Consider the following 98,746-nt stretch of genomic DNA (forward strand, 5'->3'; position numbering starts at 1 on the left):
TCCTTGCGCGTGCTGCTCGGGCCGGTGGGGGCGGTGCTGGCCGTGGAGCCTGCCACGCCCGGTGCACCCGGAGCGCCGGGTGTCCCTGGCGCGGGTGGAGTGCCCGGTGCGTTCGGTGCACGCGGGCCGGTGATGGGCGCGGTCGGGTTCACCGGCGGCTGGTTCGACAGCGCGCCCGGCACGCCGCCGGGTTGCCCGCCGCCGTGCTGCGCCGATTCGCTGCTCTGCTGGCTGCGGATGGCGACCTGCGTCGGGTCCTGGTTGGGCTTGTATTTCTCGTCGGTGTGCTCGACCACCGAAAAGTCGATGTCGGCCGCCACTTGCGCGCGCACATTGTTCGCGCCCACGATGGGCTGCAGGATCGCCTCGATGCGGCGGATGTAGCCCTGCTCGATCTCCTGCGCGTACTTGAGCTGGCTCACGTCCAGCCCGCGGTCGCCGCCGCGCGCCGAAGACAGCAGGTTGCCGCGCTGGTCGACCACGGTCACGCTCTTGGCGTCGAGGTCGGGCACGCTGCTGGACACCATGTGCACGATGGCGCTGACCTGGCCTTCGTCGATGCTGCGCCCGCGTGCCAGCGCGAGCACCACCGAGGCCGATGGCTTCTTCTGGTCGCGCACGAAGAGCGAGGGCTTGGGCAGCGCCAGGTGCACGCGGGCCGACTCGATGGCGCCGATGGATTCGATGGAGCGCGCCAGCTCGCCTTCGAGCCCGCGCTGGTAGTTGACCTGCTCGGCGAACTGGCTGGTGCCGAACTTCTGGTTGTCCATCAGTTCGAAGCCGACGCCGCCGGCCTTGGGCAGGCCCTGCGCCGCGAGCTTCAGGCGCGTCTCGGCCACCTTGTCGCCCGCGATCAGGATCGCGCCGCCGCCGTCGGCGAACTTGTAGGGCACGTTCATCTGCTGCAGCGACGCGATGATCGCGCCGCCGTCGCGGTCCGACACGTTGGTGTAGAGCACCTTGTAGTCGGGCCCGCGGCTCCAGAGCATGAACGCAGCCGCGGCGGCCACCAGGGCCGCGCCTCCAATGATCAGCGGCAGCCGGGGCTGCGCGCGCATGCGGTCCAGTAGCGCGGGCTGGCCGTTGCCGGCCGCAGGCAAAGCACCCGCGGGCGCCGCCGTGCTCATGGGTGCACCTTCGTCGTGGCGGTTGCCGTTGCCATGGTGGGAGAGGAGATTCGGTGTAGAGATTTCATTCCGGATGGCCCGTGATGTCGTCCGCGGCCTGTTCGTTTCGCCGACGATTGTCAACAGTCACCCGGAATTCGAATGCCCGAACAGCCGGGGTTTTTGCCCTCAGTTGCGCGCTTGAATCGGGGTCTTCCCTTGATACGCTGCAAGCAGGCAGGAGGGCTTTTGCCCCTCCATGTCAAGTCACGCAGAAGTGTTCAAACAAAGGAAGAGGGATCTCCCATGTCGATCAGTGCCATCGAATCCGTACTGCAGCAGATGCGCGCCACCGCGCTGCACACGGGCATTGCGCCCGCGGCCGCTGCCGGTACGCCGGTCGAAGCCGGCGGTTTCGCAGCCGAGCTCCAGCGCTCGCTTTCCAGCATCAGCGGCGCGCAGCAACAGGCCTATGCGCAGGCCGAGTCGTTCGAACTGGGCAAGCCCGGTGTCGCGCTCAATGACGTGATGGTCGACCTGCAGAAGGCCAACGTCGCCTTCCAGACCGGGCTGCAGGTGCGCAACCGCCTGGTGACCGCCTATCAGGAAGTGATGAACCTGCAGGCCTGAGGGTGCGGGTTGGTGGCATGGGCAGCCTGTGCAACTTTTTTGTACGTTGCCCTAAAGGTTCGTGAGACCCCGCCGATAACCAAGTCAACGATGGCTTGAGTCTCACAGTGGAAGCGGGTCCAGCGTTACGGCCGAAGGCCGGAGTCCACAACCTTTTTTCATCAATCAGGAGTCGAACATGGCGCAAGTCATCAACACGAACAGCCTCTCTCTCATCACGCAGAACAATCTCAACAAGTCGCAGTCGGCGTTGAACAGCGCCATCGAGCGCCTGTCTTCGGGCATGCGCATCAACAGCGCCAAGGATGACGCTGCCGGCCAAGCCATTGCCAACCGCTTCACGGCCAACATCAAGGGCCTGACGCAAGCAACGCGCAACGCCAACGACGGCATCTCGATCGCCCAGACGACCGAAGGCGCGCTGACCGAAGTCAACAACAACCTGCAACGCATCCGCGAACTGTCGGTGCAAGCCGCCACGGGCACGAACTCGGCAAGCGACCTGGACTCGATCCAGTCGGAAATCGGCCAGCGCCTGGACGAAATCAACCGCGTGTCGGAACAGACCCAGTTCAACGGCGTGAAGGTCCTGTCGGCTGACGCCGGCAAGCTGACCGTTCAAGTCGGCGCGAACGATGGCGAAACCATCGACATCGACCTGCAAGAAATCAGCGCCAAGACCCTCGGTCTGGACGGCTTCAACGTCAACAACACCGGCTCGAAGAACAAGACCGCCACGGCTTCCGACCTGCTGGTCGCCGGCTTCACCGCGGGTGCCACCACGAACGGCATCACGGCTTACAGCCGCACGCTGACCACGGCCGCCAACGGCGCCACGGCCAACGACGTGCTGGCCAAGATGCAGGACGGCGGCACGGTCACCATGACCGGCGGCGCAACCTACACCTACAGCGCAGCGACCAAGAGCTACACCGCCACGGAAGCTACCCGCAGCCAGGCCAACACGCTCGCTTCGCTGACCCCGCCGGCCGGCACCAGCGTGACCGCCACGGTCAAGCTCGGCAACCGTTCGATGGACGTCAAGATCGACAGCAACGGTGCAATGACCGACGCTGCCGACGGCTCGGCCCTGTACCTCGACGCGTCGAAGAACCTGACCAAGACGGGCGCTGGCGCGACTTCCGCCGCCACGCTGTCGGCAGTGCTCGAGCAAGCCACCGGCATGTCCGCCACCGGCGACTCGATCACCATCGGCGCAACCGGCGCTTCGTACACGGTGGTGACGGCAGCTGCCGGCGCCAGCACCTTCGCGGTTGCCGGCGAGCGCGCCACGGCCGACCAGGTCGCAGCCAAGATCAACGCAGGTGCAGGTTCCATCGACATCGACGGCGCTGGCGCTACCGCGGCCTACGCAGTGGCAGCAGCCGGCGGTGCCGTGACCGGTGCCTACATGGGCGTGAGCGGCCTGACGACGACCGCCGCCGAATCGATCAACCTGAACGCCAACGGCGTGGCGACCGATTCGCAAGGCAGCACCGTGTATGCCGATTCCACCAAGCCCGGCAAGGTGACGACCAACGCAGTGAGCGATGCCAAGTCGACGGTCGACCCGCTGAAGGCACTGGACGCCGCCCTGTCGAAGGTCGACAAGCTGCGCAGCTCGCTGGGTGCGGTGCAGAACCGTTTCGACTCGGTGATCGCCAACCTCGGCACCACGGTGACCAACCTGTCTTCGTCACGTTCGCGCATCGAAGACGCTGACTACGCCGTTGAAGTGTCGAACATGACGCGCGCCCAGATCCTGCAACAGGCAGGTACCTCGGTGCTGTCGCAAGCCAACCAGACCACGCAAGGCGTGCTGTCGCTCCTGCGTTGATCGACAAGGCCTAGTTAGTCAGAAGCAAAGGAATGCCGGGCCTCTCCCGCAAGGGTGGAGTCCGGCTGGCGCAGGTCCCCGGAGCAAGCCGGGACCACTTGCGCTGCCCTCTGCGGCCATGCCCCAAGGGTGAGGCCCCAGAGGACAGCGAACCAGCAAGACAAGGTGGAAATGATGTTGAACCCCGTGCCGGCTACCCCCGTGATGGAGAACCAGTGGACGCAGCTGCTCGTCGGCGGCGCCGCGGCCGTGCGGGGCCTGGTGGCCGGTGCGAAGGGCGACGCTGCGGCCGACGCGAAGGACGACGCCACGCCGGTGCAGGTCGAGCAGGCGGTGCACCAGGTGAACGAAGCCTTCGCGCTGCGCGAGGTCGGCCTGCAGTTCGAGGTCGACAAGGACACAGACAAAGTCATCGTCAAGGTGGTGGACCGCGCCAGCGGCGAGGTCATCCGCCAGATTCCCAATGAAGACGTCGTGCGCATCGCGAAGCTGATGAGCGACGGCAACGGCCTGCTGGTGGACCACGCGGCCTGAGACCGCACCAGATTCTTCATTCGTAGCAGAACACCCAATTCAGGAAAGCTTTCACATGGCAACCATCAGCAGCCTCGGCGTCGGCGCCAATCTCGACCTTGCCAGCTTGCTCACGCAACTCCAGACCGCCGAGAGCCAGCCCCTGGTGGCACTGCAGGCGAAAGCCAAGAGCTACACGAGCAAGCTGTCCGCCTACGGCACGATCCAGAGCGCGCTCAGCACGCTGCAGACGGCTGCCAAGAAGCTGGGCGACCCGACACTGTTCCAGAGCGTGACCGGCACGCCGACCGTGAGCGGCATCCTGTCGGCATCCGCCACGGACGTGAGCGCCGCAGGCAACTACACCATCGACGTGTCGCAGCTCGCGCAGGCGCAGACCGTCATCACCGCGGGCCAGGTCGACACCAAGACCGCGATCGGCAACGGCAAGATCACCATCGACTTCGGCGCGATCACGGGCGGCACGCTCAACGCCACGACCGGCCAGTACACCGGCGCCACGTTCACCGCGGATGCGAGCCAGACCGCGAAGTCGATCACCATCGACCCGACCAACAACACGCTGGAAGGCATCCGCAACGCGATCAACGGCGCCAATGCGGGCGTAACGGCCACCATCGTGAACGACGGCAGCGGCTCGCCCAACCGGCTGGTGCTGACCTCCACGCAGACCGGTGAGAAATCGAGCATGCGCATCTCTGTCGACGGCGATGCGACGCTGCAGAACCTGCTGAACAACGACCCGGCCGGCACGCAGAACCTGAAGCAGACGGCAGCGGCGCAGAACGCCAAGCTGAACGTCAACGGCATCGACGTCACCAGCGCGAGCAACACCGTGAAGGAAGCCATCCAGGGCGCCACGCTGACGCTGGTGAACACCGGCAAGACCGGCCTGTCGATGAAGGAAAACACGGCCGGCGTGAAGACGGCGATCAACGATTTCGTGAAGGCCTACAACAGCCTCCAGAGCACCGCCGCGTCGCTGACCACGTACGACGCCGACACCAACACCGCCGCCGCGCTGGTGGGCGACAGCACGCTGCGCAACCTGCAGACGCGCATCCGCCAGGCACTCACCACGCCGCAGGCCGGCGGCACCAACGACATGAAGGTGCTCACCGAGATCGGCGTGGCCTTCCAGAAGGACGGCACCCTGGCCGTGGACTCCGACAAGCTCGACAAGGCCCTCGCCAACAACCTGAAGGGCGTGGCGAACCTCTTCTCGAGCGCCACCGGCAGCACGGCCGGCTACGGCAAGCAGATCGATGCGCTGGTGACCGACCTCAACACCGGCGCCCTGAAGGTGGCCAGCGACGGCGTGACCTCCACCATCAAGCAGCTCGACGACCAGTACGACGCGATGCAGCTGCGCGTGGACGCCACGGTCGACCGCTATCGCAAGCAGTTCAACCAGCTCGATGTGCTGATCAACAGCATGAACAACACGAAGTCTTATCTCACGCAGCAGTTCGAAGCGATGTCGAACAGCAGCAAGTAAGCAAGCGGGGCACCAGCCGATGTACACCTCCCACAACATGCGCACCGGCGCCGGCGCTTATGCGCGCGTCGGTGTGGAAACGAGCGCGATGAGCGCGTCGCCGCACCAGCTCATCGTGATGCTCTTCGATGGCGCGAAGACCGCCATCGGCATGGCCCGCCACCACATGGCGGCCGGCGATATCGAAGCCAAGGGCAACGCGATCTCCAAGGCCATCGGCATCGTCGACAACGGCCTGAAGGCCGCGCTCGACGCCCAGGCCGCCGGCGATGCCGGCGCCGAACTCGTGCGCAACCTGTCGGCGCTGTACGACTACATCGTGCAGCGGCTGTTCCGCGCCAACCTGCACAACGACGTGCAGGCCCTGGACGAGGCTGACCGGCTGCTCGAGAACGTCGCTTCCGCCTGGCGGGAGATCGACGACCGGGCTCGCAGCTGAAATGCAACCGCAAAAATGAGACAGGACAACATGGCATTCCGGAGTGAGGTCGTTCATTGCTACGAGGAGCTGGCAACCAGCATTGCATCGATGCTGGTGTTGGCACGCGCCAAGGAATGGGGCCGGCTCCCCGCGCTCGAAGAGCGTTGCGCGGCCATGGTCGAGCGATTGCGCGCCATCGAACCGTTCGAGACGCTGGATTCGATGCAGGTCGAGCATGTGCTCGATTTGCTCGAACGCATCCGCTCGGATCAGGCCGAGGTGTCGGGCCTCATCAAGCCGCAGATCGAGGACCTGATCGGCCGGATGGGGTATCTCACCCAGCAGAAGAACCTCGGCAGAGCCTACGGGCCGCCGCACTGAGCGCGGCCCGAAGAAACGCCGAAGAAGCCGCACCATGACTGCACTCGCCGGACTACTCGATGCGCTGCTGGCCGCAAGGCTGGCGCCGCGGCTCGACGTGCTGGGCATCAAGGCCGAGGCCGTCATCGGCGCGCCGGGGCCGGCCGTGCCTGTCGGCAAGGTCGACAACGACGTGCGGCTGCCTTCCAATGCCGCGCTCGACCGGCAACTGCCGGGCGCGATGGCCGGCGGCACGGCGCATGCGGGAGCGGGTGCGACGCCGTCGGTGGCCATGCGGCTGTCGGTGGCGGCGCGCGTCATCGGCGCGGTGCTGGCCGACCTGCAGGCGCAGCCGGGGCCGGTGCGCGGCGCGGCGCCGCTGCTGTCGTCGCGCGGGCAGCCTGCGAGCGCTGCGGCGTTGGCCGGCGCGCTGGCGCAGACGGTGTCGGACAGCGGCCTCTTCTATGAATCGCACCTGGCGGAGTTCGCGGCCGGCAGCCGCACGCTCGCGCAGATGGCGCAGGAGCCGCAGGCGCGCTGGTCGGCGCCGGTGGCTGCGAGGCCCGATGTGGCGGCATCGGCTGCAGCCGTGGCTGCTGTTGCGCAGGCGCCGGCCTCCGCGACCTCCGTGGGGGTGTCCGGTGTGTCGCCGGCGCTCTTGGTGCAAGCCATGGTGGTATCGGTACCACAGGGCGATGCATTCCGCACTGTTGAGAATGCGCCCGTGCCGCAGGCGCCCGCTACCGATGCGCAGCCACAGGAAGCCGCACGCTCCGCACAAGACCCCGAACAGGCTCCCGGGCAAGCCGTATCGAACGATGCCGCGCGCGTGCAGGCGGCCTATCGCCAACCCGAGAGCGCGCAGGTCGGCGGCATGCTCGATTCGATGCCCGCGCATCGTGCCGGCGATTCCGCACGCCAGGCCGACGGCGCTGCTGCCGTATCGGCATCGCGCGGCGCCGAAGTGATTCATCCGCAGGCCGTCACGATCGTGCACCAGCAGCTCGACCTGCTGGCCAGCGCAGTCTTCCGCTGGAGCGGGCAGGCCTGGCCCGATGTGCCGATGAGCTGGTCCATCGAGGAAGAGCAAGCGCAGCAGAGAGATGGCGCCGCGGCGGAAGAAGAGGGCACGCGCCGCTGGTCGACCACGGTGTCGCTGGCGCTGCCGCGGCTCGGCGAAGTCGATCTGCGCCTGAGCCTCGAAGGCTCTGCCGTGCAGGCGCATCTCTTTGCGCGCGAGACCGCCACCATGGCGCGCCTGCGCGGCGACACGGGCCGGCTCGCGAAGCGCTTCGACGCGGCGGGCCTGCGGCTGCAGCAAGTGCAGGTCATGGCGAAGGCGGCGGCATGAACGAAGTGCTCGACAACCGCAACAGCGCCGTCGCGCTTTCGTATGCGGACAAGACACGGGCCCCGGTTGTCGTGGCCAAGGGCTATGGCGTGGTGGCCGAATCGATCATGCGCGAGGCGCGCGAGAACGGGCTTTACGTGCACTCGTCGGCCGACCTCGTGAAGCTGCTGATGCAGGTCGACCTCGATCAGCAGATACCGCCGCAGCTGTACCTCGCGGTGGCCGAGGTCATGGCGTGGATCTACGGCCTCGAAGGTCGCGCAGGCGACTAATTGAACAACGAATCAATGGCAAATCATGAATACGGATATTCATGCAAGAGATTTATCAGTGAATCAAAACAAGGCCATAGTATTTATTAATTCGATGCCTCTGATGAATAAATTACTGCCCAAAAACTCGCGATTGGAACAACTTGTTACGTGATTGTGTAGCGCTTATGACCCTAACTCTCCGTGGGGACAAGTGGCGTTTCTGTCAGACGACTCCTACCTTTTTTGGTCTCCTGTCATACAAAACACTTCAACATGTAAAACTTTGTGTATATAATGTATACACGATTGATAGGAGCACGAAGTGAGCTTTGAATCGGAAATGGGATCAGACGTGGAAAATTGCAACATCACCGCAAACGGCGTGATTTCGAGAGAAATCGGCGAGATAAATCTGGCCTATATGCTGCTGGCGCAGAAGCTGGTCAAGCAGGATCGGGCCGAGGCCATGTTCCGCCTGGGAGTGGGGCGCGAGCTTGCCGATCTGCTGGCGAACATGTCGCTCAGCCAGATCGTGAAGCTGGCTGCTTCCAACTTCCTGCTGTGCAGCTTCCGCCTGGACGACCGACCGATGTTCGCGGTGGTCGGCGAGGGCAAGGAACCGGCGCTGCAGCAGGCGCATATGTCGATCCTGATGGCTGCGCGACAGGCCCAGGCTCAAGCCCAGGCGCCGATGCGCGGAGCGAGCGCGGCGTGAGCAGCAAGAGCGTTCTGGGCGAGGTCCGGCAGGTCCAGCTCGCGATCGAGCTGATCGGTCTCGGCGCCCGGCTGCAGTTTCTGGAGGCGGCAGTCAAGCTGAGCCGGGAGCGCCTGATACGCCTCTACAAGGAACTCAAGGGCGTTTCTCCGCCCAAGGGCCTGTTGCCGTTCTCTACCGACTGGTACATGACCTGGCTGGCCAACATCCACTCGTCGATGTTCTACAACATCTATCGCTTCATGCTCGACGAAGCCGACGAGAACGAATTGCCCGCGCTCATCAAGGCCTATCGCCTCTACACCGAGCAGGTCGAGTCGCAAGGCGGCGAGGTGGTGCTCGACTTCACCCGTGCCGAGACCATGGTGCGCTTCTTCGACAGCGACATGCTGCAGCTGAGCACCTGCAGCCGCTGCGGCGGCCACTTCGTGGCCCATGCACATGACAACAAGAACGGCTACGTGTGCGTGCTGTGCCGTCCGCCTTCGCGCGCAGGCAAGGCGCGCAAGCCCAAGCTGTCCGAGGTGCGCCGGGGTGGGCTCGTCGCCGTGGCGCCGGTGCTCGACATCGGCGGCGCCGTCTAGGAAAAAAGTGCCCCCGCCTCCGGTGTCCGGAGGCCTGGGGTTTGTTGATTCGACGCCGCAGGGCGATAGGGGAAGCGCGTGCTGGTTCTGGCTGGATATCTCGTGGTGATAGGTGCCGTGTTCGGTGGCTACGGCCTCATGGGCGGGCACTTCGGCGTCCTGTTCCAGCCGGTGGAGTTGCTCATGATCGGCGGCTCCGCGCTGGGCGCGTTCATTGCCGGCAACAACGGCAAGACCATCAAGGCCACCATCAAGGAGCTGCCGCTGCTGCTGCGCACCTCCAAGCACAACCGCCAGCTCTACATGGACCTGATGGCGCTGCTGTACGAGCTGCTCGCCAAGGCCCGCAAGGAAGGGATGATGAAGCTGGAGTCCGACGTCGAAGACCCGACCCAGAGCGAGATCTTCATGCGCTACCCGAGCATCATGGCGCACGAGGGCATCACCGTCTTCCTGTGCGACTACCTGCGCCTGGTCATCAGCGGCAACACCGACGCGCACGAGATCGAGGCGCTGATGGACCACGAGATCGAAACCATCCGCCACGAAGCCGCGGTGCCCGGCCACAGCCTCTCGCGCGTGGGCGACGCACTGCCCGCGCTGGGCATCGTCGCGGCCGTGATGGGCGTTGTGCACGCGCTCGGATCGGCCAACCTGCCGCCTTCGGAGATGGGCGCGCTCATTGCCCACGCGATGGTGGGCACCTTCCTCGGCGTGCTGCTGGCCTACGGCTTCGTGTCGCCGCTGGCTTCGCTGATCGAGCAGAAGGTGGAAGAGGGCATGAAGATCTACCAGTGCGCCAAGGTCACGTTGCTGGCCAACCTCAACGGCTACGCGCCGCAGCTCGCGGTGGAGTTCGGCCGCAAGGTGCTGTTCTCTACCGAGCGCCCGTCTTTCACCGAGCTGGACAACCACGTCCGCGAAGTCAAGGCGCGCTGACGCATACACGGCCATGAGCGACTCGAAGCCCCAGATCATCGTCAAGCGCGTGCACGCGGGCGCGCGCGGCGGCGGCCATGCGGGCGGCGGCTGGAAGATCGCCTATGCCGACTTCATGACCGCCATGATGGCCTTCTTCCTCGTGATGTGGCTGCTCTCCATCTCGAGCCCGAAGCAGCGCGAAGGCATTGCCGAGCACTTCCGCATGCCGCTGCGCGTGGCGCTGGCCGGCGGCGAGAAGTCCAGCCTCAGCACCAGCATGATCCCCGGCGGCGGCGCCGATCCGATGCACGTCGAGGGCGAGGTCAAGCTCACCGAAACGGCCAGCGAGGATGAGGCCGACGCCGCCCGCCTGGCCGACATGAAGAAGAAGCTCGACCAGCTGATCGAGAAGAGCCCGGTGTTCCAGCAGTTCCGCTCGCAGATCCTGATCGACATCACCACCGAGGGCCTGCGCCTGCAGATCGTCGACACAGAGAACCGCCCGATGTTCGAGCTGGCCAGCGCCCGCGTGGTGCCGCACATGCGCGCCATCCTGCGCGAGCTGGCACCTGCGCTCAACGGCCTGCCCAACAAGATCACGCTGTCGGGCCACACCGACGCCATCGTCTACACCAACGACCGTTCGTACGGCAACTGGGAGCTCTCGTCCGACCGCGCCAACGCCTCGCGGCGCGAGCTCGTGGCCGGCGGCATGACCGAGGACAAGGTGCTGCGCGTGATCGGCCTGGCCGACAGCATGCACCTGGACAAGGCCGATCCGCGCAACCCCATCAACCGGCGCATCAGCATCATCCTGCTCAACCATCGCACGCAGGAGCGCATCGAGCGCGAGAACAGCAGCGAGCCTGCCGGCACGCGCATCGGCAAGGCGGCTGCGAAGGCGTCGTAACAACAAAACAACAAGAGCTCAAGAGATGGACCTCAGTCAATTCACCCAGGCCTTTTTTGTCGAAGCCGTCGAACTGCTCGCGGAGATGGAGCAGCTGCTGCTGGAGCTCGACGTCGAGGCACCCGACAGCGAACAGCTCAACGCCATCTTCCGCGCGGCGCACTCGATCAAGGGCGGCGCCGCGACTTTCGGTTTCGTCGCCCTGACCAACACCACGCACGTTCTCGAGTCGCTTCTGGACCGCGCCCGCCACGGGCAGCTGCGCCTGAACGGCCGAATGATCGATGCATTCCTGGAAACGAAGGACGCCTTGCAAGAACAACTCACTGCCTACCAGGCCGGCAAGGAGCCGGACCCGGACATGGTCGCGCACATCTGTGGCGTGCTTCAGCAACTCGCGCTCGAAAGCGGCGACGACAGCGCGGTGGCGCAGGTGTCCGCACCGGCGCCTGCTCCCGCTCCTGCGCCAGTGGCTGCGCCTGCAGCGCCGGTCGCATCGTCCGCATCGAGCAGCGGCGCGCTGCGCATCCGCTTCGCGCGCCTGTCCGACAGCGAATGCGACCTGCTCGCGGGCGAGCTGGCCAACCTCGGCAAGGTGTTGTCGCGCACGCGCAGCAACGACCAGCTGACCGTGCTGCTGGAAACCACCTGCGCGCCCGACGACATCGTCGCGGTCTGTTGTTTCGTCATCGACGAGTCGCAGATCGACATCACGCATGAAGCCGCTGCTGCTGCCGTAGAGGCTCCGGCCGTGGCCGAAGCCCCGGCACCCGTGGCTGCGCCAGTGCCCGAACCGGCTGTAGTCGCCGAGGCATCGAAGCCGCAGGCAGCGGCATCGGTCGCCGCACCCGCCGCCAAGGAATCCAGCTCCATCCGCGTCGATGTCGAAAAAGTCGACCAGCTCATCAACCTCGTGGGCGAGCTCGTCATCACGCAGTCGATGCTCACGCAGGCCGCGACCATGCTCGACCCGGTGGCCTACGAGCGCTTCCTGAGCGGCCTCGGCCACCTGGAGCGCAATGCGCGCGACCTGCAGGAATCGGTCATGTCCATCCGCATGATGCCGATGGACTATGTGTTCAGCCGCTTCCCGCGCGTGATCCGCGACGTCAGCGCCAAGCTCGGCAAGCAGGTTCGCCTGGACACCTACGGCAAGGAAACCGAGCTCGACAAGGGCCTCATCGAGCGCATCGTCGACCCGCTCACGCACCTGGTGCGCAACAGCCTCGACCACGGCATCGAAACGCCGGAAGTGCGCCTGGCCAAGGGCAAGGACGCCACCGGCCAGCTGCTTCTGTCGGCGCAGCACCACGGCGGCAACATCGTGATCGAGGTGAGCGACGACGGCGGCGGCCTCAACCGCGAGCGCATCCTGGCCAAGGCCATGCAGCAGGGCATGCCGGTCAGCGAGTCGATGCCCGACGAAGAGGTGTGGCAGCTCATCTTCGCGCCCGGCTTCTCCACAGCCGAACAGGTCACCGACATCTCGGGCCGTGGCGTGGGCATGGACGTGGTCAAGCGCAACATCCAGGAGATGGGCGGCCACGTGGAGATCCACTCGCGCGGCGGGCAGGGCACCACCACCCGCATCGTGCTGCCGCTCACGCTGGCCATCCTCAACGGCATGTCGGTGAAGGTGGGCAGCGAGGCCTACATTCTTCCGCTGAGCTACGTCATCGAGTCGCTGCAGCCGCTGCCGGAGCACCTGCATTCCATTACCGCCGACGGCCACGTGATCCGCGTGCGCGGCGAGTACCTGCCGCTGATCGAACTGCACCGCGTGTTCGACGTGTCGGGTGCGCAGACGCATCCCACGCAGGGCATCCTGGTGATCGTGCAGGCCGACGACAGCCGCTTCGCGCTGCTGGTGGACGAACTGCTCGGACAGCACCAGGTGGTGGTGAAGAACCTGGAAACCAACTACCGCAAGGTGCCCGGCATTTCCGCCGCGACCATCCTCGGCGACGGCAGCGTGGCTTTCATCATCGACGTGGGCGCCATGCCGCGCATCCAGCGCGCGCAGGCCGCGAGCACGGCCGCGCTGGCGGGCGCCGCCCGGAGGATTGCCACCGACGCCATCGCGCTTTGATCGCTCTGACACCCCACGGAGACAGCTGAATGCGGTTTGATTTCTTCCGGCGTTCCTCCGGCGACACAGGGGCCAACCCCGATCTTGGCGCCGGCACCGACGCGTCGGCACAGCCCGACGCGGGGCCCGACGGCCACGTGGCCTATGCCATGCTGCTCGACGCGCAGCGGCGCGTCATGGGCTATCGCATGGCCTGGCGCGCGGCGGGCGGCGAGGGCTCCGGCGTGTCCGGCGCTGCTGGCGTCAAGGCGCTGATGGACACGCTCGCCATGCACCTCAACCCCACGCCCGCGGGCTGGCTGCTGGGGCCGCAGCTGGTGTTCGTCGACGTGACGGTCGATGCGCTGTTCCAGAGCGAACTGCAATCGCTGCCGCCACAGCACATGGTGCTGTGCATGGGCGTGGACGAACTGCTGGACGCGGACATGCGCTCCATCCTGCTGTTCCTGCGCGAGCAGGGCTTCGGCTTCATGCTGTGCGGCGCCACTGCGCTACCCGAAGACCCCGAGCTGCGCGCCATCGTCACTCACTTCGAGGTGGATGCGCGCGACGCCGACACCGTGGCTCGGCTGCGCCGGGACGCGGAGCTGGGCCATCCGCCGGTCGAGCCGATCGCCTCGCGCGTGGAAAACTGGGACGAATTCGACGCCTGCGCCGGGCGCCGCGTGAATGTGTTCATCGAAGGCGCGTTCCGCAATCCGCCGGTGCGCGAGACCGAAGACGCGCTGCAGCCCGAGTCGCTGCTGATCGTGCAGCTGATGCAGATGCTCCAGCGCAACGAAGACGTGCGCGTCATCGAGGCCGCGCTCAAGCACGACGCTGCGCTCACCTACCGGCTGCTGCGCTACATCAACTCGCCCTCGGTCGGCATGGCGGTGGAAATCCATTCGCTGCGCCATGCGGTGGCCATGCTCGGCTACTCGCCGCTGTACCGCTGGCTGTCGCTGCTGCTGGCCACCAGCAACAAGGGCGGCTCGCCCTTCATGATGAAGAAGGCGATCCTGCGCGGGCGCTTCGTCGAACTGATGGGGCAGGGCATGCTGCCGGCCAGCGAGGCCGACAACCTGTTCGTGGCCGGCATGTTCTCTCTGCTCGACCAGTTGCTGGGCGTGTCGATGGAGGGCGTGCTGCGCAAGGTGCAGCTCACCGAGTCGGTGCAGCAGGCCATTCTTTCGCGCGGCGGCCTGTACGGCCCCTTCGTGGCGCTGGCCGAAAGCTGCGAGCTCGACGACGGACAGGCTTCGCGCCTGTCGGAAGCGTTGTTCCTGAGCGCAGACCAGGTCAATGCGGCGCAACTGTCTGCGCTGGTGTGGGCGCAGGACGCGAGCCCGGTCGCGGCCGGCCCCTGAACGCGCGCGAGGCCGGAAGTGCAGGGCATTTGTTCGTTTGATCGGGCCATTGGAAACGGCGGACGCTATGTACATTGAAAGCCAAGCTTCCAGGATGGCCGTGACTACCGAGTTCCTTTTTACCGACAGCGACTTTTCCCGGATCCGCACCCTCATACACCGCCGCGCCGGCATCGCCCTGGGCGAGCAGAAGCGGCAGATGGTGTACAGCCGGCTCTCGCGCCGGCTGAGAGAGCTCCAGGTACCCGACTTCGCCACCTACCTCGACTGGCTCGAAGGGCGGCAGGATGGCGAGGAGTGGCAGTTGTTCATCAACTCGCTCACCACCAACCTGACCTCGTTCTTCCGCGAGGCCCATCACTTCCCGACGCTGGCCGAGCACGTGCGCAAGGCGAAGCAGCCCGTCACCGTGTGGTGCGCGGCGGCCTCGACGGGCGAGGAACCCTATTCGATTGCCATCACGCTGATGGAGGCGCTGGGCGACAAGGCGGGCTCGTCGCGTGTGATCGCCACCGACATCGACACTTCGGTGCTGGCCAAGGCGGCTACCGGCGTGTTCACCGCCGAGCAGGTGCGCAGGCTCGCACCCGAGCGGCTGCGGCGCTTCTTCAACAAGGGCACCGGCGCGAATGCGGGCAAGGCGCGAGTACGCCCCGAGGTGGCGGCGCTGGTGAAGTTCTCGCGGCTCAACCTGCTCGACAGCGCGTGGGCGGTGAAGGAGCCGGTGGACGCGATCTTCTGCCGCAACGTGATGATCTATTTCGACAAGCCCACGCAGAAGAAGGTGCTCGACCGCTTCGCGCCGCTGCTCAAGCCGAACGGCCTGCTGTTCGCGGGGCATTCGGAGAACGCGTCGCTCGTCAACCAGGCCTTCCGGCCGCTGGGCCAGACCGTGTACGAGCTGGCGCGCGCGCGTGCCACGGGCGTTCCATGATGGCTTCGAACCCTGCCGCACCGGACTCGGTGGCCAGCCACCACTACTTCGACCGCGACGTCGGCCTCATGGCCGTGAAGCTGTTGCCCTCCGAGTACTACGTGACTTCGAGCAACACCGTGCTGAGCACGGTGCTCGGCTCGTGCGTGGCCGCCTGCCTGCACGACAGGGAAGCCGGCGTGGCCGGCATGAACCACTTCATGCTGCCCGACGACGGCGAAGCGGCCGGCACCGGCACGCGCGACGCATCCGAGTCGATGCGCTACGGCGCCTACGCCATGGACACCCTGATCCGCGAACTGGTGCGCGCGGGCGCGCGCCGCGACCGGCTGCGTGCCAAGGTGTTCGGCGGCGGCGCGGTACTGGCCAACATGACCACGCTCAACATCGGCGACCGCAACGCCGACTTCGTGCTGCGCTACTTGCGCAACGAACGCATCGAAGTCGCCGCGCAAGACCTGCGCGGGCCGCATGCGCGCCGCGTGTGCTTCGTGCCGGCGACTGGCAAGGCCATCGTGCGCAAGCTGCGCGCGCAGACAGAAGTGGCGCAGGTGCAGAACGAAGAGGGCGAGTTGCTGCGCAGGCTGTCCGGCCTTCGCGCGGCGCCGGCTGCCTCAATCAAGGGAAACCCGTGAGCAATAAAAAAATCAAGGTGCTGTGCGTCGACGACTCGGCACTGATCCGCAGCGTGATGACGGAGATCATCAACAGCCAGAGCGACATGACCGTGGTGGGCACGGCGGCCGATCCGCTGGTGGCGCGCGACCTCATCAAGGTCACGAACCCCGACGTGCTCACGCTCGACGTCGAGATGCCGCGCATGGACGGGCTGGAGTTTCTCGAAAAGCTCATGCGGCTGCGGCCCATGCCCGTGGTCATGGTGTCGTCGCTGACCGAGCGCGGCTCGGAGATCGCGCTGCGCGCGCTCGAGCTGGGCGCCATCGACTTCGTGACCAAGCCGCGCCTGGGCGTACGCGACGGCCTGCTCAACTACACCGAACTGATCGCCGGCAAGATCCGCACGGCTGCGAGCGCGCGGCTGCTGCCCGGCCGGCATGCCGCGGCCCCGCGCCCCGGCGGCGACGCGCCACACGAATCGCTGCTGCGCAGCCCGTTGCTGAGCACCGAAAAACTCATCATCATCGGCGCCTCCACCGGCGGCACCGAGGCCATCCGCGAAGTGCTGCAGCCGCTGCCGCCCGATTCGCCCGCGGTGATGATCGCGCAACACATGCCGGCAGGCTTCACCCGCTCGTTCGCGCAGCGGCTCGACGGCCTGTGCCGCATCAACGTGAAAGAGGCCGAGCACGGCGAGCGCGTGCTGCCCGGCTATGCCTACATCGCGCCCGGCGGCTTTCACCTGTCGCTCGCGCGCAGCGGCGCCAACTACGTGGCCCACCTCGACCAGGAGCCACCGGTGAACCGCCACCGGCCGTCGATCGACGTGCTGTTCGATTCGGCGGCCAGGCACGCGGGCAAGAACGCCATCGGAATCATCCTGACCGGCATGGGCAGGGACGGCGCCGAAGGCCTGCTGCGCATGAAGCGCGCGGGTGCGCACACGCTGGCGCAGGACGAGGCCAGCTGCGTTGTCTTCGGCATGCCGCGCGAAGCCATCGCACTGGGCGCGGTGGACGACGTGTCCCCATTGAGCGAAGTGAGCCGCCGGGTGATGGCGCACCTTCGCACGTTCGGCGAACGTGCGAACCGAGTTTGAAAAACGACCTGTTGGAGTTGGAAATATCGTGATCGACAAGAGCATCAAAATCCTGGTTGTGGACGACTTCCCGACCATGCGCCGCATCGTGCGCAACCTGCTGAAGGAACTGGAGTTCCTCAACGTCGACGAGGCGGAAGACGGCGCGGCCGGCATCGAGAAGCTGCGCGGCGGCAATTTCGGTTTCGTGGTGTCCGACTGGAACATGCCGAACATGGACGGCCTGACCATGCTGCAGACCATTCGCGCCGACCCCGAGCTGAAAAAGCTGCCGGTGCTGATGGTCACGGCCGAGGCGAAGAAAGAGAACATCGTGGCGGCCGCGCAAGCTGGCGCCAACGGCTACGTGGTGAAGCCATTCACCGCCGCCACGCTCGAAGAGAAGATCACCAAGATCTTCGAGAAGCTTGCGAAGGAAGCGGCCTGATATGAGCCAGAACGCTGCCGGGGCCGCGGACCCCACCAACACCGCCGAAGAACTGCTGGGCCGCATCGGCCAGCTCACGCGCCAGCTGCGCGAAGGCCTGCGCGAGCTGGGCCTCGACAAGCAGGTGGCCAAGGCCGCGCAAGCCATTCCGGATGCACGCGACCGCCTGAGCTACGTGGCTGCCACCACCGAGCGTGCCGCGCACCGCGCGCTCAATGCCATCGACGTGGCACAGCCGCTGCAGGAAGCTCTGGCCAGCGATGCCAAGGGCCTCAGCAAGCGCTGGGACCTGTGGTTCGAAAACCCCATCGAGCTCGACCACGCGCGCGAACTCGTGCTCGACACGCGCAGCTACCTCAACGAGGTGCCGGATCGTGCCGGCGCGATCAACTCGCAGCTCATGGAAATCCTGATGGCGCAAGACTTCCAGGATCTGACCGGCCAGGTCATCAAGAAGATGATGGAAGTGGTCAACGACGTGGAGACGCAGCTGCTGCAAGTGCTGATCGACAACTCCGCGCCCGAGAAGCGCCAGGAGGCAGCGCACAGCCTGCAGAACGGCCCGCAGGTCAAGCCCGGCAATCCCGATGCGGTGACCGACCAGGCGCAGGTCGACGACCTGCTGGAGAGCCTCGGCTTCTGAGCCCGGGCCGGGCTTCCAGGCCCTGCCTATTGTCCGAATAGCAGGGCGATAAGGGCCCTTATCGGCAGATTGTTCCGGACGACCGAATTCAATAATTTGGTCATGAGCAAGGCGTACTTCGCCACTGCTGGTTCGGAGCATGAATGGCTGAGGAAAGCGATCTCGAAAAAACGGAACCCGCCTCCGAGCGACGCCTGGAGAAGGCGCGCGAGGAAGGCAACGTAGCCCGTTCGCGCGAGCTCACCACCTTCGTCATGCTGGGCACCGCATGCGCGGGGCTGTGGTTCGCAGGGGAGTCACTGGGCACGAGCATGAGCGGCGCGTTGCACCGCGGCCTGCAGTTCGACCGCGCCAGCGCCTTCGATCCCTCGCACATGCTGGCCCAGACCGGGTTGATGGCGATGCACACGCTCACGGCCATCGGCCCGTTGTTCGCGATGATGATCGTCGCTGCCGTGGTCGCGCCGCTGATGCTCGGCGGCTGGCTGTTCTCCACCAAATCGGTGGGGCCGAACTTCAGCAAGCTCAATCCGCTGGCCGGCATCGGCCGCATGTTTTCCGCGCAGTCGCTGGCCGAGCTTTTCAAGGCGCTGGCCAAGTCGGCGCTGATCGGCGGCGTGGCGTGGTGGGTCGTGTCGCGCGACATCGGCGCGTTGATGGACCTGATGGCGCAGCCCGCGCACTACGCGCTGCCGCACGCAATGGTGCTGGTGGCCAAGCATTGCGCGCTGATCGCGGCCACGCTGTTTCTCGTGGCGCTGATCGACGTGCCCTTCCAGCTCTGGAGCTACTACCGCAAGCTGCGCATGTCGCGCGAAGACCTGCGCCAGGAGCACAAGGAAAGCGAAGGCGATCCGCACATCAAGGCCGCGATCCGCCGCCAGCAACAGCAGATGGCGCGCCGCCGGATGATGGCCGAGGTGCCCAAGGCAGACATCGTGCTGACCAACCCCACGCACTTTGCGGTGGCGCTGAAGTACACCGACAGCGGCATGCGCGCACCGCGCGTGGTGGCCAAGGGCACCGAGCTGGTGGCCGCGCGCATTCGCGAGATGGCGCTGGAGCACAAGGTCGCGATTCTCGAAGCGCCGCCGCTCGCGCGCGCTCTCTACAAGCACACGAAGCTGGGCGATGAGATTCCGGCAGGCCTGTACACCGCGGTGGCCGAGGTGCTGGCCTGGGTGTACCAGCTCAGGCGCTGGAAGACCGAGGGCGGCGACGCCCCGCGCACGCCGACCGACCTGCCGGTGCCCGCAGACCTTCAATACACAGTGGAAGCCGCATGAACGCGATGACAAACCTGATGCGTCTGCCGACGCGTCTGTTCTCCGGCTCGCAGTTCAAGGGACTGGCCGGGCCGATTCTCATCATCCTCATCCTGAGCATGATGGTGCTGCCGCTGCCGCCCTTCCTGCTCGACCTGCTGTTCACCTTCAACATCGCCATGTCGGTGATGGTGCTGCTGGTGAGCATGTACACGATGAAGGCGCTGGACTTCGCGGCCTTCCCGGCCGTGCTGCTGTTCTCGACGCTGCTGCGCCTGTCGCTGAACGTGGCGTCCACGCGCGTGGTGCTGATGCACGGCCACACCGGGCCCGACGCGGCTGGCAAGGTGATCGAGGCCTTCGGGCACTTTCTGGTCGGTGGCAACTTCGCGGTGGGTGTGATGGTCTTCATCATCCTCGTGCTCATCAACTTCATGGTGATCACCAAGGGTGCGGGACGCATTGCCGAGGTGGGCGCGCGCTTCATGCTCGACGCGATGCCGGGCAAGCAGATGGCCATCGACGCCGACCTCAACGCCGGCCTGATCGGCGAAGACGTGGCCCGCAAGCGCCGCACCGAGGTTGCGCAGGAGGCCGACTTCTACGGCTCGATGGACGGTGCCAGCAAGTTCGTGCGCGGCGATGCGATCGCGGGCCTGCTCATCATGGTGATCAACATCATCGGCGGGCTGGTGGTCGGCATGCTGCAGCACGGGCTCGACTTTTCCACTGCCGGCAAGACCTACACGCTGCTGGCCATCGGCGACGGCCTGGTGGCGCAGATTCCGGCGCTCGTCATCTCCACCGCTGCCGGCGTGATCGTGTCGCGCGTGACCACCGACGAAGACGTGGGCAGCCAGCTCACGGGCCAGCTCTTTTCCAACCCGCAGGTGCTGTTTCTCACGGCCGGCATCGTCGGCCTGCTGGGCATGATCCCGGGCATGCCGAACCTGGCCTTCCTGCTGATCGCGGGCGGCCTGGTGTGGCTGGGCCGCCGGCTTGTGATGCGCAAGCCGCAGGAGGCCGCGCAGAAGGCAGCCGCCGCGCAGGCCGCGAACCCTGCGCCCTCGACCGAGATGGAAGAAGCGACGTGGGACGACGTCGCAATGGTCGACCCGCTGGGCATGCAGGTCGGCTACCGGCTCATTCCGCTGGTGGACCAGTCGCAGCAGGGCGAGCTGCTGGGCCGCATCAAGAGCATCCGCAAGAAGATTGCGCAGGAGGTCGGCTTCCTGGTGCCGGTGGTGCACATTCGCGACAACCTGGAGATCAAGCCCAACACCTACGTCATCAGCCTGAAGGACGTGGAGATCGGGCGCGGCGAGGCCTTCCCCAACCAGTGGATGGCCATCAACCCCGGGCAGGTGACGGGCACGCTGCCCGGCACGCCCACGCGCGACCCGGCCTTCGGCCTGGCGGCGGTGTGGATCGACGCCAGCCTGCGGCAACAGGCACAGGTGCAGGGCTACACGGTGGTCGATGCCTGCACGGTGATGGCCACGCACCTGAACCACCTGATCCAGACGCATGCCGCCGAACTGCTGGGCCGCCAGGAAGTGCAGCAGCTGCTCGACCAGATCGCCAAGACCGCACCCAAGCTCACGGAAGACCTGGTGCCGAAGGTGCTGTCGCTCAGCACGCTGCACAAGGTGCTGCAGAACCTGCTCGACGAAGAGGTGCCCATCCGCGACATGCGCACCATCCTCGACGTGATGGCCGAGCATGCGCCGACCATCAAGGACCCGACCGAACTCACCACGCTCACGCGCCTGGCGCTGGGCCGCGCCATCACGCAGCAGCTGTTCCCGGGCGACACCGAGATGCAGGTGATCGGCCTCGACGGCTCGCTCGACGGCGTGCTGCAGCAGGCCTTGACCAACAGCAGCGGCATCGAGCCCGGCATTGCCGACAACCTGCTCAGGCAGGCGCAGGCAGCGATCCTGCGCCAGGAGCAGATGGGCCTGGCGCCGGTGCTCGTGGTGCAGCACGCGCTGCGCGTGCTGCTGTCCAGATTCCTGCGGCGCAGCCTGCCGCAGCTGAAAGTGCTTTCGCATGCGGAGATTCCTGACTCCCGCACCATCAAGATCACCACCGCCATCGGAGGACGAGGTTGAATTCCAAGCAGACCGACGTGCGCACCACCGCGCGCAAATTCGTCGCGGCCACCAGCCGCGAAGCCCTGAGGATGGTGAGGGAGGCGCTGGGCGCCGACGCCATCGTGCTGACGCATCGCGCAATGGCCGAGGGCGTCGAGATCGTCGCAATGGTCGAGGGCGAAGTGCAGGGGGTGTTGAAAGACACCGCGCCTGTGCCTGCGAAGCCCGTGGTGACCGCGGCGCCCGTGGCATCAGTCCCCGTGCCTGTGGCGGCCCCTGTGCCCGCTCCTGCACCCGCACCCGCACCCGCACCCGCACCCGCACCCGCACCCGCACCCGCACCCGCCGACACCGTGCTCACCGAACTGCATTCCATGCGCGGCATGATCGAAGAGCAGCTCGCCAGCGTCGTGTGGAACGACAAGCAGCGCCGCGACCCGGTGCGCGGCCGCCTGCTGCGCACGCTGCTCGGCGCCGGCTTCAGCGCGGGCCTGTCGAAGGCCATGCTGGAGAAGATGCCCACCGGCCAGACATACGCCGAAGGCATGGCCTACGTGCGCTCGGAGCTGATCCGCGCCGTGCCAGTGCATGAAGACGAAGACGCGCTGTTCGCGCAGGGCGGCGTCTACGCCCTGATGGGCCCGACCGGCGTCGGCAAGACCACCACCACCGCCAAGCTGGCTGCGCGCTGCGTGATGCGCTTCGGTGCCGACAAGCTCGCGCTGGTGACCACCGACAGCTACCGTATCGGCGCCTACGAGCAGCTGCGCATCTACGGCCAGATCCTCAATGTGCCGGTGTATGCCGTGAAGGATGCGGCCGACCTGCACCTGGTGCTGCAGGACCTGCGCGACAAGCACATGGTGCTGATCGACACCGTCGGCATGAGCCAGCGCGACCGCGCCGTGTCCGAGCAGATCGCGATGCTCGGCCAGAGCCAGCGGCCCGTGAAGCGGCTGCTGCTGCTCAACGCCACCAGCCACGGCGACACGCTCAACGAGGTGGTGCATGCCTACCGCCACGGCAACGAGCTCACCGGCTGCATCTTCACCAAGGTCGACGAGGCCACGCATCCGGGCGCGCTGATCGACACCGTGATCCGCCACCGCCTGCCGGTGCACTACATCTCCAGCGGCCAGAAGGTGCCCGAGAACCTGATGCAGGCCGACCGCGCGCAGCTGGTGGACAGCGTGTTCCAGCCGCGCCAGCACAGCCCGCTGTTCGTGCCCGCAGAAAGCGATCTGCACGAGGAGCCGGCGGGCGCGGGCCCCTCGGCGCAGGTGGTGCAGGCGCAAGGCGAGACCGACCGCCTGCGGCTGAAGTACCAGAACCTGATTCGCGCCATGGCGCACGACGCGCAAGAGCTCGCCACCACCGCGAGCGCGCTGGCCGGGGCGCAGATCGGCTTCGAGCGTTCGCGCGCACTCTGGCGCCAGGCCGGCGACGAAGGCACCGGCCAGAAGGCCGTGCTGCACGACCTGATGGTGCATGCGCGCAGCGAAGTGGCCGCCGGCTGCGAGACCCATGTGCTCGCACTGTGCGGGCAGGTCGGGCTGCGCTCGAACGAAGGCGGCGACGCTTATGAATGCCACGGCAGCCTGCTGCTGTCGGACCGCACGGGCCTGCCGTTGGCGGCGCCGAACCAGTGGCTCTCGACCGCCGCCACGCGCGGCATGAAGGACGCTGCGCGCAAGCCCGGCGCACGCCAGGTGTCATGGCTGCGCCAGCAGGACTTCGGCCACAAGCCGCTGGTGCATCTGTTGACGAGGCTGCCCGGCATCGAAGCCATGGTGCAGTGGCAGGCCGCGGGCCAGCGCTGGCTGGCGCGCGCGCCGGGCTCCACCGCGGTGATCGACGTGCGCACCGGCGCACCCGACACGCTCGCGCGCATGGACTTCGAATTCGGCGAGGGGCAGCCCGTGCGCTTTCGCGGCAAGGCGGCGTTGCGCAGCGAGGCGCATGCCGACGTGGTGCTGCGCTTCAACGCAGCCGCCATGGCGGCGGGCATCGGGCGCGATGCGATGCCCGCGCTGCGCTGCGTCGCCATGCGGGTGGTCGATGCGCGCACCGGCAACGTGCTGGCGCAGGGCCATGCATTGACCAATATCGGCGCGGACGTTTCCACGCAGCAGCTCGCGCAATGGCAGGGCTGGGCCAGCGACGCCGAGCCCTGCTTCCGGCTGCTGCGCGACGGTGTGCAGATGGTCGGCGGCATCGGCGAACTGGGCGACCCCGACATCATGAAGCGGCTGCTGATCGCCGGCCAGATGACCACCACCGTGTGGCGTCTGCTGCAAGCCGAAGGCGATTGGGCCGACCGCACGCGCGCGCTGCTGGGCCAGCTCACGGGGCGCCCGGCGCGCAACGGACGGGCCATGAGCGGCAGTGCGCTGTATGCGGGCGTGGGCAAGCTCTTTCTGCTGCTGGAGGCGCTGGGCACCGAGTCGACCGCTCCCACGCAGGCGCCGCGTGCGCTGGAGAAGTTGGGTTGAGGAATCAGGAATGAACAAGCTGGTTGCGGATCAGGCCGACGGACTGCGGCGCATGCTCGCACCGACGCATGCGCGTGTGGTGGCCGTCGCAGGCCTGGGGCAGGGCGCGGGGAGCACCACGGCCGCGATGAATCTCGGTGTGGCACTGACCCTGCAGGGTCGCAACGTGCTGCTGCTGGACGAGCACTGCCCGACTGTGGGTTCGGCCTGCGAGGTGTGGGACATCGATCCGCTGGGGAACCTGGCCGATGTAGCAAGCCAGCGCCTGACGCTGGATGGTGCAGAGGTCAAGGCAGCCTGCGGCGTGCACGTGCTACCCGCGCCGCACGGCGCGGTGAATGGTGCGGATGGCGAAATCGACCCGCGCAAGTTCTGGCACGACGGCGTGGTCATCGTCGATGCGGCTTTCGACGCCGAGGGCCGGCTGTCGGCGCTCGCGCAGGGCGCGGACGACCTGCTGCTGGTGCTGCAGCCGCACCCCGCGTCGATCACCGCGGCCTATGCAGGCATCAAGCGGCTGCACCACGCGCACGGCCTCAAGCAGATGCGCTTCCTGGTCAACGGCGCGGCCGACGTCGTGGCCGCGCGCCAGATCATGAGCAACCTCGCGCATGCCGCCAGCCGCTATCTCGCGCTGCTGTTGCAGCCCGCGGGCTGGGTGCGCTTCGACCCGCTCGTTGCCGACGCGTGGCGCCTGAAGAAGACCATCGTCGAGGCCTTTCCCGCGAGCCATGCCGCCGTCGACTTCCGGCGCATTGCCGGCGAGGTTGACCGCTGGCCCTGGCGCGCGGCCGAGCCGCTGCAGGCCGTGGCCTGAGCCGCCGACCCGGACAACCCAAGAAGGACGGCCGTGTACACCGCACAGGGAACCATCGAAAAATCACATCTGCTGGCGCAGCACCAGCCGCTGGTGCGCCGCATCGCGTTGCAGATGATGGCCAAGCTGCCGGCCAGCGTGGAGCTGGACGACCTGATCCAGGCCGGCATGCTGGGCCTGCTGGACGCCTCCAGCCGCTACCAGGACAACCGCGGCGCGCAGTTCGAGACCTTCGTCAGCCAGCGCATCCGCGGCGCCATGCTCGACGAACTGCGCGCCAGCGACTGGGGCTCGCGCGGCCTGCGCCAGTCGGCGCGCGGCGTCGAGAAGGCGATCCAGGCGCTGGGCCACAAGCTCGGGCGCTCTCCCACCGAAGGGGAGATCGCCAAGGAGCTGAAGATGGACCTGGAGGCGTATCAGTCGCTGCTGCAGGAGATCCAGGGCTGCCAGCTGGTGTATGTCGAAGACTTCTCCAAGGACGACCCGGACAGCCCGTTCCTCGACAGCCACTCGCAGGACGCGCGCAAGGACCGGCGCGGCAGCGACGATCCGCTGGAGCAGCTGCTGGAAAGCGGCTTCCGGCATCAGCTGGTGGACGCCATCGGCGCGCTGCCGGAGCGCGACCAGCTGCTGCTGAACCTCTACTACGAGGAAGAGCTGAACCTGCGCGAGATCGGCGCGATCCTGGAGGTGAGCCAGTCGCGCGTGTGCCAGCTGCACAGCCAGGCGATCAGCAGGCTGCGGGCCAAGCTGAAGGATGTGCTGTAGCGAACTCCGGGGCCAGGGCCGCCGCCTGAATCAGAAAGTCGCATCGAGCACCTGCGAGGGGATGAGGCCGTTGAGCGTCACATTGTTCGTGAGTGGATCGAACAGTTGCGGTTGCAGAACGTACTTCCAGGCGCCGTTCCTGTAGTACAGGAAGTTGAAGGCGTTCGGCAGCGGAATATGCTGGTTGGCGTGGCCGTAGTCGTCGAAGCCGATGTACGAGATCACTTCCTGCCCTTGCGTCTGGATCATCTGATTGATGTTGGCTTGCCCGGGGTGCTGGTGGTGATACACCCTGATCAGATGCGCACCGAGCGGCGAGTTCGTCACCATCAGGGCGCAGCCATTCATGGCGGCGGTGAAGACGAACCTGTGCTGCGGGTTGTGTCGAGGTACGTCGACGAATCCGGGCATCACGTTGCCCTGGATGAAAGGACACCAATACGCCGAGATCGGCTGATCCTGATGGAGGACATTTCCCACCGGCCTCAAGGTGACCTGGAGGGCTTGCGCGGTGCCCTGCAGATCGAACGAGCCCATCTTGGCCGTGTTGAGTACCAGGACCTGCATGGCGAAAGCTGGATTCTGCTGCGCCTGCGCGTTCTGCATGAACCACGAAACGCCGTTGATCGCGCGAAGCTGCGCGTACGCAACGGGATCGGCTCGGAAGAGTTGGTTGTGTCCGTTCACGTGTGATGTCTATTTGCGTTGGAATGGGAGGGGCAAAGTAGAGCGCTGCACCATGGGGCCCAAGCGGCGACCTGTGCCGTTTCATCTTCACGAGCCGCTTGTCATTTCGTGCGCGGCTGATGGTAGGAGCGCGACGGTGCGAAGGCCATCCCCAGGAACAAGTAGATGGGTGCCTTATTTGTCATGCGCCATTAGGCGTTGTCCGTCAGCAATCCGCGCCCGCCGCTGGCGTGCCACGCCCGCGCGCACGGCAAAGCTCGGCCTCTTGCCAAAGACTCCCAAGCAACCCTCCTCACGGCTTCACGCCGACCGCCCGAACCGCCCCATTGGCGACTACGCGCTCATCGGCTCGACCCACAGCGCGGCCCTGGTGCATTGCGGTGGCGATATCGAGTGGCTGTGCCTGCCGCGCTTCGATTCGGCCGCGATGTTCGCCAGCCTGCTCGGCGACGAGCGCAACGGCCATTGGACGATGCGCGCCAAAGACCGCAAGGCGCGCGTCACGCGGCGCTATCTGCCCGGCACCGTGGTGCTCGAGACCACGATCCGCACGGCCAAGGGGACGGCCATCGTCACCGACTTCATGCCGCGCCCGGCGCTTGACGGCACGCACGAGGTCGTGCGCATCGTGCAGGGCGTGCGCGGCATGGTCGCCATGCACACCGAGTTCCGCATCCGTTTCAACTACGGCGGGTGGTGCCCGTGGATGGAGCGGCGCGACGGCGCGGTGTTTGCCACGGCCGGACCGGACTCGGTGCGCATCAGCTCCGGCGTGCCGCTGACCAACGAGAACTTCGCGAGCTTTGCCGACTTCACCGTGTCCGCGGGGCAGGCCATCGCATTCAGCCTCGACTGGTTTCCCTCGCACCTGAAGCCGCCGGTGACGCGCGATGCCAGCGCGCTGCTGGCGCGCACCGTCGCCGAATGGAGCGCGTGGACCGGCCGCTGCGGCTACCACGGCGAGTTTCGCGAGCCGGTGATGCGCTCGCTGCTCACGCTCAAGGCGCTCACCTACGAGCCCACCGGCGGCATCGTCGCCGCGCCGAGCACCTCGCTGCCCGAACTGCCGGGCGGCGAACGCAACTGGGACTACCGCTTCTGCTGGCTGCGCGACGCGGCGCTCACGCTCTACGCGCTGATCGGTTCGGGCTATGTCGAGGAAGCCAGCGCCTGGCGCTGGTGGCTGATGCGAGCGGTGGGCGGCTCGCCCGAAGAGCTGCAGGTGATGTACGGCCTGCACGGCGAACGCTCGCTCACCGAGCTCGAACTCGGCTGGCTGCCGGGCTACGAAGACAGCCGCCCGGTGCGCATCGGCAACGGCGCGCACGGGCAGCGCCAGCTCGATGTGTACGGCTCGGTCATCGCGGCCTTTCATGCGGCGCGCAAGGCCGGGCTGGCGGACATGGACAAGGTGTGGCCGCTGGAGCGCGCCATCGCGAAGCACCTGATGGTGCTGTGGAAGGAACCCGACTGCAGCCTGTGGGAAGTGCGCGGCGAGCCGCGCCACTTCGTGCATTCCAAGATCATGTGCTGGCTGGCCTTCGACCGGGTGATCGCGAGCGCGACGGAGTATGGGCTCGAAGGCCCTGTCGAGCGCTGGCGCGAGGTGCGCGACGAGATCCACGCCGAGGTCTGCGCCCGCGGCTACGACGCCGCGAGCAATTCATTCGTGCAGTACTACGGCGCAGACACGGTGGATGCGGCGCTGCTGTGGATGCCGCTGATCGGCTTTCTGCCGATCCATGATGCGCGGGTGCAGGGCACCATCGCGCGCATCGAGAAGGAGCTGATCTTCAACGGGTTGGTGTACCGCTATCGCACAGAGAAAGGCGTGGACGGCCTCGAAGGCGGGGAGGGCGCGTTTCTCGCGTGCAGCTTCTGGCTGTCGAACGTGTACGTGGCCATGGGCAAGCTGCGCAAGGCGCGAGCCCTCTTCAAGCGCCTGCTGGCGCTGGGCAACGACCTGGGCCTGTTCGCCGAGGAATACGACCCGGTGGCGCAGCGGCAGCTCGGCAATTTTCCGCAGGCGTTTTCGCATATCGGACTGATCAACAGCGCGCATGCGCTGGTGTCGGCGGCCGGTGGCGTATGGGAGCTGGCGGACCTCGATGGCAAGGCGGCATCGAAGAAGACGGCGCCGAAGAGAGCGGCGCCGAAGAGGACGGCAAGAAAGACGCCGCTCAGGCGGCCGGCAGCGCGAACTCCTCGGCGCTGAACACCGTGTGGAAGACCGTGCCGTCGAACATCTCGAACAGCTTCTTCGAGACCTCGCGGCTTTCATGGCGAACGGGTGAGTCGAGTGCGCGGGCGATGTCCTCGCGACTCGCATAGCGGATCGACAGCACCATCGCCAGTTCGGGGTCGCTCACATCGCTTTCGAGCTGGCGCAGCACGCGCACTTCGAGCGCACCGGGGAAGCGGGTCCACAGCGGCACGAGTTTTTCGTGCACGTGGCGGTCGAAGGCTTCTTCCATGCCGGCCTTGACCCGGCCCCTGAAAAACGCGCAGCGGATGAACATGGTGTCTCTTCTTTCCTGGGTGAAAGCCGTGTGTGGCGGGAGGCGCTTCAGCCGCGCCCGTAGCCGTCGAACTGCCGCATCATGGCCGCCGTGTCTTCGGCGCCGAGCCCGGCCGCGACGAAGGCTCGGTGCAGCTCCGAGACGGCGCCCGCCAGCGGCATCGGAAGGCGCTGGCCTTGCGAGAAGGCCTGCACCGCTTCGAGGTCCTTGAGCATGTTGTCGATGCGGCCGGTAGGCGTGTAGTCGCGCGCGGCCATCTTGGGGCCGAACTCGCGCAGGATCTGGCTGTCGGCGCGGCCGCCGGCCAGTGCGGCGGGCAGCTTCGATGCATCGACGCCACCGGCTTCGGCCAGCCGCACCGCCTCGGCCACGGCCTGAAAGCCGATGGCGCAGAGCAGCTGGTTGACGAGCTTGGTGGTCTGGCCCGCGCCGCTGTCGCCCATGTGGGTGTAGTTGGCGCACAGGCTGTTCATCACGGCGCGTGCGCGCTGCACGTCGCCGGCGCTGCCGCCTGCCATCACCGTGAGTTGCCCGAGCAGGGCCTTAGGCGCGCCGCCGGAAAGCGGCGCATCGACGAAGCCCATGCCCGTGCGCTCGCGCAGCGACTGTGCGAGCCGGCGCGTGGAGGGTGGGTCGATGGACGACATGTCGATCAGCAGCCGCTTCGCATCGTCAGGTGCGGCGGCGGCGATGCCGGCCTCGCCGAAGATCGCGCGTTCCACCACCGCCGCAGAGTTGAGGCTGGTGATGACGAAGTCGCTGGCTGCCGCTGCCGCTTGCGCGGTGTCGGCCGCTTGTGCGCCTTGTGCTGCCAGCGCGGCCACCTTGGCCGCATCGAGGTCGAACACGTTCACCCGGTGGCCGCATTCGAGCAGCCGGCGCGCGATGGCCGAGCCCATGATGCCCACGCCGATCACGGCCACGCGCTGGCTGGATGCTGCTGTCATGCAGAGACTTTCATGGAAGCATCCTTCGAGCGTTGAACGAGCCGTGCGCCGATGTCGGCCACGATCTGCTGCACGGGCACGGCGATGTCGGCGTGCAGCACGTCGGGTTCGCCCGCGTCGGGCCTCTCCAGCGTCTTCAGCTGGCTGTCGAGCAGCGCCGGCGGCATGTAGTGCCCGGTGCGTTGTTCCATTCGCTGCCGCACCAGCGCGGGCGACCCGTCGAGAAACACGAACTGCAACTCGGGCGACGCGGCGCGCAGCCGGTCGCGGTAGGCGCGCCGCAGGGCGGAGCAGGCCACCACCACGCCACGCGGCGCGGCCGTGCGGTCGGCGAGGCTGGCGCCCACGCGGTCGAGCCAGGGCCAGCGGTCTTCGTCGGAGAGCGGCAGGCCGGCGCGCATGCGCGCCACGGCCTCGGGCACGTGCAGGTCATCGGCATCGACCCACGGCACGCCCAGCGTCTGCGCCAACCCGGCGGCCACGCTGCTCTTGCCGGTGCCCGACACGCCCATTACCACCACGCTCAGGCGCTGCGGCTGCTCTGGATGCTGCACGGTGCTACAGGCTCGAGGTGATGCCGCCATCCACATACAGGATGTGGCCGTTGACGAAGCTCGACGCATCCGAGGCCAGGAAGATGGCCGCGCCGCCGAGCTCTTCCACGTCGCCCCAGCGGCCGGCGGGCGTGCGGCCCGAGAGCCACGCCGTGAAGGCTTCGTCGGCCACCAGTGCCTGAGTGAGTTCGGTCTTGAAGTAGCCCGGCCCGAGGCCGTTGACCTGGATGCCGTACTTGCCGAGGTCGATCGCCATGCCCTTGGTGAGCATCTTCACCGCGCCCTTGGTGGCAGCGTAGGGCGCGATGCCCGGGCGGCCCAGCTCGCTTTGCACCGAGCACACGTTGATGATCTTGCCGCGCTTGCGCTCGATCATGCGTTGCGCGACGAAGCGGCCGACCAGGAAAACGCTGTCGATGTTGGTGGTGGTGATCTTGTGCCACGCGTCGATCGGGAATTCGGCGAACGCACCGCGGTGCTGCATGCCGGCGTTGTTCACAAGGATGTCGATGGCGCCGATGTCGGCCTCGATGGCGGCCACGCCGGCTTCCACCGCTGCGGCGTCGGTCACGTCGAAGGCCATGGCCTCGGCCGCGATGCCCTTGGCGCGCAAGGCGTCGCGGGCGGCGTTGAGCGATGCGGCATCGCGTGCATTGAGAACCACGCGCGCGCCGGCGTTGCCGAGCGCGGCCGCCAGCGCAAAGCCGATGCCTTTGCTGGAGCCGGTGACAAGGGCGGTGCGCCCGGAAAGATCGAAGAGTTTCAAAGGAGGCTCCGAGTACATGGCTGACGGCATAAGTTACCGGTATCTTTTGAGATCGTCAACCGGTAAAACCTCCGCTGGCATTATTTTCTTTCATCAATTAAAGTTACCGGTATCTTATTGAGTCGCAACCGCTATCCGAGGAGACACCCGCTTGACCGCTACCGCTACATCCCCGCACGTGCTGATGCCAGGCACCTACCCGGAATGGGACATGGCGCCGATGCGGGCGGCCTACACGCTGCATCGCCTCTGGGAAGCGCCGGACCGGCAGGCCTTCATTGCCGAGCACGCGCCGAACATTCGCGCGGTCGCAACGCGCGGCGAGCTGGGTGCCAACGCCGAACTGATCGCCGCGCTGCCTGCGCTGGAGCTGATCGCCTGCTACGGCGTGGGCACCGACGGCATCGACCTTGCCGCCTGCCGCGCGCGCAGCATCCGCGTGACCAACACACCCGACGTGCTCAACGGCGACGTGGCCGACCTCGCCGTGGGGCTCACGCTGGCGGTGCAGCGGCGCATTCCGGCGGGCGATGCTTTCGTGCGCAGCGGTGCGTGGGCCGGTGGCGGCATGCCGTTGACCACCCGAGTCTTCGGCCAGCGCATCGGCATCGCGGGCTTCGGCCGCATCGGCAGCACCATCGCGCGGCGGCTCTCGGGCTTCGACGTGGAGCTGGGTTACTTCAGCCGCACGCCGAAGGCCGACAGCCCGCACCGCCACTTCGCCAGCCTGAGCGCGATGGCCGACTGGTGCGACGTGCTCATCGTCATCCTGCCCGGCGGCGAGGCCACCCGCGGCATCGTCAATGCCGGGGTGCTGCAGGCGCTGGGCCCCAGGGGCTGGCTCGTGAATGTGTCGCGCGGCACCACCGTCGACGAAGGCGCGCTGCTGCAGGCGCTGGAGGCGCGCGGCATTGCCGGCGCGGCGCTGGACGTGTTCCTCAACGAGCCGCGCATCGACCCGCGCTTTGCCGCGCTCGACAACGTGGTGCTGCATCCGCACCATGGCAGCGGCACCGAACAGACGCGCCGCGCCATGGGCGAACTGGTGCGCCGCAACCTCGAGGCCCACTTCACGGGCCAGCCTCTCATTACTCCCGTGCCCTGACTGGCCGAAGGAAAGAATCATGCGTTTGCGTTGTATGTGCCTCGTGATCCACGCCCCCGACGACCTGCGTCTGGACGAACAGGACGCCGGCGAGATCGGTCCCGGCCAGGTGCTGGTGAAGGTCGGCATGGGCGGCATCTGCGGCTCCGACCTGCATTACTTTCACAACGGCGGCTTCGGCACCGTGCGCATCAAGGAGCCGATGGTGCTGGGCCACGAAGTGGCCGGCACCGTGGTGGCGGTGGCGCCCGGCGTCGAGAGCGTGCGCATCGGCGACAAGGTGGCCATCAACCCGAGCCGCCCCTGCGGCGCATGCAAGTTCTGCCTCGAGGGCCTGCCCAACCAGTGCCTCGACATGCGCTTCTACGGCAGCGCCATGCGCACGCCGCACGTGCAGGGCGCGTTCCGCAACATGCTGCTGTGCGAGGCCACGCAGTGCGTGAAGGTGGCCGAGCACGTGCCGCTGCGCCTGGCCGCGCTGGCCGAGCCGTTCTCGGTGGGGCTGCACGGCGTGTCGCGCGCCGGGCCGTTGCTGGGCAAGCGTGTGCTGGTATCGGGCTGCGGACCCATCGGCGTGCTGGCCATCGCGGCGGCGCGCGCGCATGGCGCGGCAGAGATCACCGCCACCGATGTGGTCGACGAGCCGCTGGCCATCGCGCGTGCCATGGGCGCCGACAACGTCATCAACGTCGCGCAGGACAAGACCTGGGTGTCGCGTTATTCAGCCGACAAGGGCACCTTCGACGTGATGCTCGAATGCTCCGGCAACGAGCGCGCACTGCGCGACGGGCTGGAGGTGATGCGCCCGCGCGGCGTGGTCGTGCAACTGGGCCTGGGCGGCGACGTGAGCATTCCGCAGAACATGGTGGTGGCGAAAGAGCTCAGCATCTGCGGCTCGTTCCGCTTCCACGCGGAGTTCGCGCTCGCGGTGCGGCTCATCAACGAAGGGCGCGTGGACCTGTCGCCCGTGGTGACGCACACCTTCCCGATGCTGCAGGCGCGGCAGGCCTTCGAGCTGGCGAGCGACCGTCAGAAGGCGATGAAGGTGCTGATCGACTTCGCGGACGTGGGCGCGGAGGCCGTCGCGGCCTGACGGGTTTTCCGCAGACGCCCGCAGCGTCATTGGCTCGCGTTAGGCGTTGCGCGCGCCAGCAGGCGGATGTGTTCGAAGTCCAGCATGTCCAGCGCATGCCGCACCGCGTCGACCAGCGCCGAGTGGCGCGCGTCGGCCGCGAGCCGGTCGGCCCATTCGTGCAGGTCGCTCCAACGGCCGTCGCGCGCGAGCGTTTCGAGTTCGTCGCGCACCGATGCGGGAAGCGGCGCGATCGCGGGCACCGGTGGACGTCTCACCCTGTGGCCCGGTACGGGCACGGGCGGTGCATGGCGCGGCTGCTGCGGCTGCTGTGACTTGGTGGCCAGGGGCAGCAACTCTTTCGGCGCGTCCTTCACGATCACCGAGAAGTGCACACGCGTTCCCAGGTTGCGGTGGCTCTCCAGCAGCAGGCGCCCGCCCATGTGCTGCACGATGCGCCGCGCGATCGCCAGCCCCAGTCCGTGGCCGTTGGCGCTGGGCGCGCCCTGCGCGATGGCCTGGACGATGCGCGCCTGCTCTTCCTTGTCGATGCCGATGCCGCTGTCCCACACGTCGAACCTGAGCCGCCACGAGTCCGCGCGCGGCCGGGCCTGCACGCGCAGGCCGATCTTGCCGTCGCGCGTGAACTTCGCGGCGTTCGACAGCAAGTTCAGCAGCAGTTGCTGGAAGCGCTTGCTGTCGATGTACACCGCGACCGGCAGTGCGCCCAGCACCTCCAGCTCGAACCGGTTGTGCTGCCGCTGCGCGAGCGTGTCTGCGTACTGCGCGATGTCGTCGATCAGCGCGCGCAGGTGCACCGGCCGGGGCTCGAAGGCGAAGGGCAGCAGCTCGCTCTTCGCGTAGTCGAGCAGGTCGTCGATCAGCGCGAGCTGGTAGGCCACGCTGCGCTCGATGGCCTGCAGCCGCTCGGGCGGCGGCGAGCTGTCGCCATGCAGCAGGCGCGCGTTGCCGATGATGGTCGACAGCGGTGCGCGCAGGTCGTGGCTGATGTAGGCCAGCAGCTGCGTCTGCTCGCGCGCCTGGTGCTCGGCCTGCTCCAGCGCCGCGTTCAGCGCGTGCGTCTTGCGCTTCACTTCTTCCTGCAGCCGTTGCTGTTCCTCGGCCTGCCAGTGCACCAGCGTGCGCTGCGCGACGCGCTGCTGCCGCGACAGGTGGTGCGCCCACGCCGCCAGCGCCACCAGGCCGACCAGCATGCCCGGGAAGCCCAGCGCATAGGCGTCGAAGCCGGGGATCGTGTGCGCCGGCATCGCGAGTTCGGTGAGCCGCAGGCACACGCCGACGGCGACGATGCTCATCACCGGAAAGGCCAGCCGCCCGCCCGGCCCCGCGCGCCGCATGTAGATGAAGGTGCCGACGGTCAATGCGAGAACCACCACCGGCGCGCTCAGCGTGCCGGCCAGCGCGAAGGGCGCGTACGGCCCCAGCAGCGTGCCCAGCACCACGACGCATTGCCCTGCCGCGAGCACCGCGAAGAGCGACAGTCCGGGCGCGCGCACCGGGCTGCGCCGCGATACCGCGTACAGGTAGAACATCAGCGAGAGCACGCAGCAGCCCGCGGTGACGCCGGCCGCGCGGTAGCTCCATTCGAGGCTGTCGGGCCACAGCGCCAGCCGTGCATGGCCGCGGTAGGCGCCCTCGTAGAGCGCCACGAGCGCGAAGCCCAGGCTCTGCAGCGCCGTTGCCAGGTCGCGCGAGATGAACCACAGCGCCAGCGAATACACGGAGAGCACCAGCAGCCCGCCGATCAGCAGGCCGTCGAGCAGTGCATGGCCGCTTTCTGCTTCGCGCCAGGCGTCGGCCGAATACAGCGCCGGCGCGAGCTTGACGCTGCTGTTCGTCTGAACCCGCACCAGCACGCGAGCCTGCTCGCCGGGCTGCAGGTCGAGGGCCAGCGTCGGCACGCGCTCGCGGTCCCGTCCGGTGCGTGATCGCACCGACACGCCGGCTTGCTCATGTGTCCACGTGGCCCAGCCCGCCAGCTCGCGGCGCGCATGGAAATCAACGTGCTGCAGCCACGTGGCGTCGAGCACCAGCCGAAGCGGCTGTATCGCGCCGGTGTCGTTCACCAGCGTGAGCCGCAGCCAGAAGGCCGAACGCGAAAAGCCCGGCCGCATGCGCGCTGCGTTGCCGGGCTGGAAGCCGCCGGGCACGCCGCTTTCCAGGGCATCGATTTCGTCGAGCGACAGCCGCGTGCTGGTGTCCTCGAACACCTCGGCGCGCGTGTCGAGCGCCACCGGCCAGCGGGTCGCGTCGTCGACGTGAAGCACGCCTGCATGCGCCGCGGACGACCCCGCCAGCCAGAAGGCGCAGCACAGCAGCAACGTGCGGATGCCGCGCAGGGCCGGGGTGGTCACCGCCTTCTCAACGCCGCATCAGGCCGACGGCACCGATGGCGGAGAGGTCGAGGCGGCAGGCGCCTGGCGAAACGCCGTGGGCGTGCGGCCGAAGCGCTCGCGGAACGCGGTCGAGAAGTTGGCCGCGCTGGAGAAGCCCACGGCCAGCGCGACTTCTTCCACGCTGAGCGCCGACTCCGCGAGCAGTCGCTGCGCCTCGGCGAGGCGCGCCTCGCGTGCGAACTCGAACACCGTGCGGCCCGTCTGTTCGCGGAACACGCGCGACAGCCGCTTTTCGTGCGTGCCCACGCGCGCCGCCAACTCGGGCAGGGTGGGCACGTTCGCCAGGTCGGCGCGCACCAGGCGCTCGACGGCCTGCGCGAGCACGCGGTCGGTGTGGTCGGCGCCCGGGGTGTCGGTGCCGCGTTCCCGTTTCGCGTTTTCCACTGCGCTCTCGGCCTGCGCGATGCAGGCCTGCGCCTGCTGCCGGCTGCTTGACAGCGCAAGGTGCACGGCCACGCGCGCCAGCACTTCCGCAGGCTCGAAGGGCTTCAGGATGTAGTCGACCGCGCCTTCGCGCAGGCCGGTGAGCCGCTCTTGCACCGAGCTCGACGAGGTCACGAAGATCACCGGGATGCGTGTCGTCGCGCGGTCGGCCTTCAGCAGCCGGCAGGTCGCGAAGCCGTCGGTGGCGCCCATGCGCACGTCCAGCAGTATCAGGTCGGGCTGCAGCGCCGTGGCCCTGCGGTAGCCCTCCAGCGCGTTGAACGCCAGGCTGATGCGGTGCCCGGCTTCGCGCAGTACTCCCAGCAGCAACTGCAGTTCTTCGACGTTGTCGTCGATGACGAGGATGTGCGCGCGCCGGGGTGGCGTGGTCGACCAGTAAGACATGGACGTCGAGCGTAGGAGTGCGTCGCCGAAACGCTGTGTGATTTAGTTCACATTATGTTGCATTCGTAAACAAATGTCATTAACAGCAAAGCTTTTGTCCTGAATGCCAAAAGTGCACCGGTGAGTGGGGTCCAAGAATCGCGCCCTTTCCGGAGCACCCCGCCGCATCGAGCGGCGACAAAAGAAACGGTGCCCGGTCCATCAGAGCAATCACGAGGGACGGGATGTTCAGGACCCCAACGAATCTGTCGCACGCGTCGGCGCGTCGCGACGTGCCTTCCAACGCCGCGCGCTTGCGCCGCTGCCTGACGCGCGTGGCCGCGCCTCTGGCGGGGCTGCTGTTCGCCGCGGCCGCGCATGCCGTGCCGCAGGTGTCGAGCCTGGTTCATTCGCCCGACATCCTTCCCGCCGGCGGCACGGTGACCAGCACCATCACCATCGCCGAGACCGACAGCCTGCCGATCGGTGCGCCGGGCGCCTCCTTCACCTACACGATCCCCGCGAACACCATCTACATGGGCACCGGCGCGGTTCCTGTGGGCAGCTGCTCGTCCGGCGTCGCGGTGGGCGCAGCCGGCCCGGGCACGCTGACCTGCTCGGGCATCACGTTGGGTGCGAACGAGTTGCGCGATTTCCAGGTACTGCTGCGCACCACCGTCCAGGGCACGCTGAGCGTCACCGCCGCGATCAGCGGGGGCAGCTCGAGCGAAACCAAGATCATCACGGTGAACCAGGGCGCCGACGTGTCGGTGGCCATCAGCGCACCGGCCACCGCGCCGAGCGGCAGCACGGTGCCGATCGTCTTCACGCTCACCAACAACGGCCCCGACACCAGCTCGGGCTCGACGCTGACCTATTCCATTCCCACGGGGTTGTCGGTCTCGGGCTCCGGCCTGCCCTCAGGCTGCTCGATCAGCGGCAGCCTGCTGACCTGCAACGTGCCGGCCACGCCGGCCACGCCGGCCACCCCGGGCAGCAACACGCGCACCTTCACCGTCAACGGCGTGGTCACCGCGGGCGCGGGCTCCACCATCACGCACCAGCCGGCCGTGGTGTCGGCGGGTTCGATCGGCGATGGCGTTTCTACCAACAACAGCGCCACCGCCAACACCACCGTGACGGCGGGCTACGTGCTCGCGCTCGCCAAGAGCCATGACGGCGGCCAGCTGCTGGTGGGGCAGCGCTTCAACTTCCGGCTGAGCCCGAGCTTCAGCGGCACCGCTCCCACGGGCGTCACGCTGAGCGACACGCTGCCGGCCAACTTCACGATCCAGCCGTTCTCCGCGGGCGGCGGCTGGACCTGCTCGGTCGCCGGCCAGACGGTCAGCTGCACGCGCACCGACATCGGCGGCACCGGCGGCGCCAACGTGGCGCTCGGCGACATCCTCATCCCTGTGATCGCCTCGTCTGCCGGCACCGGCGTCGTCAACCAGGCCACCGTGAGCGCGACCGGGCCCATCGCCAACTCCGCCACGGGCAGCGTGCCCGCCGACGTGGCGGTCTCCGCCACCGACTTCCGCGCCGACAAGCGACGCGGCTGGCCGCAGAACAACGTGCCGCTGGGCCAGGCCTTCGATTACCAGGTCGGCAGCACCAACCTCGGCAGCACGCGCCTGCTGGCGGGCAGCACCATCCAGCTGGTGGACGACCTGCCGGCCGGCGTGCAGATCAACAGCGTCACGCAGCGCGACGGCTACACCTGCACGGTGACCCAGGGCGGCACCACCGTCGTCCCGACGCCCGCCACGCCGGTGCCCGGCCCCGCGACCGTGACCTGCACGCGCACGCTCGCCGCCGACATCGATGTCGACCTGTCGAACAGTGCCAGCGCGCGCAACGGCGGCTACATCATCGTGAACGCCACCATCCCGGCGCTGCCGTCGGGCGGCGGCCAGATCGTCAACAGGATGTGCGTGAACGTGGCGTTGCCCGCGAGCGCGCCCACGCTCGGCACCGACCCGGACGCCAACACCGGCAACGACTGCGTGAACCTCGGCACCGGCGTGGACGACGTCGCCACCGCCGCTGACGTGAAAGTGCTCAAGCGCGTGGTGGGCATCGGCGACAGCGCCGGCAACCGCCAGATCGCGGGCCAGCCCGTCACGTGGGAAATCGAGGTGGTCAACACCGGGCCTTCCGAAGCGCAGAACGTGGTCGTCACCGACGCCTTCGCGCAGGTGATCGGCGCCGGCAACGTCACGCAGACCGCCAACGGCGGCACCTTCGCCGGCACCTGCGCGCTGCCGGCCAACGGAGGCGGCTTCGGCCAGGCATCGCTGTCCAACTGCACGCTGTCGACCCTGCCGGTCTGCCGCGCGAGCACCGACGCCGTCAGCGCGCTGCCGCTGTGTCCGGTGATACGCGTCGTTGCGTCGCACTACGGCGACGGCCGCTCGGCCACCGACCACGGCTTCGAGATCAACAACACGGCGAACGCGCTGGCGGTCACGCCGGCCGATCCGAACCTGGCCAACAACGACGGCAGCACCATTGCCTACCTCGTGGCGCGCAGCGACGTGACGGTCACCAAGTCGGCCAGCCCGGCCTCGGTGCCGGTCGGCCAGCTGCTCACTTACACACTGACCGTCGTCAACCGGAACGTACCGGACAGCCTGAGCCGTGCACACGCCGTGAGCGTGACCGACACGTTGCCGGCCAACCTGATGTTCCTCACGGCCGTCGCCTCCGGCGGAGGCACTTGCGGTACGACACCGGTCACCACGCAGCCCACGGGCACCGGCACCACCAACAACCAACTCGTGTGCAGCTGGAGCTCGCTCAACCGCAACGTGCAGCAGACCGTCACGGTGCGCGTGCGGCCGCTGTACGCGCTCAACGGCACCGCGGTGACCAACGGCGCGCACGTTGCCACCGACACGCCCGAGCTGCTCACCACCAACAACGACGCCGCCGTGCCCGCGACCGTCACCGCGCCGGTGTACGACCTGGTCGTGACCAAGCGCGACGACGCCGACCCGGTGAACGTGGGCGACGACGTGGGCTACACCATCACCGTGTCGAACAACAGCGCGTCGACGGCGGAAGACGTGCGCCTGATCGACACGCTGCCGCTGCCCGGCCCAGGCGGCGAGACACCGCCCACGCTGGTGTCGGTGAGTATTCCGTCGAATGCCCCGACGGGAACCAGCTTCGCGCTGGCCGGCGGCGCAGCCATCGGCTCGGCCGGCGGGCAGATCGTGTTCACCATCCCGACGCTGGGCGGCACGGGCCCCACGTCCACCGGCGAGCTCAGTTCGCTGCAGTTCCGAGTGGTGCTCAGGGGCACGTCGCGCGGCACTTTCCAGAACAACGCGAAGGTCGACTTCTTCGACGCCACGCGCAATGCCTTCGACACCGTGCAGGGCAACAACGCGGTGGCAGAGAACACCACCTTCCGCTTCAAGGCCGACGTGCAGGTGGTCTCCAAGGCCGCCGTCACGACCGGCACCGCCACGCCGCTGGCCACCGTGTCGTCGGCCCAGACCTTCGACTGGCTCGTGCAGCTGCGCAACAACGGCCCCGACAGCGCAGAGACCACCAGCTTCACCGACACGCTGCCCGCGCCGCTGGTGCTGACGGGCACGCCGGTGTTCACCGTCACGAGCGGCGCCTTCACGCCCGCCGCGCCCACCTGCACCGGCGTTGCCGGCGGCACGGCCGTGAGTTGCGCCATCACCTCGATGCCGGCCAACGGCACGGCCACCGTGCGCATTCCGGTGCGCTTCAGCGGCGCCGCGCCAGCCAACGGCACCGTGCTCACGAACCGCGCGCACATCGTCACTACCGGCTCGGGCGACACCAACGGCGGTGCCGATCCGGACGCCGGCAACAACTTCAACGACGGCCAGATCACGGTGCAGAACAGCGCGCTGTCCGGCCGCGTGTACGAAGACCTGAACGGCAACGGCCTGATCGACAGCGGCGAGCCCGGCATCGCCGGCGTGACCATGCGCCTGAGCGGCACCGACAGCTCGGGCAACGCGGTCGTCATGACCACCACCACCGACGCCAACGGCAACTGGGGCTTCACCGTGCCCGCGGGCACCTACAGCGTGGTGGAAGACCAGCCAGCGGCCTACCAGCCCGGCATCACGCGCGCGGGCACCGTCAGCGGCGTGGGCAGCACGGTAGGCACGGTCCCGCCCGGCACCAGCAACGGCCCGAACGGCTCCAATGCCAACCGCATCGACAACATCGTGCTCGGCACGGGCGGCGCTTCCACGGCCAACAACTTCGGCGAGGTACGCGCATCCAGCCTGGCCGGCCGCGTCTACCAGGACGCCGACTACAACAACGCCGCCAGCGCGGGCGACCCCGGCATCGCTGGCGTGACCGTCACGCTCACCGGCACCGACATGTTCGGCAACCCGGTGTCGCTGACAACCACCACGGCCGCAACCACCGGCAACTATGCCTTCAACAACCTCACGCCCGGCAACTACACGCTGACTGAAACACAGCCCGCAGCCTTCGCCGACGGCAGCGACGCGGCCGGCACCGCCGGCGGCACCGCGGGCAACGACGTGGTGAACGCGATCGCGTTGCGCTCCAACGTCACGGGTACCGGCTACGACTTCGGCGAGCTGCTCACCCGCATCACGACGCGGGTGTTCGTCGACGCCAACAACGACGGCGTGCCGCAGGCCGGCGACACCGGCATCCCGAACGTCGAGCTGCGCCTCACGGGCACCGACGCCGCGGGCAACGCGGTGAACATCCTGGCCGTGCCCACCGGCACGGTCGGCAGCTACGAGTTCCGCAACGTGCCCCCGTCGGGCGCGGGCGGCTACACCATCACCGAGACGCAGCCGGCCAACTACGCGCCGGGCAAGGCCAACAACAACGGCCAACCCGGCACGCCGCAAGGCGGCGGCAACGTCATCAGCGGCGTGACCGTCTCGGGCACCAGCGTGCCGACCACGCAGGGCGAATACTGGTTCGGCGAGCTGCTGCCCGGCGGCATCTCGGGCCGCGTGTACTACGACCGCGACGGCAGCGGCGCGCAGGGCGCGCCGGCCACCGAGCCGGGCCTGGCGGGCGTGACGATCACGCTCACGGGCACCGACGTCAACGGCCAGACGGTGTCGCGCACCACCACCACCGACGCCAGCGGCGACTACAGCTTTCCGAACCTCGCGCCCGGCAGCTACACCGTGACCGAGACGCGGCCCACGGGCTACCTGCCCGGCATCACGCGCGCCGGCAACGTCAGCGGCGCGGGCAGCACGCCCGGCGCAGTGCCGACCGGCGGCACCGGCGTGACCAACGGCCCCAACGGCTCGACGGCCAACGTCATCCAGAACATCGTGCTTGGCGCCGCGGGCTCGGGCTCGGCCGGCAACAACTTCTCGGCGGTGAAGCCCGCGAGCCTCTCGGGCTACGTGTACGCCGACGTGGCGCCGTCCAACGGCACCAAGGACAGCGGCGAGCCCGGCATCGCCGGCACCACCGTGCGCGTCACCGGCACCGACTTCCAGGGCAACGCCGTCGATCGCACGGTGCAGACCGCTGCCGACGGCCGCTACCTGGTCGACGCGCTGACGCCCGGCACCTACCAGATCGACGAGACGCAACCCGCCGGCGTGGCCGACGGCCCCGAGTCGCTCGGCACTGTTGGCGGCGCTGCGCGCGGCACCGTCAACCCCGGCGGCACCAACGACCGCTTCGGCGGCCTCGCACTGGTCTCGGAAGACGTGGGCATCGACTACAACTTCGGCGAGCGCGGCGGCCAGATCGCCGGCTGGGTGTACGTCGACACCAACAACGACGGCGTTCGCCAGCCCACCGAGGTCGGCATTCCCGGCGTGACGCTCACGCTCACCGGCCGCTCGGCCAGCGGCCTGGCGGTGAACGCCACCGTGGTCACCGACGCCAGCGGCCGCTACGTCTTCACCGGCCTGCTGCCGGCCGACGCGGCGGGCTACACCATCCGCGAGACGCAGCCCGTGACGTATGCCGACGGCCTCGACGCCGTGGGCACGCTCGAGGGCGCGGCCAGCGGCACGCTGGGCAACGACGTCATCGGCGCCATCGCGTACCGCGGCGGCAACGGCGACAACTACAACTTCGGCGAACGCGGCGCATCGCTGGCGGGCACCGTCTACAACGACGCCAACCGCAACGGCACGCGCGAGCCGCAGGACTTGCCGATCCCGGGCGTGACCATCACGCTCACCGGCACCGATGCCGCGGGCCAGCCGGTGACGCGCACCGCCGTCACCGACGCCAACGGCCGCTACGAACTGCCCGGCCTGCCGTTGCCCGGCAGCGGCGGCTACACCGTCACCGAGACGCAGCCCACCGGCTACGACGAAGGCATTGCCGTGCCCGGCACGCTGGGCGGCACCGCGCAGGGACCGAACCAGATCCGCGTGAACTTCACCGGCCTGGACGCCCACGGCACCGGCTACGACTTCAACGAGCACAGCAACCAGCCCGCCTCGCTCACCGGCACCGTGTGGTTCGACCAGAACCACAACCGCACCCGCGAGTCGGGCGAAGGCCAGGGCGAAGGCTGGACGGTCGAGCTGCTGCGCTGCGCCGACGGCGGCAACGCCTGCGCGGAAACCGCGGCCACCGTGCTCTACACCGTGACCACGAGCGCCAACGGCAGCTACCGCTTCGGCGACCTCGTGCCCGGCGAATACCGCGTGCGCTTCCGCGCGCCCGACGGCCGCGTCGTGGGCGGCGTGTGGCCGACCGATGCGTCGCAGAACGGCGCGAGCGGCCCGTATCCCACGCCCGCCGCGAGCGATCCGCGCTTCACCATCAAGGTGCGCGTGAACGCAGGCGCCAACGTGCAGAAGCAAGACCTGCCGTACGACCCGGGCGGCGTGGTGTACGACAGCGTCAGCGGCACGCCGGTGCCGGGCGCCGTGGTGCGCCTGGTCGGCCCGCCCGGCTTCGACCCCGCGCAGCACCTGCTGGACGGGCGCGACACCTACACGACCGGCCCCAACGGCTACTACGACTTCTTCCTGCTGCCGGGCGCACCGGCCGGCGACTACCGCCTGGCCATCACGCCGCCGGGCGCCTACCTGCCGTCGTCGATGTACCCGGCCGCGGCCGGTGCGCTGGGCACGCAGTCGTGCGCGGCGCCCGCCAACGGCCCGGCACCCGCGCAGACCAACCCCTGCGTGGTGAGCCCCGGCGCGGCGCTGGTCACCGGCGCGGGCTACTACCTGATGTTCAAGATGCCGGGCGGCGGCGGCCAGCACGTGGTGGCCAACAACATCCCGCTCGACCCGTCGGACGCCACGCTCATCGAGCTGCGCAAGACGACATCGAAGCTCACCGTGAAGAAGGGCGAGCTGCTGCCTTACCGCATCACGGCGCGCAACACGCGCGGCAACCCCGTGCCGGGCGTGGCCGTGGTCGACACGCTGCCGCCGGGCTTCCGCTACATCCAGGGCTCGCTCACCGTGCGCACCATGCCCGGCGGCGTGGCGCTGCCGGTGGTGCCGCAGATCAACGGCCGCCAGGTCGTGGTGCCCGGCCAGAACTTCGCGCCCAACGAGACCAAGGAATACCTGATGGTCGCGGGCGTGGGGGTCGGCATGGGCGAGGGCGAGTTCGTCAACCAGGTCGTCGCACTGCAGGGCGTGGGCGGCCGCACGCTGTCGAACCTTGCCACGGCCACCGTGCGCGTGGTACCCGATGCGCTGTTCGACTGCACCGACGTGATCGGCAAGGTCTACGACGACAAGAACGCCAACGGTTACCAGGACGACGGCGAACCGGGCCTTGCCAACGTGCGCATCGCAACGGTCAACGGCGTGCTGGCCACCACCGACGCCGAAGGCCGCTACCACATCGCCTGCGCCGCCATTCCGAAGGAAGGCACCGGCAGCAACCTGGTGCTCAAGCTCGACGAGCGCACGCTGCCTTCGGGCTATCGCACCACCAGCGAGAACCCGGCGGCCGAGCGCGCCACGCGCGGCAAGGTGCTGAAGATCAACTTCGGCGCCACCGTGCACCGCGTGGTGCGCCTCGCGCTGCAGGGCGCGGCCTTCGAAGACGGCAACAGCGCGCTGCGCGCCGGCTTCGCGGGTGAGCTAGACCGCACGGTGAACGTGCTCGCCGAAAAGACGGCAGTGCTGCGGCTGGCCTACAAGGCCGCTCCGGGCGAGCCCGCATCGCTGGGCCGCCAGCGCACCGACGCGGTGAAGGCCGCGGTGCTCGCGCGCTGGAAGCAGCTCGGCGAACAACGCGCCGGGCGCAACGAGCCGCCGCTTTTCAACCTGGACATCGAGGTCGAGCTGGTGCCTGCCACCGCCGCCTCGGACGAGGCGAAGCCATGACCCGCCCACAGACACCGAACCCGATCCAGCGAGCCGACATGAGAAGAAGAAAGACGCTTCCGAAGCGCATGGCCCTTGCAGGCGCCGTGACCGCCGCCTGCCTGAGCATGGGGCTGGCCGCCGCACAGGAGACCGCGGTGCGCGGCCGCATGCTCGACCAGGCCACGGCCGACCCGCGCGCCGTGGACATCGACGGCGCGCGCCGCCTGCCGCGCAGCAGCGAGCGCGAGCTGCCCAAGGCCACCTTCGTGCTCGGCGATGCGGTCGAGCCCCGCGCGGCGACGGCCGCCGTGGCCGCATCGCCCGCCGAACGCAGCAACGCCAGCACGCCGCATTTCGATTCCGGCGCAGACGGCCTGCTGCCCGCCGACCGCGCGCAGCTCGACCGCATCGCCGACCAGGTGAAGGGCCGTGACGGCCTGCGCTTCGAGATCGTCGGCCACACCGACACGCAGCCCCTGAGTGCGAAGTCGCGCGAGCGCTTTGCCGACAACCACGCGCTGGGCCTGGCCCGCGCGCAGCAGGCCGGTCGCTACCTCACGCAGCGCCTGGGCCTGCCGGAAGCCGCGGCCTCCGCCACGTCGCGCGGCCCCGATGCACCCGTGGCCACGCCTGCAACTGACCCCGCCAACTGGGCCGCCAACCGGCGCGTGGAAGTGCGCGTGTACTGGCGCGATGCTGTCGTTGCGCCGGCACCCGCACCAGCCGACCCCGGCGTGTGCCGCACCTTCACCGCCTTCGGCACCGACGACGCACCGCTGCGCCTGAGCGTGGACGGCCAGTTGCTGTCCGCAGACGGCAAGCTCCCGTCCGCCGAAGGTACGACGAGTGCCGACCGCCAGCGTTGCGTCGACGTGCAGCTCGAGCGCAACCAACTGCGCCTGCAGTACGACAACCTCTCGCAGCCGCGCCGCCTGAGCGCCAGCGCATGGCCCACCACTGTGGTGGCGGGCGACACCGTGCGCTTCGCCGGCTACAGCAACTACCTGCTGTTCACCAGCAAGGCAGAGCTGCGCGTGTTCACCGCCAACGACGTGATGCAGCGCCGCCTGGTCGCAACCGTGCCGCTGGACGCCGCATTGCGCGGCGAATGGCAGGTGCCCGATGGCCTGCTGAACCGCCTCGCCGAAGGCGCGAGCGGCAAGCTGTACTACCGCGTGCGCGTGTACGACCGCCAGGGCCGCTTCGACGAAACCGACGACCTCTCGCTCACGCTGGCCCAGCGCCACAAGCCCGAGACCGGCACGCCGCCCGACCCGGTGCGCGAGCTGCTGCGCGGCTATGGCCAGAACAACATCGCCATCGCCAACATTCCGTTGAGCGCCGGCACCGTTACCGCCAGCGGCGCGGCCATTCGCCCCGGCGAGAGCGTGCGCGCGCTCGGCTTTGCGGTGCCGGTGGACGAGAGCGGCCGCTTCGTGTTCCAGCAACTGGTGCCGCGCCGCGTGCAGACCGGCGAGATCGCCGTTACCGACGCTCAGGGCGCCACGCGTGCCTACCGCCGCGACTTCGAACTGCCCGCGAGTGACTGGTTCTTCGTGGGCCAGGCCGACCTCACCGTGGGCAGCAACAGCGTGAGCGGCCCGGCCGCGATCATGACCAACGACAAGAACCGCTACGGCGGTGGCGGCTGGAGCGAAGGTCGCATTGCCGGCTATGCGAAGGGCCAGCTCAACGACCGCTGGACGCTCACGGCCAGCGTCGACACCGAAGAGCGCCCGCTGAAGGAGCTGTTCCGCAACCTCGACCGCAAGGACCCGACCTCGCTGTTCCGCCGCTTCGACCCCGAGGATTCGTGGAGCACCTTCGGCGATGACTCCACCACCATCGAGGACGCGCCCACGCAGGGCCGCTTCTACCTGCGCGTGGACGACGGCCGCTCGCAGGCCATGTGGGGCAACTTCAAGCTCAACTTCGGCGACACCGAACTCACCCGCGTGAGCCGCGGCCTCTACGGCTTTCATGGCCGCTATCTGGGCGAGGAGTCGACCGCCTTCGGCGAGGCGCGCCTGAAGGTCGACGCCTTCGCGGCCGAGCCCGGCACGCTGGCTGCGCGCGAGGAATTCCGCGGCACCGGCGGATCGCTCTACTACCTGCGCAACCAGGACATTACGCGCGGCGCCGAGCGCGTGACGCTGGAAATCCGTGACAAGGACTCCGGCTTCGTGCTCAAGCGCACGCAGCTCGTGCCGAGTTCCGACTACGAGATCGACTACCTGCAGGGCCGCGTGCTGCTGTCGGCGCCGCTGCCCAGCCTGTCGGACGACGGCTCGCTGGTGCGCGCCGGCGGCTTCACCGGCATGCCGACCTACCTGGTGGTGGACTACGAATACACGCCGCTGACTTCCTCGCTCGACACGCTCGCCGTGGGCGGCCGCGTGTCGTGGTGGGCCAACGACCACGTGGGCGTGGGCGTGACGGCGTCGCGGCAGGACCAGATCGGCGGCGACCAGCGCCTGGCCGGCACCGACATCACGCTGCGCAAGACCGAAAACACCTACTTCAAGGGCGAGTTCGCGCGCAGCAAGGGCCCGGGCACCAGCCAGCTCGACTCGCTGGACGGCGGCTTCAGCTTCACGGGGCGCAACGGTGCCGTCGGCAACACGCTGGGCAACGGACCCACCGGCAACGCAAACGCATGGCGCCTCGAAGGCCAGGCCGACCTGGGCGACTTCGACATCCGCGGCGGCGGGCGCGTGAGCGCCTATGCGCAGTCGCGCGACGCGGGCTTCTCGGCACCGGGCCAGTACGCGAGCAACGCCACGCGCCAGACCGGCGTGCAGGCCACCGTGCCCTTCGGCGAGAAGGGCCAGAGCGGCGCAGGCGAGCTGCGCCTGAAGGCCGACCGCCGCGACGAGCGCGACGGCTACAACAGCAGCGTGCTCGACGCGCAGTACGCCCTGACCCTGTCGCCCGAGTGGAAGCTCGGCCTCGGCCTGCGCTACGACGACAAGACCGGCGACGCGCTCATCACCAGCCCGTCGCTGCCGACCACGCAGGCGGTGTCGGGCGAGCGCGCCGACGCGGCCGTGCAGCTCGAATACACCGGCAGCGACCGCTGGAGCGCCTACGGCTTCGCGCAGAAGACGCTGCGGCGCACCGGCACGCGGCTGGAGAACGACCGGCTGGGCTTCGGCGGGCGCTACCGCGTCAACGACAAGCTCGCGCTGCGCGGCGAGGTCTCCACCGGCGACGGCGGGCTGGCCGGCAAGGCCGGCGTCGACTACCAGTACGACGACCGCTCCAACCTCTACATGACCTACGTGGCCGACACCGGCCGCACCGACGAGAACCTCATCGGCCGCGGCGGCAGCCTTGTGACAGGCGTGCGCTCCCGCGTGGGCGACGGCCTCACCATGTTCACCGAGCATCGCCAGGCCACCGGCACGCAGCCGGGCCTCACGCATGCCTACGGCGTGCAGTACGCGCCCGACACGCGCTGGACCTTCGGCGTCAACTTCGAGAACGGCTGGATCGGCGCCGAGACCCTGGGCGCCACGCGCCGCGAGGCCGTGGCCTTCACCACCGGCTATTCGAGCGAGCGCATGAAGTACAGCGGCGGCCTCGAATACCGCAAGGACCGCACCACGGCCGAGACGCGCACCAGTTGGCTGGTGAAGAACTCCTTCAGCTGGAAGGTGGACGACGACGCGCGCTGGGTCGGCAAGTTCAACTGGGCCGACAGCGACAGCACCACCGGTACGCTGGCCGCCGCCAAGTACACCGAAGCCATGCTCGGCTACGCGCTGCGCCCGGCGCTGAACGACCGGCTGAACCTGCTCTTCAAGTACACCTACCTGTACGACCTGTCGTCTCCGGGCCAGGTGGTGTCCGGCGGGGTCGACTCGAGCCTGGGCACCGTGTCGACCACCGGCATCGACTACCAGCAGCGCAGCCACGTGTTCGCGATCGATGCCACCTACGACATCGATCCGCGCTGGACCCTCGGCGGCAAGTACGCCTGGCGCCGCGGCGAACTGCGCGCGAGCCGCGACAACTCGTCGCCGTGGTTCAAGAGCTCGGCCGAACTCGCCGTGCTGCGCGTCGACTGGAAGCTGGTGCGCAACTGGGACTGGATGCTCGAGTGGCGCACGCTGCGCGCCAAGGAACTCAAGGACCGCAAGAGCGGCTGGGTCACCGCCGCCTACTACCACGTCAACGAGAACCTGAAGGTGGGCGTGGGCTACAACTTCACCGACTACTCAGACAACCTCACCGACATGAGCTACCGCAGCAAGGGGTGGTTCCTGAACGTGCTCGGCAAGTTCTGACGAAGCCCGTGCCATGCGCGAAGGACACGACATGCCCATCACGGTTCCGCTGGTCGACATCGCGCAGGCGCTGGCGCGGGCGGGCTGCCCCGGCAACCGTTGCGACCGCTACCGGCTCTACGAGGAGTGGGCACGCGATTTCCAGGCCGACTTCGAGGCCCGCGCCGCGGCAGGGCGCAAGCCAGGGCGCACCTACCTGCACGACGTGACGGCCTTCGCGCTGCGCCGGGCGGCGGCCTACGGGTTCGACGTGCGCTGCGAAGACTTCGGCGCGCGGCTGTGCAGCGAGGCGCGGCTGGTTGCCGGCGTTCGCTGACCCTGCAAGAACCCGGTACCTAGGAGCTTTCGCGCTGCTCGATGCGGAACGGGATCATCACCGTCTCCGCAGGCGGCCGGTGCCCTTCGCGCGCACCGTCGATCACACGCAGCAGCAGTTCGCCCGCCGCCTTGCCGATGCCCACGCAATCCACCGCCACGGTGGTGATGCGCGGGTGGCAGGCACGCGCCACTTCGAAGTCGCCGAAGCCGGCGATCGCGATGCGGCCCGGCACGTTCCAGCCGCGGCGCTGGCATTCCATCAACGCGCCGAAGGCCGACAGGTCGGACACGCAGATCACCGCATCCACGTCGGGCCACTGCCGCACCAGCTGCACCACCGCTTCGCCGCCTTGCGCCATCGAGATCGGCGGCTGGCCGAAGCTGATGACGCGGCCGTCGGGCAGGCCCAGTTCGCGGATCGCCTCCGCATAGCCGCGTTGGCGGTCCGCGCCGCGCGTGTCGCGGTTCGAGGTGCCGCCGATGAAGGCGATGCGCCGGTAGCCCTTGCCGTGCAGGTGCCGCACCATCGCGGCCGCGGCCTCAGCGTTCGAGAAGCCGACCGTGTGTTCGATGGGCGTGGCGGGCAGGTCCCAGGTCTCGACCACCGGCACGCCGGCGGCCTGCAGCATCGAGCGCGCGGCGGGTGTGTGCGAGCCGCCCGTGAGGATCACGCCTTCGGGCCGGCGCGCGAGCATGGCGCGCAGCAGGCGCTCTTCGGTTTCCACGCGGTAGTCGGTGTAGCCCAGCAGCAGCTGCAGGCCGCGTGCTTCCACCGCCGCGGTGATGCCCTGCGCGGTTTCCGAGAAGTTGGAGTTGTTGAGCGACGGAATCAGCACCGCGATGAAGCCCGAACGCTTGCTGGAGAAAGTGCGTGCCGTCTGGTCGATGACGTAGCCCATCTCCTCGCAGGCCTGCAGGATGCGCTGGCGCAGCGCCTCGGAGGTCACGCGGTCGCTGCTCGCGCCGCGGTTGAGCGCGCGCGACACCGTCATCTTCGACACGCCGACGCGCGCGGCCACGTCGGCCATCGTCGCGGGGCGGGTGAGGGGGGCGGCAGCAGCGGTGGCTTTGTTTGGAGGCAAGGGCTTCTTTCTCTCTCGGAAATGCGGGTTCGAGGATATGCGACGCGGGGTCAGATACCGATAACCTGTAAATCGCCGATTTAGGTATGTAAAGAATACAGCGATTGATTCTTTTACAAGAATGAAAAATAGCGCAATCAGCGTACGGGAAAAGCCTAAGTTACCGGTATCTTTTCCAGTGCCACACTGCAAACCCCAAGTTCAGGGAAACCAGCGCCGTGGCCATGACCATCGAAGTCTTCGATTCCCGTTTCGCCCCCGTCGCCCGCGATGCCGGTCCGCTCGAGCGCCTGTGCACCGGCGCCGCCTGGAGCGAAGGCCCGGTGTGGATGCACGAAGACGGCGCGGTGCTGTGGAGCGACATTCCCAACAACCGCATGCTGCGCTGGCATGCCGAAGGCGGCATGAGCGTGTGGCGCGAGGGCGTGGAGTTCACCAACGGCCACACCCGCGAGGCCGACGGCGCTTTGCTGCATTGCTCGCACGGCCAGCGCGCCATCGTGCGCACGCGCTTCGGCCCGGGCCTGCTGCCGCTGGCCGACGAGGTGGTGGTCGACCGCTATCAGGGCCGCCGGCTCAACTCGCCCAACGACATCGTCGTGAAGCGCGACGGCAGCATCTGGTTCACCGATCCGCCGTACGGCATCGTGTCCGACCATGAAGGGCACAAGGCCCAGAGCGAACTGGGCCGCAACCATGTGTTCCGCTTCGACCCCCCAAGCGGCGCGTTGCGCTCGGTGAGCGATTTCGTCGAAGAGCCCAACGGGCTGGCCTTCTCACCCGACGAAAGCATCCTCTATGTGAGCGACACATCGGCCGCCTTGCGCACCGACGGCTCGGGGCATCACCATATCGTCGCCTTCGAGGTGATCGGCGGGCAGGACCTTGCCAGCCCGCGCGTGTTCGCGGTCGTGAACCCGGGGCTTGCGGACGGCTTTCGCATCGACGTGCACGGCTTCGTCTACACAAGCAGCGCCGACAGCGTGCAGGTCTATCACCCTGACGGCACGCGCATGGCGCGCATCGCGGTGCCGGAGAAGGTGGGCAACCTGACCTTCGGTGGCAATGACGGCAACGAGCTGTTCGTGTGCGCCTCGACATCGCTCTACCGCATTCGCCTGAACACCCGCGGGGCGGTGCGCGCATGAACGCCGCTTCTGCCTTGCTGCAGTTCCAGGGCATCAGCAAACGCTTCGGCGGCACGCAGGCGGTCGACAACGTCACGCTCGACGTGCGCGCCGGAGAAATCCTCGCGCTGCTCGGCGAGAACGGTGCGGGCAAGTCCACGCTCATCAAGCTGCTCGCGGGTATCTATCCCGCGGACCAGGGAGAGATTCTTTTCGACGGCCGACCGCAAGCCGACTGGCGGCGCAGCGACCGGCGCGAGCAGCCGGTTGCGTTCATCCACCAGGACCTGGGCCTTGTCGAATGGATGACGGTTGCCGAGAACGTGGGTCTGGGCACCGGTTATCCGCGCCGCTTCGGCCTCATCGACTGGTCCGCCGCGAACGACACGGCGCGCCGCGTGATGGCGCGCGTGGGCTGCGACATCGATCCAGGCCGCCGCGTGTTCTCGCTCACGCGCGCCGAGAAGTCGCTGCTGGCCATCGGCCGCGCGCTTGAAGTGAAGGCGCGGCTGCTGGTGCTCGACGAGCCCTCGGCCAGCCTTCCGATGAGTGACGTGGAGCGCATGTTCGGCGTGCTGCGCGAATTGCGCCGGCAGGGCATGGCAATGCTGTACGTGTCGCACCGGCTCGACGAGGTGTTGGCCATTTCCGACCGCGCGGCCGTGATGCGCGACGGCAAGCTGGTGGCGGTGAAGGACACGGCGCAGACGAACGAGGGCGAACTCGTCGGGCTGATCGTGGGCAAGGCGCTGTCGGCTTCGGTGCAGAAGGCGAAGGCACCTGAACCCGGGAGCAGCGAGCCTGTGCTGCAGCTCGACGGCGCGGCCAGCGGCAACGCCGGCCCGTTGAGCCTCGCCGTGCACCGCGGCGAAGTGCTGGGCCTCGTCGGCCTGCGCGGTGCGGGCCACGAGGCCATCAGCCGCGCGATCTTCGGCCGCGAGCCGCTGTCGGCCGGCCGCATGCGACTGCTCGGCAACGCATGCGCCTTTACGTGTTCCGCCGACGCCATCCGCGCCGGCGTGGCCTACGTTGCCGGCGAGCGCCTTGAAGAAAACCTTGCCGGTTCGATGACCGTGCTGGAGAACCTCTTTCCCAACGCCGCATTGCATGGCGACCGCGGCCTTGCCTTCGACCGCCCGCGCCGGGAGAACGACCAGGCACTCGCGCTCATCCGGCGCTTCGACGTCAATCCGCCCGCGCCGTCCGCCGAAGTGCAGCAGCTCTCCGGCGGCAACCAGCAGAAGGTGGTGCTGGCGCGCTGGTTCCACCTGGACAAGCCGCTGGTAGTGCTCGAAGAGCCCACCGCAGGCGTGGACGTTGGCGCCAAGTGGCAGATCTACGGCGTGCTGCGTGAGCGCGCCGAGGCTGGCACGGCGCTGGTCGTGGTCTCCACCGACTTCGAGGAAATCGCGACCGTGTGTACGCGCGTGCTCGTGTTCCGCGACGGCCTGATCGCGGCTGAACTCACGGGCGACGCGATCACGGTCGAAAAGCTATTGGCATTGGCAGCAGGCGCGGCAACGCGCGAGGAGATTCACGCATGAGCAGTTCCATCCGGTCCACGGCGCTGGAGCCAGACAAGTCCCTCGACGGCGAGGCCATTTCCCTGGCGCAGAGCATCGGCCGCGCAATGCCGGTCTACGGGCTCGTGGTGCTGATGGCGGCGCTGGCGCTGCTGTTCTCGCTGCTGCTGCCCGACACCTTTCCGACGCTGTTCAACCTGCGCGCGATCCTGGCCGACAAGTCGGTGATTGCACTGCTGGCACTGGCCGCGACCATCCCGATGATCACCGGCAAGATCGATCTCACGGTGGGCTACGGCATTGTGCTGTGGCACATCCTCGCGATCAGCCTGCAGACGCAGCTCGGCCTGCCGTGGCCGGCGGCAGTGCTGGTGGTACTGGCGTGCGCGGCGCTGTTCGGCGTGCTCAACGGACTGCTGGTCGAACTGGCGCAGATCGATTCGTTCATCGCCACGCTGGGTACGGGCACCGTGATCTACGCGGTGGCCATGTGGCACAGCGGCGGGCGGCAGGTGGTGGGCGAGTTGCCCGACGGTTTTGTCGGCATCGCGGGCGGCAACCTGCTGGGGCTGCCGGTGGGCGCGTTCTATGTGCTTGCGGTGAGCGTCACGCTGTGGGTCGTCACCGAGTTCACGCCGCTGGGCCGCGCGCTGTACGTCATTGGCGCGAACCCGAAGGCGGCGCAGCTCAACGGCATTTCGGTGCGCAGGCATGTGATGGGCGCGTTCGTCGCGTCGGGGCTGCTGTCGGGCTTTGCGGGCGTGCTGCTGGCTTCGCGGCTGCAGATCGGGCAGGCGAGCGTGGGGCTCGAATTCCTGCTGCCTGCGCTGGTGGGTGCGTTCCTTGGTTCGACCACCATCCGGCCCGGCCGCGTGAACGTGTGGGGCACGCTGGTTGGCGTGGCGATTCTTGCCATCGGCATCTCGGGCATCCAGCAGTTCGGCGGCGCCTTCTATGTGGAGCCGCTTTTCAACGGCCTGACGCTGCTGGTGTCCATCGGCATCGCGGGCTGGGCGCAACAGCGGCGCAACCGTTCGATCAAGCGGCGCATTGCCGAGCGGCAGCTCGATCACGCGCAACCCGTTCCCTCAACGCCGTCGGAATGACGGCTCATCACAACGACTGGAGACAAGCATGAAGAAGAGTGTTCCCGCACGCACCGTCGCCGCTGCCGTGCTGGCCCTGTGCGCCGCCACGCTGGCACCCAAGGCCATGGCCGATGACTTTCTCGATGTTGCGAAGAAGAAGGTCGAGATCGCGACCATGACCAAGGAAAAGTGGGACGGCCCCACCACCGGCCCCAAGGCCAGCGCCGGAAAGACCATCGTCTTCGTCGCGGGCGACATGAAGAACGGCGGCATCGTCGGCGTCAGCAAGGGCGTGGAAGAAGCAGCCCGCGCCATCGGCTGGACGGTGCGCGTCATCGACGGGCAGGGCACCGTGAGCGGGCGCACCGCCGCGCTCAACCAGGCGCTGGCCGTCAAGCCGGCGGGCATCGTGGTCGGCGGCTTCGACACCACCGAGCAGAAGGCTGCGTTCGCGGGCGCCGCGAAGTCGGGCATTCCGCTGGTCGGCTGGCACTCGGGCGAGCAGCCGGGCCCGAACGACAAGGCGGGCCTGTACGCCAACGTGACCACCGTGACCGACGACGTGGCCGACGTCGCCGCCTCGTGGGTGGTGGCCGATTCGGGCGGCAAGGCCGGCGTGGTGATCTTCACCGACTCGCAGTACGCCATTGCGCTGTACAAGGCGCGCGCCATGGAGGCCGTCATCAAGAAGTGCGGCGGCTGCACCGTGCTGAGCTTCGAGGACAGCCCCATCGCCGAAAGCTCCACCCGCATGCCGCAGCTCACCACCTCGCTGCTGCAGCGCTTCGGCGACAAGTGGACGCACTCGCTGGCCATCAACGACCTGTACTTCGACTTCATGGGCCCCTCGCTCACGGCGGCAGGCAAGAAGGGCGACGGCTCGCCCAAGGCCGTGTCGGCCGGCGACGGCTCCGAGGCGGCCTACCAGCGCATCCGCACGCAGCGCTTCCAGGCCGGCACGGTGCCGGAGCCGCTGAACATGCAGGGCTGGCAGATCGTGGACGAACTCAACCGCGCCTTCGCCAAGGAGAAGTGGTCGGGCTACGTGCCCAAGGTGCATCTGGTGACGGTGGGCAACGTAGGCAAGGACGGCGGGCCGAAGAACGTGTTCGACCCGGACAACGGCTATCGCACGCAGTACAAGGCCGTGTGGGGCAAGTGACTGCCGCAAGGGTGCCGAGAGGCACCCCAGGTGCCTTCACCGGATCTCCTTGTGCACGAAGGTGGCGTTGTCGATGACGTTGTGCCTTCCGAGCCCGCGCTTGTCGAACAGCTTGATGTCGGTGCTCGCTGGCGAGTATTCGAGGATGCCGAAGTTCTCGCGCTCGCCGGTGTAGTAGTACTTGGTGACGAAGGCGCCCGAGGAGACGACCTCGAACATCTTCGTCTCGCCGGCCGGCGGCAGGAACGCGTTCTCGTGGATGTCGCCGGTCAGGAAGATCACGTTGCGCTTGTAGATGATCTCGCGGAACTTCGCGTAGTCGTCGCGGTAGCGCATCCAGCCGTTGCCGGTTGCGCGGATCGGCATGCCGGCGCAGACCAGCACGTAGCCTTGCTCGTTGGCCAGCTCCTGCTTGAGGTAGTCGAGCTGCTTCTGCCCGAGCAGCGGGCTCGCGTCGCCGGGGTCTTTGCTGTACCAGCGGGTGTCGAGAAAAATCGCCTTGCCGATGCGCTGCTGCTGGTGCATCAGGGGCACCGAGTAATAGATGCCGTCGATCTTGGGGTCGAGGTGCGCGGGGTTGCGCAGCTGCTCGATCTCCATGTATTTGGTGAACAGCCGGCGGGTCTCCTGCTTCACCGGCGCCTTGACGTCCGAGCCATGCGCGTTGTTCCAGGCGAAGTCGTGGTCGTCCCAGGTGCCGTACACGCCGCCGCCGTTGTCCTGCCGTTGGCGCAGCGCGGTTCGCAGCGCCTTGAAATTCGGCACGTTCCATTGCGCTTCGTACTTTCCCTGCATCACGTCGGCGAACTTGGCGGCATCCCACTTGGACGGTTCGCCCAGGTCGGGAAAGAAATCCATGTAGATCTGGTCGCCCAGCAGGAACAGGTAGTCCGGCTGCTCCTGCGCGATGCGGTCCCAGACGTGCTGGTAGCCGTCGGGGCCGGACTTGAAGTTCATGCACGACGTGAAGGCGATCTTCATGGGGGCTCCTCATTCACCGGTCTGTATGCCGGGTGAGGCGGATCATAGGCAGCCCTTGCGCGTTGTCTCTCCGCAAAACATGGGATGGCGCCGTGTGCCCAGGCGTGCGCGCTCAGTTCAGAGCCAGTTGCCGCTCTGCGGCATCTGCACCTTCTCGGCCGGGTCGTCGCTCGTCACGAACGAGCCGATGGCGATGCTCAGCAGCGAGATGAAGATGCTCGCGAACAGCGCGGTCCAGAAGCCCGACACCTTGAAGCCTTTCACCAGCGCCGCCACCAGCAGGATCATCAGCGCGTTGATGACCAGCAGGAACAGCCCGAAGGTCACCAGCGTCAGCGGCAGCGTGAGCACGATCAGCAGCGGCTTGACGACAGCGTTGGCCAGGCCCAGCAGCAGCGCCGAGACCACCAGCGCACCGGTGCTGTCGAACTTGAGTCCGCGAAACAGGTGGCTGGCCACCCACAGCGAGATGGCGGTGATGGCCCAGTGGATGAGGAAGGGAGTCAGGTTGTTCAGCATGGGTTTGGTGTGTGGCAGCAGACGCAGAGTTTGTTTCCGTCCGGATCGCGGAAGTAGGCGCCATAGTAGTCCGGGTGGTAGTGCGGCCTGAGGCCGGGCGGGCCTTCGCACACGCCGCCGTGCGCGAGGGCGATGGCATGGGCGCGGTCCACCGTGGCCCGGTCGGCGGCCATCAGCGCCACCATCTGTCCGTTGCCGGGCGAGGCGGCCTGGTCGTCGTACGGGGTACCCACCAGGAAGAGCGGGCGGGGCGCATCAGGGCTTTGCCAGCCGGCCCAGGGCTTGCCGTCATCGCGAAACCTCAGCTTGAGGCCGAGCTCGCCCATGAGCGCCGAATAGAAAGAAAAGGCGCGTTCGAAATCGTTCGCGCCGATGTAGACATGGGAAAGCATGCGAGTGAATTCTTCCTGGTTAGCGTTTGAATTGTTGAACGCTGTTTTCGATTGTTACCCTAGGAAACAATGGCGAGGACGCCGTTAAGATCGCCGTTCTTATGGCCAACGCGTCTATCGCCAGCATGACCCCCGCCCCGGCTTCGGCCGACGAGGCCGAATCGTGGGTGCGCGGCGAACTCATCCGCAGCCTGATGCGCTCCGCGCGGGGCTCGTATTTTGTCTCGGCCGCGCTCATGCCCGCGATGGTCGGCCTGAACTGGGCCTATGTGCCCCGCTGGGAGCTGCTCACGTGGCTCGTAGCCGGCCTCATCGCCACCGCGTGCCGCGCATGGGGCGCGCGGGTCTATGCGGTGCGCTATGCCGGGCGCAGTGCGGCGGCGCAGCAGCAGTTCACCGAGCGCTACGGCTTCGTCTGGAGCACCAGCGCGGTGGTGTGGGGCTTGTCGGTGCTGCTGTTCTTCGAGCGCACGCCGCAGGTCAACCAGTTCATGAGCTGGCTCATCGTGGCTGGCGTGGGCACCTTCCCGCTCAACGGGCTGGCGCTGCATCCGCCGCTGCTCAAGCGCTACGTCAACACGCTGTTCATCACGATGCTGGGCGCGGTGGTGATACGCCTGGCGTCGATCGCGCTGCACCATCCGCAGTTCCAGTACGGGTACCTGATGCCCATCCTGCCGATCCTGCACTGGTTCCTGCTGCTGCGGGCGGGGCGGCACATTCACGAGACGGCGCGCAACAGCCTGGAGCTGCTGTTCCACAACCACATCCTGATCAAGTCGCTGACCCAGCAGCGTCAGGCAGCGGTGTCGGCCGTGGCCATGAAGAACCGCTTCCTGGCCAGCGCAGCGCACGACATGCGCCAGCCGGTGCTGGCACTTTCGTTGTACGCCGATTGGCTGCGCAACGAGCCTGAGCTGGTGCTGGAGCTCGCGCCGAAGATCGTGCGCGCCACGCATGCGGTGAATGCGCTGTTCGACTCCATGTTCGACCTGGCGCGCATCGACTCGGGCCAGGTGCGCCTGCACGTCGAGCGCGTCGACGTGCCCGAGCTGCTGCACGACCTCGAACTGCAGTACCGCCCGGTGGCCGAGAGCCGCGGCCTCGACTTCCGCGTGCACGTGTGCGAGGGCTCGTTCCTGACCGACCCCATCCGCGTGCGCCGCATGATCGGCAACCTGCTGGCCAACGCCATCAAGTACACGGCCGAAGGCGGCGTGCTGCTGGCGGCGCGGCAGACACGCGACGGCCTGCGCGTGGAAGTGTGGGACACCGGCATCGGCATCGCGCCCGAGCACCTGCGCGACGTGTTCCTGGAGTTCTACAAGGTGGCGGACCATGCCGGCACCTCCGACGGCTTCGGCCTGGGCCTTGCCATCGTCGCGCGGCTGTCGCACGTGCTGGGCCATCCTGTCAGCGTGCGTTCGCGCCTGGGCAGCGGCAGCGTGTTCCGCGTGGCGCTGCACGACGCCGACGAAGCGGTAGCGCAAGCCCGTGTAAGCGCCTCGGGCGGTTGAGAGCGACATAAAAAACCGCGCACAGGGCGCGGTTCTGGAGGTCGTCAGGCTCGCCGGCGGGAATCAGCCCGACAGCAAACCGTTGGTGCGCGCGTAGTGCAGAGCTTGGGTACGGCTCTTCACGCCGAGCCTGCGGAACAGGCGCCACAGGTGCACCTTCACCGTGTGCTCGCTGATCTCCAGGTCGGTGGCGATGTCGCGGTTGCTCATGCCCTTGTCGAGCATGGCGATCAGCTGCGTCTGCCGCTTCGACAGCTTGCCGCTGTTGGCGGCTGGCATCTCGTCGGCTTCATCTTCCGAGCCTGCCATCAGCAGGCCGCGCAAGGCAGCCGCCAGTTCGTTGGAGCTGGCTGACTTCTCGATATAGGTGTCTGCGCCGGCTTCGATGCAGGCGTCCTCCATGTCCGCGGAAGGTGCTGCCGAATACACGGCAATGGGCACGTTCGGATAGACCTGCTTGACCGCGATCACGCCCGACACGCCATTGGTGTCCGGGAGCTTCAGGTCCAGGCAGAAGAGGGTGGGCGCACCACGCTGCTGCACCGAGCTCGCGAGCTTGTCGAGGCGCTCGAGCTCGACGATGTTCTCGGCCGGACGCAATCGCCGCAAGACCATCACGATCGCGTCGCGCATCAGGGGGTGGTCGTCGATGACATAAATGCTCATGTTTTCTTCCTTTGTGATCGCACCGTCTTCTCTCTTCCTGCTCATCGGCGGATAAGCCGATGGGCTTTGCCGGATCAACTCCCGCTCGTTGTGGGTGTTGCCTCCGTCAGGGCCTCCAGCGCCTCGGTGACGGCGCGTGTTCCTTCTGTGTCGATGGGTTCCAGCTGGCTGGCCAGCGTGGTCAATGCTTCGCCGCGCTGCGCCTGCAAGACCGCGATGGTACGGCCCGCTTCCTGCGGTGACGTGAATCCACGGCTTTGCAGCAGGGTTTCGCCGCGCGCATCCAACAGCTTGAAATAGAAAAGCCCGTCCGCCTTTTCGCGGTACTGCTTGAAACTTGGCTTCGCGACCTTGGCAGCCTTGGCTGCGCCCTTGTCCTTGCCGGCCGCGAGATTGCGCAGGCCGACCGCGTGGCGCAGGCTGGCCATGAACGGCTTCGACAGGGCCTGCGCTTTCTCGGCGCCGATGAGCAGGATGCGCTCGATCTCTGCCGGGTCGTTCATCAGCGCGTCGTAGCGCGCGCGCAGCGGCGCCACTTCATGGTCGATGCGCTCGAACAGCAACTGCTTGGCATCGCCCCAACTAATGCCATTGGCGTACTCCTTGCGCAGCGACTCGGTTTCTTCGGCGCTGGCAAAGGCCTGGTAGATCTGGAACAGGGCCGAGCCCTCGGTGTCCTTCGGCTCGCCGGGGGCGCGCGAGTCGGTCACGATGCTGGAGATCTGCTTTTGCAGCTGCGCGCGCGGTGCGAACAGCGGGATCGTGTTGCCGTAGCTCTTGCTCATCTTGCGGCCGTCGAGGCCGGGCAGGGTGGCCACGGCGTCGTCGATCTCGGCCTCGGGCAGCGTGAAGTGATCGCCGTACAGGTGGTTGAAGCGCTGCGCCATGTCGCGCGCCATCTCGATGTGCTGTACCTGGTCGCGGCCCACGGGCACCTTGTGGGCGTTGAACATCAGGATGTCGGCGCCCATGAGCACCGGATACATGAAGAGGCCGGCCGTCACGTCGGCATCGGGGTCCTCGCCCTTGGCCACGTTCTTGTCGAGCTGCGCCTTGTATGCATGTGCGCGGTTGAGCACGCCCTTGCCGGTGACGCAGGTGAGGAACCAGGTCAGCTCGGGGATCTCGACGATGTCCGACTGGCGGTAGAAGGTGACGCGCTCGGGGTCGAGCCCGCAGGCCAGCCAGCTGGCGGCAATCTCGAGCGTGGAGCGCTGGATGAGTGCCGGCTCCTGCACCTTGATGAGCGCGTGGTAGTCGGCCAGGAAGAAAAAGCTCTGCACACCGGGCGCGACGCTTTGCCGCACCGAATGGCGGATCGAACCGACGTAGTTGCCGAGGTGAGGCGTGCCCGACGGCGTGATGCCGGTCAGGACGCGCAGGGGAGCTTGAGGAGACGGAGCCATGGGACGAAGAAAGAAGACTTAGAGCAGCAACGCCTTGAGCGGGGTGATGATCAGGTTGATGACGAAGTAGCCCACGTCCATCAGCGGTCGCAGCCAGTATGTGCTGACGACGCCCGCAATGACGAGGCCCATCACGATGAAGAAGCCGTACGGTTCGATGCGTGCCAGGAACATCTGCGCCTGTCCGTTGGGCAGCAGGCCAGCCAGTACGCGGCCGCCGTCGAGCGGGGGCAGCGGGAACAGGTTGAAGGCCCACATCACGAGGTTGACGAGGATGCCGCCCTGCGCCATCTTGATGAAAAAGGATTCACTCACGCCAGCGGCAACAAGCGCCACCAGCACCAGCGCCCACAAGATCGCCTGCACGAAATTGGAGGCCGGCCCGGCCAGCGCGACCCACACCATGTCGCGCTTCGGATGACGCAGCCGCCCAAAGTTGACCGGCACCGGCTTGGCATAGCCGAACAGGAACGCACCCGAGGTCGCGAAGTACAGCATCAGCGGCATCAGGATGGTCCCGATGGGGTCGATGTGCTTCATCGGGTTGAGGGTGACGCGCCCCATGACCTCGGCCGTGTTGTCGCCGAAATGGCGAGCCACATAGCCGTGCGCTGCCTCGTGCACGGTGATCGCGAAGATCACGGGCAGCGCGTAGATCAGTACGGTCTGTATCAGGTTGGAAATATCCACTGGGCGATTGTGTCAGACGGGAGTGGTTCTCAGCCCCGATTTCAGAGGCCGAGCACAGCCAATGCACCGCGTCCCTGGCGCACCACGACCGGCTCGTCGCCAGTGCCCATGGGCGTGAGGTCGACCACCGTGGTCGGCTGCGACGGGCAGGCACCTGCGTCGATGACGCCGGCGATCTGCTTCTCGAAGCGCTCGCGGATGATCTGCGCGTCGTTCAGCGCCTCGGTCTCGCCCGGTGCGATCAGCGTGGTGGCCAGCAGCGGCGCGCCGTGCAGCGACAGCAGCTCCAGCAGCACCTTGTGATCAGGCACGCGCAGGCCGATGGTCTTGCGCTGCGGATGGCTCACGCGGCGCGGCACTTCCTTGGTGGCTTCGAGCAGGAATGTGTAGGGGCCGGGCGTGGCCGCCTTCAGCAGGCGGTATTGCTTGTTGTCGACGCGCGCGTAGTTGGCCAGCTCGCTCAGGTCGCGGCACAGCAGCGTGAGGTGGTGCTTCTCGTCGACCTGGCGGATGCGGCGCAACTGGTCGACCGCGTCCTTGTCGTCGAGATGGCAGGCCAGCGCATAGCTGGAGTCGGTGGGCACCGCAATGATCTCGCCGCGCTCGAGCAGCGTGACGGCCTGCTTCAGCAGCCGCTGCTGCGGGTTCTCGGGGTGGACTTCGAAGTACTGGGCCATGAAAAAAACTCCGGATCAGGATTCGGCGGGCTCGATAGGCACGCGGCGCTCGCGCACCGTGAGCCACGCACCGGCCGCACCGCAGACCGCGATCATCGCCATGCCGATGAGCGAGTAACGGTCGGGCAGTTGGGAAAAGATGAGCCAGCCGCCGAGCATGGCAAAAGCGATCTGGGCATAAAGATAAGGCGTGAGCGTGGATGCCGGCGCGCGCTGGTAGGCCAGGATCAGGATGAAGTGACCCACCGTGCCCATGAAGCCCATCAGGCACAGCAGCGCCCACCAATGCCACGACTCCAGCTCGGTCCACACGAAGGGCACTGCGAGCGATGCAATCAGCGCGCCGACCCAGCCGGTATAGAAATGCATCGTGAGTGGGTTCTCGGTCTGCGCGAGCTTGCTCGTGAGCACCTGGAACCACGCATTGGTCAGCACCAGCCCGATCGGCAGCAGGATGGCCCAGCTGAAGGCCTCGCCGCCCGGTCGCAGGATGACCAGCGTGCCGATGAAGCCACCCGCCACCAGCACCCAGCGCAGCGGCGACACATATTCCTTGAGCGTGGTGGCGGCCAGCAGCGTGATCACCAGCGGCGCGATCAGCACGATCGACGTGAACTCGGCCAGCGGCATGTAGCGCAGGCTGAGGAAGGCCAGCGTGCTCGACACCAGCAGCAGCGCACCGCGCAGCAACTGGTAGCGCGGGTGCCGCGTGCGCAGCAGCGCCGTGCCATGCAGCGGCAGGAGCACGGCCGTGGTGGCCACGGCCTGGAATGCGTAGCGGAACCACACGCCCATGAGGATGGGCACGCCTGCGGTGGATGCCTTGGTTGCGGTGTCGAGCGTGGCGAAGCAGGCCACGGCCACCAGCACAAGGCCGATACCCGCGAGGATGCGGCCCGATTCGGTGTCGCGCGTCTTTTGCGCCGCAAGGCGCGCATTCGCCAGCGCAACGGTTGCCGCGTTGTCGATGCCGGTCCCGGGGTTCTGGCTCACTGCTGGATGCGGTCGCCGAGCAGTTCCCACACAGGAGTGAGCGCGCCAGGCAACGGCGGCAGCTTGCCGAGATCGCAGTGACTCTCGTCGGGGCTGTGGAAATCGCTGCCGCGCGAGGCGGCGAAATCGAATTCGAGCGCCTTGTCGGCGTACTCGACATATTCGGCCGGCGTGTGGCTGCCGGTGACGACTTCGATCGCCTTGCCGCCATGCGCCTTGAATTCGAGGAACAGCGCGTATTCCTCGTTGGCCGTGAACTTGTAGCGGCCAGGGTGAGCGATCACGGCCATGCCCTTGGCTGCGGTGATCCAGTGCACGGCGTCCTTCAGCGAGGCCCAGCGGTGCGGCACGTAGCCGGGCTTGCCTTCGGTGAGGAACTTGCGGAACACCTCCGGCGTGTCGCGGCAGTGGCCCTGCTCGACGAGAAAGCGTGCGAAGTGCGTGCGCGAAATGAGTTCGGGGTTGCCGACGAACCTGAGCGCGCCTTCGTATGCACCGTGGATGCCGACCTTGGCCAGACCTTCGGACATTTCCTGCGCACGCTTGCCGCGGCCGCCGCGTGTGTCGTAGAGGCCTTGCGACATCGCTGCGTCGTTGGCATCGAAACCCAGGCCGACGATGTGCACCGTTTCGCCCGCGAAGGTCACCGAGATCTCGGTGCCGGTGAGGTAGCGCATGCCGTTTGCACGGGCTGCTGCTGCTGCGCGGTGCTGGCCGCCGACCTCGTCGTGATCGGTGAGGGCCCAGAGCTCGACCCCGTTGGCAGCCGCGCGCGCGGCCAGTTCTTCGGGCGTCAGTGTGCCGTCGGAGACCACGGAGTGGCAGTGAAGATCGGCATTGAGAATGGAGGACACCCTCGCATTCTATGGGGTCTGGAACATCGATGCGGGCGCATGGATGCTGCGCAAGTTGCTATTAAATAAATAGCATTACTGTGCCGCTGCATGCGGCTCAGCGCTTCTTGCGAAAAGCCGCCCAGGCCGCCACCGCGGTGAAGCTCGCGACGATTGCCACCACGATCCAGAAGCCGTGCTTGTGGTCGGCCAGCGGAATGCCGCCCACGTTCATGCCGAACAGGCCGGCCAGGATGTTGATCGGCAGCGCCAGCACCGTGACCACCGTCAGCACGAACAGGCTGCGGTTGTTGTCCTCGTTGACGTTGGCGGCTATTTCTTCCTGCAGCAGCTTGATGCGCTCCTGCAGCGCCTGCATGTCGCGCAGCACCACCGAGAACTCCTCGGTCGAGCCGCGCAACGCCTGCGCGTCGGGCTCGGCCATCCAGGCGGGAGGCCCTTGCAGCAGGCGGAACAGCGCGGCCGGCTCGGGCGCCAGCAGTCGCTGCAGCCGTACCAGCAGCCGCCGCAGCACGCCCAGCCGAGCGCGCTTGTGGTCGAGGCGGCCGGCGAGCAGTTCGTCTTCGATGCGGTCGATGCGCGAGGTGACGCCGCGCACGATCTTCACCAGCACGTCGGCCTGCGCGCGCAGCAGGTGTTCGAGCAGCTCGGTGCTCGAACGCGGCGCGTCGCCCGCCTTCACGGCCGTGCGCAGCGTGTCGACCGAGCGCAGCGGCTTGGTGCGCGCCGTGACCACGAGGCGCGGGCCCACGCTGATCCACAGCGTGGAGATGTCGGAGGGCTCGAAGCTGAATTCGAAGTGCACGTCGTTGATGACGGCGATCAGCGAATCGTCGGCGCGCTCGATGCGCGTGGAGGGCAGGCCTTCGTGCAGCGTCTCGTAGAAGGTGTCCGGGAGGTTCGCGTGCCGCACCAGCCAGCGCTCGGCATGCGCATGGCTCAGGTTGAAGTGCAGCCAGACGTAGGAGGGGTTCTCTTCGCCGCTGCCTTCATCGCCTTTGTCGCGTTGTTCGACCAGCCATGCCGCCGCCTGCGCGGAGTCGATGACCCGCGCTGGCTCGGGTGCTGAGGCGTCGAACAGGTAGCCGGAGATCAGTCCGGCTTCGTCACCTCCGTAAGACTGGGAGGCGAGGTCATGGAATGCCGACAAGATGCGTGATCAGAAAATGCGGGTGAACAACCAGTAGAGCGACCCCGACAGCAGCATCGCCACCGGCAGCGTCAGCACCCAGGCCAGCGCGAGGTTGCGCAGCGTGGACATCTGCAGGCCCGAGCCGCTGGCCGTCATGGTGCCGGCCACGCCGGACGACAGCACGTGCGTGGTCGACACAGGCAGCCCGTACATGTCGGCCGCGCCGATGGTGATCATTGCCACCACTTCGGCCGAGGCGCCCTGCGCGTAGCTCAGGTGCGTCTTGCCGATCTTCTCGCCCACGGTGACCACGATGCGCTTCCAGCCGATCATCGTGCCCAGGCCCAGTGCGATGGCCACCGCGACCTTGACCCACAGCGGGATGAAGCGCGTGGCGCTGTCCAGTTCCTGGCGGAACGTATTGACGCGCAGTTTTGTCTCGTCGTCGAACTTGGCCGCGCCGCTCTTGTCGAGGTGGCGGATGGCTTCGGAGGCCAGGTACATGTCATTGCGCACGTTGGCAACGGCATCCGCGGGAACGCCGGCCAGCGAGCCGTGCTCGCGCACCTGCTGTCCGATGCTGCCGGCGGTCACTGCCAGCGCGGGCACCACCGAAGGACTGAACTCGCGGGTGCGCACATACGTAGAGAGCGTGTCGCGCGCCGCGGCGGGCTCCAGCGCGGGCAGCGAGGTCGGCACGCTGCGGTTCAGTGCGTTCTGCGCCATCTCGGCCACGGCCGCGAACTTCACGGTCTCGTTGGCGGGCATCGCGCGGTTCAGCGCGTAGGCCATAGGCACCGTGCCCACGAGGATCAGCATGATCAGCCCCATGCCCTTCTGGCCGTCGTTGGAGCCGTGTGCGAAAGACACCCCCGTGCAGGTCAGGATCAGCAGGCCGCGGATCCACCACGGCGGCGGCTCGGCGCCCTTGGGTTCTTCATACAGTGCGCGGTTCTTCACGAAGGCCCGCAGCGCCAGCAGCAGCAGCGCGGCGCAGCCGAAGCCGACCATCGGCGACAGCAGCAGCGAGTAGCCCACCTTGGTGGCCTGCGCCCAGTCGACGCCGCTGGTGCCGTCGCGCCCGTGCATCAGCGCATTGGCCACGCCCACGCCGATGATCGAGCCGATCAGCGTGTGCGACGACGAAGCCGGCAGCCCCAGCCACCACGTGCCCAAGTTCCAGATGATGGCGGCGATCAGCAGCGCGAACACCATCGCGAAGCCTGCGCCCGAACCCACCTGAAGAATGAGCTCCACCGGCAGCAGCGCGATGATGCCGAAGGCCACCGCGCCGCTGGACACCAGCACGCCCAGGAAGTTGAAGAAGCCCGACCACACCACAGCGAAGTTGGGCGGCAGCGAATGGGTATAGATGACGGTCGCCACGGCGTTGGCCGTGTCATGGAAGCCGTTGACGAACTCGAAGCCCAGCGCAATCAGCAGCGCCACGCCAAGAAGCATGTAGGGCACCCAGGTGGTGACGGGCGCCCCGGAGGACGTCACGTCGCCCACCAGGCTCCAGGCCGTGAAGAGCAGGCCGGCGGCCAGCAGCCCCACGAAGGTGATCAGCGTGAGCGGACCGGGCTTGGAGTCGAGTTTGGGCCGTTGCGCGGCGGGCGCGGACGGCAACTCGGCATGCGGGGCTGCAAGCGTGTTCATGGGCGTTTCTGGGGTGTTGGAATAGCTGCAGATGGTGTTCGCGGTGTGTGACAACTCCGTGTCAACGGGCCCAAAACCGTCACGCAGCCGTCATATACGACGAGCAGCATGCTTTTTCCTGCCCCTTTCACTCTTTCCGCCCCACCATGCCGACCAGCGCACTTCCCGACCACGAAGACCTGATGCAACGCATCGCCCGCGACCTGATCGACAGCTACGACGAAGAGCTCGAGCTGGAGATCGAAGACCGCAACATCGACGGCCTCGACCCCGCATTGGCAACGCCGACCTCCGCCGACAAGGCCGCCCGCCAGGCCTACTTCAAGGAGCTGTTCCGCCTGCAGGGCGAGCTCGTCAAGCTGCAGGACTGGGTACAGCACAGCAAGCAGAAAGTCGTCATCCTGTTCGAAGGCCGCGACGCGGCGGGCAAGGGCGGCGTCATCAAGCGCATCACACAGCGCCTGAACCCGCGCGTGGCCCGCGTGGCCGCTCTGCCGGCGCCCAACGACCGCGAACGCACGCAGTGGTACTTCCAGCGCTATGCCGCGCACCTGCCGGCAGCGGGCGAAATGGTGCTGTTCGACCGCAGCTGGTACAACCGCGCCGGCGTCGAGCGCGTGATGGGCTTCTGCACCGACGAAGAGTACGAAGAGTTCTTCCGCACCGTGCCCGAGTTCGAGAAGATGCTCGTGCGTTCGGGCATCAAGCTCATCAAATACTGGTTCTCCATCACCGACGACGAGCAGCACATGCGCTTCCTCGGCCGCATCCACGATCCGCTCAAGCAGTGGAAGCTCAGCCCGATGGACCTCGAAAGCCGCCGCCGCTGGGAGGAATACACCAAGGCGAAGGAAATCATGCTGGAGCGCACCCACATCCCCGAGGCGCCGTGGTGGGTGGTGCAGGCGGTCGACAAGAAGAAGGCGCGGCTGAACTGCATCAGCCATCTGCTGGGCCAGATGCCGTACCAGGAAGTGGCGCATCCGCCGGTCGAGCTGCCCGCGCGCGTGCGGCACGACGACTATCTGCGCCAGCCTGTTCCGGCCAACATGATCGTTCCGGAAATCTACTGATGCGCGCCGGGGCGGTAAGGCCGCCCCTTGTCGGGTGTTGTTAGGCCGGCCGGCGCTTTGCGTTCACACTGCGCGCCATGGCCCGTTCTTCCACCGCTTCCGTCTTTGCCCGCGCCTACGAGCGCAACCTGCGCGCGCTCACCAAGGCCACGCTGAGCAACAGCAAGCGCATCGCGGGGCAGGTCCAGCGCGCCGCGGCCAAGCGGCTCAAGCCGCCGCCTGGCAAAGGCGACTGGCTCAGCGGCATGGCGATGGGCCCGGGCGGCGCGCGCGGCTATCACCTGTTCCGGCCGGCCGGGTTGCAGCTGAAGCCGGGCGAGCGGCTGCCGCTCATGGTCATGCTGCACGGCTGCGGCCAGACCGGGCGCGACTTTGCTGCGAGCACGCGCATGAACGCGCTGGCCGTGCGCCAGCGCTTCCTGGTGCTCTATCTCGAGCAAGACCGGCTTGCCCACCCGCAGGGCTGCTGGAACTGGTACGAGCGTCGCTCCGGCAAGGCCGACGCCGAAGCCGCGACGCTGATGGCCGCCATCGACCAGGCCTGCATGCTGTACCCCGCGGACCGCGATCGCGTGGCGCTGGCGGGGCTCTCGGCCGGCGCGAGCATGGCGGCGTTGCTGGCCACGCGCTACCCGAATCGCTTCCGCGCCGTCGTCATGCATTCGGGCGTGGCGCCCGGTGCGGCGAAATCGCCGGCCACGGCCCTTGGCGCAATGCGCGGACAGAACGTGCCGCCGATGCCCTCCACGGCAGTCGGCAAGGCGATGGGCGCTGCAGCTGTCTTCGCCACCTTGCCGCCGATGCTGGTGCTGCACGGCGATGCCGACGCAGTCGTTGCGCCGAGCAATGCAGTCAACAGCGCCGCGGTGTGGGCCACCGCGCTGGGCGCGAAGCCCGGGCTGTCGCGCGACATGCAGCGCGGCAAGCGCCGTTCGATGCGCGTGACCGACTTCAAGCGCAAGGGCCGCACGCTCGTCACGCTGTGCGAGATCGCGGGGCTGGGCCATTCGTGGAGCGGCGGCGCATCGAAGCTGCTGTTCAGCGACCCCGAGGGGCCTGACGCCACGCGCATGACATGGGCCTTTGCGGCCGCGCAGTTCAAGGCCACAGCGAAGGCCTGAAGAGAAGGGCGACTATGCAGCGACAGCGCCTTCGCGCGCCGCTGCCCGCCAGGCACCGGGCGCCATCCCTTTCTCTCGCTTGAAGGCTTTGCTGAACGCCGCCTCCGACTCGTAGCCCACCGCCCCGGCGATCGCGCCCAGGGCCGCGTGGCCTTGCCCCAGCATGTTGCCGGCCTTGAACATGCGCCACTGCGTGAGGTACTCCAGCGGCGCCTGCCCCACCCGCTCGCGAAAACGCTGCGCGAAGGCCGAGCGCGACAGGCTCGCGACGGAAGCAAGAGCCTCCACCGTCCAGTCGCGCGCGATGTCCTTGTGCATCGCACGCAAGGCCGGGCCAATGCGCGCGTCGGCCAGCGCGGCCAGCCAGCCCGTCTGCGATTCGCCGTTGGCCGCGACATGCGCGCGCACGGCCTGCACGAACACGATGTCGGCCAGTCGGCTCACGAGCAGGCTTGAGCCCAGGCCCGGCTCGCCGGTTTCCATGGCCAGCAGCTGCAGAGTGCCTTGCAACGCAAGGGCGCGGGCCTGCTCCATCTTCACGTGCAGCAGTACCGGCAGCAGATCAAGCAGCGGCCGCGCGGCGCGCTGGTCGAAGTGGAACCAGCCGCAGATCACCGATGCCGCCGTACCCGTGCCGCCAAGCTCCACCAGCCCGCCGATGCGGTCGCGCACGACGGAGGCACAGCTTACCGTCGGCGTGTTCGGATGGTCGCGCAGGATGTAGGGCGTGCCATGCGCCAGCACATAGCAGTCGCCCGTCGCCAGCGCCACCGGCTGCGCCATGCCCTCGATCTCCAGCAGGCAGCCGCCGCGCACCACCAGCCCGAAGCGCGCACTCTCGCCGCCCGCCAGGCTCACGCCCCAGGGAGCGCCGGCTTCGAGGCGGGCATACAGGGCGCTGCGCACGCGCATGGCGGCAAAGACGTCGTCGAGCGGATCCATGAAGACTCCTGTGGCGGTGGACGAATGGACAAGATTGTCGGTTTCTCAGGCATTCACTGTCCACCGGCGGAGGCAGAAACTGCAGCCTCACTCTTCCCAGACACAGAAACAACAGGAGCAGACCATGAACGCCAGAACCGAATTTGCCGAGCTCGCCGACCGCTACGTCGCCGTCTGGAACGAACCCGACGCCGACGCGCGCCGCGCCGCCATCGCCAGCCTCTGGATGCCCGACGGCGAGCACTACGTGCGCACGCTGCAAGCCAAGGGCTACGAGGCGCTGCAGCAGCGCGTTACCGGCTCGCACGAGAAGAACGTGCGCGACGCCGGCTTCCGCTTCGTCTCCGCAGGCGACGCCCAATTCCTGCACGACGCGGTGATGTTCCATTGGCACATGGTCCCGGCCGCCGGTGGTCCGGTGGCCGCGCTCGGGCTGGAGTTCCTGGTGCTGGCCGAGGACGGCCGCATCGCCGCGGACTACCAGTTCATCCTGCCGACGCCCGTTGTCTGAATCCCGGCGATGACTTCCGGGGTCATTGCCGCCGTATCGCTTGCTCCCAACACTCGAGCCCATCATGACGCAGTCAAACATCGCTGCTTCGGCAGCATCGATTTCTTCCACAGGAAGCCAGAGCACGGGCGCGACGAAGCCCGGGCGGCTGGGCCTGTGGGTCATGCTCAGCGGCACCTTCCTGGTGGTGCTGGACTTCTTCATCGTCAACGTCGCGCTGCCATCGATGCAGCGCGAGCTGCTGGCGAGCGCAGGCACCCTGCAACTGGTGGTGGCCGGCTACGGCCTGGCCACCGCAGCGGGCCTGATCACCGGCGGCCGGCTCGGCGACCTGTTCGGTCGCCGCCGCATGTTCATGCTGGGCCTGCTGTTGTTCACGCTGGCTTCGGCCGCCTGCGGCTTTGCGCCAAACGCCGAACTGCTGGTGGCGGCGCGCGTGCTGCAGGGGCTGGCCGGCGCGCTGCTGCAGCCGCAGGTGCTGGCGATGATCGGCCTGGCATACACAGGCGAAGACCGGGCGCGTGCCTTCGCGGCGTACGGGCTCACGCTGGGGCTGGGTGCCACGCTCGGGCAGCTGGTCGGCGGCTTGCTGATCCATGCCGATGTGGCGGGTCTGGGCTGGCGCAGTTGCTTCCTCATCAACGTGCCGATCGGCCTGCTGGCGCTGATGCTTGCACCGCGCGTCATTCCGCCGCTGGCGAACAACGGCAGCAGCAAGCTCGACCTCCTCGGCATGCTGCTGGTGGCCGCGGGTTCGGTGGCCGTGGTGCTGCCGCTGGTGGAAGGCCGCGAACAGGGCTGGCCACTGTGGAGCTGGGTGTGCCTTGCAGCGGCGCTGCCGCTGCTCGCAGCCTTTGCATATCAACAGCGCTGGCTCGCTGCACGCGGCGGTGCGCCGCTCGTGGCACCGGCGCTGTTGGCCAATGGCCGCTTCGTCACAGGCCTGCTCACCACGCTGGCCTTCTATGTGGGCAACGCCTCGCTGTACTTTGTGCTCGCGCTGTATCTGCAGCAAGGCCTGGCGCTCGATGCGCTCACCTCGGGCATCGTCTTCACGTCGCTGGCGGTCGGGTTCTTCGCGACGTCGATGGCGGGTGCGGGGCTCGCACGCCGCTTCGGAGGCAAGCCGCCCATCGCGCTCGGTGCGCTGGTGCTTGCTGCAGGGCACGCGCTGCAGTTTGTCAACGTGGCCGGCTGGGCGGGGCATTCGCACGTCGTGGTGTGGATGGTGCCGTTGCTGCTGGTGCAAGGCGCGGGGCTCGGCATGGTGATGGCGCCGCTGGTGTCCACCGTGCTGGCCGGGCTGCCGCCGCAACATGCGGGCGTGGCCTCGGGCGTGCTGTCGATGGTGCAGCAGGCGAGCAATGCGCTGGGGGTGGCATTGATCGGCATCCTCTTCTACGGGCGGCTGGGCGAGGCGACGGACATGGCCGGCTATTCGGGGGCGTTCGGTGTGGCGCTGCTGTACCTGATGATGTCGGCCCTGGTGGTGGCTGTGCTGCATTGGCGCGGAAGCCGACAGACCTGAGCTGTGGGGGCGTGCCAAACTCCTGACCGCACAACAGGAGCGACATGATCACCGATCTGCAACAACTGATTCAGGCGCTGCGCGACTTCGCACAAGCCCGCAACTGGGAGCAGTTCCACTCCCCCAAGAACCTCGCTTCGGCCCTCTCGGTCGAAGCCGCCGAACTGCTCGAACACTTCCAGTGGCTCACCGAAGCGCAGAGCCGCTCTCTGCCGGCAGACAAGCGCGCCGAGATCGGCACCGAGATCGCTGATGTCTTTCTCTATCTGCTGCAGCTCGCCGACAAGCTTGGCATCGACGTGATCGAGGCGGCTAGAAGCAAGATGCTGGTCAACGCGCAGAAGTATCCCGCGCCATCACCACCCGCCTGAATACCTTCCGTGTACGCCACCCGGCGTATTTCCCCTTCCTGGTGCATTCCGCAGACTCCCTCCCACGCCAGCAAAGCGCTGGCGACAAGGTTCAACCAACCCGGAGCAGGAGTCCACATGCAACGTCGTTTCACACTCAAGGCGCTCACCGCCGCCGTCGCGCTGGCCAGCATTTCTGCTGCGCCCGCTTTCGCTGCCGACACCATCAAGGTCGGCGTGCTGCACTCGCTGTCGGGCACGATGGCCATCTCTGAAACCGTGCTGAAAGACACGGTGCTGATGGCCATCGACGACATCAACAAGAAGGGCGGCGTGCTGGGCAAGCAGCTCGAGCCCGTGGTGGTCGACCCGGCCTCCAACTGGCCCCTGTTCGCTGAAAAGACCAAGCAGCTGCTCGGCCAGGACAAGGTGTCGGTGATCTTCGGCTGCTGGACCTCGGTGTCGCGCAAGTCGGTGCTGCCGGTGGTCGAGGAAATGAACGGCCTGCTGTTCTACCCGGTGCAATACGAGGGTGAAGAGCTCTCGAAGAACGTGTTCTACACGGGCGCCGCGCCCAACCAGCAAGCCATTCCGGCCGTCGACTACCTGATGAGCAAGGAAGGCGGCGGCGCCAAGCGCTGGGTGCTGCTGGGCACAGACTACGTGTACCCCCGCACCACCAACAAGATCCTGCGCGCCTACCTCAAGAGCAAGGGCGTGAAGGACACCGACATCGACGAGAAGTACACCCCCTTCGGCCACAGCGACTACCAGACCATCGTTGCCGACATCAAGAAGTTCTCGGCCGGCGGCAAGACTGCAGTGGTGTCGACCATCAACGGCGACTCCAACGTGCCCTTCTACAAGGAACTCGGCAACGCCGGCCTGAAGGCCAAGGACGTGCCCGTGGTTGCCTTCTCGGTGGGTGAAGAAGAGCTGCGCGGCGTGGACACCAAGCCGCTGGTCGGCCACCTGGCCGCATGGAACTACTTCATGTCGATCAAGAACCCGACCAACACGGCGTTCATCAAGCAGTGGAGCGACTACGCCAAGGCCAAGAACATCGCCGGCCACAAGGACAAGCCGCTCACCAACGACCCGATGGAAGCCACCTGGATCGGCATCCACATGTGGAAGCAGGCGGTCGAGAAGGCCAAGTCGACCGACACCGACAAGGTGATCGCAGCCATGGCCGGCCAGACCTTCACGGCTCCCTCGGGCATCGTGTCGAAGATGGACGAGAAGAACCACCACCTGCACAAGAGCGTGTTCATCGGCGAAATCAAGGCCGATGGCCAGTTCAACGTGGTGTGGAAGACGCCGGGTCCTGTGAAGGCGAAGCCGTGGAGCCCGTACATCGAAGGCAACGACAAGAAGCCTGACTATCCGGCTGGCAAGTCGATGTAAGTGTGTTTCTCCCTCCCCAGGGGGGAGGGAGCCAACCCAACTTCCATTCTCATGATGCTTCGACGAACCCTTCACTGCGCCTTCGCCGCCATGCTGCTCATGGCATCGGCCGCCCACGCGCTGACCGCCGACGAAGCCCGGGCCATCGCCTCCGGCGAATCCGAAGCCCGCATCGCCGCGCTCAACAAGGCCGTGCTCACGGCCGACGACAAGACCGCCGCCTTCATCCAGGCCATGTCCGACGACGCGGTCAAGTACACCGAAGACAAGGTCTTCGTGATGAAGGACGACAAAGGCTACGACCCCGTCACCGGCGCCGAGCTGAAGGTGCCCGACACCGCCGAAGACGTCGTCAACAACAACCTCATGCGCGGCGCGCTCGATGCCGCGCAGGCCGCGCTCAAGCTCACGAGCAAGGACGACGCGGTGCGCGCCGAAGCCGCGCAGGCGCTCTTCAAGGAGCCCGACGAATCGCGCGTGCCCATGGTCGAGAAGGCGCTGGCCGCCGAGACCAATCCGAAGATCAAGGCGCAGCTCGAACTGGTGCGCGCCGCCAGCATGCTTACCAGCGCCGACAAGGCCAAGCGCCTCATCGCCGCCAAGGAGCTGGGCAACAACCGCAACCCCGACACCAAGCTGCTGCTCAACCAGCGCCTGGCCGACGAGACCGAAGCGGACGTCAAGGCCGCCATCGTCGCGTCCATTGCCAGCATCGACGGCGCGCTGGTCTGGGGAGACCGCATCAACGCCGTGTTCAGCGGCATCAGCCTGGGCTCGGTGCTGCTGCTGGCCGCGCTCGGCCTGGCCATCACCTACGGGCTGATGGGCGTGATCAACATGGCGCACGGCGAGCTGATGATGATCGGCGCCTACGCCACCTACGTGATGCAGGGCATCTTCCAGAAGTACGTGCCCGAGGCGGCCTTCGGCTTGTACCTGGTCGCTGCCATTCCGGTCTCGTTCCTCGCGTCGGCGCTCGTGGGCGCGGTGCTGGAGCGCGGCGTGATCCGTTTCCTGTACGGCCGGCCTCTCGAAACGCTGCTCGCCACCTGGGGCATCAGCCTGATGCTGCAGCAGCTCGTGCGCACGCTGTTCGGCGCGCAGAACGTCGGCGTCGAAAACCCCGGCTGGATGAGCGGCGGCTTCACCATGCTGAGCAACGTCACGCTGCCGTGGAACCGTATCTGCATCATCATCTTCGCCGCTCTGGTATTGCTTGCGATGGGCTGGCTCATCGGCAAGACGCGCCTGGGCCTGTTCGTGCGCGGCGTTACGCAGAACCGCCCGATCGCCTCGTGCATGGGCGTGAACACCGCGCGCATCGACACCTACGCCTTCGCGCTCGGCTCCGGCATCGCGGGCCTTGCCGGCTGCGCGCTGAGCCAGATCGGCAACGTCGGCCCCGACCTGGGCCAGAGCTACATCGTCGACAGCTTCATGGTGGTCGTGATGGGCGGCGTCGGCCAGCTTGCGGGCACCGTGTATGCGGCGCTGGGGCTGGGCATTCTCAACAAGTTCATCGAAGGCTGGGCGGGCGCGGTGCTCGCGAAGATCGCGGTGCTTGTCTTCATCATCATCTTCATCCAGAAGCGGCCGCAAGGCATCTTCGCTATGAAAGGCCGGAGCGCTGAGGCATGAGCAAGGTCGTACTTCCAACCAAGGGGCCGCTGCTGAGCGGCAAGGGCTGGACGGCCTTCTTCGTCGCGCTGATCGTGGTGTGCGCCGTGGCGCCGGTGCTCAACATCTGGGTGCCGGTAGACAGCCCGCTGCACATGAGCGACTACGCGGTGGCGCTGGTCGGCAAGATCATGTGCTACGCCATCTGCGCGCTGGCCATGGACCTGATCTGGGGCTACACCGGCATCCTCTCGCTGGGCCATGGCCTGTTCTTCGCGCTGGGCGGCTACATGATGGGCATGTACCTCATGCGCCAGATCGGCCGCGACGGCAACTACAAGAGCGACCTGCCGGACTTCATGGTGTTCCTCGACTGGAAGACGCTGCCCTGGCACTGGACCTTCAGCGACAGCTTCATCGCCACGCTGATTTTGATCGTCGCGGTGCCGGGCCTCATCGCCTTCGTGTTCGGCTTCTTCGCCTTCCGCTCGCGCATCAAGGGCGTGTACTTCTCGATCATCACGCAAGCCATGACCTTTGCGGCCATGCTGCTGTTCTTCCGCAACGAGACGGGCTTCGGCGGCAACAACGGCTTCACCGACTTCAAGCGCATCCTGAATATTCCGATCGCCACGCAGGAAATGCGAATGACGTTGTTCGCGCTCACCGGCGCCACGCTGCTGGGCTTCTTCCTGTTCGCCAAGTGGCTCATCGGCAGCAAGTTCGGCCGCGTGCTGCAGGCCATTCGCGACGCCGAAACGCGCGTGATGTTCTCTGGCTACAACCCGCTGCCGTACAAGCTCACGATCTGGGTCATCTCCGCCATCATGTGCGGCGTGGCCGGCGCGCTGTACGTGCCGCAGGTCGGCATCATCAACCCGGGCGAGATGAGCGCGGCCAACTCCATCGAGATCGCCATCTGGGCCGCCGTGGGCGGACGCGCGACGCTGATCGGCCCCATCATCGGCGCCTTCATCGTCAACGGCGCGAAGAGCTGGCTCACCGTGGCCTACCCCGAGTACTGGCTGTACTTCCTGGGTGCCTTGTTCATTGCTGTCACGCTGTTCCTGCCGAACGGCATCGTGGGGTTGGTGCGCAAGTGGGTGTCGAGGGAGAAGAAGCCGGTGTCGCCCGAGCCCGTGCAGGATGCTGCTGCACGGCGCTCGGTTGCGGTGGAGCAGGGCGTCGAGCCCGATGCGCTGGCCTCGCTGCCCGTGGACGCGAAGGGAGCACGCGCATGACGCCCGACCTGATGGAAGCCGGCGCCGAGCGCGCGGCACGCGCCAGCGGCATTCACTACGCGAGCGGCAGCACCGAATCGGGCGGCCGCGCCGCAGATTTCGGCCGCCATGTCACGCCGGGCGAAGTCGACGTCACGCACGGCCGCATCCTCTACCTCGAAGACGTCAGCGTGAGCTTCGACGGCTTCAAGGCCATCAACAAGCTGTCGCTCGACATCGCGCCAGGCGAGCTGCGCTGCATCATCGGCCCCAACGGAGCGGGCAAGACCACGATGATGGACATCATCACCGGCAAAACGCGGCCCGATTCGGGCACCGTGTTCTTCGGCAGCACCATCGACCTGCTGCGCCACCGCGAAGCGGACATCGCGCAACTGGGCATCGGCCGCAAGTTCCAGAAGCCGACAGTGTTCGAGCACCTGACCGTGTTCGAGAACCTCGAACTCGCGCTGAAGACCAACAAGGGCGTGCGTGCCTCGATGCTCTTCAGGCTCGACTCGGCACAAAGCGACCGCCTGGCCGAGGTGCTGGAAACCATTCACCTCGCCGACAGCGTGTCGCGCCTGGCCGGCAACCTGAGCCACGGCCAGAAGCAGTGGCTCGAAATCGGCATGCTGCTGATGCAGGACCCCAAGCTGCTGCTGCTCGACGAGCCCGTCGCAGGCATGACCGATGAAGAGACGGCGCGCACCGCCGAGCTGTTCCTCACCCTCAAGGGCAAGCATTCGCTGATGGTGGTGGAGCACGACATGAGCTTCATCCGCACCATCTCCGAGATCGTCACCGTGCTGTGCGACGGCTCCGTGCTGGCGCAAGGCACGCTGGACGAAGTGCAGGCCGACGAGCGGGTGATCGAGGTCTATCTGGGCCGCTGAGGAACCGAACCCATGCTGACAGTCAAGAACATCCACCAGTACTACGGCGGCTCCCACATCCTCCGGGACGTGAGCTTCGAGGCAACGCTCGGCAAGGTCACGGTATTGCTGGGCCGCAACGGCGTAGGCAAGACCACGCTGCTGAAGTCGCTCATGGGCCTGGTGCCCATCAAGAGCGGCAGCATCGAACTCGAAGGCAAGCCCATCCACAAGGCCACGCCTTACGACAGGGCAAGAGCCGGCATTGGCTTCGTCCCGCAGGGCCGCGAGATCTTCGCGCGGCTCACGGTCGAGGAAAACCTGCGCATGGGCCTGGCCTACAAGAGCGGCAGCACGCCCATTCCGTCGGAGCTGTTCGACCTGTTCCCCGTGCTCAAGCAGATGATCAACAGAAGAGGCGGCGACCTCTCCGGTGGGCAGCAGCAGCAGCTTGCGATCGCCCGGGCCCTCGCGCCCAAGCCCAAGCTGCTGATCCTCGACGAGCCCACCGAGGGCATCCAGCCCAGCATCATCAAGGACATCGGCCGCGTCATCCGCATGCTGGCCGACCGTGGCGACATGGCCATCGTGCTGTGCGAGCAGTACTACGACTTCGCCCAGGAGCTGGCCGACGACTACCTCGTGATGGAGCGGGGCGAAGTCATTGCCCGCGGCCTTGGCAAGGACATGGAAGCCCAGGGCGTGCGCCAGCTCGTCGCCATCTGAACCCCCTTGGGCGGGGCTTCGAAGCCCTGCCAGTACAAGGCCTTGGGCAACTGCGTATCGGCAGGAATTCAGGGTTTACCCTAAAATCCGGCTTCTGCCCGCGGCCGCCGGGCACCTTCCCAGGAGCCTGGCCTTGAACGCCTCCCCACCCGCGCTGGACAGCGCGGACACCGATATTTCCGTTTCTTCTTCTCCCGCCGCGCCCGTCAACTTCCTGCGCGCGGTGCTCGCACTTGGCGTCGGCGGCTTTGCCATCGGCACCGGCGAATTCGTCATCATGGGCCTGTTGCCCGAAGTGGCGAAGGACATCGACGTCAGCATCCCGCAGGCAGGCCACGTCATCAGCGCCTACGCGCTCGGCGTGGTCATCGGCGCGCCCGTGCTCGCTGTGCTTGCCGCAGGCTGGCGCCGCCGCGCGCTGCTGATCGCGCTCATGGCCGTGTTCGCGGCCGGCAACTTCGCCAGCGCCGCGGCCCCCAACTATTTGCTGCTGAACCTGCTGCGCTTTGCCACCGGCCTGCCGCACGGCACCTACTTCGGCGTGGCCGCGCTCGTGGCCGCCACGCTCGCGCCACCGGGGCGCCGCGCGCGGGCCGTGGGGCTCGTCATGCTGGGGCTCACCGGCGCCACGCTGGTCGGCGTGCCCATCGCCGCCTGGCTGGGCCAGATCTTCGGCTGGCGCGCCGCCTTCGTGTTCGTCGGCGTGATCGCGCTGGTGGCCATCGCGCTGCTGCGCCGCGACATCCCCGACCTCGCAGCGCCCGCAGGCGCCAGCCCGTGGCGCGAACTCGGCGCGCTCAAGCGCAAGCAGGTGTGGTTCACGCTCGGCATCGGCGCCATCGGCTTCGGCGGCATGTTCTCGGTGTTCAGCTACATCAAGCCCACGCTCATCGAAGTGGCTGGCATGCCGCTGGGCGGCGTGCCCTTCGTGCTGGCGCTGTTCGGCCTGGGCATGGTCACCGGCAACCTCGTGGGCTCGCGCCTGGCCGACAAGTCGCTCATGCGCACCATCGGCGGCCTGCTGGTCTATGCGGCGCTGGTGCTCGCGATGTTCACCTTCGCAGCGCACAACGTCTTTACCGCGGCGTTCAACGTGTTCCTCATCGGCACCACCGTGGCCATCGGCCCGGCGCTGCAGATCCGCCTGATGGACGTGGCCGGCGATGCGCAGACGCTCGCTGCCGCACTCAACCACTCGGCCTTCAACATGGCCAACGCGCTCGGCGCGTGGCTCGGCGGCGTGGCCATTGCCGCGGGCCTGGGCTGGACCTCGACCGGCTGGGTCGGCGCCTTGCTGGCGCTGGCGGGCATGGGCGTGTTCGGCTGGGCGATTGCGAGCGCGCGTGCCGAAGCGCGCCGGCCCGAAACGGTTACTTGCTGAGGGCCGTCGCGCCCTCGGGCGCGCCGCGTTCGCGCAGCAGCGACGCGAAGCGGCGAAGCTCCGCCGCGTTCAGGTCCGACACCGCCCACGCCTGCATGCCGCCCTGGGCCCATCGCGCCAGCTGGTAGCCCTGGCGCGTGGAGAACACGGGGCCCTGTGCCTTCGCATCGGCCGCCGGCCAGACGAACACATTGATTACATGCGGCCCTGAGCGATAGACCAGCGCAGCAACTGTGCGCCCATCGAGGTAGTCGAGCCGCCCGCCAGTCAACGAAAAGCCTTCCGCAGCCAGGTCGATCACCGGCGGTGAAAAGTCGAGCTTGCCGGCGAACCACGGCTTCACCGTGTGCTGGTCGGACGAGGCCACGTCGGCCAGGTGCGAGGCCATCAGCGAGCGCACGTGGTTGGCGGTGACGGCCTCGGCGAGCGCGTCCTGCGGCACCGGCGTCGCGAGCAGCATCAGCGCAAGGCCCCAGGCCGTTGCCGCGCCCGTGCCGAACCATGCCAAGCCTTGCCACAAGCCGCGACGAGGCTGCTGCACCGGCGTGGGTGCGGTCACTGCCTCGGCGCGCACCGCCTGCCCGATGCGCTCGGCCAGCCCATCCGGCGGCGTGTGCCGCACGGCGTGACGCCGGATCAGCGTTCCCAGTTCTTCTTCAGACATTGACATGGTGGATCTTTCCTCCAGCGTCGCCAGCGGGCCGTTCGTCGCGCAGGCTGTCGCGCAGCAAGGCCCGCGCGCGCGACAGCCGCGACATCACCGTGCCCAACGGCACGCCGGCAATGCGCGCGATGTCCTCGTAGCGCATCTCTTCGAGCTCGCGCAGCACGATCATTTCGCGGTACACCGGCGGCAGCGCGTCGATGGCGGCATTGATGCGCTCGCCCTGCGCACGCTGCTCCCATTGCCGGGCCGGATCGCCGGCCTGCGCTGAAGAGTGGCCATCAGCCGCCTCGCTGTCGCGCAGTTCGTCGAACTCGACCTGGTCGGCCAACTGCCGGTTCTGCCGCATCCAGTCGTAGCAGGCATTGCGCACGATGCCCAGCAGCCATGGCCGCGCGCTCTCGCCGCGCAGGCCGTCGAAGAAGCGGAACGCACGCAGGTACGCCTCCTGCACCGCATCGTCGGCCAGCTGGTCGTCGCGCAACAACCAGCGCGCAAGATTCCACGCCGCATCGAGATGCGGCAACGCTGCGGCTTCGAACTGGCGTGTGCGATCGGTCGTCAACAGGCTCAATGGGCTCCTTCTTCCTGCATGACGGAGTGGCCTGGCGCCTTATTCCATCTTCTCCATCTTTTTTACCGACCCGCGTGGAATAAGCAGGGCACGCCATGCGTCATGCCCTGTGCGGATTCTGCTTGCTTCCGTTCAATTCCCCAGGAGGTTTTCACCATGCTCGCCATTCCCGGTTTCGCACGCATCCTCGTACTGCTCTCGGCCCTGGCCGCCTCGGCCGCCCCCGCCCTGGCCGCCGGGCCCAAGGCCTACGTCGGCAACTTCAAGGACAGCACCGTCAGCGTGATCGACACCGGCACCGAGCGCGTCGTCGCCACCGTGCCGGTGGCGGCCGGGCCGGACGGCATCATCGTCGCGCCGGGCGGGCGCAGTGTGTTCGTCAGCGGCTCCAATGCCTCGACTGTGAGCGAGATCGACGCTTCAACTGACCGCGTTGCCCGCAACATCGACGTGGGCAAAGGCCCGCAGGGCCTGGCCATGACGACAGACGGCAAGTGGCTGCTGGTGGCCGTCAACGGCGACGACCGCGTGGCCTTCGTCGACACCACGGCCCACGGCGTGAGCGCCACCGTGCCGGTGCCCAAGCCGCACACCATCGCCATCCGGCCCGACGGGCGTCAGGCCTACGTCGCGTCGCAGGAGCCCGGCCATTTCGCGCTGGTCGTGATCGACATGACCACCCGCAGCGTGGTCACCGAGATCCCGCTCGACAAGCCACCGCGCGACCTGGAGTTCGGCCACGACGGCAAGGCGCTCTACCTCACGCTGGCTGGCGTGCCCGCGGTGCAGGTGCTCGACCCCGCCACCAACCAGTGGAGCGCGCCGGTTCCCACGGGCGTGTCGCCGCACATCGCACAGCACTTCGCCGGAATGGCCAGCGGCGTGGTGGTAGTGCAGGGACCGGGTGAAGTCATGCTGTTCGACCCGGCCACGCGTGCGGCGGTGCGCAGCATCGGCGTGGGCAAGCAGCCGCATTGGCTCGACCTGTCGGCGGACGGCAAGAAGCTGTGGGTGAGCAACGAAGGCTCGAACGACGTCAGCGTGGTCGATCTTGCGGGTGGGCCGGTGCACACGGTGGCGGTGGGCAACGCGCCGCGCAAGGTCGCGGTGCAGCGCGTCGCGGCCGCCGAAGCCGCGCATGCCGGTAGCTCCAACCACGTGACTATCCGCAACTTCGCCTTCGAGCCCGCGCAGATCACGGTCAAGGCCGGTCAGCGCGTGAGCTGGCAGAACGACGACGGCGCGCCGCACGGCGTGGTCTTCAAGGACGGCGGCACCGGCATCGATCTGCTGCTGCCCGGCAAGACCTTCGCCCGCACCTTCGACAAGCCGGGCACCTACGACTACGTGTGCTCGGTGCACCCTTACATGACGGCGCGCGTGACGGTCATTTCCCCCTGACCTGCGCGCAGGCGATGCGGTGCCTATGATGGTTGAGCGGGCCAGGCATGTGCACGGCCCCTTCGCTTCCAAGGAGCCAACCCCCATGAGCATTCCCACCACGCGGCTCGGCCGCACCGGCCTTACCGTGTCCCGCCTTGCCCTCGGCACCATGACCTTCGGCCTGCAGACCGACGAGACGGTGTCGCACCAGATCCTCGACAAGGCTGCCGAAGGCGGCATCAACTTCCTCGACACCGCCGACGTGTACCCGCTCGGCGGCACCGTCGAGACCACCGGTCGCACCGAGGAAATCATCGGCCGCTGGCTGCAGAAGCAGGGCCCCACGGGCCGCCGCCGTTTCGTCGTCGCCACCAAGGCGGTCGGCAAGGTCGGCCCCAACAGCTGGGACCAGGGCGCGTCGCGCAAGCACCTGCTGGATGCCATCGACGCCTCGCTCAAGCGGCTGCAGACCGACCACGTCGACCTGTACCAGCTGCACAGCGACGACCGCGAAACGCCGCTCGAAGAAAGCCTGGAGGCACTCGACGTCATCGTGAAGTCGGGGCGCGCGCGCTACATCGGCGTGTCGAACTTCCTGGCCTACCGCCTGGCACGCGCGCTGGGCAAGGCCGAGTTGCACAAGCTCACGCGCTATGTGTCGGTGCAGCCGCGCTACAGCCTGCTGTTCCGCGAGATCGAGCGCGAGCTGCTGCCGCTGGTGGGCGAGGAAGGGCTGGGCGTGATTCCCTACAACCCCCTGGCGGGTGGCCTGCTGACCGGCAAGTACAAGCCCGGAGCCAAGCCGGAGGAAAACACCCGCTTCACGCTCGGCACCGCCGGCAACATGTACCAGGACCGCTACTGGAACGAGCGCAGCTTCAACACCGTGACGCAGCTGCACAAGCTGGCCGACGAGGCGGGCGTGCCGCTGGCAACGCTGGCCGTGGCGTGGGTGATGGCGAATCCGCTGATCACCGCGCCGCTGCTCGGCGCGAGCCGGCCCGACCAGCTCGACGCGACGCTGGCCGCCGCCGAATACAAGCTCGATCCGGCGCTCAAGCAGAAGCTCGACGAGCTGACTGCCGAGTACCGCAAGGGCGATGCCCCGCGCTGACGCTGAAACTGTCAGAACTGTCAGTTAGTCGACAGCGAGGGGTTTGATGGAGGTGCCTAGAGTGCCTTCATCATGGTTCTTTCCGACGTACCTCCTCTCTCGCGCGCGGCCCTCGCGCTGGCCGTCATGGTCCTCGCAGGCTGCGCTGTCGGCCCCGACTACGTCCGCCCGCAGATGGACGTGCCGGTCGCCTACAAGGAAACCGGCGGCCCCTGGAAAACCGCTGCCCCGCAGACCATCGACGCCAGCCACCCCTGGTGGGACGCCTACGGCGACAGCACACTCAGCGCGCTGATCGTGCAGGCCAACGCGGCCAACCAGAACATCCGCGTCGCCGAGGCGCAGTACCGCGAGGCGCAGGCCATCACCGCGGCAGCGCGCGCCAACTTCTTCCCGACCGTCGGCATCAACGCCGGTGCCACCCGTGCACAAAGCAACAGCACCGGCACCGTCAAGCTAGGCACCACCGACACCCTCGGCCTTGCCGCCAGCTGGGAGCCCGACATCTGGGGCGCGGTGCGCCGCTCGGTCGAGGCGGGCAGCGCGAGCGAACAGGCCAGCGCCGACGACCTGGCCGGCGCGCGGCTCAGCATCCAGACCACGCTCGCGCAAGACTACCTGCAGATCCGCGTGATCGACCTGCAACGCGACCTGTACGCCAGCACCACCACCGCCTACGCCAAGGCGCTCGAGCTCACGCAGCACCAGTACGCGGCCGGCACAGTGCTGCGCTCCGACGTCGCGCTGGCAGAAAGCCAGCTCAAGACGGCGCAGGCACAGGCCGTGGACCTCGACGCCCAGCGCGCCCAGCTCGAACACGCCATCGCGGTGCTGACGGGGCAGGCGCCCGCATCGTTTTCGCTGCCGCCGCTCGAATCGTCGTCGCAGGCGCCCACGGCCGAAACGCTTTCTTCGGCCGCTGCACTGCGCGTGCAGCTCCCGGTCACGCCCACGGGCCTGCCTTCTGAATTGCTCGAACGCCGCCCAGACATCGCTGGCGCCGAGCGCCGCGTGCAGGCAGCCAACGCCAACATCGGCGTGGCCAAGGCCGCGTACTTCCCGCAGATCGTGCTCAGCGCCAGCGGCGGCTTCAGCGCTGCCAGCCTGTCCACGCTCTTCAACACGCCCAGCCGCGTGTGGTCGCTCGGCGCGGCGCTGGCGCAGACCGTGTTCGACGGCGGCTTGCGCAAGGCGCACACCGACCAGGCCGTGGCCACCTACGACGCCTCCGTCGCGCAATACAAGCAGACCGTGCTCGGCGGCTTCCAGCAGGTGGAAGACAACCTCGCCACCCTGCGCGTGCTCGACAACGAATCCGCCCTGCAGGCCGATGCCGTGCGCGCCGCGCAACTCGCCGAGCGCCTGGCCCTGAGCCAGTACCGCGCCGGCACCGCCACCTACCTCAGTGTGGTGACGGCGCAGACGCTCTCGCTCACCAACCAGCGCACGGCCGCGCAGGTGCTCGGCCGCCAGCTGGCAGCCAGCGTCTCGCTGATCGCGGCCACGGGCGGCGGCTGGAACGCCGCCGATGCCGCACAAAAGACTTCCGGAAATTGACGCCATGACGACGACCGCAGACACCACCACAACGCACCCCCTGTTCCAACGCCGCTCCACCTGGCTCGCGGCCGCCACGCTTGTGGTCGTGCTGGGCGGCGGCGCCTGGGCGCTCACCCACCACGCGGCCAATGCCGCCAAGCCCGATGCGCCGAAGACGCCGCCGGTGCAGGTGACCACCGCACGCGTCACGCCGCAGACCGTGCAGGTCTATCGCTCGGGCATCGGCACCGTCGCCTCGATGGCCACCGTTACCGTCAAGGCGCGCATCGATGGCCAGCTCGACAAGGTCGGCTTCGTCGAAGGGCAGGACGTGAAGGCCGGCCAGCTGCTCGCGCAGCTCGACCCGCGCACGCTGCAAGCCCAGCTCGCGCAGGCGCAGGCCACCAAGGCGAAGGACCAGGCCACGCTCGTCAATGCGCGCGCCGACCTCAAGCGCTACACCACGCTGCTCTCGCAAGACGCCGCCACGCAGCAGCAGGTCGATACGCAGAAGGCCCTCGTCAACCAGCTCGAAGCCACCGTGCAGAACGACGCCGCGCAGGTGCAATTCGCCGAAGTGCAGCTGAGCTTCACGCGCATCTCGTCGCCCATGAACGGCCGCGTCGGCGCGCGGCTGGTGGACCCGGGCAACATCGTTCACGCGACCGACACCAGCGGCCTCGTCGTCATCAACCAGATCGACCCCATCGCCGTGCAGTTCACGCTGCCTGAAGACGCGGTGCAGGACATCAACCGCGTGCAGCAGCAAAGCGCGCAGCCGCTCTCGGTGGTGGCCTTTGACCGCAGCGGCGCGCAGATGCTGGGCACCGGCAAGCTGATCTTGCTGAACAACCAGATCGACACCACCAGCGGCACCGTGCAGCTCAAGGGCAGCTTCGCCAACCCGCAGCACACGCTGTGGCCAGGCCAGTACGTCAACGTGCGGCTGCAGCTAGACCGCAGGCCCGATTCGCTCACCGTGCCCGCCGCCGCCATCCAGCGCGGACAGGACAACACCTACGTCTGGGCCGTCGATGCAGAGAACAAGGCCGAGAGCGTGCCCGTGCACGTGGTGCAGATCGCCGACGGCACGGCAGTTGTCGACAAGGGCCTGACAGCCGGCCAGCGCGTGGTGGTCGACGGCCAGTACAAGCTCAAGCCCGGCGCCACCATCGTCGAGCCACCGCCCGCCGCCAAGAATGCAGATGGCAAAGATGGCAAGAAGGCCGCCAGCGGGAGCAGCAATTGAGCATCTCCGCCGCATTCATCAAGCGCCCCATCGGCACCACGCTGCTGGCGCTGGCCATCCTGCTGGTCGGCGCGGCGGTGTTTCCGCTGCTGCCGGTGGCGCCGCTGCCGCAGGTCGACTTTCCGACCATCCAGGTTTCGGCCAACCTGCCGGGCGCCAGTCCCGAGACCATGGCCTCCAACGTCGCGCAGCCGCTGGAGCGGCAGTTCTCGCTGATCGCGGGGCTGTCGCAGATGACGTCCACCAGCGGCCTGGGCTCCACGCAGATCACGCTGCAGTTCGACCTCGACCGCAGCATCGACGCCGCCGCGCTCGACGTGCAGGCCGCCATCAACGCATCAACCGGCCAGCTGCCCGCCAACCTGCCGAGCCCGCCCACCTTTCGCAAGGTGAACCCGGCCGACGCGCCCATCCTGATTCTCTCGGTGCAGTCGAAGACGCTGCCGCTCACCGAGGTGAACGACTACGCCGACAACATCCTCGCGCAGCAGATCTCGCAGATCTCCGGCGTGGGCCTGGTCAACATCGGCGGCGTGCAGAAGCCGGCCGTGCGCATCCAGGTCGACCCCGCCAAGCTCGCAGCGCTGGGCCTGAGCCTGGAAGACGTGCGCACCGTGCTTGCCTCGGCCACCGTCAACGCGCCCAAGGGCACCATCGACGGGCCTAACCAGAGCTTCACCGTCTACACCAACGACCAGTTGCTGAAGGCCCAACCGTGGAACGACGTGGTGCTGGCCTACCGCAACGGCGCGCCCATTCGCGTGCGCGACCTGGGCGTGGCGGTCGATGGCCCCGAGAACGCCAAGATCGCCGGCTGGGCCTACGCAGGCGCCGCCGCGCCCGAAGGCAGCAACGTGCAGAACGGCCGCTCCATCGTGCTCGCCATCACCAAGCAGCCCGGCGCCAACGTCATCGAAACGGTAGACCGCATCAACGCCGCGCTGCCGCGGCTGAAGGCGTCGATTCCGCCCACGGTGGACGTCAACGCCATCATCGACCGCACGCAGACCATTCGCGCCTCGGTGAAAGACGTTGAATTCACGCTGCTGCTGACCATCGCGCTCGTGGTGGCCGTTATCTTCGTGTTCCTGCGCAACGTGCCGGCCACGCTCATTCCCAGCGTGACCGTACCGCTCGCGCTGCTGGGCACGGTGGCGGTGATGTACCTGCTGGGCTACAGCCTCGACAATCTCTCGCTCATGGCGCTGACCATCGCGGTCGGCTTCGTGGTGGACGACGCCATCGTGATGCTCGAGAACATCTACCGCTACGTCGAAGAGGGCATGTCGGCCGTCGAGGCCGCCTACAAGGGCGCGAGCGAAATCGGCTTCACCATCATCTCGATCTCGGTGTCGCTGGTGGCGGTGTTCATTCCGCTGCTGCTCATGGGCGGCATCGTTGGGCGCCTCTTCCGCGAGTTTGCGGTAACGGTCACGCTCACCATCGTGGTGAGCGTGGTGATCTCGCTCACGCTCACGCCCATGCTGTGCTCGCGCTTCCTGAAGAACGAGCACGGCAACAAGCACGGGCGCCTGTACCAACTGTTCGAGCGCGGCTTCGACGCCATGCTCAACGGCTACAAGCGCGGGCTGCACGTGGTGCTCGACCACCAGTTCATCACGCTGATGGTGTTCATTGCCACGGTGGCCGCCACCGGCGTGCTGTTTGCGATCATCCCGAAAGGCTTCTTCCCGCAGCAGGACACCGGCTTCATCTCGGGCTTTGCCGAGTCGGCTCAAGACGCATCCTTCGCGTCGATGAACGCCCGCATGCTCGAGCTGGCCGACGTGGTGCGCAAGGACCCTGACGTGACCGGCTTCGGCATGAACGGCAGCTCGTCCACCTACAACACCGGCAATTTCTTCATCAGCCTGAAGCCCAAGGACGAAGGCCGCACCGCCACCGCCGACGAGATCATCACGCGCCTGCGCCCGCAGCTCGCCAAGGTGCAAGGCGTGAACCTGTTCCTGCAGGCCGGGCAAGATATTCGCGTGGGCGGACGCGCCTCGCGCACGCAGTACCAGTACACGGTGACCGACGCCAACCTCGACGAGCTCAACACCTGGGCACCCCAGTTGCTCGCGCGCTTCAAGCAGCTGCCCGAAATCACCGACCTGGCCTCCGACCAGCAGAACGCCGCGGCGTCCGCCGTGCTCACCATCGACCGCGACCGCGCGTCGAGCTTCGGCATTTCTCCCGCCACCATCGACGCCACGCTGTACGACGCCATCGGCCAGCGCCAGGTGGCGCAGTACTTCACGCAGCTCAACAGCTACCACGTGGTGCTGGAGGTAACGCCCGAGCTGCAGCAAGACCCGTCGCTCTTCAGCAAGCTGTACCTCAACTCGCCGCTCACCGGACAGCAGGTGCCGCTGTCGACCTTCGTGAAGGTGGATACCAGCAAGACGGCCTACCTGTCGATCAGCCACCAGGGCCAGTTCCCGGCGGTGACCATCTCGTTCAACCTCGCGCCGGGCCATGCGCTGGGCGACGCGGTGAACGCCATCAACAAGGCGCAGGCCGAGATGGGCCTGCCGCAGTCGCTCACCGGTTCGTTCCAGGGCACGGCGCAGGCCTTCCAGGATTCGCTCGCCTCGCAGCCCTACCTGATTGCGGCGGCGCTCGTGGCGGTGTACATCGTGCTGGGCCTGCTGTATGAGAGCTACATCCACCCGCTCACCATTCTGTCGACGCTGCCCTCGGCCGGCGTGGGAGCCTTGCTGATATTGATGGCGGGCGGCTACGACCTGAGCGTGATTGCGCTGATCGGCATCATCCTGCTGATCGGCATCGTGAAGAAGAACGGCATCATGATGATCGACTTCGCGCTCAAGGCCGAGCGCGAGCAGGGCATGTCGCCGCACGACGCCATCTACCAGGCCTGCCTGCTGCGCTTCCGCCCGATCATGATGACCACCATGTGCGCGCTGCTCTCGGGCCTGCCGCTGATGCTGGGCCACGGCTCGGGCTCGGAGCTGCGCCGGCCGCTGGGCTACGCGATGGTCGGCGGGCTGATACTCTCGCAGGCACTCACCCTGTTTACCACCCCGGTGGTCTACCTCTACCTCGACCGCGCCCACTACTGGTACATGAATCGCAAGGAAGCGCGCAAGGCCCGCAAGGCAGCGAAGGAAGGCAAGGCCCCGGTGCCGGCCGAGGCGCACTGATGAGCGCCGGCTGACATCACGGACAGGGACGGAGACAGAGACAAAAACGCCATGAAGATCCTGATAGTCGAAGACGAGCTGAGAACCGCGGACTACCTCTCCAAGGGGTTGACCGAGCAGGGCTGCGCCGTCGACATGGCGCACAACGGCATCGACGGCCAGCACCTGGCGCTCACGCACGACTACGACGTGATCGTGCTCGACGTGATGCTGCCCGGGCAGGACGGCTTCTCGGTGCTGCGCGCGCTGCGTGCCGTCAAGCAGACGCCGGTCATCATGCTCACCGCGCGCGACAGCGTGGAAGACCGCATCAAGGGCCTGCACGAAGGCGCGGACGACTACCTCGTCAAGCCCTTTTCGTTTCTCGAGCTGCTGGCGCGGCTGCAGGCGCTGAACCGGCGCGGGCGCAAGCAGGAGCCGATGCAGCTGCGCATTGCCGACCTGCAGATCGACCTGCTGGCGCGCAAGGCTTTTCGTGGCAGTGGCGGCGGCAACACGCGCATCGACCTCACAGCCAAGGAGTTTGCGCTGCTCGCCGTGCTGGCAAGGCGCCAGGGCGAGATCCTGTCGAAGACCGCCATCGCCGAGCTGGTGTGGGACATGAACTTCGACAGCAACACCAACGTGGTCGAGGTGGCCATCAAGCGGCTGCGCGACAAGATCGACGTGCCCTTCAGCCCGAAGCTGCTGCATACCATCCGCGGCATGGGCTACGTGATGGAAGTGCGCGACGGCGACAGCAACACCGCCGAGGGGGAGGGCGCCGCACCGTGAAGCGCTCGATCACCGCGCGGCTGGTCATCATGTTCGCCGCGGCGGCGCTCGCGACCTTTGCGCTGACCGGCTTCGCGCTGCACAGGGTACTGATTCGCGAGCTGGACCGGCACCAGTACGAAGAGCTCGACACCACGCTCAAGAGCCTGCAGTTCTGGATCAAGGCCATCGACACTCCCGAGCGCTGGACCCGCGTGCAGGCGCGCATGGATGCGCTCACGCCAGAGGACGGCAGCGTGCGCTTCTGGGTGCTCAGCGACGATCCGCGCTTCCAGTACGGCAAGGGCCTGGCAGAAATCGACGGCCTCACGCGCGAGGCCAACGGCCACACCAGCAGCGTCGTGCTGCCGGGGCAGGAGAGGCCGTTTCGCACGCTGTCCGTGCACATCGAGCCCCATGCACAGCGGCCGGCCGTACGGCTGATCGTCGGGCGCAACACCGAGCCTTATGCGCGCACGCGCCAGACCTTTCTGACCGCGCTGGCCGCGCTCGGGCTGGGGTCGGCGCTGGTGGTGGCCATTGCCGGCTACTGGATCGCGCGCGTGGGGTTGCGGCCGCTGGAGCGGCTTTCGGCCGAGGCGCAGGCGCTGCGGCCGAAGACCTTGTCGCAGCGGCTGCAGTCGGGGGCCTTGCCGGTCGAACTCTCGGCGCTGGCCGAGGCCTTCAACGGTGCACTGAACCGGCTCGAAGAGGCCTACGGACAGCTCGAATCATTCAACGCCGACGTGGCGCACGAACTGCGCACGCCGCTGGCCAACCTCATCGGCAGCACGCAGGTGGCACTGTCGCGCCAGCGCAGCGCGGGCGAGTTCCAGGAGGTGCTGCAGGCCAACCTCGAAGACCTGGAGCGTGTGCGCTCCATCGTCAACGACATGCTGTTCCTCGCGCGCGCCGACCGCGGCGAAGTGGCGACCGGGCTGGTGCTCACGCCCGTGGCGCAGGAAGTGCGCAAGACCATCGAGTTCTTCGAGTTCGTGCTCGACGAGACGCGTGCGCAGGTCGCCATCGAGGGCGACGTGCTGGCCGAGGCGCGGCTGGAAAGCGCGCTGTTCCGCCGCGCCATGTCGAACCTGCTGCAGAACGCCATAGAGCATTCGAAGCCGGGGGCGCAGATTGCCGTGACGCTGCGCGAAGAAGCCGCCTCGACGTGGATCACCGTGTCGAACCCGGGCGCACCCATCGACGAGCAGCATCTGCAGCACCTGTTCGACCGGTTCTACCGCGTCGATGCCGCACGCAACGACGGCGGCGAGCATCACGGCCACGGGCTGGGGCTGGCCATCGTGAAGGCGGTGGCGAGCATGCACGGGGGCCAGGTGAGCGCATCGAGCGAAGGCGGCCTGAACACCTTTGGTTTCAGCGTGGCGCGCCCCCCTGAAAAACTCGCTGGCTGAAGCCGCCCACCAATGGCCTGTGCCCAGTACGTTCTTGGGCCATGCCCGAGAATCGCGGTTCGCATGAACCGCACGCAACCACCGCAAATTCATCCAGCATCCGGACAAGGGCAGCCATGGCGCAGCTGATGTCCCTGCTCGTGCAGAACGCGATCCTGGTGGTGTTTGCCGCCAGTTTTGCCGCACGCCTCGGGCTGCCGGTGCCGGCGGCCGCGGTGCTGGTGGTGACGGGCGCACTGCTCGCGGCGGGCGACGTCTCGGTGCCTGGCGTGGTGGCGGCCGCGGTCGTCGCCAACCTGCTGGGCGATGGTGCGTGGTTCTATGCCGGACGGCGCTTCGGCTACCGCTTCATGCGCCTGCTGTGCCGCATCTCGCTGTCGCCCGACACCTGCGTGCGGCGCGGCGAATCGCTCATTACCGACTGGGGCGGCATGTCGCTCGTGGCCGCCAAGTTCGTGCCGGGCGTGTCGGTGGTGGCGCCGCCCATGGCGGGGGCGCTGGGCATGTCGGTGCGGCGCTTCATCGGCTTCGACATTGGCGCAGCGCTGGTCTGGACGGGCCTCTTCCTCGGGCTGGGCTGGGTGTTCCGCAACCAGATCCAGGAAGTGCTGGCCGTCATGGCGCAGGCCGGCGGCATTGCCATGGCCGCGCTGGCGGTGCTGTTGCTGGTGATCCTTGCGGTGCGCTACTGGCGCCGGCGGGCCTTCATGCGGCTCACGGGCATGCCGCGCATCTCGGTGGAAGAGCTGCACGAACTGCTGAGCGGGGAAGAGCCGCCGCTGGTGATCGACGTGCGCGGCCAGGCCGGCATGCAGGTCGACCCGCGCCGTATTCCGGGCGCAGAGGCGTACACGCTCAAGGCGCTGCAACAGCGCAGCCTCGACCTGTCGCATGCATCCGGGCGCGTCGTGGTGCTGTACTGCAACTGCCCCAACGAGGTGTCGGCCGCGCAGGCTGCACGCGTGCTGCTGGCGCGCGGTGCGCGGCGGGCCCTGCCGCTGACCGGTGGGCTCGACGCATGGGTGGCCTCTGGCCGGCCCACCAGCGTGGACTGACCTCGCGCCTGCAGGAATCGGCCTCGCGTGCTAAGGTGCCCGGGCTTCGGGTTAACCCCTAAGTCCGTCCCTCTCGCAACCGGCAACCGGGATTCCTCTGTGTCCTCTTCCGCTCCCACAGCCTCTCCGGCCGCTTCGACCGCAACAGGCCTCACGCCCGCGCTCACGCTGGTCTTCGCCATCGCCTGCGGCCTGTGCGTGGCCAACATCTACTACGCCCAGCCGCTGATCGGCCCCATCTCCGACACACTGCAGCTGCACGCCGGGCTGGCCGGCCTGATCATGACGCTCACCCAGCTCGGCTACGGCGCCGGCCTGCTGTTGCTGGTGCCGCTGGCCGACGTGGTCGAGAACCGCAGGCTCATCGTCGGTGCGCTGTTCGGCGCGGTTATCGGGCTGGTGGGTATTGCGCTCTCGGACTCGGCCGTTACCTTCCTGGCTGCCTCCTTCGTGGTTGGCACATGCGCGGTCGCGGCGCAGGTGCTGTTGCCCTTCGCCTCGCACCTCGCACCGGAGGCCACGCGCGGCAAGGTGGTCGGCAACATCATGGCCGGGCTGCTGGGCGGGATCATGCTGGCGCGGCCCTTTGCCAGCGTGGTGGCGTCGGCGCTGGGCTGGCGCGCGGTGTTCTGGTTGTCGGCCGTTCTGATGGCCACCCTCATCGCCGTGCTGTGGCGCGTGCTGCCGCAGCGGCAGCCGCATGCCTCGGTGGGCTATGCGCGCACCATGGCTTCGCTGCCCGGCATCGTGTGGAACACGCCGCTGCTGCGCCGTCGCGGCTTCTACCAGGGAATGATGTTCTCCGGCTTCCAGGCCTTCTGGACGGCCGTGCCGCTGGCGTTGGTGCATGAGTTCGGTATGGGGCAGCGCGGCATTGCGCTGTTCGCACTGGCCGGTGCTGCCGGCGCGCTGATGGCACCGCTGGCGGGCCGGCTGGCCGACAAGGGGCTGACGCGGCCCGCCACCGGGGCTGCGATCGTCGTCGCACTGCTTTCCTTCGTGCTCGGCGCAATCGCCATGCACTACCACTCGCTGGCCGGGCTGGTCGCGGCGGGCATCCTGCTCGACGGGGCGGTGCAGCTGTGCCAGGTGCTCAACTTCCGCAGCCTGTTCATGCTGGCGCCCGAACTGCGTGGCCGGCTCAACGGGCTGTTCATGACCTTCATCTTCATCTGCGCCGCAGTGGCCTCGGGCATTGCAGCTGCCGTGTATGCCTTCCACGGATGGAGCGGCCTGTGCCTGCTGGGCGGCGGCTATGTGCTGCTGGCGCTGCTCTACTACGCGACCGAGTTCCGCCAGCAACCTTCGGCCGTGGCCGTCGGCAGGTAGCAGACGCAAACGACCGTAGACTCGTTCGCTTTGCGTTGCATTCAATGAGCTCGCCGATTTTTTCGCGGTCCATTCAGGTAACCCAAACCGACGCGAGCGGTATCTGGCCCATCTTGCTGCTTTGCACGGCGTACTCCGTATTGATCGTCGGTGCGGCGTCGTGGGCTATCGACCCGGATGCGAAGGGGTGGTACATCGCGCTTGGCATGGTGATCATGCTTGCGTTCATAGCGCTGTGGCTGGTGGGGCTGGTGTTCGTCGTGCGTGCATGGATCTGGGTCGAGAAGCATTGGCTGCAATCGGCCAAAGGCCGGGCAAAGGCGTTCAACGAATGCACGCGTGTCGACATCGGCGAAGGCGGTTTCTCCGTGCAAGGGCTTGGCCACGTCGATTGGATCGACGTGCTGGCCCTCGAGGGGATTCCCGACAGCGACAACTATCTGATCGTTCACACACGGCCATTCAAGAAGCTGATGCTGACGGCACCTGTCGATGAACTGGCGCCGGTCATCAACCACTATCTCGCGCTGAGAAGCAGCGTCAAGGCAACGCGAACGGGCACTCTGCAAAGCCGCGCCATGGTTTTTTGCTGGCGATGCTTTCTCGCCTGGATCTGGGCGGGGTATGCGTTGGCTGGCGCCGCAGGCATCGCGTTGCTCCTCAACGTGTCAGATGCAGGATTCATGAAAACCATGGTGGGCCTCTGCGTGCTCATGCCACTGATCGCGTGGCTGGCCTGGGCCATTCCTGTCTCGCAGATCAGCACCTTTTCGCATTCGCGAGTGCGAGCCTTCGAACTCGACGGCACGCGGCTGCGCAGCATCGACGGTGCTTGGCAATTCGACCTGCTGCGAGCTCGCGTCAGCCGTCGCCGTGCCAGCGGTATCGGCTACGAATTCACTTTCATGACCATTCGCCCGGAGTCGGGAAAGAGGCTCGATCTGATACTGGAAGGCGGGCCCGATCAGGAGGCGTTGCTGGACGCCTTGAGCGATCGAGGCTTGCTGCCTGCGATGAACCCGCAAGGCTGAACGCCCGGACCCCACGGGCGAGCCGGGGCGAAAGTGCTCAGTGGTAGCCTTGCCACCCGATGAATCTCCGCACCAAGATCGTTGCGCTGGCCGTTGCACCTTTGCTCATCGCACTGGTGCTGGTGGCCCTCGCGGTGCGCCACCAGGAGCACGACCTCGCCCAGCGGGAGCGAGCCCTCATCGAGCGCAGCTACATGGACCAGCGCCGCAGCGAGCTGCGCAGCTATGTCGAACTGGCCGTGAGCAACCTGCTGCCGCTGTACGAATCGGGCCAGGACGACGAAGCCACCCGCAACGAGGCCCTGCGCCGCCTGGCCTCGCTCAACTACGGCGACGACGGCTACTTCTTCGTGTACGACCTGGAGGGCAACTCCCTCATGCACTCGCGCCAGCCCGAGCTGGTGGGCCAGAACCTCTGGGAGCTGCGCGACTCGCGAGGCCGCTACACCATCCAGGAGCTGATAAAGGGCGCGAAAGAAAATGGCGGCGGCTATGTCGAGTACGAATGGCGCAAGCCGTCGAGTGCGCAGATGGCGCCCAAGCTCGGCTACGTTACCGCCATGCCGCGCTGGAACTGGATGGTAGGCACCGGCCTGTACCTCGACGACATCCAGTCGACCATGGACACCCTCGACCGGCAGATGAACGCCAACGTTACCGCCACGCTGCTGTGGATTGCCGGCATTGCCGCGCTGTGCCTCGGCGTGGTCAGCGCCGCCGGCCTGCTGCTGAACCTGAGCGAGCACCGCACCGCAGAAGCCAAGCTGCGCCTGCTCGCGCGGCGCGTGGTGCAGTCGCAGGAAGAAGAGCGCGGCCACCTTGCACGCGAACTGCACGACGGCACCAGCCAGACGTTGGTGTCGGCCAAGCTGCTGATCGAATCGGCAGTCGAATCGCTCGACCGCCAGCGGCAGCCCACGCCGCCCGCACTGGCCAAGGCGCTGCAGCGGCTCAACGATTCGCTGATTGAAGTGCGCCGCATATCGCACCGGCTGCGCCCCGCCTTGCTCGACACCCTGGGCCTGCCCGCAGCGCTGGAGCGGCTGGTCGACGAGTTCAGGGAAGAGGGCGGCGTCGACGCGTCGATGATGATGGGCGGCGAATCTTTCGAACTGCAGCCCGAGGTGAAGACCGCGCTCTTCCGCCTGACGCAAGAGGCTTTGACCAACGTGCGCAAGCACGCGAATGCACAGCACGTGAACATTGCGCTGCACTTCGACGAAGAAGAAGGCGTGCGGCTCGAAGTGAGCGACGACGGCACCGGCTTCGACATACAGGCCGTGCAGCTCGACCCCCGGCGCGGCATTGGCCTGCGCAACATGCGCGAGCGCATGGAAGCCATTGGCGGGCGGCTCATCATGTGCAGCAACGCCGGGCGCACATCCATCGAGGCCGAAGTGCCGACCCGCAGCGCAAGGGCTGCCGAAGAAGCGCCCGCATCCATCACATGACGACGACCAAGACCATCAGGCTTTTTCTTGTCGACGACCACCCGCTGGTGCGAGATGGCCTGCGCGCCCGGCTCGGCTCCATGCCCAACCTGGAGATCGTCGGCGAGGCCGGCAGCGCTGCCGAAGCGCTGGCGCAGGTAGACAGCGTGCAGCCCGACCTCATGCTGATGGATGTCGGCATGAAAGACATGAACGGCATCGAGCTCGCGGCCCTGCTGCTGCAACGCCAACCCGCGACGCACATCGTGATGCTCAGCATGTACGACAACCCCGAGTACGTGCAGAAGGCCCTGCAGGTGGGCGCGCGCGGCTATGTGCTGAAAGACGCGCCCGCGGCCGAGATAGTCGCGGCCATCGAGGCCGTGTCGGCGGGCGGCACATTCCTGAGCCCGGCCGTGTCGAAGAAGCTGTTTCGCACGCAGGAGCCGCGGCCGCTGCTCACGCCGCGCGAGAGCGAGATTCTTTCGGCGCTGGGGCGAGGGGAGTCGAGCAAGCAGATTGCCCGCGACCTGGGGCTGAGCGTGCGCACGGTGGAGGCACACCGGCAGAGCATCAAGCGGCGGCTGGGCATCGAGGGGCAGGCGGAGCTCATCAAGTACGCGGTGGAGCATGCGCGGGAGTTTGGGCAGCGCTCGTGAACTTCAGCGACTGACTGTCAGAGCTTTGTGTATTAGCGCTGCCGCCCGGCGAATACCTGAGCTATTCGAGAAATTCTCGGCAGAAGTTTCTTCCTGCGCCGGGCTGGTTTTCTCTACAGTGAATGCCCCTGTGATTGAACGACCCGCTATGTGGGTGAGGAAGGCGGCATACACAACCAACACCAACAACCAGATGAATGAATGAACCGCTTCGCTTCATGGCGGGCTATCGGTGCGACGCGCATCGATGCGAACGTGAGGCACAAAAGGCGACGGCCAAGGTGCGCGAACACCTCAGCCGTCTAACCAAATGACGTGCAGAACTTTGACAAGGAGCACACCAAGTGGCTAAACGAATTATGGCCGGGCCCGCAAGGCCGGCATCTGCGGACGCGACCACCACGGTACGGGATCCGTCTGATCTTCTTGAGAACAAGCTGGAGCAGTTGAACTCACTGCTGTGGTGCTTCTACGGCGCCGGGGATGGATGGTTCCAGGACGCAGGAGAGGCGCATCGGGAGAATCTGCTTTGGATTGCTTCTGATTTGGCGCGGGAGGCGGTGGAGTTGTTTCAGGAGAACGGAGGAGTGCGATGAAATTGGTCCCGGGGAAGATAGAAGGACAACTGCGTGAGGGCATACATGTCGACCACATTTGACGTTTATCCCAGAACTGCGGGAATTCCGACATTTGGCGAATTGATCGAACTGGCTTCGACGCGACTTGCGGAGCGACTGCGCTGTCACGGCATCAATGTCCGCCCTGAACTGAAAGTCGAGGTGAGACATCACGGAAGCCATCAGGAGGTGGCAATCACGCCCGACGGCGAGATGACCTGGAAAAGAGACGAGTACGGCTGGTTCCATGTCCCAGGGGTGCTGGGTGGGACTGACGTCGACTATAGGACAGTCGAAGAGATGGACTGGAAGATGTGGCGCGAATTGCTCGAAACGAATGAGCGAGCAAGGGGTGAACGATTTCGCATCGAATCTTGCCTGGCCACAGGACACTATTGGGCCTTTCGACGCAGCGTTGGTCAGCCTGCAATCATCAATTTCGCCTATGGAATCATCGCCGCGTCGCTGGCTGAATTAACTGACGGCATCATCTACTCGTACGATTCGGCATGGGACTACGACCGATTTCCTGCAGTAGCCGCCGATTTCTACGAGTGGTACTTCAATCCGGAAGAGACACCGGACACTGATCGCGCAGATTGGGCGAGGGCTTGTCTCCTGACTATTGCTAGCGATCAACGGCTCTGAAGAGCCTCGAAGCATCTGCGGACGGGGGCCATGACTCGGGACCCGTCCGGTCTTCTTGAGAACAAGCTGGAGCAGTTGAACTCGCTGCTGTGGTGCTCCTACGGCGCCGGAGACGGATGGTTCCAGGATGCGGGGAGGCGCATCGGGAGAATCTGCTTTGGATTGCTTCTGATTTGGCGCGGGAGGCGGTGGAGTTGTTTCAGGAGAGTGGGGGTGGGTGACGGGGCTCGGTGCTAGATGCTTTGCAGGGTGTCCAGGGCTGCTTCAGACTGAGGCTGTGTGGAAACAGCTGCATTGATGGGGCGCGCCAGATCCGTTGGGCCGGCGGACTCAGTTCCAACCGGAATTCTCGGCCGTCTCTACAAGACGCGAGTCGGCTCCTACGACTTCATCTCTGC

The 98,746-nt window shown here is 67.3% G+C and carries 83 protein-coding genes (1 of these 83 running past the window's edge); 60 read left to right on the top strand and 23 right to left on the bottom strand.

Annotation, left to right across the window (positions count from 1 at the left end; all coding sequences use genetic code 11):
• Positions 1-1,127: the 5' portion of a flagellar basal-body MS-ring/collar protein FliF gene (gene fliF, locus ACZYSP_RS31075; protein WP_489018310.1), read on the bottom strand. Its footprint begins 610 nt before the window's first position; only the first 1,127 of its 1,737 coding nucleotides appear in the window; it begins with the start codon at positions 1,125-1,127; its stop codon lies off the left edge, out of view.
• A 285-nt stretch (positions 1,128-1,412) separates the two neighbouring features.
• On the opposite strand from fliF, the gene fliE reads away from it, so the two are divergent.
• The 24 genes from fliE (at position 1,413) to ACZYSP_RS31195 (ending at position 25,718) form a co-directional block, all read left to right on the top strand.
• Positions 1,413-1,736, top strand: coding sequence for a flagellar hook-basal body complex protein FliE (gene fliE, locus ACZYSP_RS31080; protein ID WP_489018312.1), 324 nt, complete (start codon positions 1,413-1,415; stop codon positions 1,734-1,736).
• A gap of 178 nt (positions 1,737-1,914) precedes the next feature.
• The gene (locus tag ACZYSP_RS31085; protein ID WP_093058560.1) at positions 1,915-3,573 is read left to right on the top strand and encodes a FliC/FljB family flagellin; all 1,659 of its coding nucleotides are present in this window, start codon (positions 1,915-1,917) and stop codon (positions 3,571-3,573) included.
• A gap of 171 nt (positions 3,574-3,744) precedes the next feature.
• Positions 3,745-4,107: a flagellar protein FlaG gene (locus tag ACZYSP_RS31090; protein WP_093058561.1), complete on the top strand. Its 363-nt coding sequence runs from the start codon at positions 3,745-3,747 to the stop codon at positions 4,105-4,107.
• Between the two features lie 55 nt (positions 4,108-4,162).
• Entirely contained in the window at positions 4,163-5,605 is a 1,443-nt protein-coding gene (gene fliD, locus ACZYSP_RS31095; RefSeq protein WP_093058562.1) for a flagellar filament capping protein FliD, read from the top strand.
• A gap of 19 nt (positions 5,606-5,624) precedes the next feature.
• Complete coding sequence (gene fliS / locus ACZYSP_RS31100) at positions 5,625-6,044, top strand: flagellar export chaperone FliS (RefSeq protein WP_093058563.1); 420 nt, start codon at positions 5,625-5,627, stop codon at positions 6,042-6,044.
• 30 nt (positions 6,045-6,074) lie between these two features.
• Complete coding sequence (locus ACZYSP_RS31105) at positions 6,075-6,407, top strand: flagellar protein FliT (protein WP_256216787.1); 333 nt, start codon at positions 6,075-6,077, stop codon at positions 6,405-6,407.
• Between the two features lie 34 nt (positions 6,408-6,441).
• Positions 6,442-7,737: a flagellar hook-length control protein FliK gene (gene fliK / locus ACZYSP_RS31110; protein ID WP_489018315.1), complete on the top strand. Its 1,296-nt coding sequence runs from the start codon at positions 6,442-6,444 to the stop codon at positions 7,735-7,737.
• Entirely contained in the window at positions 7,734-8,009 is a 276-nt protein-coding gene (locus tag ACZYSP_RS31115; RefSeq protein WP_093077277.1) for an EscU/YscU/HrcU family type III secretion system export apparatus switch protein, read from the top strand. The genes fliK and ACZYSP_RS31115 overlap by 4 nt, the downstream gene beginning before the upstream one ends.
• Positions 8,010-8,313: 304 nt before the next feature.
• Positions 8,314-8,706 carry a flagellar transcriptional regulator FlhD gene (gene flhD, locus ACZYSP_RS31120; protein ID WP_371127410.1) on the top strand — a complete coding sequence of 131 codons (393 nt, stop codon included), beginning with the start codon at positions 8,314-8,316 and terminating at the stop codon, positions 8,704-8,706.
• Entirely contained in the window at positions 8,703-9,290 is a 588-nt protein-coding gene (gene flhC / locus ACZYSP_RS31125; RefSeq protein ID WP_093058567.1) for a flagellar transcriptional regulator FlhC, read from the top strand. Before flhD ends, flhC begins: the two co-directional genes overlap by 4 nt.
• 78 nt (positions 9,291-9,368) lie before the next feature.
• Complete coding sequence (gene motA / locus ACZYSP_RS31130; protein ID WP_093058568.1) at positions 9,369-10,229, top strand: flagellar motor stator protein MotA; 861 nt, start codon at positions 9,369-9,371, stop codon at positions 10,227-10,229.
• A gap of 13 nt (positions 10,230-10,242) precedes the next feature.
• Positions 10,243-11,121, top strand: a complete 879-nt coding sequence (motB, locus tag ACZYSP_RS31135) for a flagellar motor protein MotB (RefSeq protein WP_093058569.1) — start codon at positions 10,243-10,245, stop codon at positions 11,119-11,121.
• Between the two features lie 25 nt (positions 11,122-11,146).
• Positions 11,147-13,210 carry a chemotaxis protein CheA gene (gene cheA, locus ACZYSP_RS31140; protein WP_093058570.1) on the top strand — a complete coding sequence of 688 codons (2,064 nt, stop codon included), beginning with the start codon at positions 11,147-11,149 and terminating at the stop codon, positions 13,208-13,210.
• Between the two features lie 29 nt (positions 13,211-13,239).
• Positions 13,240-14,559 (top strand): EAL and HDOD domain-containing protein, encoded by a 1,320-nt coding sequence (locus ACZYSP_RS31145; RefSeq protein WP_426389930.1) that lies wholly within the window; start codon positions 13,240-13,242, stop codon positions 14,557-14,559.
• Positions 14,560-14,653: 94 nt separating this feature from the next.
• Complete coding sequence (locus ACZYSP_RS31150) at positions 14,654-15,493, top strand: CheR family methyltransferase (RefSeq protein WP_371127567.1); 840 nt, start codon at positions 14,654-14,656, stop codon at positions 15,491-15,493.
• Positions 15,490-16,128: a chemoreceptor glutamine deamidase CheD gene (gene cheD, locus ACZYSP_RS31155; protein ID WP_489018321.1), complete on the top strand. Its 639-nt coding sequence runs from the start codon at positions 15,490-15,492 to the stop codon at positions 16,126-16,128. Before ACZYSP_RS31150 ends, cheD begins: the two co-directional genes overlap by 4 nt.
• Positions 16,129-16,184: 56 nt before the next feature.
• A complete protein-coding gene (locus tag ACZYSP_RS31160; protein ID WP_373559405.1) occupies positions 16,185-17,210 on the top strand; it encodes a protein-glutamate methylesterase/protein-glutamine glutaminase in 1,026 nt (341 codons plus the stop codon).
• A 31-nt stretch (positions 17,211-17,241) separates the two neighbouring features.
• Positions 17,242-17,637, top strand: coding sequence for a chemotaxis response regulator CheY (gene cheY / locus ACZYSP_RS31165; protein ID WP_172839779.1), 396 nt, complete (start codon positions 17,242-17,244; stop codon positions 17,635-17,637).
• A gap of 1 nt (position 17,638) precedes the next feature.
• On the top strand, positions 17,639-18,280 hold the full coding sequence (cheZ, locus tag ACZYSP_RS31170) for a protein phosphatase CheZ (protein WP_489018323.1): 642 nt from the start codon (positions 17,639-17,641) through the stop codon (positions 18,278-18,280).
• Between the two features lie 143 nt (positions 18,281-18,423).
• A complete protein-coding gene (gene flhB, locus ACZYSP_RS31175) occupies positions 18,424-19,566 on the top strand; it encodes a flagellar biosynthesis protein FlhB (RefSeq protein WP_093178159.1) in 1,143 nt (380 codons plus the stop codon).
• Positions 19,563-21,659, top strand: a complete 2,097-nt coding sequence (gene flhA / locus ACZYSP_RS31180; RefSeq protein ID WP_489018325.1) for a flagellar biosynthesis protein FlhA — start codon at positions 19,563-19,565, stop codon at positions 21,657-21,659. The genes flhB and flhA overlap by 4 nt, the downstream gene beginning before the upstream one ends.
• Complete coding sequence (gene flhF / locus ACZYSP_RS31185) at positions 21,656-24,133, top strand: flagellar biosynthesis GTPase FlhF (RefSeq protein WP_489018327.1); 2,478 nt, start codon at positions 21,656-21,658, stop codon at positions 24,131-24,133. Before flhA ends, flhF begins: the two co-directional genes overlap by 4 nt.
• Before the next feature lie 10 nt (positions 24,134-24,143).
• Positions 24,144-24,950, top strand: a complete 807-nt coding sequence (locus ACZYSP_RS31190) for a MinD/ParA family ATP-binding protein (RefSeq protein ID WP_093178156.1) — start codon at positions 24,144-24,146, stop codon at positions 24,948-24,950.
• Positions 24,951-24,983: 33 nt separating this feature from the next.
• Positions 24,984-25,718 carry an RNA polymerase sigma factor FliA gene (locus tag ACZYSP_RS31195; protein ID WP_093058580.1) on the top strand — a complete coding sequence of 245 codons (735 nt, stop codon included), beginning with the start codon at positions 24,984-24,986 and terminating at the stop codon, positions 25,716-25,718.
• Positions 25,719-25,748: 30 nt separating this feature from the next.
• On the opposite strand, the gene ACZYSP_RS31200 is transcribed toward ACZYSP_RS31195, so the two are convergent.
• Positions 25,749-26,405, bottom strand: a complete 657-nt coding sequence (locus ACZYSP_RS31200) for a hypothetical protein (RefSeq protein ID WP_093058581.1) — start codon at positions 26,403-26,405, stop codon at positions 25,749-25,751.
• Between the two features lie 265 nt (positions 26,406-26,670).
• Here ACZYSP_RS31200 and ACZYSP_RS31205 point away from each other — a divergent pair, with 265 nt between their 5' ends.
• Complete coding sequence (locus tag ACZYSP_RS31205) at positions 26,671-28,620, top strand: glycoside hydrolase family 15 protein (RefSeq protein ID WP_489018331.1); 1,950 nt, start codon at positions 26,671-26,673, stop codon at positions 28,618-28,620.
• Here the strand turns inward: ACZYSP_RS31205 and ACZYSP_RS31210 are convergent.
• Genes ACZYSP_RS31210 through ACZYSP_RS31225 form a run of 4 tightly spaced genes read right to left on the bottom strand, consistent with a single transcriptional unit; the run spans position 28,586 to position 31,209 of the window.
• Entirely contained in the window at positions 28,586-28,924 is a 339-nt protein-coding gene (locus ACZYSP_RS31210) for a putative antibiotic biosynthesis monooxygenase (RefSeq protein WP_489018333.1), read from the bottom strand. The two genes, ACZYSP_RS31205 and ACZYSP_RS31210, sit on opposite strands and share 35 nt — an antisense overlap.
• Positions 28,925-28,971: 47 nt before the next feature.
• Positions 28,972-29,871: an NAD(P)-dependent oxidoreductase gene (locus ACZYSP_RS31215; protein ID WP_489018335.1), complete on the bottom strand. Its 900-nt coding sequence runs from the start codon at positions 29,869-29,871 to the stop codon at positions 28,972-28,974.
• Positions 29,868-30,425, bottom strand: coding sequence for a gluconokinase (locus ACZYSP_RS31220; protein ID WP_489018337.1), 558 nt, complete (start codon positions 30,423-30,425; stop codon positions 29,868-29,870). Before ACZYSP_RS31220 ends, ACZYSP_RS31215 begins: the two co-directional genes overlap by 4 nt.
• Positions 30,426-30,429: 4 nt before the next feature.
• Complete coding sequence (locus tag ACZYSP_RS31225; RefSeq protein WP_177192792.1) at positions 30,430-31,209, bottom strand: SDR family oxidoreductase; 780 nt, start codon at positions 31,207-31,209, stop codon at positions 30,430-30,432.
• A gap of 133 nt (positions 31,210-31,342) precedes the next feature.
• On the opposite strand from ACZYSP_RS31225, the gene ACZYSP_RS31230 reads away from it, so the two are divergent.
• Both ACZYSP_RS31230 and ACZYSP_RS31235 read left to right on the top strand, forming a co-directional pair.
• On the top strand, positions 31,343-32,296 hold the full coding sequence (locus tag ACZYSP_RS31230) for a 2-hydroxyacid dehydrogenase (RefSeq protein WP_489018339.1): 954 nt from the start codon (positions 31,343-31,345) through the stop codon (positions 32,294-32,296).
• 19 nt (positions 32,297-32,315) lie between these two features.
• Positions 32,316-33,389 carry an L-idonate 5-dehydrogenase gene (locus ACZYSP_RS31235; RefSeq protein WP_093058588.1) on the top strand — a complete coding sequence of 358 codons (1,074 nt, stop codon included), beginning with the start codon at positions 32,316-32,318 and terminating at the stop codon, positions 33,387-33,389.
• A 26-nt stretch (positions 33,390-33,415) separates the two neighbouring features.
• Here the strand turns inward: ACZYSP_RS31235 and ACZYSP_RS31240 are convergent, their stop codons facing one another.
• Both ACZYSP_RS31240 and ACZYSP_RS31245 read right to left on the bottom strand, forming a co-directional pair.
• Positions 33,416-35,743 (bottom strand): sensor histidine kinase, encoded by a 2,328-nt coding sequence (locus tag ACZYSP_RS31240; protein ID WP_489018342.1) that lies wholly within the window; start codon positions 35,741-35,743, stop codon positions 33,416-33,418.
• 18 nt (positions 35,744-35,761) lie between these two features.
• Complete coding sequence (locus tag ACZYSP_RS31245) at positions 35,762-36,613, bottom strand: helix-turn-helix domain-containing protein (RefSeq protein ID WP_489018344.1); 852 nt, start codon at positions 36,611-36,613, stop codon at positions 35,762-35,764.
• Positions 36,614-36,837: 224 nt separating this feature from the next.
• Between ACZYSP_RS31245 and ACZYSP_RS31250 the strand changes: the two genes are divergently transcribed.
• Genes ACZYSP_RS31250 through ACZYSP_RS31260 form a run of 3 tightly spaced genes read left to right on the top strand, consistent with a single transcriptional unit; the run spans position 36,838 to position 49,500 of the window.
• Positions 36,838-44,913, top strand: a complete 8,076-nt coding sequence (locus ACZYSP_RS31250; protein ID WP_489018346.1) for an SdrD B-like domain-containing protein — start codon at positions 36,838-36,840, stop codon at positions 44,911-44,913.
• Complete coding sequence (locus ACZYSP_RS31255) at positions 44,910-49,184, top strand: OmpA family protein (protein ID WP_489018348.1); 4,275 nt, start codon at positions 44,910-44,912, stop codon at positions 49,182-49,184. Before ACZYSP_RS31250 ends, ACZYSP_RS31255 begins: the two co-directional genes overlap by 4 nt.
• 31 nt (positions 49,185-49,215) lie before the next feature.
• Positions 49,216-49,500 carry a hypothetical protein gene (locus ACZYSP_RS31260; protein ID WP_143042651.1) on the top strand — a complete coding sequence of 95 codons (285 nt, stop codon included), beginning with the start codon at positions 49,216-49,218 and terminating at the stop codon, positions 49,498-49,500.
• Between the two features lie 19 nt (positions 49,501-49,519).
• Here ACZYSP_RS31260 and ACZYSP_RS31265 read toward each other — a convergent pair whose 3' ends face one another.
• Positions 49,520-50,530: a LacI family DNA-binding transcriptional regulator gene (locus tag ACZYSP_RS31265; protein ID WP_093077247.1), complete on the bottom strand. Its 1,011-nt coding sequence runs from the start codon at positions 50,528-50,530 to the stop codon at positions 49,520-49,522.
• Between the two features lie 278 nt (positions 50,531-50,808).
• On the opposite strand from ACZYSP_RS31265, the gene ACZYSP_RS31270 reads away from it, so the two are divergent.
• From ACZYSP_RS31270 to ACZYSP_RS31285, 4 genes are read left to right on the top strand one after another with little or no spacing between them, the layout of a single operon-like run.
• Complete coding sequence (locus ACZYSP_RS31270; protein WP_489018351.1) at positions 50,809-51,732, top strand: SMP-30/gluconolactonase/LRE family protein; 924 nt, start codon at positions 50,809-50,811, stop codon at positions 51,730-51,732.
• A complete protein-coding gene (locus ACZYSP_RS31275; protein ID WP_489018353.1) occupies positions 51,729-53,255 on the top strand; it encodes a sugar ABC transporter ATP-binding protein in 1,527 nt (508 codons plus the stop codon). Before ACZYSP_RS31270 ends, ACZYSP_RS31275 begins: the two co-directional genes overlap by 4 nt.
• Positions 53,252-54,340, top strand: coding sequence for an ABC transporter permease (locus tag ACZYSP_RS31280; protein ID WP_093058597.1), 1,089 nt, complete (start codon positions 53,252-53,254; stop codon positions 54,338-54,340). The genes ACZYSP_RS31275 and ACZYSP_RS31280 overlap by 4 nt, the downstream gene beginning before the upstream one ends.
• A gap of 28 nt (positions 54,341-54,368) precedes the next feature.
• Positions 54,369-55,484, top strand: a complete 1,116-nt coding sequence (locus tag ACZYSP_RS31285; protein WP_093178136.1) for an ABC transporter substrate-binding protein — start codon at positions 54,369-54,371, stop codon at positions 55,482-55,484.
• Between the two features lie 36 nt (positions 55,485-55,520).
• On the opposite strand, the gene ACZYSP_RS31290 is transcribed toward ACZYSP_RS31285, so the two are convergent.
• From ACZYSP_RS31290 to ACZYSP_RS31300, 3 genes are all read right to left on the bottom strand, one after another.
• Complete coding sequence (locus ACZYSP_RS31290; RefSeq protein WP_489018356.1) at positions 55,521-56,465, bottom strand: alkaline phosphatase D family protein; 945 nt, start codon at positions 56,463-56,465, stop codon at positions 55,521-55,523.
• A 117-nt stretch (positions 56,466-56,582) separates the two neighbouring features.
• A complete protein-coding gene (locus tag ACZYSP_RS31295) occupies positions 56,583-56,984 on the bottom strand; it encodes a phage holin family protein (protein ID WP_093058600.1) in 402 nt (133 codons plus the stop codon).
• Positions 56,978-57,376, bottom strand: a complete 399-nt coding sequence (locus ACZYSP_RS31300; RefSeq protein ID WP_093178134.1) for a VOC family protein — start codon at positions 57,374-57,376, stop codon at positions 56,978-56,980. The genes ACZYSP_RS31295 and ACZYSP_RS31300 overlap by 7 nt, the downstream gene beginning before the upstream one ends.
• A gap of 101 nt (positions 57,377-57,477) precedes the next feature.
• Between ACZYSP_RS31300 and shkS the strand changes: the two genes are divergently transcribed.
• Complete coding sequence (shkS, locus tag ACZYSP_RS31305) at positions 57,478-58,893, top strand: surface-behavior sensor histidine kinase ShkS (protein ID WP_093058602.1); 1,416 nt, start codon at positions 57,478-57,480, stop codon at positions 58,891-58,893.
• 63 nt (positions 58,894-58,956) lie between these two features.
• On the opposite strand, the gene ACZYSP_RS31310 is transcribed toward shkS, so the two are convergent.
• From ACZYSP_RS31310 to ACZYSP_RS31345, 8 genes are all read right to left on the bottom strand, one after another.
• Positions 58,957-59,559, bottom strand: coding sequence for a LuxR C-terminal-related transcriptional regulator (locus tag ACZYSP_RS31310; RefSeq protein ID WP_093058637.1), 603 nt, complete (start codon positions 59,557-59,559; stop codon positions 58,957-58,959).
• A 74-nt stretch (positions 59,560-59,633) separates the two neighbouring features.
• Positions 59,634-60,965 (bottom strand): tryptophan--tRNA ligase, encoded by a 1,332-nt coding sequence (locus ACZYSP_RS31315; RefSeq protein ID WP_093178133.1) that lies wholly within the window; start codon positions 60,963-60,965, stop codon positions 59,634-59,636.
• A gap of 18 nt (positions 60,966-60,983) precedes the next feature.
• Positions 60,984-61,655 (bottom strand): site-2 protease family protein, encoded by a 672-nt coding sequence (locus ACZYSP_RS31320; RefSeq protein WP_093077238.1) that lies wholly within the window; start codon positions 61,653-61,655, stop codon positions 60,984-60,986.
• 41 nt (positions 61,656-61,696) lie between these two features.
• Positions 61,697-62,332, bottom strand: coding sequence for an L-threonylcarbamoyladenylate synthase (locus ACZYSP_RS31325; RefSeq protein ID WP_093058605.1), 636 nt, complete (start codon positions 62,330-62,332; stop codon positions 61,697-61,699).
• A gap of 15 nt (positions 62,333-62,347) precedes the next feature.
• Positions 62,348-63,325, bottom strand: a complete 978-nt coding sequence (locus ACZYSP_RS31330) for a DMT family transporter (protein ID WP_093077235.1) — start codon at positions 63,323-63,325, stop codon at positions 62,348-62,350.
• Positions 63,322-64,179: a 3',5'-nucleoside bisphosphate phosphatase gene (locus ACZYSP_RS31335; RefSeq protein ID WP_093058607.1), complete on the bottom strand. Its 858-nt coding sequence runs from the start codon at positions 64,177-64,179 to the stop codon at positions 63,322-63,324. Before ACZYSP_RS31335 ends, ACZYSP_RS31330 begins: the two co-directional genes overlap by 4 nt.
• 97 nt (positions 64,180-64,276) lie before the next feature.
• Positions 64,277-65,329: a transporter gene (locus ACZYSP_RS31340; protein ID WP_093077234.1), complete on the bottom strand. Its 1,053-nt coding sequence runs from the start codon at positions 65,327-65,329 to the stop codon at positions 64,277-64,279.
• Positions 65,330-65,338: 9 nt separating this feature from the next.
• Positions 65,339-66,970: an inorganic phosphate transporter gene (locus ACZYSP_RS31345; RefSeq protein WP_489018362.1), complete on the bottom strand. Its 1,632-nt coding sequence runs from the start codon at positions 66,968-66,970 to the stop codon at positions 65,339-65,341.
• Between the two features lie 146 nt (positions 66,971-67,116).
• Between ACZYSP_RS31345 and ppk2 the strand changes: the two genes are divergently transcribed.
• Both ppk2 and ACZYSP_RS31355 read left to right on the top strand, forming a co-directional pair.
• Complete coding sequence (gene ppk2 / locus ACZYSP_RS31350; protein ID WP_093077231.1) at positions 67,117-68,043, top strand: polyphosphate kinase 2; 927 nt, start codon at positions 67,117-67,119, stop codon at positions 68,041-68,043.
• Between the two features lie 77 nt (positions 68,044-68,120).
• The gene (locus tag ACZYSP_RS31355; RefSeq protein ID WP_489018364.1) at positions 68,121-69,164 is read left to right on the top strand and encodes an extracellular catalytic domain type 1 short-chain-length polyhydroxyalkanoate depolymerase; all 1,044 of its coding nucleotides are present in this window, start codon (positions 68,121-68,123) and stop codon (positions 69,162-69,164) included.
• Between the two features lie 12 nt (positions 69,165-69,176).
• Here ACZYSP_RS31355 and ACZYSP_RS31360 read toward each other — a convergent pair whose 3' ends face one another.
• Entirely contained in the window at positions 69,177-70,106 is a 930-nt protein-coding gene (locus tag ACZYSP_RS31360; protein WP_093058612.1) for an AraC family transcriptional regulator, read from the bottom strand.
• A 124-nt stretch (positions 70,107-70,230) separates the two neighbouring features.
• Here ACZYSP_RS31360 and ACZYSP_RS31365 point away from each other — a divergent pair, with 124 nt between their 5' ends.
• From ACZYSP_RS31365 to ACZYSP_RS31405, 9 genes are all read left to right on the top strand, one after another.
• The gene (locus tag ACZYSP_RS31365; protein ID WP_489018367.1) at positions 70,231-70,617 is read left to right on the top strand and encodes a nuclear transport factor 2 family protein; all 387 of its coding nucleotides are present in this window, start codon (positions 70,231-70,233) and stop codon (positions 70,615-70,617) included.
• Positions 70,618-70,681: 64 nt separating this feature from the next.
• The gene (locus ACZYSP_RS31370) at positions 70,682-72,145 is read left to right on the top strand and encodes an MFS transporter (protein WP_489018369.1); all 1,464 of its coding nucleotides are present in this window, start codon (positions 70,682-70,684) and stop codon (positions 72,143-72,145) included.
• 44 nt (positions 72,146-72,189) lie between these two features.
• On the top strand, positions 72,190-72,516 hold the full coding sequence (locus tag ACZYSP_RS31375; RefSeq protein ID WP_440532305.1) for a nucleotide pyrophosphohydrolase: 327 nt from the start codon (positions 72,190-72,192) through the stop codon (positions 72,514-72,516).
• 117 nt (positions 72,517-72,633) lie between these two features.
• Complete coding sequence (gene urtA / locus ACZYSP_RS31380) at positions 72,634-73,902, top strand: urea ABC transporter substrate-binding protein (RefSeq protein WP_093058616.1); 1,269 nt, start codon at positions 72,634-72,636, stop codon at positions 73,900-73,902.
• 90 nt (positions 73,903-73,992) lie between these two features.
• Entirely contained in the window at positions 73,993-75,540 is a 1,548-nt protein-coding gene (urtB, locus tag ACZYSP_RS31385) for an urea ABC transporter permease subunit UrtB (RefSeq protein ID WP_093178120.1), read from the top strand.
• On the top strand, positions 75,537-76,760 hold the full coding sequence (gene urtC, locus ACZYSP_RS31390; protein WP_097198397.1) for an urea ABC transporter permease subunit UrtC: 1,224 nt from the start codon (positions 75,537-75,539) through the stop codon (positions 76,758-76,760). Before urtB ends, urtC begins: the two co-directional genes overlap by 4 nt.
• Entirely contained in the window at positions 76,757-77,635 is an 879-nt protein-coding gene (gene urtD, locus ACZYSP_RS31395; protein ID WP_093058619.1) for an urea ABC transporter ATP-binding protein UrtD, read from the top strand. The genes urtC and urtD overlap by 4 nt, the downstream gene beginning before the upstream one ends.
• A gap of 12 nt (positions 77,636-77,647) precedes the next feature.
• Complete coding sequence (gene urtE, locus ACZYSP_RS31400; RefSeq protein ID WP_015866784.1) at positions 77,648-78,340, top strand: urea ABC transporter ATP-binding subunit UrtE; 693 nt, start codon at positions 77,648-77,650, stop codon at positions 78,338-78,340.
• Positions 78,341-78,473: 133 nt separating this feature from the next.
• Positions 78,474-79,721 carry an MFS transporter gene (locus ACZYSP_RS31405; RefSeq protein WP_093077219.1) on the top strand — a complete coding sequence of 416 codons (1,248 nt, stop codon included), beginning with the start codon at positions 78,474-78,476 and terminating at the stop codon, positions 79,719-79,721.
• Here ACZYSP_RS31405 and ACZYSP_RS31410 read toward each other — a convergent pair.
• Positions 79,711-80,391, bottom strand: coding sequence for an anti-sigma factor family protein (locus tag ACZYSP_RS31410; protein WP_489018374.1), 681 nt, complete (start codon positions 80,389-80,391; stop codon positions 79,711-79,713). The two genes, ACZYSP_RS31405 and ACZYSP_RS31410, sit on opposite strands and share 11 nt — an antisense overlap.
• Positions 80,378-80,950, bottom strand: coding sequence for a sigma-70 family RNA polymerase sigma factor (locus ACZYSP_RS31415; RefSeq protein WP_093058638.1), 573 nt, complete (start codon positions 80,948-80,950; stop codon positions 80,378-80,380). The genes ACZYSP_RS31410 and ACZYSP_RS31415 overlap by 14 nt, the downstream gene beginning before the upstream one ends.
• 165 nt (positions 80,951-81,115) lie before the next feature.
• On the opposite strand from ACZYSP_RS31415, the gene ACZYSP_RS31420 reads away from it, so the two are divergent.
• From ACZYSP_RS31420 to ACZYSP_RS31485, 14 genes are all read left to right on the top strand, one after another.
• The gene (locus ACZYSP_RS31420; protein WP_489018376.1) at positions 81,116-82,360 is read left to right on the top strand and encodes a YVTN family beta-propeller repeat protein; all 1,245 of its coding nucleotides are present in this window, start codon (positions 81,116-81,118) and stop codon (positions 82,358-82,360) included.
• Between the two features lie 85 nt (positions 82,361-82,445).
• A complete protein-coding gene (locus tag ACZYSP_RS31425; RefSeq protein ID WP_093058623.1) occupies positions 82,446-83,456 on the top strand; it encodes an aldo/keto reductase in 1,011 nt (336 codons plus the stop codon).
• A 72-nt stretch (positions 83,457-83,528) separates the two neighbouring features.
• On the top strand, positions 83,529-85,013 hold the full coding sequence (locus tag ACZYSP_RS31430) for an efflux transporter outer membrane subunit (RefSeq protein ID WP_489018379.1): 1,485 nt from the start codon (positions 83,529-83,531) through the stop codon (positions 85,011-85,013).
• Between the two features lie 4 nt (positions 85,014-85,017).
• Positions 85,018-86,244: an efflux RND transporter periplasmic adaptor subunit gene (locus ACZYSP_RS31435; RefSeq protein ID WP_489018381.1), complete on the top strand. Its 1,227-nt coding sequence runs from the start codon at positions 85,018-85,020 to the stop codon at positions 86,242-86,244.
• Positions 86,241-89,411, top strand: coding sequence for an efflux RND transporter permease subunit (locus ACZYSP_RS31440; protein ID WP_093058626.1), 3,171 nt, complete (start codon positions 86,241-86,243; stop codon positions 89,409-89,411). Before ACZYSP_RS31435 ends, ACZYSP_RS31440 begins: the two co-directional genes overlap by 4 nt.
• A gap of 51 nt (positions 89,412-89,462) precedes the next feature.
• Positions 89,463-90,185, top strand: a complete 723-nt coding sequence (locus ACZYSP_RS31445) for a heavy metal response regulator transcription factor (protein WP_093077208.1) — start codon at positions 89,463-89,465, stop codon at positions 90,183-90,185.
• Positions 90,182-91,579, top strand: a complete 1,398-nt coding sequence (locus tag ACZYSP_RS31450; RefSeq protein ID WP_489018383.1) for a heavy metal sensor histidine kinase — start codon at positions 90,182-90,184, stop codon at positions 91,577-91,579. Before ACZYSP_RS31445 ends, ACZYSP_RS31450 begins: the two co-directional genes overlap by 4 nt.
• Positions 91,580-91,695: 116 nt before the next feature.
• Positions 91,696-92,634, top strand: coding sequence for a VTT domain-containing protein (locus tag ACZYSP_RS31455; RefSeq protein ID WP_489018385.1), 939 nt, complete (start codon positions 91,696-91,698; stop codon positions 92,632-92,634).
• Between the two features lie 99 nt (positions 92,635-92,733).
• Positions 92,734-93,963 carry an MFS transporter gene (locus ACZYSP_RS31460; protein ID WP_489018387.1) on the top strand — a complete coding sequence of 410 codons (1,230 nt, stop codon included), beginning with the start codon at positions 92,734-92,736 and terminating at the stop codon, positions 93,961-93,963.
• Between the two features lie 44 nt (positions 93,964-94,007).
• Positions 94,008-94,994 carry a hypothetical protein gene (locus tag ACZYSP_RS31465; protein ID WP_489018389.1) on the top strand — a complete coding sequence of 329 codons (987 nt, stop codon included), beginning with the start codon at positions 94,008-94,010 and terminating at the stop codon, positions 94,992-94,994.
• Between the two features lie 59 nt (positions 94,995-95,053).
• A complete protein-coding gene (locus ACZYSP_RS31470) occupies positions 95,054-96,445 on the top strand; it encodes a cache domain-containing protein (protein ID WP_258353454.1) in 1,392 nt (463 codons plus the stop codon).
• A complete protein-coding gene (locus ACZYSP_RS31475) occupies positions 96,442-97,083 on the top strand; it encodes a response regulator transcription factor (protein ID WP_097198409.1) in 642 nt (213 codons plus the stop codon). Before ACZYSP_RS31470 ends, ACZYSP_RS31475 begins: the two co-directional genes overlap by 4 nt.
• A gap of 344 nt (positions 97,084-97,427) precedes the next feature.
• Positions 97,428-97,679, top strand: a complete 252-nt coding sequence (locus ACZYSP_RS31480; RefSeq protein WP_489018392.1) for a hypothetical protein — start codon at positions 97,428-97,430, stop codon at positions 97,677-97,679.
• A gap of 45 nt (positions 97,680-97,724) precedes the next feature.
• Complete coding sequence (locus tag ACZYSP_RS31485; RefSeq protein WP_489018394.1) at positions 97,725-98,348, top strand: hypothetical protein; 624 nt, start codon at positions 97,725-97,727, stop codon at positions 98,346-98,348.
• The last annotated feature ends 398 nt before the right edge of the window (positions 98,349-98,746 follow it).

This window comes from Variovorax sp. F042 (genome assembly GCF_057814215.1).

Coding starts and splice junctions, on each gene's coding strand:
- ACZYSP_RS31285 (WP_093178136.1), top strand. CDS start 54,369: ATGAAGAAGAGTGTTCCCGCACGCACCGTCGCCGCTGCCGTGCTGGCC.
- ACZYSP_RS31475 (WP_097198409.1), top strand. CDS start 96,442: ATGACGACGACCAAGACCATCAGGCTTTTTCTTGTCGACGACCACCCG.
- ACZYSP_RS31430 (WP_489018379.1), top strand. CDS start 83,529: ATGGTTCTTTCCGACGTACCTCCTCTCTCGCGCGCGGCCCTCGCGCTG.
- ACZYSP_RS31090 (WP_093058561.1), top strand. CDS start 3,745: ATGATGTTGAACCCCGTGCCGGCTACCCCCGTGATGGAGAACCAGTGG.
- flhA (WP_489018325.1), top strand. CDS start 19,563: ATGAACGCGATGACAAACCTGATGCGTCTGCCGACGCGTCTGTTCTCC.
- ACZYSP_RS31115 (WP_093077277.1), top strand. CDS start 7,734: ATGAACGAAGTGCTCGACAACCGCAACAGCGCCGTCGCGCTTTCGTAT.
- ACZYSP_RS31425 (WP_093058623.1), top strand. CDS start 82,446: ATGAGCATTCCCACCACGCGGCTCGGCCGCACCGGCCTTACCGTGTCC.
- ACZYSP_RS31295 (WP_093058600.1), bottom strand. CDS start 56,984: ATGCTGAACAACCTGACTCCCTTCCTCATCCACTGGGCCATCACCGCC.
- fliE (WP_489018312.1), top strand. CDS start 1,413: ATGTCGATCAGTGCCATCGAATCCGTACTGCAGCAGATGCGCGCCACC.
- ACZYSP_RS31445 (WP_093077208.1), top strand. CDS start 89,463: ATGAAGATCCTGATAGTCGAAGACGAGCTGAGAACCGCGGACTACCTC.
- ACZYSP_RS31365 (WP_489018367.1), top strand. CDS start 70,231: ATGAACGCCAGAACCGAATTTGCCGAGCTCGCCGACCGCTACGTCGCC.
- ACZYSP_RS31315 (WP_093178133.1), bottom strand. CDS start 60,965: ATGGCTCCGTCTCCTCAAGCTCCCCTGCGCGTCCTGACCGGCATCACG.
- ACZYSP_RS31270 (WP_489018351.1), top strand. CDS start 50,809: ATGACCATCGAAGTCTTCGATTCCCGTTTCGCCCCCGTCGCCCGCGAT.
- ACZYSP_RS31300 (WP_093178134.1), bottom strand. CDS start 57,376: ATGCTTTCCCATGTCTACATCGGCGCGAACGATTTCGAACGCGCCTTT.
- ACZYSP_RS31325 (WP_093058605.1), bottom strand. CDS start 62,332: ATGGCCCAGTACTTCGAAGTCCACCCCGAGAACCCGCAGCAGCGGCTG.
- ACZYSP_RS31210 (WP_489018333.1), bottom strand. CDS start 28,924: ATGTTCATCCGCTGCGCGTTTTTCAGGGGCCGGGTCAAGGCCGGCATG.
- fliK (WP_489018315.1), top strand. CDS start 6,442: ATGACTGCACTCGCCGGACTACTCGATGCGCTGCTGGCCGCAAGGCTG.
- fliS (WP_093058563.1), top strand. CDS start 5,625: ATGTACACCTCCCACAACATGCGCACCGGCGCCGGCGCTTATGCGCGC.
- ACZYSP_RS31420 (WP_489018376.1), top strand. CDS start 81,116: ATGCTCGCCATTCCCGGTTTCGCACGCATCCTCGTACTGCTCTCGGCC.
- ACZYSP_RS31215 (WP_489018335.1), bottom strand. CDS start 29,871: ATGACAGCAGCATCCAGCCAGCGCGTGGCCGTGATCGGCGTGGGCATC.
- fliD (WP_093058562.1), top strand. CDS start 4,163: ATGGCAACCATCAGCAGCCTCGGCGTCGGCGCCAATCTCGACCTTGCC.
- cheD (WP_489018321.1), top strand. CDS start 15,490: ATGATGGCTTCGAACCCTGCCGCACCGGACTCGGTGGCCAGCCACCAC.
- urtA (WP_093058616.1), top strand. CDS start 72,634: ATGCAACGTCGTTTCACACTCAAGGCGCTCACCGCCGCCGTCGCGCTG.
- flhB (WP_093178159.1), top strand. CDS start 18,424: ATGGCTGAGGAAAGCGATCTCGAAAAAACGGAACCCGCCTCCGAGCGA.
- urtB (WP_093178120.1), top strand. CDS start 73,993: ATGCTGCTCATGGCATCGGCCGCCCACGCGCTGACCGCCGACGAAGCC.
- motB (WP_093058569.1), top strand. CDS start 10,243: ATGAGCGACTCGAAGCCCCAGATCATCGTCAAGCGCGTGCACGCGGGC.
- ACZYSP_RS31260 (WP_143042651.1), top strand. CDS start 49,216: ATGCCCATCACGGTTCCGCTGGTCGACATCGCGCAGGCGCTGGCGCGG.
- ACZYSP_RS31290 (WP_489018356.1), bottom strand. CDS start 56,465: ATGAAGATCGCCTTCACGTCGTGCATGAACTTCAAGTCCGGCCCCGAC.
- ACZYSP_RS31410 (WP_489018374.1), bottom strand. CDS start 80,391: ATGTCAATGTCTGAAGAAGAACTGGGAACGCTGATCCGGCGTCACGCC.
- ACZYSP_RS31245 (WP_489018344.1), bottom strand. CDS start 36,613: ATGTCTTACTGGTCGACCACGCCACCCCGGCGCGCGCACATCCTCGTC.
- ACZYSP_RS31145 (WP_426389930.1), top strand. CDS start 13,240: ATGCGGTTTGATTTCTTCCGGCGTTCCTCCGGCGACACAGGGGCCAAC.
- ACZYSP_RS31255 (WP_489018348.1), top strand. CDS start 44,910: ATGACCCGCCCACAGACACCGAACCCGATCCAGCGAGCCGACATGAGA.
- ACZYSP_RS31360 (WP_093058612.1), bottom strand. CDS start 70,106: ATGGATCCGCTCGACGACGTCTTTGCCGCCATGCGCGTGCGCAGCGCC.
- ACZYSP_RS31190 (WP_093178156.1), top strand. CDS start 24,144: ATGAACAAGCTGGTTGCGGATCAGGCCGACGGACTGCGGCGCATGCTC.
- ACZYSP_RS31370 (WP_489018369.1), top strand. CDS start 70,682: ATGACGCAGTCAAACATCGCTGCTTCGGCAGCATCGATTTCTTCCACA.
- ACZYSP_RS31105 (WP_256216787.1), top strand. CDS start 6,075: ATGGCATTCCGGAGTGAGGTCGTTCATTGCTACGAGGAGCTGGCAACC.
- urtE (WP_015866784.1), top strand. CDS start 77,648: ATGCTGACAGTCAAGAACATCCACCAGTACTACGGCGGCTCCCACATC.
- ACZYSP_RS31465 (WP_489018389.1), top strand. CDS start 94,008: ATGAGCTCGCCGATTTTTTCGCGGTCCATTCAGGTAACCCAAACCGAC.
- ACZYSP_RS31345 (WP_489018362.1), bottom strand. CDS start 66,970: ATGAACACGCTTGCAGCCCCGCATGCCGAGTTGCCGTCCGCGCCCGCC.
- ACZYSP_RS31310 (WP_093058637.1), bottom strand. CDS start 59,559: ATGAGCATTTATGTCATCGACGACCACCCCCTGATGCGCGACGCGATC.
- ppk2 (WP_093077231.1), top strand. CDS start 67,117: ATGCCGACCAGCGCACTTCCCGACCACGAAGACCTGATGCAACGCATC.
- ACZYSP_RS31375 (WP_440532305.1), top strand. CDS start 72,190: ATGATCACCGATCTGCAACAACTGATTCAGGCGCTGCGCGACTTCGCA.
- ACZYSP_RS31280 (WP_093058597.1), top strand. CDS start 53,252: ATGAGCAGTTCCATCCGGTCCACGGCGCTGGAGCCAGACAAGTCCCTC.
- ACZYSP_RS31250 (WP_489018346.1), top strand. CDS start 36,838: ATGTTCAGGACCCCAACGAATCTGTCGCACGCGTCGGCGCGTCGCGAC.
- ACZYSP_RS31455 (WP_489018385.1), top strand. CDS start 91,696: ATGGCGCAGCTGATGTCCCTGCTCGTGCAGAACGCGATCCTGGTGGTG.
- urtD (WP_093058619.1), top strand. CDS start 76,757: ATGACGCCCGACCTGATGGAAGCCGGCGCCGAGCGCGCGGCACGCGCC.
- ACZYSP_RS31085 (WP_093058560.1), top strand. CDS start 1,915: ATGGCGCAAGTCATCAACACGAACAGCCTCTCTCTCATCACGCAGAAC.
- ACZYSP_RS31435 (WP_489018381.1), top strand. CDS start 85,018: ATGACGACGACCGCAGACACCACCACAACGCACCCCCTGTTCCAACGC.
- ACZYSP_RS31265 (WP_093077247.1), bottom strand. CDS start 50,530: ATGGCCGACGTGGCCGCGCGCGTCGGCGTGTCGAAGATGACGGTGTCG.
- ACZYSP_RS31150 (WP_371127567.1), top strand. CDS start 14,654: ATGGCCGTGACTACCGAGTTCCTTTTTACCGACAGCGACTTTTCCCGG.
- shkS (WP_093058602.1), top strand. CDS start 57,478: ATGGCCAACGCGTCTATCGCCAGCATGACCCCCGCCCCGGCTTCGGCC.
- ACZYSP_RS31355 (WP_489018364.1), top strand. CDS start 68,121: ATGGCCCGTTCTTCCACCGCTTCCGTCTTTGCCCGCGCCTACGAGCGC.
- ACZYSP_RS31275 (WP_489018353.1), top strand. CDS start 51,729: ATGAACGCCGCTTCTGCCTTGCTGCAGTTCCAGGGCATCAGCAAACGC.
- ACZYSP_RS31235 (WP_093058588.1), top strand. CDS start 32,316: ATGCGTTTGCGTTGTATGTGCCTCGTGATCCACGCCCCCGACGACCTG.
- cheZ (WP_489018323.1), top strand. CDS start 17,639: ATGAGCCAGAACGCTGCCGGGGCCGCGGACCCCACCAACACCGCCGAA.
- cheA (WP_093058570.1), top strand. CDS start 11,147: ATGGACCTCAGTCAATTCACCCAGGCCTTTTTTGTCGAAGCCGTCGAA.
- ACZYSP_RS31470 (WP_258353454.1), top strand. CDS start 95,054: ATGAATCTCCGCACCAAGATCGTTGCGCTGGCCGTTGCACCTTTGCTC.
- ACZYSP_RS31225 (WP_177192792.1), bottom strand. CDS start 31,209: ATGTACTCGGAGCCTCCTTTGAAACTCTTCGATCTTTCCGGGCGCACC.
- urtC (WP_097198397.1), top strand. CDS start 75,537: ATGAGCAAGGTCGTACTTCCAACCAAGGGGCCGCTGCTGAGCGGCAAG.
- ACZYSP_RS31485 (WP_489018394.1), top strand. CDS start 97,725: ATGTCGACCACATTTGACGTTTATCCCAGAACTGCGGGAATTCCGACA.
- ACZYSP_RS31160 (WP_373559405.1), top strand. CDS start 16,185: ATGACGGAGATCATCAACAGCCAGAGCGACATGACCGTGGTGGGCACG.